Here is a 111,245-nt window from a genome sequence, read left to right on the forward strand (position 1 = left end):
TCCGACCCTGCCTGATCCTGCGTCCACAGGTGTAACCCCTGCTTTAGACAGGGGGCGTTTACCGCAGAAACCCCAACAGGGCAAGGATGGAATCCAACCTTGCTCTGTTGGGCGCAACTTACTTCACATCGGTCACGATGCTGTCGCGCGAACGGCGCACTTTTTTCTGCGGCGCGAGCCAATCGCTCGGCTCATCGCGATAACCGATTGCAAGTGTAACGACGGACTTCAGGCCCTTTTCTTTGAGGCCCAGAATTTCGTCGAATTGCGCGGGGTCAAAGCCTTCCATTGGTGTCGTATCGACGCCTTCTTCGGCAGCTGCCATCAACGCAAAGCCGAGTGCGATGTAGGCCTGACGTGCCGCATGCTCAAAGTTGGTCTGCGCGTCGCGAGCCAGATACATTGCTTTTAGGTTATCATAGTAGCCATTCAGCGCCTCACGGACTTCTTCGCCACGAATTTCTGCGTGAAGGTCAACAACACTGCTGATATTCTCGTCGGTGTAGTTTTCCCACGCAGCAAACACGAGAACTGCAGTTCCATCAGTGATCTGCTTTTGGCCGAATGCCGCCGCAGAGAGCTTTGCGCGGATGTCATTGTTGGTCACGAGGATCAGTTGGAACGGCTGTAGGCCAGACGAGGTCGGCGCACGGCGGGCTGCATCAACAATGCGTTCGATTTTTTCAGGGGAAACAACCTTGGACGCATCCATAGCTTTGGTTGCGTAGCGCCAGTCGAGTTTTTCGTAGAACATCTGATTACCTTTCGAGGAGGGTGGTATAAATTCGATACTGGGTATATATTTGTGACCAATAGTGCCTTCAAGAAGGCACATTTCGGATACTCAGTATCAAAGAGGGAACCATGAAGGACGTCGGCCACTGCCCGCTTCAATGCGAAAAAATCAACAGTGTTTTGTCCCGGATCGGTGACAGGTGGAGCATCCTTGTGATGATCGCCCTCAAGGGTCGTCAGGTCATGCGTTTCAATGAGTTAAAGCGGCATCTGGGCATCACGCAGCGTATGCTGTCCCTCACTTTGCGAGAGCTTGAGCGGGACGGGCTCGTTAATCGAACGGCTTATGCAACGGTGCCGCCGACAGTCGAATACGAATTGACCGATTTGGGTCAATCCTTTGCGGAAACGATCGGCGTGATGGGCGAATGGGCTGTTGAGCACTTGGCAGAGATTGACCGTGCACGCGCAGAGTACGATCGCAAAAACGCAGCTTAAAGCGCAGCGTTGATCGCGTTTACGGCGGCGGCAATCGCATCGTCAATCGATAGATCGCTTGTGTCGATCAGAAGAGCATCATCGGCAGGTTTCAGCGGTGCGTCGGCACGATTCATATCTCGGTCATCGCGTTCCCGCACTTCGGCTAAAACCTGAGCTTCGTCACCGCCGACTTCCAGCCACCGACGGTGGGCGCGAACTTCAGCACTTGCGGTGACAAACAGTTTTACATTGGCGTCAGGGCAAATGACTGTTCCTATATCGCGGCCATCGAGGACCGCACCGCCGCTTTGTGTGGCAAAGCGACGTTGAAATTCGACCAAAGCAGCGCGGACTTCTGGGATAACGGCGACCTTGGATGCCGCTTGCCCTGCCGCTAACGACCGCAGATCATCTCGGTTCAGGTCGTCGTTATTCAGGGTTTGGGCCGCAGTAATCGGATCGATGCCATCCGCAGCCTTCGCGCCCACGGCTCTGTAGAGCAATCCAGTATCGAGATGTGCAAAGCCGAATTGCGCCGCGACGGCTTTGGAAATTGTCCCTTTGCCTGCAGCTGCGGGGCCATCAATGGCTACTGTGAAAGTCATGTTCGCCTCTTGCTTAAGGGAGTCGCGCGCCGCCTTGCACCCACATCTCGAACAAGCGGACAGCACCAAATGCGAGCAGAATCCCTGTCACAATGATGGTCCGCCAGTTCCGCTGTGGCTTTTCACTCATTAGGAATTGGACCGTTCGATCGCTGCGCCTAAGTCCGCCATGAGGGGCTCAAAAATCGGGAAGGAGGTCGCAATCGGCGATCCATCATCCACTGACATCGGCTTGTTCGTCGCCATGCCCATCACCATGAACGACATCGCGATGCGGTGATCAAGGCGAGACTCCACGGTTACGCCGCCCTCAACGTTGCCAAAGCCGCGACCTTTGACGATCCACCAATCGTCACCTTCGTCAACCTCAACGCCAGCAGCGCGCAGACCTTTTGCCATAGCATCGATGCGGTCGGATTCTTTGACGCGCAGTTCCTTGACGCCCTTCATTACGGTGTCGCCTTCAGCGAACGACGCAACAACGGACAGGATAGGGTATTCGTCGATCATCGACGCGGCACGCGCTGGCGGAACCTCAATCCCTTTAAGGCTCGGCGAGTATTTTGCACGCAGGTCTGCAACGGGTTCGCCGCCTTCTTCGCGCAGGTTTTCGTATTCCAGATCAGCGCCCATTTCGCGGAGCGTGGTGAATAAACCAGCACGGGTGTCGTTTAGGCCAATGTTCGGGACGAGGACGTCAGATCCTTCGGTGATGATTGCAGCACAAACAGGGAAAGCAGCCGAAGACGGATCGCGAGGGACCACGATCTTTTGGGCCTTCAGTTCAGGCTGCCCAGTGAGCGTGATAACGCGCCCTTCTTTGGTCGTTTCGACCGTGAGTTCCGCGCCGAAACCAACCAGCATCCGTTCGGTGTGGTCGCGGGTGGCTTCTTTCTCGATAACGACAGTCTTGCCCGGAGCATTCAGGCCAGCCAGCAAAACTGCCGATTTCACTTGTGCGGATGGGACAGGCGTCGCGTAGGTCACGGGCACTGGGTTTTCTGCGCCAACGATGGTGAGCGGAAGGCGGCCACCCTTGCGTCCGTAAGATTTCGCACCAAATAGCGCCAGCGGATCTGTGACGCGGCCCATAGGGCGAGAGTTCAAAGATGCATCACCGGTAAATGTGGCCGTGATCGGAGAGGTCGCCATGCAGCCCATGATCAGGCGCACGCCAGTGCCAGAGTTGCCGCAGTCGATCACATTTTCAGGCTCTTTGAACCCACCTACGCCAACGCCTTCGACGCTCCAGTTGCCTTCGCCGTGATCAATGACAGTCGCGCCAAAGGCACGCATTGCTTGAGCGGTGTCCAACACGTCTTCGCCAAGCAGCAGGCCCGTGATTTCGGTTTTACCAACCGACAATGCGCCAAGAATGAGTGACCGATGCGAGATCGATTTATCGCCAGGCACATTCGCCACGCCCGTGAGCGGTCCGCATTTTCGGGAAATCATTGGAATAGGATTGCCGTGGCCTGACATGTAACACCTCTTTCAGCTTCGACAGCGTCTTAGCGCAGGTGCGTGTTAGCGTCCATCATGAACAGGGCATCTATCGCGCCGATCAGGATGCGAAAGCGGCGCGAAGTGCAATCTCGACCATATCACCAAAGCTACGTTCACGTTGGTCGCTGGGGAGGGCCTCATGAGTAATCAAATGGTCCGAGACCGTGAGAACAGCCAGCGCACGACGTTTGTAACGCGCAGCCAGAATATAAAGCTCGGCCGCTTCCATTTCGACAGCGAGCGTTCCGTGACGCATTAATTCTTCGGTCAGATCAGAGCGTTCGTCATAAAACGTATCAGATGAAAAAATGCCACCAACGTGATGGGTAATCTTTAATTCGGCCGCGGCCTTTTCAGCTGCAGCTAGTAAAGAGAAATCAGCGCAGGGCGCATAATTCAATTCACGAAAAATCGAAGACGATGGCGTGCCAATGGTGCTCGCGGTCATTGCTAATACAACGTCGCGCACTTTGACGTGGTCTTGCATTCCACCTGCCGATCCGATGCGAATGAGCGTCTGTGCGTCATAATCGCGAATTAATTCATTCGCGTAAATCGACAGCGACGGCATCCCCATGCCCGAACCGTGGATGGTCACTGGGTTTCCGTTCCACGTCCCAGTGAAGCCGAGCATACCGCGCACTTCGTTGATGCAACGAGGGTTCTCAAGGAAGGTTTCGGCTGCCCATTTTGCCCGATAGGGATCGCCGGGCATTAAAACTGTGGGGGCAATATCGCCCTTCCTAGCGCCGATATGAACAGTCATTCTGGGAATCCCAAGTGCAAAACGGCGCGGGATTTCCGCGCCGCTGTTTTCAATTTAGATCGCGAAAGTTGCGATATCTTTGCCTGCATCTTCGGCGTCTTTGATCCACTGGGGTTTGCGACCACGGCCAGACCAAGTTTGGGAGTCATCCGCTGGGTTACGATATTTCGCAGCGGCTTTCACCTTTGGTGCTTTCGTGCCTCCGGTCAGTTCATCCAGCGAAAAGCCAAATTCTGCAGCAGCCTTTGCAGCGGCTTCACGTGCAGCTTTCAATTCGCGCGCACTAACGCGGCTCAATGCCTTGTCGACATCAGCGCGAAGTGTTTCGAGTTCTTTACGGGACAGAGTATCAAGATTGAGGGTCATTCCGTGAGCCTTTAATGCGAGATTAAAATACGAAACGCATAATACCCCGAATGCGACAATTGGCAATCGGGGTATTGATTAATGATTTTTCCTTTAATTAGGCGGCTTTTTCGGCTGGATCGACGAGCGTTACGATATCGCCCATAATTCGATTCAATTCGAAGTCTTTAGGCGTGTAAACGCGCGAAACCCCCATTTCGATCAGCTTTTTGGCGTCCTCGTCTGGAATAATGCCGCCTGCAATAACTGGAATGTGGGGCAATCCGGCCGCTTTCATTTTTTCCATGACTTCGGCGATCAGCGGCAAATGAGAGCCGGATAGAATAGAGAGGCCAACCACGTGCGCATCATCGCGTTTCGCGGCTTCGACGATTTCATCAGGCGTTAGGCGGATACCTTCATAGGTGATGTCCATACCGCAATCGCGGGCACGCGCTGCGATTTGTTCGGCGCCGTTCGAGTGACCGTCTAGGCCAGGCTTGCCGACAATGAACTTAAGCGGACGACCCAGTTTGCCTGTCACGGTCGCAACGCGGTCGCGAATTTCATCCAAACCTTCGGTGCGGTTTGACGGGTTCTTTGAAACACCAGTCGGTGCGCGATATTGGCCAAATGCCTGGCGGATCGCTTCTGCCCATTCGCCTGTAGTGACTCCCGCCTTTGCTGCAGCAATCGACGGGATCATGATGTTGGTGCCGTCATTCGCAGCCGCTGTGAGAGCAGCCAACGCCTTGGCAACGGCAGCTGCATCACGGCCTGCTTTCCATGCATTTAGGCGGGTGATTTGTTCAGCTTCCACCGCAGGATCAACGGTCATGATTGCGTCTTCGCCCGAGGTGAGCGGCGACGGTTCGCCATTCTGCCATTTGTTCACGCCGACGACGGTCGTTTCACCCGCTTCGATGTTGTTGATGCGTTTCGCATTCGATTCGACCAAGCGAGACTTCATGTATTCGATGGCTTGAACCGCACCGCCCATGCTGTCGATGGTCGCCAATTCTTCGCGAGCGCCTGCCTTGAGTGCTGCAACTTTGCGATCGACGGCCGGGTTGTTGTCAAAGAGGTCGTCGTATTCCAGCAGGTCGGTCTCGTAGGCCATGATCTGCTGCATTCGGAGCGACCACTGCTGGTCCCAAGGGCGCGGAAGACCCAGTGCTTCGTTCCATGCTGGCAACTGAACCGCGCGAGCGCGCGCGTTTTTGGACAAAGTCACAGCCAGCATTTCAATCAAAATGCGGTAGACGTTATTTTCGGGTTGCTGCTCGGTTAGTCCGAGAGAGTTCACCTGAACGCCATAGCGGAAGCGGCGCATTTTGGGGTCTTCGACGCCATAGCGCTCTTGACAGATTTCGTCCCAAAGTTCGACGAACGCCCGCATTTTGCACATCTCAGTCACGAAACGGATGCCAGCATTTACAAAGAACGAGATGCGGCCAACCATGTTCGGGAAGTGCTCTGCTGGAACCTTGCCTTTGAGGTCATCGAGGACAGCGGTTGCGGTCGCCAAAGCAAAAGCAAGTTCTTCTTCGGGTGTCGCGCCAGCCTCTTGAAGGTGGTAGGAACACACGTTCATCGGGTTCCATTTGGGCAGGTTTTCGCGGGTGTATGCCGCAACGTCCGTAATCATCCTCAGGGATGGCTTCGGCGGGCAAATGTAGGTGCCGCGAGACAGATATTCTTTGATAATGTCGTTCTGAACCGTGCCTTGCAGCGCAGACACATCGGCGCCTTGTTCTTCGGCGACAGCAATATAGAGAGACAGCAGCCAAGGCGCAGTCGCATTGATCGTCATTGATGTATTCATTTGTTCGAGCGGGATATTGTCGAACAATGCGCGCATGTCACCTAGGTGGCAGACAGGGACGCCAACTTTGCCCACTTCACCACGGGCGAGGCGATGATCTGAATCGTAACCCGTCTGGGTTGGGAGGTCGAAAGCCACGGAAAGGCCAGTCTGACCCTTTGCGAGGTTTGAACGATACAGTGCGTTCGACGCCTCAGCGGTTGAGTGCCCCGCATAGGTGCGGAACAGCCACGGGCGATCTTTCTGCGGTTGCGACATGTGGGCCTCCAGAGAATCCGGTCGGGTAATTTTATTTCGTCAGGAAATGGATAACGGAAAGATTGCATCTCTGTCAATTCGCTGCGTTGCGGCGTGAGCCTATTGTCCTATACCGCAGTTCGGGTCACTGTCGGCGCATGAATGCCCCCGTTACTCTCCCGCTTTGGCTCTTGGTTCTGATCCTGCTGTTTGCAGCGGTCACTTTCGCATCGCATTTCCTTTTCCCGTCCGTTCGTTGGTTCTTTCGTAAGCGGATGGAGCGGGCTGTGTCGCGATTGAATGAACGTCTCGCGCGGCCTATTGAGCCGTTCAAATTGGCGCGCCGCTTCGACACGATTCAGCGTCTGATTTATGACCCTGACGTCGCCAAAGCGATCCACAAAGCGGCGGCGGCTGAAGGCATTCCTGACAACGTAGCCTTTGAACGCGCGAAACGATATGCCCGCGAAATCGTCCCTTCGTTTTCGGCTTCGGTCTATTTCGGCTTCGGCGCGAGGCTCGCGAAATTGGTCTCTCGGTCGATGTATAAGATCCGATTGGGCGCGATGGACCAGAATGAGTTTGGCGCTATTGATCGCGACGCCACACTTGTCTTTGTTATCAACCATCGAAGCAATATGGACTACATGCTGGTGACCCACCTCATCAGTAGTTCGAGCACGATTGCCTATGCTGTCGGGGAATGGGCGCGCGTTTGGCCGTTGTCGTGGTTGGTTCGCGCAATGGGAGCCTATTTCATTCGGCGAGGCTCTCGAGGTCAGCTCTATCGTGCTGTTTTATCTCGATATGTTCGCATGGCGACTGAAAACGGTGTGACCCAAGCGTTCTTTCCCGAAGGCGGGTTAAGTCTAACCGGAGCGATGGCGAAGCCCAAAATGGGGTTGCTCAGCTACATTGTTGATGCCTCACGCCCAGATGGGCGCGATGTGATTTTTGTACCTGTTGCGCTGAACTATGATCGCGTGCCTGAAGATCGGTTGCTGATCCGCGCGGCAATAACGGGTGAACGCAAGTTCAGACCGTCGCTATGGTCAGCGCTCTTGGCCTTGCCTGCGACACTGTGGCGGGCAGTGAGGCTAAAGTTCACGCCTTTCGGGACCGCATCCGTAGGCTTCGGGTCGCCGATTGTATTGTCAGAGTTTCTTGCGACGTCGCCAGATCGCTCGATTGATGAATTAGCCGACGTGTTGATGGACAATATTGCAAAGGTAGTCCCTCTCGTCCCGGTCCCTCTCGTCGCTCGTGCGATGTTGCAGGGGCACTCGTCTAAAGATTCAATCACCGACGCCATCGCATCAGATTTATCGTTCCTTCGGACACGGGGGGTCACGCTGCCGCGGCGGTCAGCAAGCGAACTCGCGACCGAAGGTTTGGCGCTCATGCTGGCTCGGAAAATGATCCGAAAATCGGGCGATACCTATGAGATCGTGTCTGATGAACAGTCATTGCTTGACTACTATGCCGCTTCGATTGCGCATCATTTTTGTGCAGACGCAGCGTAAATTTCAGGATTTTCTGCATCCGCAAGGTAATAAAATTACAATTTGCACTTTGGTGGGGTTGCAAAGTTACTCGCTCGATCATAATTCTTGGGTAATCCCGCCGATTCTGCGGCGCGGCAAAAATTATCCTCTGGAGGAGTTAGATCGATGGCACTCGACTATACCGCGACTAAAAAAGATCTGTACGAAGTTGGTGAAATTCCCCCTCTCGGCCACGTTCCCGAAAAGATGTATGCATGGGCCATTCGTCGTGAACGTCACGGCGAGCCAGACAAGTCTTTTCAGGTTGAAGTCGTAGAAACCCCGAAACTCGACGCTCACGAAGTGCTCGTGCTCGTTATGGCTGCTGGCGTTAACTATAACGGTGTTTGGGCTGGTCTTGGCGTTCCGATTTCACCGTTCGATGGCCACGGTGCAGAATACCATATCGCTGGCTCTGACGCGGCGGGTATCGTTTGGGCTGTTGGCGACAAAGTCAAAAACTGGAAAGTCGGTGATGAGGTCGTCATCCACTGTAACCAAGACGACGGCGACGACGAGGAATGCAACGGTGGCGATCCGATGTTCTCTCCGACCCAACGTATCTGGGGCTACGAGACGCCAGATGGTTCGTTCGCTCAATTCACCCGCGTTCAGGCCCAGCAGCTTCTGCCACGTCCCACGCACCTGACTTGGGAACAGTCGGCTTGCTACACTCTGACATTGGCAACCGCCTACCGTATGCTCTTTGGTCACGCACCGCACGACATCAAACCGGGTCAGCACGTTCTGGTTTGGGGCGCATCTGGCGGTCTGGGTTCGTTCGCTGTTCAGTTGGCGAAGGCTGCGGGTGCTCATGCAATCGGCGTAATCTCTGATGAATCCAAGCGTGACTTTGTGATGTCGATGGGCGCTAAAGGCGTCATCAACCGCAAAGACTTTAACTGCTGGGGCCAACTGCCAAAGGTAAACACCCCTGAATATGACGCATGGTTCAAAGAAGCTCGGCGCTTTGGTAAGGCGATTTGGGAATTCACGGGCAAAGGCAACAATGTCGACATCGTGTTCGAACACCCGGGTGAGTCCACCTTCCCAGTATCTAACCTCGTCTGCAAAAAAGGCGGTATGGTTGTTATCTGCGCAGGCACCTCTGGCTTCAATTGCACCTTCGACGTGCGCTACACATGGATGCACCAGAAGCGTTTGCAAGGTTCGCACTTTGCTCACCTGAAGCAGGCCGCAGCAGCTAACCGTTTGGTCTGTGAAGGCCGCATTGATCCTTGCATGTCCGAAGTCTTCCCATGGGATGAAATCCCGACAGCGCACATGAAGATGCTGAAAAACCAGCACCTGCCGGGCAACATGGCGGTTTTGGTTCAGGCTCAGAAAACAGGCATGACTACCTTTGCCGAGGTTATCGCAGAGTCCAAAGCCTAACTCTGATTCGGCTTAGCGCAATCAACCGAGAGGCGATCCGATTGGGTCGCCTCTTTATTTTAGTCACATTCAGAACAAATAGTTGCGAATTAGTTGCCTCCCTATTTGTGGGGAGGGCGAATGTGCGAATAATTCGTTCAGAAGTTGTGTGCTAGGCTTGGTTGTTAATGTTCCATTAACCATCGCAGAGGAGTCTGGTCATGGGAAAAACGTGGATACTCGACGTTCTTGACGATCTACGGGCCTTTGCAGACCTCAATGGGATGCCGGCTCTCGTCTCTGAACTGGATCGCACGTCAGATGTGGCGCGGCGCGAATTGGCGTCGAAAATCGGGACGGCACAGACAGTGCTGATGGGGCATGGGGCAAAACATACAAAGCCTGATTGGGCAACTGGATCAGGCGGACACACTGGATGATCTTCAATCGATCATCCTGACATTGCGTGATCAATTCCGCATCGACCACGCGGTTTACCATTGGATTAGTAGCGATGGTGAGCAGTTTGGGTGCGGAACCTACCCAACCGACTGGGTCCAGACCTATGTTGATAATGATTACCTGCGCGTCGATCCCGTCGTCATCGGATGTTATCAGCGGTTTCATCCAGTGGACTGGAAACGGCTGGACTGGTCCTCAAAACAAGCGCGGGCGTTTCAGAAAGAAGCGATTGCGGCAGGGGTGGGCAATCAAGGCATGTCTATCCCCATCCGTGGACCGAACGGGCAATACGCGCTTTTCACTGTTTCACACACCTGCGCAGACGAAGAGTGGGAGACTTTTACTGAAGGCCACCAGCGCGATCTCATCCTTCTTGCGCACTACTTCAACAAAAGTGCTCTGAAGATTGCGAAGGGCCGTAAGCCTGAAATCGTAAAGTCTCTGTCACGCCGCGAAACGGATGCACTGACCTATCTGGCGATGGGTTATGGCCGCGGGCAAGTAGCAGAGATGTTGTCGATCTCAGAACACACGTTGCGGGTCTACATCGAAAGCGCGCGTTTTAAGTTAGGTGCTACAAACACAACTCATGCCGTTGCGAAGGCAATAACCGAGGGATTGATCGTGATTGGCGGCGCCGCTCGCGGAACGTCAGGTGATTGGCCAGGCAAGGCACCGAACGGTGCATAGGCCGAAGATTAACTATTTTACGGCAGATTGTTCCTTGGATCAGAAAAGGGATGTGTCATGCTGCGGTATCTATACGGCGATCAACTCTGCAATTACCCGAAATTAGCGGACAGCATGTTCCGCGATCGAACCGCTCAATTTCGTGAACGGCTAGGCTGGGACGTTACCGTCGACGACCGTGGATGGGAAAGGGACGAGTATGACAACCTCAACCCTCTTTACGTTATCTGGGAAAACGAGGATGGCAGCCACGGTGGCTCAATGCGGTTCTTGCCGACCACAGGCAAGACGATGGTGAATGACCATTTTATTGATTTGATGGACGGGGTCGAATTGCAAAGTCCCTTTATTTGGGAATGTACGCGGTTTTGTTTGAACCCATCCGCCGAAAGCCGCGTGGCGGCGGCCCTGATGCTGGCTGGGGGTGAGCTTATGCGGGCCTTCGACGTTCGACATTTCGTCGGGGTCTTTGATGCGCGGATGGTTCGCATTTATCGGATGATCGGTTCGACGCCCGAAATTCTCGGTCAAACGGGTAAAGGGCGCGATATGATTGCTGTGGGTCTTTGGGGCTATGATGATAGGGCTCGCAAACGCGTGGCGCATCGCGCAGGTATCCCGCCCGAACTATCCGAAAAATGGTTCCTCAAAAGCTTTGGGTTCGAACCGCGATTGCAGTTGGTGGCCTAACCCCTCTGGTCCCCTTCTTGGGTTAAGGATAGGGTCCCGCCATGACAACTCCGGCACTCCAATTTTCCGACGACCAGGCTCAGGCTTGGGATAGTATCGCTGATTTGCTTGCTGCAAACGGCGTGAATCTGACGGACGCCTTGCTGACCCCACCGATGGGCGACAGTAGCGCCGTTATGGCTGTTATCGGGAAGGCGGGGTCGGGAAAGACCTTGCTTTTGGCAGAGTTAACCAAGGCTCTGAAAGAGGCGGGCGTCTCAATCGTTTCTGGTGACTGGGAAGGTAAACGGAAGAAAGACCGTCGAACCCTAGCGGTCCTCGCACCAACGAACAAAGCTGCGGCGGTTCTTCGAAATCGGGGAGTGCCCGCAACGACGATCCACCGCATCCTTTACACGCCCGTCTATGACCCAGAATATGAACGGATTGCAGAATGGCTTGCTGGCGAAGGCACACGGCCCGAGATTGAGGGACTTACGGATGTCGCGCTAGATCGCGCTTGGGCGTCGTATCAAATAAATACCTCGGTCCCTGCAGCACTTGCTGCCGCTGGGCTGCGTGGCTCTGACTTTATCACGGGTTGGAAACGTCGTGAGGACCCGCTTGATATCGGGTTCATCGATGAAAGCTCAATGTTGGATCAAAAGGCGCTCGATGATCTCAAGGAGATTTTTCCGACGCTCGTGCTGTTTGGCGATCCAGCGCAGTTGCCACCTGTCCAAGGCACGGGCGGGATGGTGTTCGAAAAACTGCCGGAAAAGGATCGGCTGATCCTGAACCGAATCCACCGCCAAGAGGCGGGCAACCCGATCCTTGATCTGGCTCACGCACTCGCCGACCCGTCGGTCGATTTCTACAAGTTCGAACGGCTCGTCGCAGAAGCGGCGGCAAAAGACCCGAGGGTCGTTTTAGCCCAGCGTGTGGAGTCCGATTTGATGGCGCGGTCTCCTGTTCTTGTCTGGCGGAATGCGACGCGCATCCGATTGATACATGCGTTTCGCGGAGCCTATGGCGCGCCCGAAGATGCCTTGATCCCCGGTGAGCCGCTGATATGCGATGGCATCGAATTGCCGATGAAGCACCGCAAGAAACGGCTCGACCTTGAAGCGCGAGGCCTGATTAAAGGCGCGCAGGTGATTTATCGAGGACCAGGCTCAAAACCTGGGTTCTCAAAGCTCTGGGTGATGGGCGCAGAAGAACCTCAGTTGTCAGCCGCCAGCATTGTGAAGATCGAAAAGGAAGGCGAAGAAGAGCCATTTATCCCTTATGCGGCTCGCATGGGCGCTGCATTTTTACACGGCGCTGCGGTCACCATCCACAAGGCGCAAGGTAGCCAGTGGGATACGGTTCAAGTCTTTGCGCCAGACATCGAGGTTGCCGCCAAAATGGGGCGGTCAGAGTCGGGTCAGCCGCTTTGGAAACGATTGGCCTATGTTGCGATCACGCGGGCGGAACGGGAATTGCGCTGGGTCGTCAGAAATCGCCTCGCGCGTCCATCAGGGCCGTTGGGCGTGGATGACCTTCATATGCCGGCCGCCGAACTGAAACTTACCGTGCAGAGCGACGAAGATTAACGGCGCATCGCATTGAACGCGGCGGATGCGGTCCAACCAGCGATAATCGCGATTAGCAGTGCGAGCAGACCATAAAGCGCTGATTGTTCGCGGCTCAGGTTATACAGCCAACGCTCCATCCCCACCTTGAACACTGGGATATTGGTATCCAGCGTATCGATCACTTGCCCGCCGCGCGTCAGGAAAATTCGAGTGCGATAGGGGCCTTCGGTCAAGTTCGAGGGCAACGTAATGGCCGTATGGAACAGTGTATCATCTTCAAGCGCGACAGCACCTTCGAGCATCTGGAACAAGTCGCTGCTTTCTTTGATGCGGGCGAAGGCTTCGGAAAATTCGGTCGTGGAAAAGGCATCTTGCCCAGCGGAGCGCACCACGCGGTCCCACGTAATTGCGTGATGAAGGTCTTCGAGCGGTCGAAGAACTTCGCTCAGAGGACCAGAAGTCGCGACGGCATAGAAGGACGGTGCGATGTCGATGTTTGCTGACTCAGTGTTAACCCAAATGCCCGCAACCCGTTCCTTGCGTCGGATCGTGACGGGTACGTTCGGACCAGCAACGGCGATAATGACACCTAAGTCAGAATTCTGCGGAGGCGGCGTTTCGCGGCTGATCGCACCAAAGATCAACAGCTCGGACCCTGTAAACGTCGCGGTGATCGAAACCTCGTCTTGGCTCAGGCCCAACACTAGCTTTTCTTGAGCCAAGGCGAGCGATGGCAAAAGCATGAAGAGGAAAGCGACGAGCCGGATCATAGGGCGTCACCGATTGAGAACAGTTCGGACGGTTCAATGAGCAGGTCGAATGCGAGCTTCAGACAGACCAGCAACACCAGCCCTGCCAACAGAATACGAAGCTGTTCGGCTTTCAATTTCATTCCGATACGCGTGCCGAATTGAGCGCCAATCACGCCGCCGATCAAGAGCAGCAGCGCGAGAACGATATCGACTGTTTGGTTGGTAATCGCGTGCATCATTGTCGTGAAGGCTGCGACGAAGATGATCTGGAAGAGCGAAGTGCCGATCACCACTTTGGTTGGCATTCCAAGCACATAAATCATGGCAGGCACCATGATGAAGCCACCGCCAACGCCCATGATCGCGGCCAAAACGCCAACTGACATGCCCACCAATAGCGGCGGAATGACCGAGATATACAGGCCAGACACGCGAAATTTGACTTTGAATGGAAGGTTGTGAACCCAGTTATGGCGTTTGCGTTTTGCGGGTTGTGCGTTCTTGCTACGGCGGAGCGCGCGTAGGCTCTCAACCATCATCAAACCGCCAACGACGCCAAGGAAAACGACGTAGCAAAGGTTCACGAGCAGATCGACCTGACCGAGTTCTTTCAACAGGTTGAAGACCTGGACGCCAATTGCGGACCCGATGAGGCCGCCGATCAAGAGCACCGTGCCCATCCACCAATCAACGCCTTTGCGTTTGATATGCGCCATAAGGGCGGACACGGAAGAGGCTACGATTTGGTTGGCAGAGGTCGCCACAGCAACAGCCGGTGGGATGCCCACAAAGAACAAGAGCGGGGTAATAAGAAAGCCGCCCCCAACACCGAACATACCCGAGAGGACCCCAACAAGGCCTCCGATCCCCAAGAGAAGATAAATGTTCACCGAAATTTCGGCAATTGGCAGGTAGATCTGCATGGCTCGTCCAGCGTTGCGCTATGCCTCACATCACCCTGATCAGCAGGTAGAGTCAAACAGTTGGGCGGCATATCGGGGTGAAAAAACGGTAAGATGGGGCGCTGCCCCCTCTGGCCTACGGCCATTCACCCCCGGGATATTTCCAGCACAAAGGCAGCGTTTAGGATTTGAATGGGGCCATGCCGCGGCGAGCGAGTTCGTCGGCGCGTTCATTTTCTGGGTGCCCTGCGTGGCCTTTGACCCATTCCCACGTGACTTTGTGACGACGGGCGGCTTCGTCCAAGCGTTTCCAGAGATCTTCGTTTTTAACGGGTTTGTTAGTGGATGTTCTCCACCCTTTTTTCTTCCAACCCCACATCCATTCCGTGATGCCACCTTTGACGTAGGCGCTATCTGTTACGACAGTTAGGGATGACGGACGCTCAAGGGCTTCGAGTGCGTTAATAGCGGCCAACAGTTCCATCCGATTGTTGGTTGTGTCGGCTTCACCACCGAAGAGTTCACGCTCTTTGATGACCGCGCCATCTGACTTCGCCTGAAGGAGAGCGCCCCATCCGCCAGGGCCGGGATTACCGGAGCAGGCTCCGTCTGTGTAGGCAAAGAGATCAGGCATTAGAGTAGGAGGCTCGCAAGGCAGACAATGACGATGGTGGAGAGGATTACGCGAAGGCGCATCCACCATGTTGGCGTCAGGTCCCATTTCGAGAACTGGAAATCAAGCAGTAGAAGCCCAAGAAAGCCAGTTATTTGATAGGTTGCGGCAGAAAACAGCGTGTCGCCGCGCATGAAGAATGCCCAAAGTGCAGGGAGGACCGAGAGGGCATAACCTGCTGCAGCGCGTGCGCCCGCGGTCTTTGTTGCAAAACCCCAAAGCACACCAGACATGAACGACAGAATGACCGAGCCGTAGGCCAGAGTGAACATCGGTCCGCCCATGCCCCATACGGAAGGCAACCAACCGAGCGACGTAAGTGCGCCAAAGATAAAGGGGATCAGGCCCGCGAGGCCGAGAGCGAGGGGCGCGTATGGGATGCGGTTCATGCGGGGACTCTAAGGATGCGTGGAACCTTGAACTCGATGTTTTCCTCGGCGGTGACAACCTGTTCGACGGTAACGTCGTAGTGGTCGCTAAAGGCATCGACGACTTCGTTGATCAATACTTCGGGTGCGGAGGCGCCAGCGGTGATGCCAATGGTGCGAATGCCATCGAGCGCACGCCAATCTATGTCAGATGCACGTTGGACGAGTTGGGCATAAGAACATCCGTTCTTTGCTGCCACTTCGACCAGTCGTTTCGAGTTCGATGAATTTGGTGCCCCAACAACAAGGAGGGCATCGCATTTCGGAGCGATGGCCTTGACCGCTTCTTGGCGGTTCGTAGTCGCGTAGCAAATGTCTTCTTTGTGCGGGCCGACAATCGCTGGAAAACGGGTATGCAGCGCGGCGACGATATCTTTGGTGTCGTCAACGGACAGCGTGGTCTGCGTTACGTATGCCAGTTTGGCTGGATCCCGAACCTCAACCGTTGCGACATCATCTACAGTTTCGACCAAGAGAACTTCGCCCTCTGGCAATTGTCCCATGGTGCCGATGGTTTCGGGGTGCCCCGCATGGCCAATCATAATCATCTGCAGGCCATCATCGGCGTGGCGGGCAGCTTCAATGTGAACCTTAGACACCAGAGGGCATGTGGCATCGACATAGACCATATTGCGACGTTCGGCGTCGGCGGGCACGGATTTGGGGACACCGTGGGCCGAAAAAATGACGGGTCGATCTGTTGGGCAATCGTCTAGTTCTTCGACAAAGACCGCACCTTGATCGCGCAGGCTGTCGACGACGAATTTATTATGGACAATCTCGTGGCGTACATAGACGGGCGCCCCCCATTTTTCGATCGCCATTTCGACGATCTTAATGGCGCGATCTACACCGGCGCAAAATCCGCGGGGTGCAGCGAGATACAGTGTCAAAGGCGATTTGGTCATGGGCTGAGAGGTAGTCGCACGGTGGGTTCCTGTCCAGCGGCGCCGCAAAGATGAATGGTCAAAAAGAAAGGGCGGGGAAATCCCCGCCCAATTTTATTCAACGTCTGCCGATGCAGGCTGGTCATCGCGCGGTTCACGCGGGGGGCGGCCAATCACGTCTCTCAACTCATCGAGTTCGATGAAGTTATCGGCCTGACGGCGCAGTTCGTCCGAGATCATCGGTGGTTGGCTGCGAATCGTCGATACGACGGAGACGCGTACGCCCTTGCGTTGGATGGCCTCAACCAACGGACGGAAGTCGCCATCGCCCGAGAAGAGGACGATGTGATCGACGTGAGGTGCTAGCTCCATGGCATCGACAGTGAGTTCGATGTCCATGTTCCCTTTAACCTTACGGCGTCCCATGCTGTCGGTGTATTCTTTGGCGGGCTTCGTCACCATGGTGAAGCCATTGTAGTTCAGCCAATCAACCAGCGGGCGGATCGGTGAATACTCGTCGTTCTCAAGCAGGGCAGTGTAGTAAAACGCACGAAGCAGCTTGCCGCGGCGCATGAATTCGCTCCGCAGTAGCTTGTAGTCGATGTCAAACCCGAGCGATTTTGCAGCCGCGTATAGGTTTGATCCATCGATGAAGAGCGCCAATCGCTCGTCACGATAAAACATAATAAATCCTTCCGAATTCGTTCCGTCTAAAGTCCGTGAGTGAAATGTATTGTGACGAAACTTACACAAACGTAGATGTTTGGCTGTCTATCGCAAGTCAGGATACGATCACTTATGCGTCGAAACGTACTCATCGCCCTTGGTTCTAACGTAACGTCACTTTCTTCGTCGCCAGAGCAGCTACTCAGTGAGTCGATGGACGAAATATCCAAAAGTGTCGGCAAAATATACTTTAGAAGTAAAAATTACCGCACGCCATGTTTTCCAGCGGGAGCAGGCCCCGATTTTGCGAATGCGGTGATTCGGGTTGAAACCGAGCTCGATATCCCAGGTATCCTTGAGGCACTTCATCGGATTGAGGCTGACTTTGGCCGTGTGCGGACGGTGCGTTGGGGCCAGCGGACGCTCGACCTCGATCTGCTGGCGGCCGATGACGTGGTGTGCCCTGACGAGGCGACACTGAACCAGTGGATCAATCTATCTCTCGACCGTCAGATGGCTGAAACACCAGATCAGCTATTGCTGCCACATCCACGTCTTCAGGATCGCGCCTTTGTCTTGGTGCCGATGGCCGATGTAGCGCCCGACTGGAAACACCCGATCCTCGCGAAAACCGTCCTTGAAATGCTTGAACAATTGCCTCGGGATGAAATCGATCAAGTTGTCCCGATCTCGTGACTTCATAGGTTTCGGAATCGACTTGTGTTTTGGGGGGCGACCGACTAAACGGAGGGCTTCCTAGGACCACACGATAGAGAGTGGAGTGCGCTTATGGCCCGCGTAACGGTAGAAGATTGCGTTGATAAAGTTCCGAACCGCTTTGAGCTGGTGATGCTTGCTGCACACCGTGCACGTGAAATTGCGGCTGGTTCCCCGATCACTGTTGATCGTGACAACGACAAGAACCCCGTTGTTTCGCTTCGCGAAATCGCTGACGAAACCCAGCTGGCTGACGATCTGCGCGAGCGCATGATCGAATCGCACCAGACCCAGATCGAAGTTGACGAACCTGAAGATGACGCAATGGCGCTTCTCATGGGTGCCGAAGCTGACAAACCGTCTGACGACGACATGTCCGAAGAGAAACTTCTTCGTCAATTGATGGAGGCGCAGGGCCAGCGTTAATCGCGGCTCTAGTCAACCATGGGGCAGGACCAGATTTCGACAGTCGAGGAACTGATCGCGCTGGTCCGCGCTTACAACCCTAGAACTAATGAAAAACTGCTCCGTGATGCATTTGCCTTTGGCGCCGAAATGCACGAGGGGCAGTTTCGTCATTCTGGGGAACCGTATTTCACCCATCCGGTGGCTGTCGCAGGCATCCTCGCCCATCAGCAGATGGACGATGCGACGATTGTTACAGCACTTCTGCACGATACGATCGAAGACACCAAAGCCAGCTTTTCTGAAGTCGAACGCCTTTTTACCCGTGAAATCGCTGAACTCGTCGACGGTGTTACGAAGCTAACCAATATTCAGCTGACATCGACCCAGACGAAGCAAGCTGAAAACTTCCGCAAGCTCTTCATGGCGATGTCGCGCGATATGCGTGTTATCTTGGTCAAACTTGCCGACCGTCTGCACAATATGCGGACGATCAAATCCATGCGTCCGGAAAAGCAGGCCCAAAAGGCCCGCGAGACGATGGAAATTTTCGCACCACTCGCTGGCCGTATGGGTATGCAGTGGATGCGAGAGGAACTCGAAGATTTGGCGTTCAAGGTGTTGAATCCTGATGCGCGCCAGTCGATCCTTCGTCGCTATGTCATGCTGGAAAAAGAGTCCGGCGATGTGATCGCAAAGATCACCACCGACATGCGGATCGAATTGGACAAAGCGGATATTAAGGCCGAGGTTTATGGCCGCGCTAAGCGCCCCTATTCGATCTGGCGGAAAATGCAGGAGAAGGATCAGGGCTTTAGCCGTCTGTCCGACATCTGGGGTTTCCGTATCCTGACCGAACGCGAGTCTGACTGTTACCGTGTCCTTGGCGCAATCCACCAGCGTTGGCGCGCGGTTCCTGGACGGTTTAAGGACTACATCAGCCAACCAAAATCGAACGGCTATCGTTCGATCCACACAACTGTTTCGGGTCGTGATGGTAAGCGGGTTGAGGTTCAAATCCGCACCCGCGAAATGCACGAAGTTGCTGAGACGGGCGTTGCGGCGCATTGGTCCTATAAAAACGGTGAACGTGTCGAAAATCGCTTTGCCGTTGATCCCGTGCGCTGGATTTCCCAGCTGTCCGAACGTCTGGACGATGACACCGATCATGATGAATTCCTCGAAGCTGTGAAGCTCGAGATGTATCAGGATCAAGTGTTCTGTTTCACGCCCAAGGGTGACGTTTACAAACTGCCACGTGGCGGGACGCCCATCGACTTTGCATATGCGATCCACACGCGGATTGGTGCTGCCTGCGTCGGGGCCAAAGTGGACGGTCTGCGCGTGCCGTTGTGGACACGTCTCAAAAACGGTCAGTCGGTCGAGATCATCACTGCCGAGGGTCAAAAGCCTGAAGCAACATGGATCGATATTGCGGTTACGGGCCGCGCGAAGACGGCCATTCGTCGGGCACTCCGCGAAGAAGACCGTGAGCGGTATATCAAACTCGGCCAAGAATTGGCCCGCGTTGCCTTTGAAAATGTTGGCAAAAAAGCGACCGAAAAAGCGCTCCGCACGGCTGCAAAAACACTCGCGCTTGAGAGCGTTGATGAATTGCTGGCCCGCTTGGGCAGTGCGGAAGTTACCTCACGCGAGGTTGTTCGGGCGATTTATCCCGATTTGGCCGAACGCAAGGGTGATGAGATTGAACGCGCTAAAGCGGTCGTCGGTCTAACAGGCGACCAATCCTATACCCGCGCGCAATGCTGCCAGCCCGTTCCGGGTGAACGAATTGTCGGGATCGCTTATCGCGGTCAGGGCGTCGTGATCCATACGATCGACTGTCCGTCGCTTGTTGATTTTGAGGACACGACCGAACGCTGGGTCGATCTGCATTGGCAGGACGGGCGCCATGAGCCGAAGCATACCGTCACTCTTGATCTCACGATTAGCAATGACGCAGGTGTTCTAGGCCGGATTTGCACGATTATTGGCGAACAAGCCGCCAACATTTCGGACCTCAATTTCATTGATCGCAAGCCCGACTTCTACCGTTTGTTCGTTGATGTCGACCTACGCGACATCGAACATTTGCACCGTGTCATGACCGCGCTTGAGGCAGAGAGTAACGTATCTTCGATTGCACGGCTTCGGGATCCGTCCCGAAACCGCAAGCCGTCAGAGGATCGGAAATAGTGTTCAAGCGGCGCGATAGAAAACCACTGTGGCAGTCGCTGTGGCATTTGATTTGGCCGAAAGGTGGCTGGGTCCGCGCGTTTGAGTATGTAAAGCACCGCTTGCGCCGTCTGCCCGACACCCCTGAGAAAATCGCCCGCGGTATCAGCGCAGGCGTATTCACCAGTTTCACGCCATTCTTCGGTATGCACTTCATCATGGCGTGGCTCTTTGCGCGGACGTTGCGTGGCAACGTGCCTGCCGCCCTTCTTGGGACGTTTTTTGGTAACCCTCTGACCTATGTTCCGATTGCTGTTTCGTCGTTGACGATGGGTCATTTCCTGCTTGGAACTCGTCCAGATCGCACGGTTCATGTGTCGCTCATGGGGAAATTTAGCGGAGCGTGGAGCGACCTTTGGCACAACTTTCTGGCGATCTTCACCGACGCTAAAGCCGACTGGCATGCGCTTTCGATCTTTTTTGAGGATGTGTTTCTGCCGTTCGCGGTTGGGTCCATCATTCCTGGCCTCACCGCTGCGGTCGTCATGTATTACGTCACATTGCCGGTCATTAAGGTCTATCAGAACAGCCGTCGTAAGCGTCTGAAATCCCGTCTCAAGCAATTGAACAAAATAAGCTAAAAATCGCACTGACGGCGGTCGGAATTGGCGTTAGGGTTCGGCCAAACGGTTCGAGTCAGGAGATCCCGATGAGCAAAGGTAAACTGCGCCTTGGCGTAAACATCGATCACGTCGCAACAGTGCGAAATGCTCGAGGGAGCGCATATCCTGATCCGGTGCGTGCCGCGCGTTTGGCTGAAGCGGCTGGTGCAGATGGGATCACTGCCCACCTGCGTGAGGATCGGCGTCATATTTCGGATGCTGACATTGAAGGGTTAATGGCTGCGCTGACAAAGCCCCTGAACTTCGAAATGGCCGCCACCGAAGAAATGCAGCGCATCGCCCTGCGTCATAAGCCGCATGCGGTTTGCATCGTCCCTGAGAAACGTGAAGAGCGCACGACCGAAGGTGGTCTTGAAGTGGCGCGCGAGGAAAACCGCCTCGCTCATTTCATTGCGCCGCTGCGCGAGGCGGGATCGCGCGTGTCGATCTTTATCGCGGCAGACAAACGTCAGATTGAGGCGGCCCATCGGATTGGTGCAGAAGTCATTGAGCTGCACACAGGCGCGTATTGTGACTATCACGCCGAGGGTAAATTCGCAGAGCGCGACGACGAACTGAAACGCCTGACGGATATGGCGGAATTTGCCGACGGCCTGGGACTCGAAGTGCACGCTGGCCATGGTTTGACCTATGAAACGGTGCAGCCAGTTGCCGCCCTTTCGCAGATCATGGAACTGAACATTGGTCACTTCCTGATTGGTGAGGCGATTTTTCTTGGGTTGGCAGATGCGATTGGAGAGATGCGCCGCCTAATGGATGAGGCGCGCGCTTGATCCTCGGTATCGGCACTGATCTTGCGAACATAGAGCGTATCGCAAACACCCTTGAACGGTTTGGTGACCGTTTTCGGAACAGAGTTTTTACGCCCGAAGAGCAGGACAAGGCCGAGCGTCGTGCCGACACCGTTGGAACCTATGCGAAACGTTGGGCTGCCAAAGAGGCCTGTTCAAAGGCGCTGGGCACAGGGCTTCGGATGGGGATTTCGTGGCGAGATATGTCCGTGTCGAACCTTGGAACTGGACAACCGATTATGCGTGTGACGGGCTGGGCGGCAGAGCGACTTCAGGCGATGACGCCAGAGGGTCACGAAGCCGTCATTCACGTCACTCTCACTGACGATCATCCTTGGGCACAGGCCTTTGTCGTGATCGAAGCTCGTCCGATCAGCGGGTTGACACCTTCCACGCACGGCAGCATGTAACCTCAACAAACTTGCAGGAGCAGACTATGTCCGAAGAAAGCAGCCTCTGGGCGGGCATCAAAGAAACGGTCAAAACCGTTGTTTATGCCCTTTTGATCGCAGGCGCATTCCGTACCATTCTGTTCCAGCCGTTTTGGATCCCGTCGGGTTCAATGAAAGACACGCTGTTGATTGGTGATTTCTTGTTCGTGAACAAGATGGCCTATGGTTACTCCTACGCGTCATGCCCTGCTGTTAAGGTGCCGAGCCTTGGCATCGACCTCGGCCCTGATGATTTCTGTGGCGCTTTTATGGGGGCGGATAATCGTCTGTTCGGGAGCGAACCTGTACGTGGTGACGTTGTCGTATTCCGTCATCGCGGCAAGGGCGAAGACTACATCAAGCGCCTGATCGGTATGCCCGGAGATCGCATCCAAGTGATCAACGGTCACCTCCAAATCAACGGTGAACCTGTCGGTCTAGAGCCTGCGGGTCAGTTCATCGAAGTCGCGGGTCCGCAGGGGCCGCAGCAGCTTCGCCCGCAGTGTATGGACGTGCAAGGTAACGACTGTATCAAGGATATGTATATCGAGACACTCCCGAACGGCGTTTCGCACCACATCCTGAACGTTCGTGATGGAAACCGTGTTTCGGCGGCCGTCGATACGGACAATACCGAAATCTATGTCGTACCTGAGGATCACTATTTCTTCATGGGTGATAACCGCGACAACTCTATCGACAGCCGCGTTGCATGGGACCCTGTGCGTGGGTCTGGCGTAGGCTTTGTGCGTCGCGAAGATATCGTCGGCCGCGCGGATCGGGTCATCTTCTCGTCTGCTGGGCGGTCGATATTGGCGTTTTGGACATGGCGCAGCGATCGGTTCTTTAAAGCAATCGAATAGGACCGATGCGGCAATCCTATAATCCAGTACGCATTTACCTAGACGGTTATGATTGGACCGGGCGCACTTCGCGCCCGCGTCTGTTTGTAGTCTATGCAGTGTGGGCATTGGTGGCCGCGCCATTGCTATTGCTCGACGTCTTTGGCGCAGGCGCACGCCTCGTCGAAGTGACCACATGGGTCGCCTTGGCGATGCTGGTCGTTCCTGTTCTTGGCCATACGGTCCGACGATTAAACGAAATGCGTTGGCCGTTCTGGGTGATTGTCCTGTTGTTTGTGCCCTATGTGAGCACAGTCGTAATGCTGATTGTTCTTCTGAAAGGGCAAGGGCAGCGTCGCCTCTACGAAATGACACCTTTGCGGATGGCGGCATACGTGCTTGCCTTTGGCCTCGCGGCAGTCGCGTTTTCTCGTATCGCGTGGAGCCCATACACGATCGTCGCGGGATCGATGAAGCCGACGCTCTACGTAGGGGACGTCGTTGCGGTGAACCGCCTGTCGCGTCATCCTGATCGGGGGGATGTGATCGCTTTCCGCCCTGATGGATCAACCGAAATCTACCTCAAACGCGTGATTGGCCTGCCGGGGGATGAGGTGCAGATCGTGGATGGACGGGTTGTGGTGAATGGCATTGCATGGGCGCAATCAGCCACTGACCCGTTCCTAGAGGCTATGGTCCCCCAAGGACCGCTCCGGCTCCTGCCGCGCTGCGCCAATGGCGCGGTCGGGCAAGGTGCAACCTGCCGCAAGGAGCGGTTGATTGAGACAAACTCGGAAGGGCGTTCATACGAGGTACTGGACATTCTGCCCGCTGGCCCCCAAGACGCGACAGAAATTTACCGCGTGCCTGTGGGGCGGTATTTCGTTTTGGGTGACAATCGTGACAACTCTGCTGATAGCCGTATCGCTGTTTTGGCGGGTGGTGTTGGGATGGTGAGCCAAGGCTCTGTTGTTGGGCGCGCTGTTCGGATACTCTACTCCTTCGAGGGGCAGAGCCTCGCCCTGATCTGGAATTGGCGCCTTGGGCGTTTTTTGAAAGCTGTACGATGAAGTTGTCTGGTGAATTGGAGTCCTTCAGCGCTCGACTGGGACACCGGTTTTCGCGTCCTGAACTATTGGTTCGGGCGGTGACGCATCCGTCTATGTCGTCACCCCATCGCGATAACAATCAGCGCTTGGAGTTCCTCGGTGACCGCGTTCTGGGACTCGTCATGTCTGAGGCACTGTTCCTTGCGGACAAGTCCGCGTCCGAAGGCGTTCTCGCTCCTCGGTTTAACGCTCTAGTCCGAAAAGAGACCTGCGCCGACGTTGCACGCGAACTGGATATTGGGGCTGTGCTGAAACTCGGACGCTCTGAACAAAAGTCTGGCGGTCGCCGCAAAGAGGCGCTTTTGGGCGATGCGATGGAAGCCGTGATAGCTGCGGTTTACCTGGATGCTGGTTTCGATGTAGCGCGGGCAACTATCCTGCGGCTTTGGGGTGAACGTATCAACTCCGTTGAAGAAGACGCGCGTGATGCAAAGACTGCATTGCAGGAATGGGCACAAGGACGTGGCCAGACCCCGCCGAAATATGTAGAGGTGGGCCGAGACGGTCCCGATCACCAGCCGATTTTCACTATCGAAGTCCAATTGGAAAGCGGTGAAACAGAGCGATCAACCGCCGGCTCGAAACGACAGGCCGAACAGGCCGCAGCGAAGTCGCTGCTTGCAAAGGTATCATCATGACCGAAACTCAGACCCGCGCAGGTTTTGTCGCGCTTATTGGCGAACCGAACGCTGGAAAATCCACGCTCCTGAACTGGATGGTTGGCGCGAAAGTGTCGATCGTGACGCACAAGGTTCAGACCACCCGCGCCCGCATCCGCGGTGTTGCGATGGAAGGTGACAGCAAACAGATCGTGTTTGTCGACACACCCGGCCTGTTTCGCCCGCGCCGTCGTCTGGACCGTGCGATGGTTGCGGCAGCGTGGGGTGGTGCATCTGACGCCGATGTTGTCGTGCTTTTGATCGAGGCGCATCGCGGACTGACAGACGGTGTTAAAGCGATCCTTGAGGCGCTCGCCGAACGGGTTGGCAAAGCCAAAGTGGCTCTTGCTATCAACAAGATCGACCGCGTCAAAGCCGAAGATCTGTTGGAGCTGTCGCAGAAAATGAACGAGGCATTTCCGTTCGAAGAGACTTTTATGATCTCGGCAGAGCGAGGCCACGGCTGTGCGGCGCTGAAGACATGGTTGTCGGATCAAGTGCCTGCTGGACCGTTGCTGTATCCCGAAGATCAGATCGCGGATTTGCCGCTCCGTATGATTGCGGCAGAGATCACTCGTGAAAAGCTGACACTGCGTTTGCATCAGGAACTGCCGTATCAGTTGACCGTGGAGACTGAGCATTGGCAGGAACGTCCTGACGGCACAGCGCGTATCGATCAGGTGGTCTATGTGTCACGCGATGGTCACAAGGGCATCATTCTGGGCAAAGGCGGCGAGACTGCTAAGGCCGTGTCCAAAGCGTCTCGCGAAGAGCTGCAAGAGTTCTTGGGTCGTAAGGTTCACCTGTTCCTGCAGGTAAAGGTGCGTCCGAACTGGCTCGAAGAAAAAGACCGTTATACCGAGATGGGTCTCGACTTTAAGGACGGCAACGCGTGAGACTGGCCAGCGGCGTTTGGGTTTCGGCCTATTTAACGCGGCTCAGGCTGGCTGATATTCCTGCATTCGTGGTGGCCCGTGGTGATGAAACTGCGGGCGCAGTCCTGATTAAGCTTAATACGCTGGATGGTAATGCCAAAGCGTTTCAACGATCGTTCGATATGATGACCGGTGAGCGCACATGGATGGTGCTGGCGGACGGTATTGAGCAAGACGTGGATATGTCTATCGCGAAACAGCGGAGTTTCGACAGCGATCTTTGGGTCATCGAGGTAGAGGACCGTCAGGGCCGAACGTTATTGGACGAGGACGGTCTGAGTTAGTCTCATTACTTTAGAGACAGCGTCCGTTCACGCAGCCACGCCATAAATGCACGGGGGTCTTTGCTGCGCTCAGCAGCTTCCGCGGCAGAGACGGGCTCTCCTATGATTGGTTTTTGTGGTTTGTCGAACGCATGTGCCACTTCGTGCAAGAGCAAGCTCTGACGAAGCGTGGGCGATATACAGTTCGCGATCTGGTAAGCTCGAGAGTTTGATCCTGGGAAGTAGCAGGGCACGACCGTAGCGCCCGATGTGCGGATCATCTTTGCGGTAAAGACGTTCCATTCCGCCTCAATTGCGGGACCAAACGGTTTGTTTGCTGCAGCGACGACACCAGATGGGAAAAGCGCGATTAGCCCGCCTTTCGCTAGATGTCCCATCGCGATTTTGCGCATCTCGATCATTTTGCGCTGCGCGTCTTCTTCATGCGGGAAGGGCACAGGGATCATGTAGCTTGCTGCGCTCTCGTCGATGCCTGTCAGAAGAGAGCGCGTCAAAATACGATAGTCATCGCGGCGACGACCGATCAGATCAGCAAGGATCATCCCGTCGACTAAACCATGCGGGTGGTTCGCGACAAATACAACGGGACCCTCAGCGGGAATGCGGTCGATCTGTTCCTGTGGCGTTTGCAGTTCGATCCCCATGGCTTGCATGGTTGCAGGCCAGAACGCTTGACCCGTTGGAGCGCCAAGACGTTCGAACTTCTTCACACGCTGGATGATCTTGATTTTACCCGTCAGCCATTCGACTGCGCGGATGAAGTTACGCTTAAGGCCGCTGTCGAATGTGTTGGAATAGGTTAGACTGCGGCGGTCATAGAACTTTTGCCCATCCTGCACGTTGGATTCATCCGCTGTTTGGTTCGGCGTTGCGTCTGACAAAGTTTGCGTCCTTGAATTGATGGGCTGACTTAGGTCAGTTGCCTTCGCCGAACATGTCAGCCACCAGCGCCTCAATCGCATCGGCAAGTTCAAGTTCTGCCGGCCCATCTGTTTGGACCTCAATAAAACTTCCCTTGGAAGCTGCCAACATCAAAAGACCCATGATGCTATCGCCTGATGCGCTCATGCCATCCTTGGAGACGGTGGCAGTGGCATCAAAATCCTCGACCACTTCGGCCAACTTCGCGGACGCGCGGGCATGAAGCCCTTTGATGTTCACAATCTGGAGCCGGCGGGAAACAGTCATAGAAGTCAGTCACTCTGTACTTGATGGCAATCAATGTATTTACGTCCGGCGGTCAAAGCGGCCTCGACGGCGTCTGGCACGTCACGTTGACGGCTTTTCGCGAGCTTGATCAGCATGGGAAGGTTCATGCCGTAGAGAATACGGCGGTTGCTTGGCCCGCAGGCCATCAGCGAAAGGTTTGAGGGCGATCCGCCAAAGATATCGGTGACGATGACAACGCCTGCGCCGGTATCAACGGAATCGGCGGCGTCGCAGATTTCGGCTTGTTTGGCGCTACGGTCGTCTTCGGGGCGGGTTGCGATCGCAACGACACCTGCTTGATGGCCCACAACGTGTTCCATCGCCGCGAGGTATTCACCTGCTAGGCCACCATGAGCAACGATCACGATTCCGATCACGCGTTTTAACCCCGATCTGCCGCCCCAACGTCCGTGTGGCGTTCCATTTCTCGGTGGCGTTTTGACACCTGCCATCCGTCTTCTGCAAGGGCTTTCGCAAGGAGTTCTGTCATTGCGACCGAACGGTGTTGCCCTCCGGTGCATCCAAAGCCAACAGAGAGGTGCGTTTTCCCTTCTTCCTCAAAGGCAGGCAACAAAAGTGCAGCCATGGCTTTGACGCTCGTAAAGAATGCGTCGAAACGTTCATCTTTTGCAATATATTCCACGACGGCAGCATCTTGGCCGTTTAGCGCGCGCAGCTCTGGTTCCCAGTGTGGGTTACGCAAGAACCGACAATCGAGCACGATATCGAGCCCGCGAGGCAGGCCGCGCTTGTACGAAAAGCTCTGCACCGTAATGGCAAGGGGATGGCCGTCAGGTTTCTGGAACCAGTTTTGCACCTCCGCCCGAGAATCATGCGGGGTCATTGTCGTCGTGTCGATCAGAATGTCCGCGCGGCTTCGGATCGGAATCAGAAGTTCCTTTTCTTTGATAATACCTTCTGTCGGCGCGGTCTCGACGGAGAGCGGGTGGCGCCGACGGGTTTCGGAAAAGCGGCGGATCAGCACGTCGTCCGAGCAATCCATATAGACCACCTGAAGGTCGAACCGTTCATCATGACCCAGACGGTCAATTACCCCAATGACCGCATTTACGGTGAAATCGCGGTTCCGTACGTCAAGGCCAAGAACCAGTGGGCGATCAAGCGGCTGTCCTTCGATCACGCGATCGATGAGCGAAAGGGGCATGTTGTCGATGACTTCAAAGCCGATATCCTCGAGTGCGCGAACAGCTGTCGTGCGACCCGCGCCAGATGGGCCAGTGACAAGGATAATGCTCTGCTTTGATGTCATTCTATCCCCCGCTTAGTCGGTCCGCCCGTGCTTGAGATACTGCAGGATCGCAAAAGGGAAGTGAATGGCGTTCGACTTGCGCAAAAGTGGTAAGTTGCTGTCGTGAAGGTGTAGGTTGTGCCATGCGGGCAGGCGCTCTGTCTCTTCCGTATCCAAATCCACGACGAGCGCGATGGTGGCTGTGACATGGGGTGCAGCTAAAATTCCGACACCTCTGGCCTCGATTTTTCCGGCGATTGCCTCGGGGCACCGTGCCGTGAGGTCTGGATCAATCAGGGTCTGATCATCAGCTACCAAATCACAGCCAAGGCCGAGGAGTTGGAGGGCTAGGCTAGATTTTCCCGCGCCAGATTTCCCGAGGATGAGAACCGCGCGGCCGTCATAAGCGACGCAAGACGCGTGGAGGCAAAGCGGGTCAGACACTCCTTAAACCGGAAGACCAACGACGAACCGCGCACCGAGCGGGTCAGAGGTGATATCTGCATCGGTTGGGCGGATGTTTTCGGCCCAGATCACGCCGCCATGTGCTTCGACGATCTGTTTCGAAATCGCGAGGCCAAGACCAGAGTTGTTGCCGAACTGGCCTTCGGGGCGTTCGGAATAAAACCGTTTAAAGATCTTTGTCAGCGCGCCGTCAGGGATGCCGGGACCAGTGTCTTCAACCACCACCAGAACGCGGTTTTCGCGTTTGCGGGCCCATACGCGGATCGCATCACCATCTTCACAGAACGAAATAGCATTGGTGATGAGGTTCACAAACACCTGCGCCAAACGGCCTTCTAGGCCTGTAATATTGATCGATTCTTTGGGGAGGTCGGTGAGGTATTCGATCCCTTTGTCACGCGCCTGTTCACCCAAGAATTCATTGAGGTTGCCAAGCATTTTGAGAAGATCAAAGTCCTCTTCGTCTTCTTTGACGAGTTCGGAATCCAGACGCGATGCGTTCGAAATATCGCTGACGAGACGATCAAGGCGGATCACGTCGTGTTCGATCACTTCGAGCAGTTTTTCCCGCTGATCGTCACGTTTCGCAACGCGCATCGTGCCCACGGCCGAACGAAGCGAGGCGAGCGGGTTCTTGATTTCATGCGCAACGTCGGCGGCAAACTGTTCGTTGGCCTCAATCCGATCGTAGAGGGTCGCGACCATGCCGCGCAGAGCACCTGATAGACGACCAATTTCATCAGGGCGGGCGGTCAGGTCAGGAATGCGAACCCTGCCGGGGGACATTTTGCGTGCGTTGCGATCACGCCCTGCCTCTGCCGCCGCTGCAAGGTCTGACAGAGGATTTGCGATTGTGGATGCAAGGATGAGCGACAGGCCGATGGACACCAAGATGCCAATCACAAACATCTGCAGAACTTGTTCACGTTCGCGGCGGACCAATATGTCGAGTTCGCCAGCGGCACCTTGCAGAACGACGACACCGACAGGCGTTTCGCCCTGAAGGATTGGCGTGCTCACGCGGAACACCGTGCGGCCCGCGCTATCGTATTCGGAGTGCACACGTGTGCCATTGGCAAGCGCATCCGCGACCGAAGTTTTCGCCGCGACTTCGGGATCGACGACCGTTTGTTCAGCGGAGCGGGGTGAAATGAGGCTCGCGAGCCCCTCCCACGCGCCGTTGAGGAAGTCGGTGATAATGGTGCCGCCGCTTTGAGTGTTGAGACCCGTCACGTCGGGGCCCATCGGAGCGGTCGCCGTCACAATCAAGGTTTCAGATGGATCAAAAATATAGACCTTAACACCGCCGCGCAGGTCCAAGCCCTGCAAGGTCGCGGTTGCGTCGATACCGTCACCTGTCAGTAGATTAACGGGTGCCGCATCGGGGAGCTGTGCTTCGAACACATCAGCGATGAGTTCGGCCTCGTTGACCAACCCGTTTGCCCTCTGGAACGCGAGGTTGTCGCGGGACGGGTTCATCCAAAGCACGCCGCTGACCAGCACCATGATGGCCAACAGGTTAAACGTGATGATCTTTCGCGCGAGCGGTGATCGGTTCAGGGTAATCACGCCCCGACGGCGGCGCCTGTCTACAATCTCTCGGTCGAGTGTTGTTTCGGGCGAAACATATTCATCCCCCAAATATACGTCCGTGTCCGCTGCGGCCTTTCGAACCGAGCGGAGATCACGAACGTCAATTTTGGGAGACGAATTCATGCCTTATTCTTCGTTGTAACGGTAGCCGATGCCGTAGAGGGTCTCGATTGCACCGAATTCATCGTCTACCTGACGCATCTTCTTGCGGAGACGTTTGATGTGGCTGTCGATGGTGCGGTCGTCGACGTAGACTTGATCGTCGTAAGCTACGTCCATCAGCTGGTCGCGCGACTTAACAAAGCCGGGGCGTTGGGCCAGTGCTTGCAACAGCAGAAATTCGGTAACGGTCAGCGATACATCGCGACCCTTCCATTTTACGGCGTGCCGCAGGGGGTCCATGGTCAGCGGGCCACGTTCCATCACCTTGTTGCTTTCGTCGACTTCTTCGGGCGTGATGCCGTTCATTGCATCCTGACGGCGCAGAAGGGTGCGGATGCGTTCGACCAAAAGACGTTGGCTAAAGGGCTTTTTGACGTAGTCGTCCGCGCCCATGCGAAGCCCTAATACCTCGTCGATTTCGTCATCTTTAGAGGTGAGGAAAATCACTGGCATCGTGGTTTTCTGGCGGAGACGCTGCAGAAGGTCCATGCCGTCCATGCGGGGCATTTTGATGTCCAGCACTGCCATGTCGGGCATTTTTTTGTTGAAAGCGTCCAGCGCTTGCTGGCCGTCATTATATGTCTCGACCTCAAAGCCTTCGGCTTCGAGAGTCATTGCTACAGAAGTTAGAATATTCCGGTCGTCATCGACCAACGCAATACGATGCATGGGGTGTCGCCTCTTCAGCCTGATTTTTTATAATGCTCTTTTTTCCGACTGTTGTCTCTTTTTTGACTTAGCGAATCAATCAGAAACTGAATTTGGCTATGTTTGCGGCAACATGATTGTGCCAAAAAAACCCGTTCGAGGACTTTCGGGTCACACTCGACTATGGTCGCGCTAAATGATTGCGCTAACACGAAAATGATTGCGCTAACTGCGACAAAGCCGCCTTTTCTGATGAAAAATCATAGTGCTATGTGGACCTCTATCTAGGGCGCATCGCCCGCAATCAGGAGAGAGAGACAATGGACCACGGACGGGTCAACCCAACCATGAAGCTTGAACATCAGGGCATCACTGGACTGGGCTATGTCTATTATAACCTGATGGAGCCGGCGCTGATTGAGCAGTCGTTGAAGGCAGGTGAAAGCACACTTGGCAACGGCGGCGCGCTTCTCGTGTCGACTGGTAAACACACCGGCCGCTCGCCCAAAGACAAATTCGTTGTTCGCACCGCGTCTGTGGAAGACACCATTTGGTGGGAAAACAACGCTCCGATGGAAGCTGACAAATTCGACGTTCTCTATGCCGATATGCTGGAGCACATGAAGGGCAAGAACTACTTTGTTCAGGACCTTTTCGGTGGTGCCGATCCTGCGCATCGTCTGGACGTTCGTATGGTGACCGAGCTTGCATGGCATTCACTGTTCATCCGCACCATGCTGCGCCGTCCAGAGCGTGAAGAGCTTGATAATTTCACCCCTGAATGGACCATCATCAACTGCCCGACCTTCAAAGCGAACCCTGAGAAGCACGGCTGCCGCACCGAGACTGTCATTTCGTTGAACTTCGATAAGAAGATCATCTTGATCGGCGGAACCGAATACGCAGGTGAGAACAAGAAGTCGGTCTTTACCCTTCTGAACTACCTGCTGCCTGAAAAAGGCATCATGCCGATGCACTGCTCTGCCAACCACGCGATTGGCAACCCAGTGGATACTGCGATCTTCTTTGGTCTGTCGGGCACTGGGAAAACCACCCTGTCCGCTGACCCTGATCGTGTTCTGATCGGCGACGATGAGCATGGCTGGTCGGATCGTGGCACCTTCAACTTCGAAGGTGGTTGCTACGCAAAAACGATCAACCTGTCGGCAGAAGCTGAGCCTGAAATCTACGCGACATGTTCGATGTTCGGCACTGTCATCGAAAATATGGTCTACGACGACGAGACCAAGGTTCTCGACTTCCAAGACAATTCGATCACCGACAACATGCGCTGCGCTTACCCGCTGCACTACATTTCCAACGCATCTGACACTGCGCTGGGCGGTCACCCGAAAAACATCATCATGCTGACCTGTGACGCCTACGGTGTTCTTCCTCCGATCGCGCGTCTGACACCTGCGCAGGCGATGTATCACTTCCTGTCGGGCTTCACTTCGAAAACCCCAGGGACCGAGATTGGCGTGACCGAACCGATCCCGACCTTCTCGACCTGCTTCGGTGCTCCGTTCATGCCGCGCCGTCCAGAAGTCTATGGTAAACTTTTGCAGGAAAAAATCGCATCCCATGGCGCGACCTGCTGGTTGGTGAACACTGGTTGGACTGGCGGTGCATTCGGTACAGGCAGCCGTATGCCGATCAAAGCAACCCGTGCTCTGCTCACCGCTGCACTGGACGGTTCCCTGAATGAAGCAACCTTCCGGAAAGATCCGAACTTTGGGTTTGACGTTCCTGTCACCGTTGAGGGAGTCGATGCGAAGCTTCTCGATCCGCGCGCGACTTGGGGCGACAAGGCTGCGTTTGATGCGCAAGCTCACAAACTGGTCGAAATGTTCGCTGAGAACTTTGCACAGTATGTTCCTTACATCGATGAGGACGTTAAAGCTGCTGCAATCGGCTAATGTCACGTCGCAGAGAATTGAGGGGCCGGACGGGAAACTGTCCGGCCCTTTTTATTGACTTCGCCCGACGAAAGGGCACCATGCAGCAATGATGAAATATGTTCCCCTTGTTGCTTTGTTCTGTCTGCCTGCCGTTGCTTTTGCCGAAGGGTATCGGTCAAAGCCTACCATCGTTGTCGGGGACATTGGCTTACATTGCCCGTACGAGATTACGGGCAGCGAACCCGCGCCGAATACCGAAAATGGTGTAATTGATACCATCAGCGGCGAACCGCAGGTGATCGCCCATACAACGACTGTTCCAGCTATTCCTGACCTCGGGTTTGGCGTCCAGCTTCGTCTGGCCGAAGGGGTCACGCTCCCAGGTGCTGAGATTGTCGTGCGTCACCCGCCGATGGGGGCTGAGGGCGTGACCGAACAGCGGTGGTATCCGAACTTTAACGACCAGACCTATTCGCTGAGTATGTACCGCTTTGATTTTCCGTATGAGTTGTTAGTCGGGGCATGGACGTTTTCTGTCGAGCAGGGCGGCCAGACGCATTTCATCGTTGAATTCGATGTCGTGCCGCCGCCTGCAGGGCTAACGATTGACGCGCTCTGTTCTGGTGAGGGGCTTCTGTCCTGATCACCCCATCCAGCCGCGACGGATCAGGTTTACACCTGCGATAAGAAGCACCCAAAGGGTCGCTTTGCGGAATAGGGCCTGATCAATACGATCATGGATACGGAACCCGATCCACATACCTGCGAACGCGGGCAAGAGCAGGATCGCGGAAAATGGAACAGTGTTGATGTTGAGAATACCAGACTTGATGTGCCCAGCTAGAAGCATGAACGCGCCTGACCCGTAAACAACGCCTTGAACCACGAATTGACGCGCTTTGGGCGTGTTGACGGCAACCAAATAAAGAACTGTCGTTGGGCCCCACGTACCCGCAAAACCACCAAGCGCACCTGATAAGAACCCAGCGACGATAGAGGCGCTCCGGCGATGTTCGGGCTTGATATGCAGCTTAACGCCAGAAATTTGAATGATGCAGAGTACGGTCACAACAATACCAAGGCCCAACAGCATCGCATCGGGCGAAACATAGGCCACGAATTGCGAGGTGATCAGGATCATCACGCAGACGATCAGAACGTATAGCCCATATTCGCGCAGCGCGTCTCTTGCCTCTGCCCAACCCGCTTTTGCGATCTGCAAAATATTTGACATCACGATTGGCAGAATGATCCCTGCGACCACGATTTTCGGGTCAATGAGAATGCCCATTCCCGAGATCATAATGAGAGGCATTGCGAATCCGATAGCCCCCTTAACGATGCCCGCCACGAGCGTCACGATAAAGGCAAAGACCAGAAGTTCGGGCGAAATCAGAGAAAAAATGCTATCCATAGTCTTGGTGCATATCGCTAAGTTGTTTGCTACGCACGAAAAATCCCTCGCGACATTTATGTTCTTTGACTTTTGTCTAAACGAAATTAAGTTGCGCTGCAGTTGCGAAGGGTTTATCTCTGCACTAGCACAATAAGGAGCACGACATGCCCCACGACGGACAGGATATCGCTATGACAACCTCGCCCATTCTTGAGAACCTTTTGGGTCTGACAGGTGCGACCCTCGCACCCCTCGAAGAACTGCTTTCGACGGCCAAAGACACAGTGCGATCCAAGGTGAGCGTCGACGGTCGCGTGTCGGGCGGTTTGGTTGAGGAACACCAGTCGGTTGCGCATGGCCTCGCGTGGTTGGCGACATATGTCGAAGCGTTGAAAGAAATGCACGGTTGGGCAGATCGTTTGAATGCCGAGAGTAAATTCGGTGAAGTCGAACAGATCATCCTGCAGATCGCATTTGGCGAATACCTCGCTCAGATCAAAGGCGGCATTCCCATGTCGCAGGGCGAAATTCTGCGTCTCTCCGACCTTGGTGTTGCGGATACGCTGGCCCAGCCAGAAGTCGTTACGCTGGTCTGCGCAGGGAACTCTCAAGCCGCTCGTTCACGCCTAGTCGAGATCATGCAAGATCAAGCGGGTTCGACTATGTTCGGCGCGTCTGGTCTGGACGAAGAGCTAGAGATGATCCGCGACCAGTTCCGTCGTTACGCGGTGGAAAAAGTTGAGCCGTTTGCGCATGAATGGCACCTCAAGGACGAATTGATCCCGATGGAGATCATCGAAGAACTCGCAGAAATGGGTGTCTTTGGTCTGACGATCCCTGAAGAGTTCGGTGGTTTTGGCCTGTCCAAAGCGTCCATGTGCGTCGTGTCCGAAGAACTGTCTCGTGGTTACATTGGCGTCGGTTCGCTCGGCACTCGTTCCGAGATTGCGGCAGAGCTGATCCTCGCGGGCGGCACTCAGGAGCAGAAAGAGAACTGGCTGCCGAAACTTGCCTCTGCTGAGATTCTTCCGACTGCGGTATTCACAGAACCAAACACTGGTTCCGACCTTGGTTCACTTCGCACTCGCGCTGTGAAGGACGACAACGGCGATTATCGTATCACTGGCAACAAAACATGGATTACCCACGCGGCACGTACGCATGTGATGACCCTTTTGGCTCGCACCGATCCGAACACGACGGACTACAAAGGCCTTTCTATGTTCCTCGCCGAAAAGACACCCGGAACTGACGAACATCCGTTCCCGACCGAAGGCATGACAGGCGGTGAGATCGAAGTTCTTGGCTATCGCGGGATGAAGGAATACGAGCTTGGCTTTGATAACTTCAAAGTTAAGGGTGAAAACCTTCTAGGTGGCGAAGAGGGCAACGGTTTCAAACAACTGATGCAGACGTTTGAATCGGCGCGTATTCAAACTGCAGCGCGTGCGATCGGTGTTGCACAGTCCGCACTTGATGTGGCGATGCAGTATGCGATTGACCGTAAACAGTTCGGCAAATCGCTGATTAACTTCCCGCGCGTGTCTGGCAAGCTGGCTATGATGGCCGTTGAAATCATGATCGCGCGTCAGCTGACATACTTCTCGGCTCGCGAGAAAGATGCTGATCGTCGCTGTGACCTCGAAGCGGGTATGGCAAAGTTGCTCGGTGCGCGGATTGCATGGGCATGTGCGGATAACGGTCTGCAGATCCATGGCGGCAACGGCTTTGCTCTGGAATATAAGATCAGCCGTATCCTCTGTGATGCTCGTATCCTGAACATCTTTGAAGGTGCTGCCGAAATTCAGGCGCAGGTTATCGCACGCCGTATCCTGGGCTAATCAAGACGCGCTATGGCGTCGATTAATCTCTGACGAGCTGCGGGAACTTCGCGGCTCGTTTGCGTTCCGAACAATCGACTTTCGATGAAGTAGCCGGTTGTTCCGAGGGCGCGTGCAATCTCGCTTCCTGTGGCTTCGCCTTCACCCTTCATCACGGGCACCAAGGGCAACAAACGGTTCGCCCATTCCCCTGCGCCCTCTTTACTTACCGCTCGGCCAGATTTTGGTGAAATATAGGAAAGGTCTTCGTTCACGCCTCTCACAGCGCAGGCGGAAAGGTCTAATCCATAGCCAAGTTCATCGAGGAGCGACATTTCCCAATGCAAGTAAGCGAGAGGCCAAACGTCGTTCTGACCGAGTAGATCAAGAAGTTGGACAGTCCGCTCATAGAGCGCTTCATGTTTCTCACGCTCTGGTAAGGATTGACATAGCAAAGCGCAAACTGCCCCAAGTCCACTGAGGGCGAGCCTGTCTGACATTACTTGCGCTGACCGACTACGCAGTGGTTCAATCGTAAAACTACCGAGGTGATCGTCGAGGCGGGCTTTCCATGTCACTGAAACCTGCGAGCCAGGCTGAAGCGTTGCCGCCATTCTGCGGCTTGCACCTCCACGCACTACGCCTGCATGACGCCCTCTGGACGGCGTAAAAACCTCGATAATCATTGAGGTCTCGCCATGCACGCGCGAAGCAAGGAGAGCGCCTTCATCCTGCCATTCGATCATAGCGGGATCGAACGCATGTGGTTAACGGGTCGGAACGGGCTTATCGCCGCGATAGTCGTAGAAACCACGTTTGGTTTTGCGACCCAGCCAACCTGCCTCAACGTATTTCGTCAGCAACGGGCAGGGGCGGTATTTCGTATCCGCGAGGCCTTCATGCAGAACGTTCATAATGGCCAGACAGGTGTCGAGCCCGATGAAGTCCGCGAGTTCCAGCGGGCCCATCGGGTGGTTGGCACCCAGTTTCATTGATGTGTCGATGGAGGACACATTTCCCACGCCTTCGTAAAGGGCATAGACGGCTTCGTTGATCATCGGCATCAGGATGCGGTTCACGATGAAAGCAGGGAAATCCTCGGACGTTGCGGAGGTTTTGCCCAGCTTCTCAACGACTTCCTGACACTGCTGGTAGGTCTCGTCATCGGTCGCGATGCCACGGATCAATTCGACCAACTGCATCACGGGCACTGGGTTCATAAAGTGGAAGCCGATGAACTTTTCAGGGCGATCGGTCCGGCTCGCGAGGCGCGTAATCGAAATGGACGACGTGTTTGATGCGAGGATCGTTGTCGGCGTGATGTGCGGCAGCAGTTCGTCGAAAATCGCTTGCTTGACCGTTTCACGTTCAGTCGCGGCTTCGATGATCAGATCGCAAGGTCCAAGATCAGTGAGCGTTTGAGTCGTCGATATACGAGCCATCGCTGCGGCTTTGTCTTCCTCGCTGACGACACCTTTGGACACTTGGCGTGTGATGTTCTTGTCGATCAATGCGACGGCGGCTGCCAAGGCGTCCGCGCTGATGTCAGTCATCATCACATCGTATCCGGCCAACGCAAACACGTGAGCAATGCCGTTGCCCATCTGTCCTGCGCCGACAACGCCTACTTTGTTAATCGCCATGGCTCTGCCCCCTGATCTGTTCTGGGGAACCATATGTCCGCAATGGGCAAACGTTCAAGGCGGCAGTTTCCTTAAACATTGTTCTAATTCCCAAGTTTATCCATTTGGCAAGGTTTGGGACCGACTCTCAGCAGTGGTGAGTGAAAACCGGTGGGAGCCATGAGACATGAAAAACTGGAGGCAGCGGGCCTCGATTATGCTGTGTGTAGGTATGGTGGGTCGCGATTGCTGTTTCGTGGGCCAAAACGACCGACGGATAAGCCATATATCACTTTTGTGGGCGGCACGGATGTCTACGGGAAATATGTCGAGAGGCCGCTTCCAGCTTTGGTCGAACGCGAAACACAGCGCAGTTGCGTAAATTTGGGGGTGCCGAATGGATCGGTGGACGTTCAGTTGAACGACCCGACGATGATGGAACTATGCCGTCGAGCAGAGCTGTCCGTGATCCAAATCACAGGTGCGCAAAATCTAACTAACAGATTTTATCGGGTTCACCCTCGCAGGAATGATCGCCTCATTGAGGCGTCGACCGTATTGCGCGCGCTTTATCCTGATATCGATTTCACAGAGTATAGTTTTACGCGGCATATGCTGTCTGCACTTTTCCTAAAATCACCCAAGCGGTTTGCAACGATCCAAGCAGAGCTCGAATTGGCGTGGTTGTCACGGATGCGGACAATGTTGACGACGGTTGGGCGGCGTGTGGTGCTTCTTTGGTGGTCGGATCGGTCGCTTACGAATGCCCCTTGGTATCAACGATCAGATCCGTTTCGCGGCGACCCGATGTTTATCACACGATCAATGGTTCATGTGTTGAGGCCGCTGGTGAAAGGGATTGTTGAGGTTGAACCTATGGTTTCTGACGGGTGCACTGGGCTGATTGTGCCAGAGGGCGAGATGCCCGCCGCTGCTGAACGTCTTCCTGTCAGGGCCCATGCGATTGCGGCTCAGAAGATTGTTCCGTTGATCAATCGGCCATGAAAAAACCCGCGCTAAAAGCGCGGGTTCCGTTCTTACGTCATTCGTCCCGAAGGATCAGACCTTGCCAGTCAGTTCCGGCACTGCGTCGAAGAGGTCGGCGACGAGGCCGAAGTCTGCGACTTGGAAGATCGGGGCTTCTTCGTCTTTGTTGATCGCGACGATGATCTTCGAGTCCTTCATACCAGCAAGGTGCTGGATCGCGCCCGAGATACCGCAAGCGATGTAGACTTCCGGCGCAACGACCTTGCCAGTTTGACCAACTTGCCAGTCGTTCGGTGCAAAGCCGGAGTCGACCGCTGCGCGCGATGCGCCGACAGCTGCGCCCAGTTTGTCTGCGAGAGCTTCGATGATTTTGAAGTCCTCTTCGGAGCCAACGCCACGGCCGCCCGATACGACGATCTTGGCCGAGGTGAGTTCTGGACGGTCGCTTGCTGCAACTTTGTCCTCAACCCATTCCGACAGACCAGTGGAGGCGGCGGTGCCCAGTGCTTCAACAGGTGCGGAGTTGCCGTCAGCCGCTGCCTCGAACGAGGTGGTGCGGATGGTCATCACCTTCACGCTGTCAGCCGATTTGACGGTCTGGATCGCGTTGCCTGCGTAGATCGGACGCTCGAAGGTGTCGCCGTCGACAACAGCGGTCACGTCCGACAGGATCATCACGTCGAGCAGAGCTGCAACGCGCGGCAGGATGTTTTTCGCATCCGACGCCGAAGGTGCTGCGATGTGGCTATATGCGCCAGCCATCGACACGATCAGGTCAGCTGTCGGTTCGGCCAGCAGGTGGCAGAAGCCGTGGTCGCCAGCAAAGATAACCTTTGCAACGCCAGCGATGGTCGCAGCCTCGGCAGCAGCAGCGTCACCGCCTTCGCCAGCAACGAGAACATGCACATCACCCAGTGCCGCAACCGCGGAAACGGTCTTGGATACTGCGTCTTTGGCCAGTTGGCCGTTCGCAACGTCTGCGAGAAGAAGAACAGCCATTAGAGTGCCCCCGCTTCTTTGAGTTTCGATACCAGTTCGTCGACCGAACCAACCTTGATGCCAGCCTGACGAACCGGCGGCTCGGAGGTTTTGACGACGGTCAGGCGCGGAGACACGTCAACGCCGTAGTCTGCTGCGGTTTTCTCATCGAGAGGCTTTTTCTTCGCCTTCATGATGTTCGGCAGCGAGGCGTAACGCGGTTCGTTCAGACGAAGGTCAGCGGTGATAACGGCAGGCATTTTAACCTTTACGGTCTGCAGGCCGCCGTCAACTTCGCGGGTGACCGTTGCGGTGTCGCCATCAACGGCAACTTCAGACGCAAAGGTCGCCTGCGACCAGCCCAAGAGCGCTGCCAGCATCTGGCCCGTTGCGTTCATGTCGTTGTCGATCGCTTGTTTGCCTGCGATGATGAGGCCCGGATTTTCCTCTTTCGCGACAGCGGCGAGGATTTTCGCAACAGCGAGAGGTTCGATGTCCGTGTGAACGTCGTCCGCAGCGGTCACGAGGATCGCGCGGTCAGCACCCATCGCCAGAGCAGTCCGCAGAGTTTCCTGCGCTTGCTTTACGCCGATCGAAACAACGACGATCTCGTCAGCTTTGCCTGCTTCTTTCAGGCGGATCGCTTCTTCAACAGCGATCTCGTCGAAAGGGTTCATCGACATTTTTACGTTCGCAAGATCAACTCCCGTGCCGTCCGCTTTCACGCGAACTTTCACGTTATAGTCAATCACGCGCTTAACAGGCACGAGGACCTTCATCGGCGGTAATCTCCCTTTTAAATGTGCCACTCAAGGGACACTCTCGGTAGGTTGTTAGCAAGCGCAGAACATGGAAAACAGTGCAAAATCGACGCGGCAAGACGCTAAGACGCCACGTTTTGCATCGGTTCAATGCGTATAGCTCATGATAATAGGACTGTTAGCGACGCAACTATGTTGCGTCGCGGCATAAGCAATTGGTCGTAGAGTTTGGCTGGGCGACTGATTCTGTTGGAATCAGGCAATCAGCGGTTCGCGCCAGGCACCCACAGAACGTCGGATTTGCCCGCGTCATTTGCCATACGGGCAGCGACAAAGAACCAGTCAGAGAGACGGTTCAAGTATTTTACGCCGATATCATTGACGGATTCCATGCTTGCCAATTCGACCGAAAGACGTTCGGCGCGGCGGGCAACGGTGCGGCACAGGTGCAAATGAGCCGACAGGGCTGATCCCCCAGGCAGAATAAAACTGCGGAGCGGTTCGAGTTGGGCGTTCATGGCGTCAATCTCGGTCTCTAGGCGATCTACTTGGCTCTCGACCATGCGCAACACGGGGTAGGGCGCGTCCGCGTCTTTTTCCATGTCAGGGCGGCAAAGGTCTGCGCCAAGATCAAACAGGTCATTCTGGATCGCTGAAAGCTGCGCCGCGATTTCGGCGGTCGCATGCAGGCGGGCCATGCCCACTGTCGCATTCAGTTCATCCACAGTTCCGTAGGCCGTAACGCGGGCAGAATGTTTGGCCACGCGGCTACCGTTCCCGAGGGCGGTTTCACCCGCATCGCCAGTTTTGGTGTAGATTTTATTGAGAACGACCATTCTGAACCCCTGTTATTTGCGCAGGTAGAAAATTGCAGCGATCAATGCGACGGCAACGGCCTGCGCGTAGATGCGATACCGCATGATCTTGTTGGATTGCTTTCCAGAGTCCGCTTTGCCAACGCCAAAAGTCCCGAGGCCCCACATCAAAATGAGGGCGACGGCCACGACCGCAATCAGGACGATGAATTTAAATGGCTCGTTGAACATAACGGGCTCCCTCTGTGATTTGACACCGATGTATCACGCAAGGTTGGAAAGAAAAGGGTTTCACCCCTTTGCGATCACCCAATCCAGAAGGCGTGTGGGCAGTAACCGTCTGAGGTTGCCCATAAGATAGGTCGGTGTTGTGACGTAATAGCGCGGCTTTGGATTGGCCGACGTCAAAGCGTGTAGGATCTTTTTCGTCACGGCCGATGCGGGCAATTCGAAGTTGTCGGGGCCAGTGTCCTCGTAAAGGCGTGATTTGAGTGTTTCGTATTGGGCAGCGCGTGGAGAGTTCGCTGTATCAATCCATTTTTCGAAATGCGGGATGGCATTTGCCCTGATTTTGGACGTGATCGGCCCGGGTTCGATAAGTATGACCTTGATCGGCGTGTCGCGCATTTCGATCCGCAGGACGTCGGTTAATCCTTCCAGCGCGAACTTGGTCGAGACATAGGCCCCTCGCCAGCTGAGCCCTACGAGGCCGAGAACGGAGGAACAGTTGATGATGCGTCCGTGGCCTTGGGCGCGCATGACTTTGATCACTTCGCGGGTCAGGTCGTGGGTGCCAAAAAGGTTCGTTTCGAAAATCTCACGCAATGCCCCTGCGGGCAGATCTTCAACGGCACCAGGGCAGGCAAAGGCGGCATTGTTGTAAAGCGCGTCCAGTGTGCCGCCTGTGGCCGTGAGAACTACAGCCAGCCCGCTGCGGATCGATTCTGGATCAGCGAGGTCGATCTGCGGCGCGTCAAAGCCCTGCGCTTTGAGACGGTAACAGTCTTCGGCTTTGCGGCAGCTGGCAAAGACATGCCAGCCCGCTTCACGAAGGCCATGTGCTGCGTCGTAGCCAATTCCAGAAGAGCAGCCGGTGATGAGAATGGTTTTTTGTGTCATACCGACTTTTCGCTTGATGACGCGCCGACCTCAAGCGTCGTTTGCATCAAGAAAGCGTGCAGCCATCCAGCCAACGCGCCCCGTTTCTATAACGCGCAAATGCGCCCAGCCGTTGCTGAGGGTTTCGAGAACCTCAACCTCGGTGCCGCGATCGAGCCTAGCCGAAATGCCGTAGCTGGTTCCGGGACCAGTCCGCATGTTCACGCCCGCACCAGCGACGGTTTTGATATCAAAGATAACCTCTGGAACTGGGGTCGGCTCAGCAACTTCGGCCACTTGGATCTGATCGAATGACACTAAAACGGTGCTAGAGGCAAAGCTGTCTGGCAGATCAGCGGAATCGCGAGTCACGTCAATAATAGCTGCGCGACTACGTTCTGGCCGCACTTCGGCTTCGAAATCAGCCCCGCCTGACAATTCATAAAATGCGAGACCTAAAAATAGAAAACTGGCAGTCAAAAAAATACGCACGGAAACATCCCCCAACACAACCGTAACATGATTAATATATCACTTTTCGCGCATAGCGTCACGATTGAAAACTAGAGAATGAGCGGTCTCTGAAAGTGTTGTAAAATGGTCGAAAATGACTTTGGCGCAAATCGCGCTGGAAACAGAAAAGACCAGCCGTTAGACAACATGTATGACCGACAGCACAGACAACACCGAAATCGGCTTTACCGAGCACAAGGAAACCCTTCGCCGCGCAATTGGTGAACGGTATCTGACATACGCCTTGTCCACGATTATGCATCGTGCCTTGCCCGATGCGCGTGATGGTCTAAAGCCGGTTCACCGCCGAATCCTTTTTGCGATGCGAGAGCTGAAACTGTCTTCGACAGGTGGGTTCCGCAAATCTGCAAAGATCAGCGGTGACGTGATGGGGAACTATCACCCACACGGTGATATGGCGATTTATGATGCGATGGCGCGTTTAGCGCAGGACTTTAACGTCCGCTATCCGCTCGTGGATGGTCAGGGAAACTTCGGCAACATCGACGGTGATAACCCAGCGGCGAGCCGATACACCGAAGCGCGGATGACCGCCGCTGCTGAAGCGCTGCTTGACGGTCTGAATGAAAACGCAGTCGATTTTCGCCCGAACTACGATGGAACACTAGAAGAGCCGATTGTTCTACCTGCTGCGTTCCCAAACCTGTTGGCGAATGGATCATCAGGTATCGCGGTTGGCATGGCGACAAACATTCCTCCGCACAACATACATGAATTGATTGATGCGTGTTTGCATTTGATCAAGGCTCCAGATGCACGCGATGAAACGTTACTTAACTACGTCCCCGGACCGGATTTTCCAACTGGCGGTGTGATTGTTGAGACCCGCGAGAGTATCGCTGAATCTTACCGCACTGGTCGCGGTTCGATCCGACTGCGGGCCAAATACGAGACTGAGGACCTTGGGCGAGGGATGTGGCAAATCGTTGTCACGGAAATCCCGTATCAGGTTCAGAAGTCCAAACTGATCGAAAAGCTGGCCGAGGTCATCCAGACCAAAAAAGTGCCACTGCTCGCTGATGTGCGCGACGAATCCGCAGATGACGTTCGCATCGTGCTCGAGCCACGAGCAAAGACAGTCGATCCTGAAGTGATGATGGGCATGCTGTTCCGTAATTCGGACCTAGAGGTTCGGTTTAGCATGAACATGAACGTGCTGATTGACGGGCTGACGCCGAAGGTATGTTCGATGAAGGAGGTCCTAAGGGCGTTCCTCGATCACCGTCGCGACGTTCTGCAGCGCCGCAGCCAACACCGCATGGATAAAATCGACCACCGTCTAGAGGTGTTGAAGGGCTTGATTATTGCCTTCCTCAACCTTGACCGTGTGATCGATATCATTCGTTACGACAATGATCCCAAAGCCGCTTTAATGGGTGAGGATTGGTCGACCAAACGGGTGCGTGCGACCTCCGAAAAAGACTACGTGTCGCCTCTGCCATCGAAAGGTGGGGAGCTCACTGAAATTCAGGCCGAAGCCATCCTCAACATGCGTCTGCGCAGCTTGCGCCGTCTCGAGGAGATGGAACTTGTGCGTGAACGTGATGCGCTAATGGCAGAGCGCGAAGAGCTTGCTGAGCTTTTGGGTGACGAAGACAAACAGTGGGCGAAAATTTCTGAACAACTGCGTGAAACTCGCAAACAGTTTGGCAACAGCGCTCCACGTGGTCAGCGTCTGACGACCTTTGCTGAAGCAGGTATGGTCGAAGATGTGCCGATGGAGGCCATGATAGAACGTGAGCCGATTACGGTGATTTGTTCGAAGATGGGTTGGATTCGTGCGATGAAGGGACATCAGGCCCTCGATTCCGAATTCAAGTTCAAAGACGGCGATGAGGCGCGTTTTGCATTCCATGCAGAGACGACCGATAAGTTGATTGTGGCTGGGTCGAATGGTCGTTTCTTCACAGTCCTCGGCGCAAATCTACCCGGTGGCCGCGGTATGGGCGAACCTGTTCGCCTGATTATCGACCTCCCCAACGAAGCCGAAATCGTTGACATCTTTACGGCCAAGGCGGGGCGTAAGCTTCTCGTTGCCTCGTCGGATGGTGATGGTTTTGTTGTCGCTGAAGACGATGTGATCGCGCAGACCCGTGCAGGTAAACAGGTATTGAACGTCAAAGACGGCGTCGTGCTGCGGGTTGTGAAGCCAGTCGCGGGCGATCACGTCGCTGTTGTTGGTGAAAACCGAAAGGTTCTCGTCTTTGCGATTGATGAACTGCCTGAAATGGGTCGCGGCAAGGGTGTTCGACTGCAGAAATACAAGGACGGCGGCATGTCAGATGCGACGACATTTACGCTGGCCGAGGGGCTATCGTGGCTCGATCCAGCAGGCCGTACCCGCACCGAATCTGATCTCGCAGAGTGGCTCGGTAAACGGGCGGGGTCTGGTCGAATGGCGCCGCGCGGCTTCCCGCGTGACAACCGCTTTACCTAAATGTGAAGGTCGGACACGCTTGTGTGGTGCTGTCCCGTCCTTTACCGATCAAGGTTGAAATGTTCGGAGGTCATTTGATGCGCAAAGTTCTGTCCCTGCTTGCCCTGTGCGTTCTTGTCAGCGCCTGTGGGCGGATGCGCGACGACCTCACAGAGGCTCCGGAACCGATCGGCAATTTCCTGATGGGTTACAACATCACTGTAGCGAATGACCCGACCAAAGGGCCGTTTTCGCGTGATGTGACAAATGAGGAATGGAAAGCCGCCGTTGAGGGCGCGATCCAGAACCGCCTCGGTCGGTATGATGGCGACGCTTGGTTCCATGTTGCTGTCGGCGTTCAGGGCTACGTTGTTGCTATGCCCGGCATTCCGCTGATCTATTCGCCTAAATCTGTTCTGGTGATTGGCGTCACTTTCATTGAGGACGCCACCCAATCAAAATTGAACGAAGAGCCGATTCAAATGACGGTCTTTGAGCCGTGTTGCACACCAATTCTGGGCTCTGGCCTGACACGATCCCGAGAAGAACAGATTGATGGGCTCGCGTTCAACGCAGCAAGGGCGATTGAGCGATACATGCGCGAGCATGCGGACCAATTCGGTGGTGTCCCAGAGGTTCTTGAGGATGATCCAACGATCATAGAGGGTGCTGTTTCGTTGGAAACACAGACAGAAGTTCCGCAAGAACCCGTCAACTGACTCTTGATTTCCGTTCCTTTTGCCAATACATCGCCCGCGATGTTGAAACGGGCCTGTGGATAGGCCCCCGAAATCACGAGGCGCCAACCAGATGGCTAAAGGTAAGTTTGAACGTAACAAACCGCACGTTAACATCGGCACGATTGGCCACGTTGACCACGGTAAAACCACATTGACCGCAGCAATCACCAAATACTTTGGTGACTTCCGCGCATACGACCAGATCGACGGCGCACCTGAAGAAAAAGCACGCGGTATCACCATTTCGACTGCTCACGTTGAGTACGAAACCGAGACCCGTCACTACGCACACGTCGACTGCCCAGGCCACGCTGACTATGTTAAGAACATGATCACCGGTGCTGCTCAGATGGACGGCGCGATCCTGGTTGTTAACGCTGCTGACGGCCCGATGCCGCAGACCCGCGAGCACATCCTTCTTGGTCGTCAGGTTGGCATCCCGCACATGGTTGTCTACATGAACAAAGTTGACCAGGTAGACGACGAAGAGCTGCTCGAGCTGGTTGAGATGGAAATCCGTGAGCTTCTGTCGTCCTACGACTACCCTGGCGACGATATTCCGATCGTTAAGGGTTCGGCTCTGGCTGCTATGGAAGGCCGCGACCCAGAGATCGGTGAGAACTCGATCCGCGCTCTGATGGAAGCCGTAGACTCCTACATCCCGACTCCGGCACGTGCAGTTGACCTGCCGTTCCTGATGCCGATCGAAGACGTGTTCTCGATCTCGGGCCGTGGTACTGTTGTGACCGGTCGTGTTGAGCGTGGCGTAATCAACGTTGGCGACGCGATTGAAATCGTTGGTATTCGCGACACCAAAACCACCACCTGTACTGGTGTTGAAATGTTCCGCAAGCTGCTTGACCGCGGTGAAGCAGGCGACAACATCGGCGCGCTTCTGCGTGGCGTTGACCGTGACGGCGTTGAGCGTGGTCAGATCCTGTGTAAGCCGGGCTCTGTTAACCCGCACACCAAGTTCGAAGCTGAGGTCTACATTCTGACCAAAGAAGAAGGCGGCCGTCACACTCCGTTCTTCGCGAACTACCGTCCGCAGTTCTACTTCCGTACAACTGACGTCACCGGCACCTGCATCCTGCCGGAAGGCACCGAGATGGTTATGCCTGGCGACAACCTGAAACTGTCGGCTGAGCTGATCGCACCGATCGCGATGGAAGAAGGCCTCCGCTTCGCGATCCGCGAAGGCGGCCGTACCGTTGGTTCGGGCGTTGTTTCCAAAATCCTCGCCTAATCCGCGATAGATTTGAGACTGACGAAGGGCCGTCCTGCAAAAGGGCGGCCCTTTTCTTTTGCGTTCTGACTTGGTTTGGTTGGGACAGACCTGAACAGAGGCGCACATGTCAGAAACTCCCGTTCTATTTTCACGCGTTTTGCAGGACGACCAGTGGTTGGACCCGTCGGTAGATGAGACCATTGCGCAAGCCTTGCGGGAAGATCGACTGGCGTGGGCGCACATCGACGGGAAACACCCTGATGCGGCAGATTGGATATCCCGCGAGTTGGACTATCTCGACCTGCAGGCCAGAGAGGCGTTGTTGGATGTAGATACTCGCCCTCGCGCAAAAACGTTAAGCGACGGGATGTTTGTGATCCTTCGGGGGATCAACTTCAACGAAGGCGAAGACCCCGAGGACATGGTTTCCGTCCGAATGTACATCGACGACCATCGGATTGTGACCGTTGCTCGAAAACGGGTGATGGCCATTGAGAAGCTTCAGGAGATGATGGAGCGCGGGCAGGGGCCAGCCACAGCGGGTGAGTTCCTAGTCCTTTTGGCAGAAGACCTCGTTGCGCGTATCTCCGAATTTCAATCCGAACTCGACTCAACGGCGAATGACCTCGAATATCGGGTTATTCGGGAGAGGGGCGTGAACTTACGGCAGGACGTTGCCAACCTGCGCCTCCAAGTGATCGCTGCGCGGCGATATGTGGGGCCTCAACGTGATGCGCTCAAGACAATAGCAGAATCGCCGTCCAAGGTGATTGATCACGACACGCGCCGCGAGATCGAAGAAGAGATGCTCAAAATGACGCGGGTGGCCGAAGATATGGACGAACTCCGTGATCAAGCCCTTGTTCTGCGTGAGGAATTGTCAGGGCAATTGAGCGATCAGGTGAATAGAAACACTTTTGTTCTCTCTATGTTGTCGGCAGTTTTCCTGCCGCTCGGGTTTTTGACGGGGCTTTTTGGTGTGAATGTTGGTGGGATGCCCGGTGTGAGCAACTCTCAGGCTTTCTTTCTACTTTGCCTGTGGTGCATCGGAATTTTCGTTCTTCAGATCAGCCTTTTAGGGCTTTGGCGGTTATTTACGCGCCATCGGAAGTGAAGGATTGTGACGAAAGGCAATTTGGGGCCTTGATTCCCCCTGTTGCCTGTTTTAATCACCGCGTCGGCCATAGGGGTATAGCTCAGCTGGTAGAGCGACGGTCTCCAAAACCGTAGGTCGCGGGTTCGAACCCTGCTGCCCCTGCCACTTCGGTCCTAGTAGGACCCAAGAGGAGTTCTTAGTGCCTCGACAGATCGAACTTTCCCTGCATCTCGGTCCGCATAAAACTGCGACGACGCATTTGCAGCGTTCGATCCTCAATCATCAGGAAGAGATCATAGCCGCTGGCGTTCGGGCCTATGGGCCAGACTATTTACGTCAACGTGGTCGTAACATCCCTAATTTGTTTGGTTTGACCCGTTGGGGTGCTCGACGTGCAGCGCGGCGTGAGCCAATGGATCAGCTCAAGTTCTTGGCAAAGTCGGGTTGGCGCGTGTTGCTGTCCGAAGAGAACTTTCTGGGGCAGTTGCATCGCGATGATGGTACATTGGCGCTGCCTGTCTACAGCGAAGCTGCAGAGCGCATATCTGATCTCGCTTCGAATTTTCCGGATGTTGCGGTACGCGTATTACTTGCGATCCGCCAGCCCGACACGTTCTTAGAATCGGCCTATTCGCAAACCCTATTTGCTGGGAAATTTCTGCCGCCTGATCAATTCATCGCACAGCATCAACCAGATCAGGTCGATTGGGCTCATATGATGTCGGCGATTTCGGCGATTCCCAACGTGTCGCTGCATGTATGGCGCTATGAGGACTACCATCAGGTCTTTCCGACGCTGATGAAACGGATGTTGCGCTGGAAGCTAGGCGGAACGGTCAAACCTTTTGGGCGCAAATTGCACGCGGGTCTGTCTGTTCAAGCGGTCGAACAGGTTATGGCATGGGCGAAAGAAGGGCGCGACGGTGCATTAGCGATGGATGCACGCAAGATGTTACCCGTTGGGCCTGATCGCCCGCGCTTTACGCTTTATGATCAGGCGACAAAGGATGCGGCAGCTTCGGATTATCAAAGGCAGTTCGACGCCATTTGTCAGTTGCCCGACATTGATGTGGTCCGTCCCGTCTGAGGTGCCACTTAAGGCAAGGGTTGAATTGCCCGCCTGAACTGCGTAAATGCGGCCCGTAACGCAGAGGATACATCATGGCACGGACTAACCCCGTTCAATTCATCCAGCAGACCCGCGCAGAGATTGCGAAAGTGGTTTGGCCGTCGCGCCGCGAAGTGGTACTGACGACTGTTATGGTCTTTGTGATGACCGTGCTTTTGGCGCTGTTCTTCTCCGCAACGGACATGTTGATCCGTTTCGGTTTGTACGATTTGATCCTCAATCGTTAATTCGCCCATCAGCGAAAATCGGCTAACCCCCCTTGTAATCATAGGGTTACGGCGGTAATAGCCACAAACTCCGGATGGGCGTGCGGCGAATCGTGTTGCGCGCCGATTTTCTTTTGTCCGGGAATGGCAGCGTAAGCTGCTGTGTTATAATGGAATTTACGGCCTAAGCGGGCCCAGTACGGCGAGGTGTCGGAGACATGGCGAAACGGTGGTATTCGGTAAGTGTGCTCTCGAACTTCGAGAAGAAGATCGCCGAGCAGATCCGTGCCAAGGTTGAAGAGCAGGGTCTTGAGGCTCAAATCGATGAAGTTCTGGTCCCTACTGAAGAGGTGATCGAAGTTCGTCGCGGTAAGAAAGTAACCACTGAGCGTCGGTTCATGCCGGGCTACGTTTTGGTTCACATGGAAATGTCTGACGAGGGGTATCACCTCGTCAACTCGATCAACCGGGTAACCGGTTTCCTTGGTCCTCAGGGCCGCCCGATGCCGATGCGCGATGCTGAAGTTCAGGCGATCCTTGGCCGCGTTGAAGAAGGTCAAGAGGCGCCGCGCGTCGAGATCAGCTTCGAAGTGGGTGAAAAGGTCAAGGTTAACGACGGTCCGTTCGAAGACTTCGACGGTATGGTCGAGGAAGTGGATGAGATCAGCCAGCGCCTGAAGGTGACGGTTTCGATCTTCGGCCGCGCTACGCCGGTCGAGCTGGAATTTACTCAGGTTACTAAACAGTACTGAGTTTATCACGTGGGAGGTTGAGCGAGCGCGCTCGCAAGGCTGGACCACACAACGATCAACCTGACGCACGCGTGCGGAGGGTGTTGGAAAAAGGAGAGGCCAATGGCCAAGAAAGTAATGGGTCAGCTGAAGCTGCAGGTTCCTGCAGGTAAAGCAAACCCTTCCCCGCCCGTAGGTCCTGCGCTGGGTCAGCGCGGTATCAACATCATGGAATTCACGAAGGCCTTCAACGCGAAGACCGCTGACATGGAGCCAGGCGCTCCGTGCCCGACCGTGATCACCTACTACCAAGACAAATCCTTCACCTTTGAGATCAAGACGCCGCCGGCATCTTACTACCTCAAAAAAGCTGCCAAGCTTCAGTCGGGTTCCAAAACCCCTGGTAAAGCAGTTGCAGGTTCTGTCACCGTTGCTCAGGTGAAAGAAATCGCAGAGGCCAAAATGAAGGACCTCAACGCAAACTCGATCGAAGCCGCTATGCAGATTATTCTGGGTTCGGCTCGCTCCATGGGCATCGAGGTGAAGTAAGATGGCTGGTAAGCGTATCACAGCAGCACGCGCTGCATTCGAAGGCAAAGAGAACCTGAAGGTAGCTGACGCTATCGCTTTGGTTAAATCTAACGCTTCTGCCAAATTCGACGAAACCGTTGAGATTGCGCTGAACCTCGGTGTTGACCCGCGTCACGCTGACCAGATGGTTCGTGGCACTGTCAACCTGCCGAACGGCACAGGTAAAACTGTTCGCGTTGCTGTTTTTGCTCGTGGCGACAAAGCTGAAGAAGCTAAAGCTGCTGGCGCAGACATCGTTGGCGCAGAAGACCTGATGGAAATCGTTCAGGGCGGCAAAATCGAGTTCGAACGTTGCATCGCGACACCGGATATGATGCCGATCGTTGGCCGTCTGGGTAAAGTTCTCGGCCCGCGCAACCTGATGCCGAACCCGAAAATCGGCACTGTGACCATGGACGTTGCTGAAGCTGTTAAAGCAGCTAAAGGCGGTCAGGTGCAGTTCAAAGTTGAAAAAGCTGGCGTCATCCACGCTGGTATCGGCAAAGCTTCCTTTGACGCGAAAGCACTCGAAGAGAACCTGCTCGCTTTTGTTGACGCTGTTCAGAAAGCGAAACCGACCGGTGCTAAAGGCGCATACATGAAAAAAGTCTCGATCAGCTCCACAATGGGCCCGGGCGTTTCTGTAAGCGTTGAATCCGCGACTGGTAACTAAGAATTTTCGCCGCTTCGGCGGTGAAATGGCAGGGCTGTAACGGCCCTGTCCTGTCCGAGACGGAGGGTTGGGGTTGCCTCAATAATTCCTTCCTGAGATGGGAAACGAGATAAATTTCCGTTCGCTTACAGAACGGGCGATTTGGCTCGGGACCCTGAAACGGACCCGAACGGCCCTCGACTTTCGGGGGTCAACTTGAGCCGGGGGAAACCCCAAACTTGGAGTGAAACTGTGGATAGAGCACAAAAAGAGAAGCTGGTCGAAGAGCTCGGCCAAATCTTTGAAAGCTCTGGCGTCGTAGTGGTTGCCCACTACGAAGGCATGACAGTTGCTGAAATGCAGGACCTGCGCGCTCAAATGCGTGAAGCGGGCGGTTCCGTACGCGTTGCCAAGAACAAGCTCGCCAAAATCGCCCTTGAAGGTAAGCCTTGCGCAAGCATCGCAAACTACCTGACGGGCATGACCGTGTTGTCTTACTCTGAAGACCCTGTGGCAGCTGCCAAAGTGGTCGACAAGTTCGCTAAAGCTAACGACAAGCTCGTTATCCTTGGCGGTGCTATGGGTGAGAACGCACTGGATGTCGCCGGCGTTAAAGCCGTCGCACAAATGCCGTCCCGTGAAGAGCTTATTGCTTCGATCGTTGGCTGCATCGGTGCGCCTGCTTCGAACATCGCTGGTGCCATTGGCGCGCCTGCATCGAACATCGCGAGCATTCTTTCGACTATCGAAGAGAAAGCTGCATAAGCAACCAATTGCCCTCGTAGGGATTAATCATCTCGCGTTGGAACACACTTAAATCGAACGGAAAGCATAAAATGGCTGATCTGAAAAAACTTGCTGAAGAGATCGTAGGTCTGACCCTTCTCGAAGCACAAGAACTGAAAACCATCCTCAAAGACGAGTACGGCATCGAGCCTGCTGCTGGTGGCGCTGTAATGGTTGCTGGCCCAGCTGCTGCTGCTGAAGCTGCTGAAGAAAAAACTGAGTTCGACGTCATCCTGAAAGACGCTGGCGCTCAGAAAATCAACGTCATCAAAGAAGTTCGCGGCATCACTGGTCTCGGCCTGAAAGAAGCTAAAGACCTCGTTGAGGCTGGCGGCAAAGTCAAAGAAGGCGCTTCGAAAGCAGAAGCAGAAGACATCAAAGCGAAGCTGGAAGCAGCTGGCGCGAAAATCGAACTGGCCTAATCGCCTGTTCTCGGCCCCTTGGGTCGTACAAATTCGGCTGGATCCGCGATATCGCGGGTCCAGCCAAACCTGTCTTAGCAGAACGTTTAGCTAGAAAACGCTCTCCTCAGGTAGGTTCCACAGTCGGGAGGCCCCCCTTGGGACGGGGGCCAGGAATAGACAGGAACAACCTTCTCAATGGGGAAATGTCGCGGCCCCGGCGACATGGACCCGCAGAGATCGAAAGGTGACACAGCACATGGCTCAGACCTTCCTTGGCCAGAAACGCCTGCGTAAGTACTACGGTAAGATTAACGAAGTTCTTCAAATGCCGAACCTCATTGAGGTTCAGAAATCGTCTTATGACCTCTTCTTGCGGTCTGGCGATGCCGATATGCCGCTCGACGGCGAAGGCATTAAAGGCGTTTTCCAATCGGTATTCCCGATTAAAGACTTCAACGAAACGGCAGTTCTTGAGTTCGTAAAATACGAGCTTGAAAAGCCGAAGTTCGACGTCGAAGAATGTATGCAGCGCGACCTGACTTACGCAGCACCGCTCAAGGTGACCCTGCGTTTGATCGTATTTGATGTCGATGAAGACACTGGTGCGAAGTCGGTTAAAGACATCAAAGAACAAGACGTGTTCATGGGCGATATGCCTTTGATGACCACCAACGGCACCTTCGTCGTTAACGGCACTGAGCGTGTTATCGTTTCCCAGATGCACCGTTCGCCGGGCGTGTTCTTTGACCACGACAAGGGCAAAACCCACTCGTCTGGCAAACTGCTGTTCGCATGCCGTATCATTCCTTACCGTGGTTCGTGGCTCGACTTCGAATTCGACGCAAAAGACCTCGTCTTTGCTCGTATCGACCGTCGCCGCAAACTTCCGGTTACGACTCTTCTCTATGCTCTCGGCATGGACCAAGAGGCGATCATGGATGCCTACTACAACACCGTTGAATTCTCGCTCGACAAGAAATCCAACGGCTGGGTCACGAAGTTCTTCCCTGAGCGCGTGCGTGGCACCCGTCCGACCTATGACCTGATCGACGCCGCAACTGGCGAAGTGATCTGCAAAGCAGGTGACAAAATCACTCCGCGCGCTGTGAAGAAACTGATCGACGAAGGTTCTGTTAAGAACCTGCTCGTTCCGTTCAACCACATCGTCGGCAAGTTCGTCGCAAAAGACATCATCAACGAAGAGACTGGGGCGATCTACGTTGAAGCTGGTGACGAGCTGACGCTTGAGATGGACAAAGACGGCGAAGTGATCGGCGGCACCGTGCGCGAGCTTCTCGACGCTGGCATCACCGATATTCCGGTTCTGGACATCGATAACATCAACGTTGGTGCATACATCCGTAACACCATGGCAAGCGATAAGAACATGAACCGCGACGGCGCGCTCATGGATATCTACCGCGTCATGCGTCCGGGTGAACCGCCGACCGTTGAATCTGCATCGGCTCTGTTCGATTCTCTGTTCTTCGATAGTGAACGCTATGATCTCTCGGCTGTTGGCCGCGTGAAAATGAACATGCGTCTGGCTCTCGACGCAGAAGACACACAGCGCACCCTGCGTAACGAAGATATCGTTTCGTGCATCAAGGCGCTTGTTGAACTGCGTGACGGCAAGGGCGAAGTCGACGACATCGACCACCTCGGCAACCGTCGTGTTCGTTCCGTTGGCGAGCTTATGGAAAACCAATACCGCGTTGGCCTGCTCCGCATGGAGCGCGCGATCAAAGAGCGTATGTCGTCTGTCGAAATCGACACCGTCATGCCGCAAGACTTGATCAACGCGAAACCGGCAGCGGCAGCTGTTCGTGAATTCTTCGGCTCCTCGCAGCTGTCGCAGTTCATGGACCAAACCAACCCGCTGTCCGAAGTGACCCACAAGCGTCGTCTTTCGGCTCTCGGGCCGGGCGGTCTGACCCGTGAACGCGCTGGCTTCGAAGTCCGCGACGTTCACCCGACCCACTACGGTCGTATGTGTCCGATTGAAACGCCGGAAGGTCCGAACATTGGTCTGATCAACTCGCTGGCAACCTTTGCTCGCGTGAACAAATACGGCTTCATCGAAACACCGTACCGCAAGGTCATCGAAGGCAAAGTAACTGACGAAGTCAGCTACATGTCGGCGACTGAAGAAATGCGCCACACTGTTGCGCAGGCGAACGCTACGCTCGATGAGAACGGCAACTTGATCAACGAATTCGTTTCGACACGTCAGTCGGGCGAATACACGTTGGCTCCAAAAGAAAGCGTGGACCTGATCGACGTATCGCCGAAACAGCTTGTTTCGGTTGCTGCGGCGCTCATCCCGTTCCTCGAAAACGACGACGCTAACCGCGCTCTCATGGGCTCGAACATGCAACGTCAGGCGGTTCCGCTCCTGCAGGCTGAAGCCCCGCTGGTCGGCACCGGTATGGAAGAAAAAGTTGCGATCGACTCTGGCGCTGCGATCACCGCACGCCGCGCAGGTATCATCGACCAAGTCGATGCGACCCGTGTCGTTATCCGCGCAACCGAAGACCTCGAAGTTGGTGACCCAGGCGTCGACATCTACCGTCTGCGCAAGTTCCAGCGTTCGAACCAGAACACCTGCATCAACCAGCGACCGTTGGTGAAAGTGGGCGACAAAGTTGGCAAAGGCGAAGTTATCGCTGACGGCCCGTCGACCGATATGGGTGAACTGGCACTGGGTAAAAACGTGATCGTCGCGTTCATGCCTTGGAACGGTTACAACTACGAAGACTCCATCCTGATCTCTGAGCGTATCGTTAAAGACGACGTATTCACCTCTGTTCACATCGAAGAATACGAAGTTGCGGCACGCGACACGAAGCTCGGGCCGGAAGAAATCACTCGCGACATCCCGAACGTCGGTGAAGAAGCGCTGCGTAACCTCGACGAGGCTGGCATCGTTTACATCGGCGCAGAAGTTGGACCGGGTGACATTCTCGTCGGTAAAATCACACCGAAGGGCGAAAGCCCGATGACGCCGGAAGAAAAACTCCTCCGCGCTATCTTTGGTGAGAAAGCGTCTGACGTTCGTGATACGTCGCTGCGTCTTGCACCGGGTGACTACGGTACTGTTGTTGAAGTTCGTGTATTCAACCGCCACGGCGTTGAAAAAGACGAGCGTGCTCTGCAGATCGAGCGCGAAGAGGTCGAAAGCCTCGCTCGCGACCGTGATGACGAGCTCGGCATTCTGGACCGCAACATCTACGCTCGTCTCAAGGACATGATCCTTGGTCAGGAAGCTGTGAAAGGCCCGAAAGGCTTTAAGGCGAACTCTATCGTAACTGAAGAGTCGCTGTCTGAGCTGAGCCGTGGCCAGTGGTGGCAGATTGCTCTGAAGGACGAAGACACGGCAAAGATCGTCGAAGCCCTGAACGAGCAATACGAAGCACAGAAGCGCCAGCTTGATGCACGTTTCGAAGACAAGGTCGAAAAAGTCCGCCGTGGCGACGACCTGCCGCCGGGCGTGATGAAAATGGTCAAAGTCTTCATCGCGGTTAAGCGCAAGCTTCAGCCGGGCGATAAGATGGCAGGCCGTCACGGGAACAAAGGTGTTATTTCGAAGGTTGTTCCTATCGAAGACATGCCGTTCCTCGCTGATGGTACTCCGGTAGATTTCGTGCTGAACCCGCTGGGTGTTCCGTCGCGTATGAACGTTGGTCAGATTCTTGAAACCCACATGGGTTGGGCATCGCGTGGTCTGGGTCTCCAGATCGACGAGGCTCTGCAAGAATACCGTCGTTCGGGCGATATGACCCCTGTTCGTGACGCACTGAAAATCACCTACGGTGATGCAGTATACGAAGAAGGCTTTGCTGATCTGGACGAAGATCTGCTGATTGATACGGCTTCGAACTCTGTTCGCGGTGTACCGATCGCAACTCCGGTCTTCGACGGTGCTAAAGAGGCTGACGTAAACGACGCGCTGGCGCGCGCCGGTTTCGACACCTCGGGTCAATCGGTACTCTTCGACGGTCGTACGGGTGAACAGTTCGCTCGTAAGGTCACTGTCGGCGTCAAGTACCTGCTGAAACTGCACCACCTGGTCGACGATAAGATCCACGCTCGTTCCACTGGTCCGTACTCGCTTGTTACTCAGCAGCCGCTGGGTGGTAAGGCACAGTTCGGTGGTCAGCGCTTTGGTGAGATGGAGGTCTGGGCACTTGAGGCTTACGGCGCTGCATACACCCTGCAGGAAATGCTCACCGTTAAGTCGGATGACGTTGCAGGTCGTACCAAAGTCTACGAGTCGATCGTCAAAGGTGAGGACAACTTCGAAGCCGGCGTACCGGAATCGTTCAACGTTCTTGTCAAAGAGGTCCGGGGCCTTGGCCTCAATATGGAACTCCTGGATGCGGAAGATGATGAGTGAGGCGTTCGCGCCTCACCTCTCCCCTTCCCACTGATACGTAAGGAAATACGATGAACCAGGAACTGACCAACAACCCGTTCAACCCACTCACGCCCGCTAAGGCATTCGACGAGATCAAAGTCTCGCTCGCGTCGCCCGAGCGTATTCTGTCGTGGTCGTTCGGTGAGATTAAGAAACCAGAAACCATCAACTACCGCACGTTCAAACCAGAACGCGACGGTCTCTTCTGCGCTCGTATCTTTGGCCCGATCAAAGACTACGAATGCCTTTGCGGTAAATATAAGCGCATGAAGTATCGCGGCGTTGTCTGCGAAAAATGTGGTGTTGAAGTTACCCTCCAGAAAGTGCGCCGCGAGCGTATGGGCCACATCGAACTGGCCTCGCCTGTTGCACACATCTGGTTCTTGAAATCGCTCCCGTCGCGGATCGGCCTCATGCTCGACATGACGCTCCGTGATCTGGAACGCATTCTGTACTTTGAAAACTACGTCGTGATCGAGCCAGGTCTGACCGACCTGACCTACGGCCAGCTGATGACCGAGGAAGAATTCCTCGACGCACAAGACACCTACGGCATGGACGCTTTCCAAGCGAACATCGGTGCCGAAGCGATCCGCGAAATGCTGTCGATGATCGACCTCGAAGCAACTGCAGAGCAGCTGCGTGAAGAGCTGAAGGAAGCCACTGGCGAACTGAAGCCCAAGAAGATCATCAAGCGTCTGAAAATCGTTGAGAACTTCCTCGAGTCGGGCAACCGTCCTGAGTGGATGATCCTGACCGTGATCCCTGTGATCCCGCCAGAACTACGTCCGCTGGTTCCGCTGGATGGTGGCCGCTTTGCGACCTCCGACCTCAACGACCTGTATCGCCGTGTGATCAACCGGAACAACCGTTTGAAGCGCCTGATCGAACTTCGTGCTCCGGACATCATCGTCCGCAACGAAAAGCGTATGCTTCAGGAATCCGTTGACGCTCTGTTCGACAACGGTCGCCGTGGTCGCGTCATCACTGGTGCGAACAAGCGCCCGCTGAAGTCGCTCTCGGACATGCTGAAAGGTAAGCAAGGTCGCTTCCGTCAGAACCTTTTGGGTAAGCGCGTCGACTTCTCGGGTCGTTCCGTTATTGTGACTGGCCCAGAGCTCAAGCTGCACCAGTGTGGTCTGCCGAAGAAGATGGCGCTCGAGCTGTTCAAGCCGTTCATCTACTCGCGTCTCGAAGCAAAGGGTCTGTCTTCGACTGTTAAACAGGCGAAGAAACTCGTTGAAAAAGAACGTCCCGAAGTTTGGGATATCCTCGACGAAGTGATCCGCGAACACCCCGTCATGCTGAACCGTGCGCCTACGCTGCACCGTCTCGGCATTCAGGCGTTCGAACCTACGCTGATCGAAGGTAAAGCGATCCAGCTGCACCCACTCGTATGTTCGGCGTTCAACGCTGACTTCGACGGTGACCAGATGGCTGTTCACGTGCCGCTCTCGCTGGAAGCCCAGCTTGAAGCACGCGTTCTGATGATGTCGACCAACAACGTTCTGTCGCCTGCAAACGGCGCGCCGATCATTGTTCCGTCGCAGGATATGATCTTGGGTCTGTACTACACCACGATCCAGCGCGACGGCATGAAAGGTGAAGGCATGTCCTTCGCTTCGATCGACGAAGTTGAGCAAGCTCTCGCTGCGGGTGAAGTTCACCTGCACGCTAAGATCAATGCTCGTATCAAACAGATCGACGAAACTGGCCAAGAAGTAATTGTTCGCGCTGAAACCACCCCAGGCCGTCTGCGCCTTGGTGGCCTTCTGCCGCTGAACAACAAAGCGCCGTTTGAACTGGTGAACCGCCTTCTACGTAAGAAGGAAGTTCAGCAGGTCATCGACACCGTCTACCGTTACTGCGGTCAGAAAGAGTCTGTGATCTTCTGTGACCAGATCATGGGGCTTGGTTTCCGCGAAGCGTTCAAAGCGGGCATCTCGTTCGGTAAAGACGACATGGTCATTCCTGACACCAAATGGACGCTGGTCGAAGAGACACGCGATCAGGTCAAGGACTTTGAACAGCAGTACATGGACGGTCTGATCACTCAGGGCGAGAAGTACAACAAAGTGGTCGATGCTTGGTCGAAGTGTAACGACAAAGTCACCGACGCGATGATGAACACCATCTCGGCTGAGAAACGCGACGACAACGGCGCCGTTATGGAACCGAACTCGGTTTACATGATGGCTCACTCTGGTGCGCGTGGTTCGGTTACTCAGATGAAACAGCTGGGCGGTATGCGCGGCCTTATGGCCAAACCGTCGGGTGAAATCATTGAGACCCCGATCATCTCGAACTTTAAAGAGGGCCTTACCGTTCTCGAGTACTTCAACTCTACCCACGGCGCTCGTAAGGGTCTGTCGGATACCGCACTTAAGACTGCGAACTCCGGTTACCTCACCCGTCGTCTGGTTGACGTTGCTCAAGACTGTATCGTTCGCGAAGTCGACTGTGGCACCGATCGTGCGATCACTGCCGAAGCAGCCGTTAACGATGGTGAAGTTGTTGCATCGCTCGCAGAGCGCGTTCTGGGCCGTGTATCGGCTGATGACGTCCTGCGTCCGGGCACCGACGAAGTTGTCGTCAAAGCTGGTGAGCTGATCGACGAACGCAAGGCTGACGTGATCGAAGCTGCTGGCGTTCAGAAAATGCGCATCCGCAGCCCGCTGACCTGTGAGTCTGACGACGGCGTATGTGCTAACTGCTACGGCCGTGACCTTGCTCGTGGTACCCGCGTCAACATCGGTGAAGCTGTCGGTATTATCGCTGCACAGTCGATCGGTGAACCCGGTACACAGCTGACCATGCGTACGTTCCACATTGGTGGTGTTGCGCAGGGTGGTCAGCAGTCGTTCCTCGAAGCGTCTGCAAACGGTAAAGTCGAGTTCCGTAACGCGAACATTCTGGAAAACGCCGCCGGCGAACAGATTGTTCTGGGCCGGAACATGGTTCTCGCGATCATCGACGAAAACGGTGAAGAGCGCGCTCAGCACAAGATCGGCTACGGTACCAAGATCCACGTTAAAGATGGTGCAACTATCGCACGTGGCGACAAGATGTTCGAATGGGACCCCTATACTCTGCCGATCATTGCAGAGAAGGGCGGCAAAGTACGCTTTGTTGACCTCGTCTCGGGTATCTCCGTCCGTGAAGAGACTGACGATGCAACTGGCATGACCCAGAAGATCGTTTCGGACTGGCGTTCGGTACCGCGCGGCGGCGACCTGAAACCTGAAATCATTGTGGTCGGCGCTGATGGCGAACCGGTTCGCAAAGAAGACGGTAACCCGGTCACCTACCCGATGTCGGTAGATGCAATTCTGTCCATTGAAGACGGTCAAGATGTCGCTGCTGGTGACGTCGTTGCGCGTATCCCGCGTGAAGGCGCCAAGACCAAGGACATCACCGGTGGTCTTCCGCGCGTTGCGGAACTGTTCGAAGCCCGTCGTCCGAAGGACCACGCTATCATCGCAGAGATCGATGGCTACGTTCGCTTCGGCAAGGACTACAAGAACAAGCGTCGCATCGCGATCGAGTCCGCAGACGATCCGGATCACAAGGTCGAATACATGGTGCCGAAGGGTAAACACATCCCGGTCCAGGAAGGCGACTTTGTCCAGAAGGGCGACTACATCATGGACGGCAACCCCGCGCCGCATGACATCCTTGCAATTATGGGTGTCGAAGCGCTGGCTGACTACATGATCGACGAGGTTCAGGACGTTTACCGTCTGCAGGGCGTTAAGATTAACGATAAACACATCGAGGTTATCGTTCGTCAGATGCTCCAGAAGTGGGAAATCTCTGACTCGGGTGACACCACGCTTCTCAAGGGTGAGACCGTTGATAAGGTCGAATTCGACGAAGCAAACGCCAAGGCAGAAGCCCGCGGCGGTCGTCCGGCACAGGGTGAACCGATCCTTCTGGGTATCACCAAAGCGTCGCTCCAGACCCGTTCGTTCATCTCGGCGGCGTCGTTCCAGGAAACCACTCGCGTCCTCACCGAAGCTTCGGTTCAGGGCAAGCGTGACAAACTGGTCGGCCTCAAAGAGAACGTTATCGTTGGTCGTCTCATTCCGGCTGGTACTGGTGGCGCAACTGCCATCGTTCGTTCGATCGCGGCAAAGCGTGACAACGTGGTGCTCGAAGCACGTCGTGAAGAAGCAGAAGAAGCCGTCAAACTCGCCGCGCCGAGCTATGATGACATCGCTGTCGAAACACCGGAAAGCCGCGAAGAGTAATCGCTGTAAATCTTACGAAAGGCCCTCGCATTGCGGGGGCCTTTTGCGTTTTGGTGATCGGAAATCGTGTCCTGACATTATCGCGCTAGCGCGGCCTATATTGCGGTGCTACGGCTTGGCTTATGAAAGCTCTCTCTGACAATTTCCGCGGTGCGCTAATGATGGCAGTCGCCATGCTCGCCTTCAGTAGCAACGACGCTGCAATGAAGTCGCTCGCGGGCGAACTGCCATTGTTTCAGGCCATATTCCTGCGCGGGATTGTCACCACGGTTAGCATGATCATTTTGGCAGGTTTGTTCGGTCAGCTTAGGCTGCGTCTGGGGCGGCAAGACTTCATCTTGATTTGTGTACGGTCGTTGGCCGAGGTCGCTGCGGCTTGGACGTTCCTCACAGCATTGTTCAACATGCAATTGGCCAATGTGACCGCGATCTTGCAGGCATTGCCCTTGGTCATGACCTTCGCAGGCGCGCTATTCCTGAAAGAACCCATAGGCTGGCGTCGATTGTCGGCAAGTATCATCGGCTTTGTGGGTGTGCTGATGATTGTTCAGCCTGGCGGAGATAGCTTTAACATCTACTCGATTTACGCGCTGATGTCCGTCGGCCTAATCGTTATCCGCGATCTGGCTGCGCGGCGTATGTCCAGCGATGTGCCATCAATGTTTGCGGCGACTTTTGCTGCAGGGACCGTGACGGTATTTGCTGGTTTCGGATCAATGTTCATCGAATGGGCCCCTGTGACTGGATACTCCGCGGCATTGTTGGGTGGAGCCGCCGCTGCAGTCTTAATCGGCTACCTCATGTCGGTATCTGCTATGCGCGTCGGAGAAATTTCGTTTGTCGCACCGTTCCGCTATGTAGGCCTGCTCACCAGCCTCATTCTCGGTGTTGTGATTTTCGGACAGTTGCCATCAACCTTGGCTATCTTGGGTTGTGTGGTCGTTGTCGGAAGTGGTCTATTCATCTTTAGACGCGAACGGCAATTGTCAGAGGTTGAAGCCAAGTGACCCTTCTGAACATCCAGATGCTTGGACTGTGCCGGTTTTCGTATCCGTCCGAAGTCGGTGCATTTAGGCATAATGCTCAGACGATGGATGAACTGCGGGCCGAACTTTATGGCCCGTCACGTATGGCGACGCGGTTTTTCTTTTTCGAACAGATCGTGCTGCCAGCTTTGAAAGTTCAAACGGACCCGAACTTTAGGATGGTCTTGCTTGCAGGCGAACGAATGCCTGACGAGTACAAAGAACGGTTAACAGCTCTATGTTCGTCGGTGCCTCAGATCGAAATCGTCTTTGCCGAAGAGGGCAGGGTGCATCGTGAGATTTGTCGCGAGGTGATGGTCCGTCATCGCGACCCTTCTGCGGATATCGTGGCAGAGTTTCGGATAGATGACGACGATGCAGTTGCCACTGATTTCATAGAAACGGGGCGCTCTGTGGTCGGGGCGTCCTATGGATTGGCTGATCAGCACGGGATGCTTTGTGTGGATTTCGCCCATGGCATTTTGCTCGGTTTTGATCGTAACGGTGTTAGGGCGCAAAACGTCAAAGAGCGGATGTGGACCCCAGCGCAGATTTTTTGTCGTCGTCCAGACGACAAACGCAGCATCCTCGATATGAACCATATCAAGGCTTGGGCGCATATGCCGACGGTTTCTATGGCGTCTCGCCTGATGTTTGTGCGCGGGGCTCATTTCGGGAATGACAGTGATCTGCTGAAACGTCCGCGCTTTGCCAAGGATTGGGGGCCTCTTAACGGTCAAATTGCCGACCGTCTTGCCTCGCGCTTTGGTTTGGATGTGGATGTGCTTACCAATGGCTGGAAGGCGCTAGGGCATCGGTCAGCCTGAAGCAGTTGACAGCTACAGCGACTCCGCCTATACGCCGCCCATCCGGGTAGACGGGAGGATTCCCTTTTAACCCGATATCAGAGCTGAAGTGGACATGAACCGGGCTAATGCTGCCTTGTTCCTCTGTAACTTTAACCGCATCGCACCTCCGGTAAGGGTTCGATTGCGGGCTTTTTGTGCTGCGGCGTTTGTGTCGCGCATTCGTCGAAAACCGCGGACCTACGGGGCCGCTTATTGTAGGATAGGGGACATAACCCAATGCCAACGATCCAACAGCTGATCCGCAAGCCGCGTCAGCCCAAAGTCGTCAGATCCAAGTCGCAGCACCTCGAGCGCTGCCCTCAAAAACGCGGCGTTTGCACCCGCGTTTACACCACAACACCGAAGAAACCGAACTCGGCTATGCGTAAGGTTGCGAAGGTTCGCCTGACCAACGGCTTCGAAGTCATTTCGTACATCCCAGGTGAAAGCCACAACCTTCAGGAACACTCTGTGGTTCTGATCCGTGGCGGCCGTGTAAAAGACCTTCCAGGTGTCCGTTACCACATCCTCCGCGGTGTGCTGGATACCCAAGGTGTTAAAGATCGTAAGCAGCGTCGTTCGAAATACGGCGCCAAGCGTCCGAAGTAAGGAGATACTTGAATGTCGCGTCGTCACGCTGCTGAAAAACGTGAAGTTCTGCCGGACGCTAAGTTCGGTGACCGCGTTGTCACTAAATTCATGAACAACCTGATGATCGATGGTAAAAAATCGGTCGCAGAAAGAATCGTATACAACGCGTTTGATCGCGTTGAATCGAAGCTGAAAAAAGCTCCGGTCGAAGTCTTCCACGAAGCCCTCGATAACGTGAAGCCGTCGGTCGAAGTTCGTTCGCGCCGCGTAGGTGGTGCAACCTACCAGGTTCCGGTTGAAGTTCGTCCCGAGCGTCGTGAAGCCCTCGCAATCCGCTGGCTGATCAACGCTTCGCGCGCCCGCAACGAAAACACCATGGAAGAGCGTCTTGCTGGCGAACTTCTTGACGCTGTTAACGGTCGCGGTTCTGCCGTGAAAAAACGGGAAGACACTCACAAGATGGCAGACGCTAACAAAGCGTTCAGCCACTACCGCTGGTAACCTAAGCCTTAAGGATAGAGCCCAATGGCACGCGATTATCCCCTCGACCGGTACCGCAACTTTGGTATCATGGCGCACATCGACGCAGGTAAAACCACCTGTTCCGAGCGCATTCTTTACTACACCGGCAAATCCCACAACATTGGTGAGGTGCACGATGGTGCAGCCACCATGGACTGGATGGAGCAGGAACAGGAACGCGGTATCACCATTACCTCGGCTGCGACGACCACTTTCTGGGAACGCACCGAAGATGGCGAAACCGCTGACACTGAAAAGCACCGCCTGAACATCATCGACACTCCCGGCCACGTTGACTTCACCATCGAAGTTGAACGTTCGCTGGCAGTTCTCGACGGTGCTGTTTGCGTTCTCGACGCAAACGCTGGTGTTGAGCCGCAGACTGAAACCGTTTGGCGTCAGGCTGACCGCTACAAAGTTCCGCGTATCGTGTTCGTTAACAAAATGGACAAAATCGGCGCAGACTTCTTTAACTGCGTTCGCATGATCGAAGACCGTACCGGCGCACGCGCTGTTCCGGTTGCTCTGCCGATCGGCGCTGAGTCCGAACTCGAAGGCCTTATCGACCTCGTAACCATGAAAGAATGGGTATGGCGCGGTGAGGATCTCGGTGCTTCTTGGGTTCAGGAAGACATCCGTGACAGCCTCAAAGATCTTGCCGACGAATGGCGCGGCAAGATGATCGAAGCTGCCGTCGAACAAGACGACGAAGCGATGATGGAATACCTCGAAGGCAATGAGCCTGACGTGCCGACTCTGCGTGCTCTGCTGCGCAAAGGTACGCTCGCTCTGGACTTCGTTCCGGTACTTGCTGGTTCTGCGTTCAAGAACAAAGGCGTTCAGCCTCTGCTCAACGCTGTTATCGACTACCTGCCGAGCCCGCTCGACGTAGTTGACTACATGGGCTTCAAACCGGGCGACGAAGAAGAAGTTCGTAACATTGCACGTCGTGCAGATGACAACATGCCCTTCGCTGGTCTGGCGTTCAAAATCATGAACGACCCGTTCGTTGGCTCGCTGACCTTCACTCGTATCTACTCTGGCGTTCTTCGCAAGGGTGACAGCCTCCTTAACTCGACTAAAGGCAAAAAAGAGCGCGTTGGTCGTATGATGATGATGCACTCGAACAACCGTGAAGAAATCGACGAAGCGTTTGCAGGCGACATCATCGCGCTTGCAGGTCTCAAAGACACCACCACTGGCGACACTCTGTGTAACCCTGCGGATCCGGTTGTTCTTGAAACCATGACCTTCCCTGAGCCGGTTATCGAAATCGCTGTTGAACCGAAGACCAAGGGTGACCAAGAAAAGATGTCGGCAGGCCTCGCCCGTCTGGCAGCTGAAGACCCGTCCTTCCGTGTGGAAACTGACCTCGAATCCGGTCAGACCATCATGAAGGGCATGGGCGAACTTCACTTGGACATTCTCGTTGACCGTCTGCGTCGCGAATTCAAAGTGGAAGCAAACATCGGTGCGCCTCAGGTGGCATACCGTGAAACGATCACTCGTGAAGCTGAGATCGACTACACGCACAAGAAACAGTCCGGTGGTACCGGTCAGTTCGGTCGCGTGAAGATGATCCTGACGCCGACCGAGCCGGGTGAAGGTTACTCCTTCGAATCCCGCATCGTTGGTGGTGCTATTCCGAAGGAATACATCCCGGGCGTTGAAAAGGGTATCAAATCGGTCATGGACTCCGGTCCGCTGGCTGGCTTCCCTGTGATCGACTTCAAAGTTGCGCTGATCGACGGTGCATTCCACGATGTTGACTCCTCGGTTCTCGCGTTCGAAATCGCAGCTCGTATGGGTATGCGCGAAGGCATGAAAAAAGCTGGGGCGAAACTGCTCGAGCCGATCATGAAAGTCGAAGTTATCACTCCGGAAGAATACACCGGCGGTATCATCGGCGACCTGACATCGCGTCGCGGTCAGGTTCAGGGTCAGGACACCCGTGGCAACGCAATCGCTATCGACGCGTTTGTGCCGCTGGCGAACATGTTCGGTTACATCAACACTCTGCGTTCGATGTCTTCCGGCCGTGCTCAGTTCACCATGCAGTTCGATCACTACGAAGCAGTTCCGCAGAACGTTTCGGACGAGATCCAGAAGAAATACGCCTAATGGCGAAATGGCGGGGGGCGTTAGTCTCCCGCCCATTCAACACCGGTGGGGTGAACCCGCCAGCGCAAGACTAAGGAGGCCACTATGGCTAAAGGTAAGTTTGAACGTAACAAACCGCACGTTAACATCGGCACGATTGGCCACGTTGACCACGGTAAAACCACATTGACCGCAGCAATCACCAAATACTTTGGTGACTTCCGCGCATACGACCAGATCGACGGCGCACCTGAAGAAAAAGCACGCGGTATCACCATTTCGACTGCTCACGTTGAGTACGAAACCGAGACCCGTCACTACGCACACGTCGACTGCCCAGGCCACGCTGACTATGTTAAGAACATGATCACCGGTGCTGCTCAGATGGACGGCGCGATCCTGGTTGTTAACGCTGCTGACGGCCCGATGCCGCAGACCCGCGAGCACATCCTTCTTGGTCGTCAGGTTGGCATCCCGCACATGGTTGTCTACATGAACAAAGTTGACCAGGTAGACGACGAAGAGTTGCTCGAGCTGGTTGAGATGGAAATCCGTGAGCTTCTGTCGTCCTACGACTACCCTGGCGACGATATTCCGATCGTTAAAGGTTCGGCTCTGGCTGCTATGGAAGGCCGCGACCCAGAGATCGGTGAGAACTCGATCCGCGCTCTGATGGAAGCCGTAGACTCCTACATCCCGACTCCGGCACGTGCAGTTGACCTGCCGTTCCTGATGCCGATCGAAGACGTGTTCTCGATCTCGGGCCGTGGTACTGTTGTGACCGGTCGTGTTGAGCGTGGCGTAATCAACGTTGGCGACGCGATCGAAATCGTTGGTATCCGCGACACCAAAACCACCACCTGTACTGGTGTTGAAATGTTCCGCAAGCTGCTTGACCGCGGTGAAGCAGGCGACAACATCGGCGCGCTTCTGCGTGGCGTTGACCGTGACGGCGTTGAGCGTGGTCAGATCCTGTGTAAGCCGGGTTCTGTTAACCCGCACACCAAGTTCGAAGCTGAGGTCTACATTCTGACCAAAGAAGAAGGCGGCCGTCACACTCCGTTCTTCGCGAACTACCGTCCGCAGTTCTACTTCCGTACAACTGACGTCACCGGTACCTGCATCCTGCCGGAAGGCACCGAGATGGTTATGCCTGGCGACAACCTGAAACTGTCGGCAGAGCTGATCGCACCGATCGCGATGGAAGAAGGCCTCCGCTTCGCGATCCGCGAAGGCGGCCGTACCGTTGGTTCGGGCGTTGTTTCCAAAATCCTCGCCTAATCCGCGATAGATTTGAGACTGACGAAGGGCCGTCCTGCAAAGGGCGGCCCTTTTCTTTAGAAAGCTTCTGGGCTGTTCAGTTCGTCTGTGACAGATTCTTGAAGATTAACAGTTGATCTGTAGGTGGGCGGCGTGTATCTGGCGCGGGTTCACCTTCGGGTGAACGTCTAATGAGGGATTCGCATCCCTCTAGGTTCGACGTGGGGACGCAATGGTGCGCTCTACCACCTCTCAACCGGTTAGAGCCGCGAAAGGCAAATGAAATGGCACAAAGCCAAAACATTCGCATTCGGCTGAAGGCATTCGACTACCGTGTACTCGACGCTTCCACTGCTGAGATTGTCAGCACTGCAAAGCGTACTGGTGCATCCGTACGTGGTCCGATCCCGCTGCCGAACAAGATCGAAAAATTCACCGTTCTGCGTGGTCCGCACGTCGACAAAAAGTCGCGCGACCAGTTCGAAATCCGCACACACAAGCGCCTGCTTGATATCGTGGATCCGACCCCGCAAACTGTTGACGCACTGATGAAGCTCGACCTCGCCGCTGGCGTTGATGTCGAGATCAAAGTCTAAGGAGGGCATAGGATATGCGCTCTGGCGTTATTGCAAAAAAAATCGGCATGACCCGCCTGTTCATGGAAGATGGTAAACAGATCCCTGTAACCGTTCTTCACCTGGACAACCTGCAGGTCGTTGCTCAGCGTACTGCTGATAAAGACGGCTACACTGCTGTTCAGCTCGGCGCTGGCACTGCCAAAGCTAAAAACACCTCGAAAGCTATGCGTGGTCACTTCGCTACTGCGAAAGTTGAACCGAAGCGCAAAGTTGCAGAATTCCGCGTTGCACCGGAAAACCTGCTGCCTGTTGGTGCTGAAATCATTGCTGATCACTACTTTGAAGGTCAATACGTTGACGTTTCGGGTACTTCGATCGGTAAAGGTTTTGCAGGTGCGATGAAGCGTCACAACTTCGGTGGTCTTCGTGCATCTCACGGCGTGTCCATCTCGCACCGTTCGCACGGTTCGACTGGTCAGTGTCAGGATCCGGGTCGCGTTTTCAAAGGTAAGAAAATGGCCGGTCACATGGGCGCTGCTCGTGTAACCACCCAGAACCTGCAAGTCATTCGCACCGACGCAGACCGTGGCCTGATCATGGTCAAAGGCGCTGTACCGGGTTCGAAAGGCGGCTGGGTCACCATTAAGGATGCGGTTAAGAAACCGACTCCGTCCAACCTGGTTCTGCCCGCTGCGCTGAAGTCGGACGCTGCTCCGGTCGAGGCTGCTGCTGAAGGAGGCGAAAACAATGAAGGCTGAAGCTATCAAACTTGATGGCGCCGCTGCAGGTTCCGTCGAACTGAACGACGCAATCTTCGGTCTGGAGCCGCGCGCCGACATCCTGCACCGCGTTGTCCGTTGGCAGCGTGCTAAGGCACAGCAGGGTACTCACGCGACGCTTGGTCGTTCGGAAGTGTCCTACTCGACCAAGAAGATCTATCGCCAAAAAGGCACCGGTGGCGCACGTCACGGTTCCAAGAAGGCGCCGATCTTCCGTCACGGTGGCATCTATAAGGGTCCGACCCCGCGTTCGCACGCACACGACCTGACCAAGAAGTTCCGCAAGCTGGGCCTGCGTCACGCACTGTCCGCAAAGCTTAAAGCTGGCGAACTGATCGTGATCGAGTCCGCAGACCTGAACGAAGTTAAAACCTCGGCTCTGGCGAAACAGGTTGCAAACCTGGGCTGGAAACGCGCGCTCATCATTGATGCAGCCGTAAACGAGAACTTCGCGAAAGCTGCGCGCAACATCGAAACCGTTGATGTTCTGCCGTCCATCGGCGCGAACGTCTACGACATCCTCCGCAGTGACACGCTCGTGCTCACCAAGGCTGGTGTCGAAGCTCTGGAGGCACGTCTGAAATGAGCGCGAAACCTGAACATTACGATGTGATCCGCAAGCCGATCATCACCGAAAAAGCAACTATGGCATCCGAGCATGGCGCAGTTGTCTTTGAAGTGGCGAAAGACGCTAACAAACCGCAGATCAAAGAAGCTGTTGAAGCTCTCTTTGGTGTAAAGGTTAAAGCGGTCAATACCGTGATTACCAAAGGCAAGGTCAAACGTTTCCGCGGTACCGTTGGTACCCGTAACGACGTCAAAAAGGCTTACGTTACCCTCGAAGAAGGTAACACCATTGACGTTTCGACCGGTCTCTAATACTTGACCACATCGGTTCGGCCCCGGATTCGTCCGGGGCCGTGCCTTTTGTTTATTTCGGGGACCTTCGGGGCCCTAAACTACGGGGACTAACCTCCCTCAAAGCAACGGAAGACAGAGAACATGGCACTCAAGTCGTATAAACCGACGACGCCGGGCCAGCGTGGGCTGGTTCTGATCGACCGTTCGGAGCTTTGGAAAGGTCGCCCGGTTAAGGCTCTCACTGAGGGTCTGACCAGCAAGGGTGGCCGGAACAATACCGGACGGGTTACCGCACGTCGTCGTGGTGGTGGTGTAAAGCGCCTCTACCGTATCGTGGACTTCAAACGGAACAAGTTTGACGTTCAGGCAGTCGTAGTTCGTATCGAATACGACCCGAACCGGACCGCATTCATCGCACTTATCCAGTACGAAGATGGTGAGCAGGCCTACATCCTCGCTCCGCAGCGTCTGGCTATTGGCGATAAAGTCATCGCTTCTGCGAAGGCTGACATCAAACCGGGTAACGCTATGCCGTTCTCGGGCATGCCGATTGGTACAATCGTACACAACATCGAAATGAAGCCGGGCAAGGGCGGTCAGATCGCTCGTGCAGCTGGCACCTACGCTCAGTTCGTAGGTCGTGACGGTGGTTACGCGCAGATCCGCCTCTCCTCGGGTGAGCTTCGTCTCGTTCGTCAGGAATGCATGGCGACCATCGGTGCTGTGTCGAACCCTGACAACTCGAACCAGAACTTCGGTAAAGCCGGTCGTATGCGCCTCAAAGGCATCCGTCCGTCGGTTCGCGGTGTTGCTATGAACCCGATCGACCACCCGCACGGTGGTGGTGAAGGTCGTACCTCCGGTGGTCGTCACCCGGTTACCCCGTGGGGCAAGCCGACCAAAGGTGCACGTACCCGCAACAAGAAAAAAGCGTCGTCGAAGCTTATCCTTCGTTCGCGCCACGCTAAGAAAGGGCGCTAAGATATGGCTCGCTCTGTATGGAAAGGTCCGTTCGTTGACGCTTATGTGCTTAAAAAAGCCGAAGCTGCACGCGAAGCTGGCCGCAACGAAGTGATCAAGATTTGGTCGCGTCGCTCGACGATCCTGCCCCAATTCGTGGGCCTGACGTTTGGCGTTTACAACGGCAAAAAGCACGTTCCTGTGCTGGTATCCGAGGACATGATCGGTCAGAAATTCGGTGAATATTCGCCGACCCGTACCTACTACGGGCACGCTGCCGACAAGAAAGCGAAGCGGAAGTAAGTCATGGGCAAGGCACAGAACCCCCGCCGCGTGGCAGACAACGAAGCAATGGCAAAACTGCGCATGCTTCGTACTAGCCCGCAGAAACTTAACCTCGTCGCCGCTATGATCCGTGGCAAGAAAGTCGAGAAGGCTCTGACCGACCTGACTTTCTCGAACAAGCGGATTGCTGTGGACGTGAAGAAATGCCTTCAGTCCGCAATTGCGAACGCCGAGAACAATCACAACCTCGACGTTGATGAACTGGTCGTAGCCGAGGCTTATGTTGGCAAAAACCTCACCATGAAGCGCGGTCGTCCGCGTGCACGTGGTCGTTTTGGCAAGATCATGAAGCCGTTTTCGGAACTCACCATCAAGGTGCGTCAGATTGAGGAGCAAGCCTAATGGGTAACAAAGTAAACCCCGTCGGTATGCGTCTTCAGGTCAACCGCACCTGGGACAGCCGTTGGTACGCCGACACCAAAGACTACGGTGACCTTCTTCTTGAAGACCTTAAAATTAAGGACTTCGTTAAGAAAGAAGCGAAACAAGCTGGTATCGCTCGCGTTATCATCGAACGCCCGCACAAAAAATGCCGCGTGACCATTCACGCTGCACGTCCGGGTGTTATCATCGGTAAAAAAGGTGCAGACATCGAAGTTCTTCGCAAGAAGCTCGCAGCACTGACTGCAAGCGAACTGCACCTGAACATCGTTGAAGTACGCAAGCCTGAGCTGGACGCTGCCCTCGTTGCAGAGAGCATCGGTCAGCAGCTCGAGCGCCGTGTTTCGTTCCGTCGCGCTATGAAGCGTGCGGTTCAGAACGCAATGCGTATGGGCGCACTCGGCATTCGTGTAAACGTTGCTGGTCGTCTTGGTGGCGCTGAAATCGCACGTACCGAATGGTACCGCGAAGGCCGCGTTCCGCTTCACACCCTGCGCGCTGACATCGACTATGCTCTGTTCGAAGCTATGACTCCGTACGGCATCATCGGTATCAAAGTGTGGATCTTCAAAGGCGAGATCATGGAACACGACCCGCAGGCTCGTGACCGTCGTCAAGCTGAAGCCCAAGATGGCCCCGCACCTCGCGGTGGCGATCGTGGCCGTCGCTAAGGAGCTAGATAATGCTACAGCCTAAGCGTACAAAATTCCGCAAAATGCACAAAGGCCGTATCCACGGTCAAGCAAAAGGCGGTTCGGATCTGAACTTCGGTACATACGGCCTCAAAGCTGTTGAGCCCGAGCGCGTAACTGCACGTCAGATCGAAGCAGCACGTCGTGCGATGACCCGTCACATGAAGCGTCAAGGTCGTGTATGGATCCGTATTTTCCCGGATCTGCCGGTAACCGCTAAGCCTATCGAAGTTCGTATGGGTAAAGGTAAAGGTTCCGTCGACCGTTGGACCTGCAAAGTGAAGCCGGGCCGCGTCATGTTCGAAATCGACGGTGTATCCGAAGATATCGCACGTGAAGCACTGCGTCTCGCAGCTATGAAGCTGCCGATCAAGACCCGCACTGTGGTTCGCGAAGACTGGTAATCCAGTCGACAAGAATTAAGAAAGGCGCCCTTTTGGGGCGCCTTTTTTGTTTCGGGTCTGTACTGGGGATTATTCCCACTTGTAGTTGAAGCTCACCGACACACGGTCATACTCTGATGTGTTCGAGGGCACTTCGTGGCGGAGCCAGCTTTCCCAAAGGAACACATCACCGATTTCGGGTTTTTGGTAGATAAAGGCCTGCAATTCGCGACGCGCATCTTTGCGACGGGGTGGGGCAGCCATCATCATGCAATGACGCGGATCTTCGAGTTTGAGCGACGAGGTGTCATCGGGCATCGAAACATAGGTGGTGCCGGAAATGACCGAATGCGGGTGCAAGTGAGACCCGTGGTTACCGCCTTCAGGCAGAATGTTGATCCACAAGTCTTCGAGGACAAGTTCGCGACCGTCCAGATTGAACTCTAGGTCTTTGGCGAATTCAGCGACGTGTTTGTCGAGCGCCTCTTTGACTGCGGCGAATACTGGAGACCGCCATGTGAGGTCTGTGAGGGATGCGTAGCTTGTATAACCGGGGTAGCCGTTTTCCTCGCACCATTGCTGGCCTGCCTCGTCATCTTCCATGATGGCGTAGCAGTTGTCGTGCAGTTCTTCTTCGTCAATCTTGTGGCCGAACTCGGTCAAGCGGCCTTTGTAAAAGCGGGTTACGAAAAGGGATTCGATTTTGGCCATGTTGGGCTCCTGCAAAAAGTCTTGATCTGGCAGTTGGGCCCCGTTTAGCATCAACGGCACCGGCTGCCCAAGTTTTCTTGGGGAAATGCCCTATTCCTCTTGCCTCCCAATGACCAGCACCTTATACGGCGCTATCTCACGATTCCCGTCTACGGGATTCGTGTGTTTTGTTATTCGTCCACCAGGAACAGGGTGACCCGCAAAACAATGCGAGCGGAGCCCTCTGGTGTTAAGAAAGGAAAAGGCTATGAACGCCACTGAACTTCGCGCCAAGACGCCGGAACAGCTCCGGGAAGATCTGGTCGCTCTGAAGAAAGAGCAGTTTAACCTGCGCTTCCAGCAGGCCACCGGCCAACTGGAAAACAATGCTCGTATGCGCACCGTCCGTCGTGACGCTGCACGCGTGCTGACTATTCTGAACGAAAAAGCTGCAGCGGAGGCCTAAGACATGCCCAAACGTATCCTTCAGGGTGTTGTCACCTCGAACCAGAACGAACAGACCGTAACCGTATTGGTCGAACGTCGTTTCAAGCACCCGCTGCTTCACAAAACCGTCCGTAAGTCGAAGAAATATCGCGCTCACGACGAGAACAACCAATTCAACGTAGGTGACACCGTCCGTATCCAGGAATGTGCACCGAAGTCGAAGACCAAACGCTGGGAAGTCATCACCGCCTAATTGCGGTGATCCCAGTTTAATCGAAACCCTGGGGATCAGGACAATACTGCAAGTCCCCCCAAAGGTCGGGAGTAACCCATGATCCAGATGCAGACAAATCTGGATGTAGCTGACAACAGCGGCGCTCGCCGTGTTCAGTGCATCAAGGTTCTCGGCGGTTCGCACCGTCGTTATGCGTCGGTTGGTGACATCATCGTAGTATCGGTGAAAGAAGCCATCCCACGCGGCCGTGTTAAGAAAGGTGACGTCCGTAAGGCCGTCGTCGTTCGCACCGCCAAAGAGGTTCGTCGTGAAGACGGTACCGCAATTCGTTTTGACCGTAACGCGGCTGTTATCTTGAATAACAACGGCGAGCCGGTTGGCACCCGTATCTTCGGACCGGTTGTTCGCGAACTGCGCGCTAAGAACTTCATGAAAATCATCTCGCTTGCTCCGGAGGTGCTGTAATGGCTGCGAAACTCCGTAAAGGTGACAAGGTCATCGTTCTGGCTGGCAAAGACAAAGGTAAAACCGGTGAAATCACTTCGGTTAACCCGTCTGCTGGCAAGGCCGTTGTTGATGGCGTGAACATGGCCATCCGTCACACTCGCCAAACTCAGACTGCACAGGGCGGCCGCCTTCCTAAGGCAATGCCGATCGATCTGTCGAACCTGGCTATCGTTGATGCAAACGGCAAAGCAACTCGCGTTGGCTTCCGCATGGAAGGCGACAAGAAAGTTCGCTTCGCTAAGACAACAGGAGACGTTATCTGATGCTTGACACTGCTAACTACTCCCCGCGTCTTAAGGACCTCTACAAAGCGACTATCAAAGCCGCTCTGAAAGAAGAGTTCGCATACAAAAACGATATGCAGATCCCGCGTCTGGACAAAATCGTTCTGAACATTGGTTGTGGTGCTGAAGCTGTTCGTGACAGCAAAAAAGCCAAATCCGCTGTTGAGGATCTGTCCACCATCGCAGGTCAGCAGGCTGTTTCCACAAAAGCAAAGAAATCCATCGCTGGTTTCCGCGTTCGTGAAGATATGCCGCTCGGCGCTAAAGTTACCCTCCGCGGTGACCGTATGTACGAATTCCTTGATCGTCTGATCACAATCGCAATGCCTCGTATCCGCGACTTCCGCGGCGTATCGGGCACTTCGTTTGACGGCCGTGGCAACTACGCTACCGGTCTGAAGGAACACATCGTATTCCCAGAAATCAACTTTGATAAAGTTGACGAAGTCTGGGGTATGGACATCGTCATCTGCACTACCGCGAAAACTGACGCGGAAGCGAAAGCGCTGTTGAAGCATTTCAACATGCCGTTCAACAGCTAAGCGCGGAGAGAGAACTATGGCTAAAAAATCCATGATCGAACGCGAAAAAAAGCGTGAGCGTCTGGTGGCAAAATTTGCTGCTAAGCGCGCAGAGCTTAAAGAAATCGCGAACGATGAAACTAAGTCGATGGAAGAGCGCTTCAAAGCACGCTTGAAGCTCGCGGAACTCCCGCGCAACAGCTCTGCCACCCGTCTTCATAACCGTTGCCAGCTGACTGGTCGTCCGCATGCGTATTACCGCAAGCTGAAAGTCAGCCGTATCATGCTCCGTAATCTCGGCTCCAATGGCGAGATCCCGGGCTTGGTCAAGTCAAGCTGGTAAGGAGGGTTAGAACATGAACGATCCTATCGGTGATATGCTGACCCGTATCCGTAACGCTCAAATGCGCGGCAAGTCGACTGTTTCGACTCCGGCATCCAAGCTGCGCGGTTGGGTTCTCGATGTGTTGACTGCAGAAGGCTACATCCGTGGCTACGAAGCTGGCACGGATGACCGTGGTCACCCGACACTCGAAATCAGCCTGAAATACTACGAAGGCACTCCTGTCATTCGCGAACTGAAGCGGGTTTCTAAACCTGGTCGTCGCGTTTACATGGGCGTCAAGGACATCCCGTCGGTCCGTCAGGGCCTCGGTCTGTCGATTGTCTCCACCCCTAAGGGTGTGATGTCGGACGCAAGCGCACGCGCAGCCAACGTTGGCGGCGAAGTGCTCTGCACCATCTTCTAAGGAGGGTCTGATGTCTCGTATTGGTAAAAAACCGGTCGAGCTGCCCAGCGGCGTTACTGCCACTGTGTCGGGTCAGACCATCGAAGTTAAGGGTCCGAAAGGCACCCGTTCCTTCTCTGCTACCGACGATGTGACCATCGCTGTCGAAGAGAACGCTGTAAAAGTGACCCCGCGTGGCACTTCGAAGCGCGCTCGTCAGCAGTGGGGCATGTCCCGCTCGATGGTAGAAAACCTGATTATCGGCGTGACCGAAGGCTTCAAAAAAGAGCTGGAAATCACCGGTGTTGGTTACCGTGCTAACATTCAGGGTAACACCCTGAAGCTGGCTCTCGGTTACTCGCACGACGTCGACTTCGATATCCCGGCTGGCGTAACCGTCACCGCACCGAAGCAGACCGAAATCGTTGTGGAAGGTATCGACCAACAGCTGGTGGGGCAGGTTGCTGCTAACATCCGCGAGTGGCGTAAGCCAGAGCCGTACAAAGGCAAAGGTATTCGCTACAAGGGCGAGTACATCTTCCGCAAAGAAGGTAAGAAGAAGTAAGGAACGCAAAAATGGCAAACAGCAAACGGGAATTGTTCCTAAAGCGCCGCCTGCGCGTCCGGAACAAACTTCGCAAAGTGAACGCTGGCCGCGTACGTCTGTCGGTTCACCGTTCGAACAAGAACATCAGCGTCCAGCTGATCGACGACATCCAGGGCACCACCCTGGCTGCGGCTTCGACCCTCGAAAAGGATCTGGGCTTCGTCGGCAAGAACAACAAAGAGGCCGCAGCCAAAGTTGGTCAGGTTATCGCAGAGCGCGCGAAAGCAGCTGGCGTTACCGAAGCTTACTTCGACCGCGGTGGCTTCCTGTTCCACGGCAAAGTGAAGGCTCTGGCCGACGCTGCGCGTGAAGCTGGTCTGAAGATCTAAGGAGACGAGAGTATGGCAGAACGTGAAAACCGCCGGGACCGTCGCGAACGCGACGAAGCACCGGAATTCGCCGATCGTCTCGTGGCGATCAACCGCGTCTCGAAAACCGTTAAGGGTGGTAAGCGCTTTGGCTTCGCTGCTCTGGTGGTTGTCGGTGACCAAAAGGGCCGCGTAGGCTTCGGTAAAGGTAAAGCTAAGGAAGTTCCTGAAGCGATCCGTAAAGCTACCGAACAAGCTAAGCGTCAGATGATCCGCGTGCCGCTGCGCGACGGTCGTACCCTGCACCACGATATCGAAGGCCGTCACGGCGCTGGTCGCGTAGTAATGCGCACCGCTCCTGAAGGTACTGGTATCATCGCGGGTGGTCCGATGCGTGCAGTTTTCGAAATGCTTGGCGTCAAAGACGTTGTTTCGAAATCGCTCGGTTCGCAGAACCCTTACAACATGATCCGCGCAACTCTGGACGGTTTGAAGAAAGAAGCTTCGCCTCGTTCCGTTGCAGCGCGTCGTGGCAAGAAAGTTGCTGACATCCTCCGCAAGCCGGAAGAAGCAGCAGCCGAAGCAGAAGCGTAAGGAGTCTGTATCATGGCTAAAACGATCGTTGTTAAACAGATCGGTTCTCCGATCCGTCGCCCAGCCAAACAGCGCGCTACGCTGATCGGTCTGGGTCTGAACAAGATGCACAAGACACGCGAACTCGAAGATACACCTTCGGTACGCGGCATGGTCGAAAGCATCCCGCACCTCGTCGAGATCATCGAAGAGCGCGGCTAAGCTTCAGAGCATAGCAATTATAAAACGCCCCGCAGGTTTCTGTGGGGCGTTTTTGTTTGGGTAATTGAAGTAATGCTGCAGTGCGGCGTCATGCAGTAAATGCATGGCGGGGGTTCCGAACGGGAATTTGTTAGCGCGAACGGGTGCACGTATATTCAGAGACAGAAGAGGACAAGAACACATCCTCGCCGGGGCAACCGGCTCTGGCATTGAAAAAGGAATACGAAAATGGCTCACATCACTTTCCACGCACCCCGCGTTGCTCACTTTGATCTTGGTGCAATTGTTCGCACCAAAGTTGCAGAAGTGAAGGAGGCGCTGGCCCGTCGCGCTGAATACCGCGCAGTGTACAACGAATTGGCTGCAATGACCGATCGTGACCTCGCAGATATCGGTATCTCGCGCGGAATGATCGAAGACGTTGCACATCAGGCGGCTTACAAGAACTAAGCGCTGTCTAGAGATTAAAGCTGAGCCTCGATGCAAACATCGGGGCTTTTGTTTTTTCAGCCAAAGCTTGCAATACGGGACCTCGGGCCGTATACGCACGCGGTGGCCCGCTTTGGGTCCAGAATCATAACCATTATGCCGTGTTTGCCCACTCCGTCGCTGGAGGGCAGTTCCGGCAAGGAGAAGCGACATGAAACTTAATGAACTTCGCGATAATGCAGGCGCAACCAAGAAACGTATGCGCGTTGCTCGTGGTCCGGGCTCGGGCAAAGGTAAAACTGCTGGCCGTGGTATCAAAGGTCAGAAATCCCGTTCGGGCGTAGCAATCAACGGCTACGAAGGCGGCCAGATGCCCCTCTACCAGCGTCTGCCTAAGCGCGGCTTCACCACGCCGAACGCGAAGAAATACGCAGTTGTCAACCTCGGCCTCATCCAGAAATTCATCGACGCTGGCAAACTCGACGCTGCCAACATCAACGAAGACACTCTGGTTGCTTCGGGCCTGATCCGTCGCAAACTGGACGGCATCCGCGTTCTCGCAAAAGGCGAGATCACCGCAAAAGCTACCATCTCCGTTACCGGCGCTTCGAAAGGCGCTGTAGAAGCGGTTGAAAAGGCTGGCGGCAAGCTGACTGTTGTTGCAGCAGCAGAATAAGGGTTGTGAGTGCCCTTTCGGGCGCTTACTTACCTAACTAGTTTCCTTGCGCCGCCGTCCGGGAAAACCGGTCGGCGGCGTTTTCGATGAAAGAGACACCGACTTATGGCTTCAGCAGCAGAGCAAATGGCGGCAAACCTCAATTGGTCTACCTTTGGTAAGGCCAAAGAGCTTCGTCAGCGCATCTTCTTCACCATCGGACTTCTGATCGTGTATCGCCTTGGCACTTATATTCCTGTGCCTGGTATCGATATCGACGCGCTTCAGAACTTCTTTGCATCTCAGAACACTGGTATCGGCGGTATGCTTGCCATGTTCACGGGCGGCGCATTGAGCCGGATGGGTATCTTTGCCCTTGGCATCATGCCCTACATCTCTGCATCGATTATCGTGCAGTTGATGGGCTCCATGTATGAGCCGTGGAAGCAACTGAAGAAAGAGGGCGATCAAGGTCGTCGGAAACTCGCTCAGTATACCCGCTACGGTACCGTGGTTTTGGCGCTGTTCCAGGCCTACGGCCTCGCGGTTTCGCTGGAGTCGGGAGATATGGCTCATGATCCGGGTCTATTCTTCCGCGCATCGACGATGATTACTATTGTCGGTGGCACCATGTTCCTGATGTGGGTGGGTGAGCAGATCACCAGCCGCGGCATTGGTAATGGTATTTCGCTGATCATTTTCGTCGGTATCGTGGCTGAACTTCCTGCCGCTGCGGCGCAGTTCCTGTCGACTGCTCAGCAAACCAGCAACTGGATGCTTGTGATCGGCGTGATCGTGATGTTGGCAGCTGTGCTTGCCTTTGTTGTGTTCATGGAGCGCTCGCTGCGTAAGATCCACATCCAGTACCCCCGCCAACAGCGCGGTATGAAGGTGTACGACGGCGGTTCTTCGCACCTCCCAATCAAGGTTAACCCAGCTGGCGTTATCCCTGCGATCTTTGCGTCTGCACTTTTGTTGCTGCCGACAACCATCGCGACCTTTACAGAGCAGACTTCTAACGCTGTACTGTCTTGGGTTCTCGCTTATTTCGGGCCCGGTCAGCCGCTCTATCTGCTGTTCTTCACAGCGATGATCGTGTTCTTCACTTACTTCTACACCAAAGAAGTCGCGTTCAAGACCGACGAAGTTGCCGAGAACCTCAAGAGCCAGAACGGCTTTGTTCCTGGTATCCGTCCAGGCAAGCGTACTGCTGAATACTTCGACTACGTTGTGACCCGTGTCCTCGTGCTCGGTTCGGCTTACCTTGCGTTAGTTTGTCTCATGCCAGAGATTATCCGTAGCTTTTCCGGTTTCACTTTCTATTTTGGCGGCACTTCAGTGCTGATCATCGTGTCGGTTGGAATGGATACAATCCAGCAAGTGCAATCTCATTTGCTCGCCCACCAATACGAAGGCCTCATTGAAAAATCGCAACTGCGTGGCAAACGTAGTGCCAATAAACGGAACAGGGGACCGGCTCGTCGATGAACATTATTCTGCTTGGACCGCCGGGTGCGGGTAAGGGAACACAGGCTCAAAAGCTTGTGGAGGAACGCAACATGGTGCAGCTGTCGACTGGCGACATGCTGCGCGAGGCACGCACAAGCGGCACTGAAATGGGTAAGAAGGTTGCGGCTGTCATGGACGCTGGCAATCTCGTCACCGATGAAATTGTCATCGGTCTTATCCGCGAGAAACTAGAGCAGGGCGCTGCTGGTGGCTTTATCTTCGATGGCTTCCCGCGCACTCTTGCTCAGGCTGACGCACTGGATGGACTGCTGTCCGAAATGGGTCAGAAGCTGGATGCGGTTATCGAGCTGCAAGTTGACGATGAGGTTCTTGTCCGCCGCATTGTTGGTCGCGCTGAAGCGGCTGCTGCTGCAGGTCAACCTGTTCGTGCGGACGACAATGAAGACGCGCTTCGCGTTCGTCTGGCAGCTTACTACAAACAGACCAGTCCGCTGATCGGCTACTACTATGCCAAAGGTGGTCTAAAGTCGGTCGATGGTCTAGCTAGCATGGACGATGTTGCGAAAAGCATCGCGGACATTCTGGGTTAATTTGACCCTTCTAAGCATTGGTGTAAGGCCTGCGACATGTTTCGCGGGCCTTTTGCCTTCAAGGGGTTGACCCGTTCGAAAAGCCCCCATAAACAGCCCCATCCCTTTTGGGGGAATCAACCATGTTTTTCGGGTCGCTCCCGATTCGCATGATCACCTCATGAACAGTGGCCCGCTAGGTTTCACCTTTCGGGCTTCCGTTGTGAAAAAAGATTCCGGTACGACGGAATCGCAACGAAAAGGAAAGCTAACGTGGCACGTATCGCCGGCGTGAACATCCCGACTGCTAAGCGGGTTCCAATCGCCCTCACCTACATTACGGGCATTGGCCCGTTCATCGCAAACCAGATTTGCGAAGCATGCAACATCGATCTGACCCGTCGTGTAAACGAACTGTCTGATGCTGAAGTTCTGACAATCCGTGAATACATCGACGCAAACGTCACCGTAGAAGGTGACCTGCGCCGTGAAGTAACGATGAACATCAAGCGTCTGATGGATCTCGGTTGCTACCGTGGTCTGCGTCATCGTCGTAACCTGCCCGTCCGCGGTCAGCGTACCCACACCAACGCTCGCACCCGCAAAGGCCCTGCAAAGGCCATCGCTGGTAAGAAGAAGTAAGGGAGGGCATAGACAATGGCTCGTGATACCCGTCGTGGTGGTAAGAAAAAAGTTTCCAAGAACATCGCAGCTGGCGTTGCTCATGTGAACTCCACCTTCAACAACACTAAAATCCTGATCTCTGACGTGCAGGGCAACGCGATCTCGTGGTCGTCCGCTGGCACCATGGGCTTCAAGGGCTCGCGTAAATCGACCCCTTATGCTGCTCAGATGGCTGCAGAAGATGCTGGCAAGAAAGCTCAGGAACATGGCGTTAAGACGCTTGAGGTAGAAGTTCAGGGCCCAGGTTCGGGTCGTGAATCCGCTCTGCGCGCTCTGGCTGCTGCTGGTTTCAACATCACGTCGATCCGTGATGTGACCCCGCTGGCACACAACGGCTGCCGTCCGCCGAAGCGCCGCCGCGTCTAATATCGATTATCCCACTGGGGCTGTGGTTTTTCCACGGCCCCAGTACGTCATTTTAAACCTCGGGCGTTTGCCTTTTGGGACATGAAAGGCAGACAAGTATGGAGGGACGCATGATCCACAAGAACTGGGCTGAACTTATCAAGCCGACCCAAGTTGACGTGAAACCGGGCAATGACCCGCAGCGTCAGGCCACTGTTATTGCTGAACCGCTTGAGCGTGGTTTCGGTCTGACACTGGGCAACGCACTTCGTCGTATTCTGCTGTCGTCGCTGCAAGGCGCTGCGATCACTGCAGTGCACATCGATAATGTTCTGCACGAATTTTCGTCTGTTGCTGGTGTACGTGAAGACGTCACCGACATCGTCCTGAACCTCAAGGGCGTTGCGATCCGCATGGACGTTGAAGGTCCGAAGCGTTTGACCGTTCAGGCCAAAGGTCCGGGCGTTGTAACTGCTGGCGACATTTCCGAATCCGCAGGCATCGAAGTCCTGAACAAAGATCACGTTATCTGTCACCTCGACGATGGCGCTGACCTTTACATGGAACTCACCGTTAACACCGGTAAGGGCTATGTGGCTGCAGACAAAAACAAGCCCGAAGATGCGCCGATCGGCCTCATCGCTATCGACGCAATTTATTCGCCAGTTAAGAAAGTATCGTACGACGTTCAGCCGACCCGTGAAGGTCAGGTTCTCGACTACGATAAACTGACGATGAAAGTCGAAACCGACGGCTCGCTGACCCCGGATGATGCAGTTGCATACGCAGCTCGCATTCTGCAGGATCAGCTTTCGATCTTCGTAAACTTCGACGAACCGGAATCGGCTTCGGCTGGTTCGGATGACGATGGCCTCGAGTTCAACCCGCTTCTCCTGAAGAAAGTGGACGAACTGGAACTGTCTGTACGTTCGGCAAACTGCCTGAAGAACGACAACATCGTTTACATCGGCGATCTTATCCAGAAAACCGAAGCAGAGATGCTGCGCACTCCGAACTTCGGCCGCAAGTCGCTTAACGAGATCAAAGAAGTGCTCTCTGGCATGGGTCTGCACCTCGGCATGGACGTCGAGGACTGGCCGCCAGACAACATCGAAGACCTCGCAAAGAAATTCGAAGACCAGTTCTAATTCTGGCTTCGGTGGGCAGGGCGGAAACGTCCTGCCTTTTCGGGCAATCCCGCCCCAAGGAGAGTGGCCAATACGCATAGGCCACCGGACAAAGCATAAAACGCTAGGAGAATTAAAATGCGTCACGCTCGCGGTTACCGCCGTCTGAATCGTACTCACGAACACCGTAAAGCCCTGTTTGCGAACATGGCTGGTTCGTTGATCGAACACGAACAAATCAAAACCACCCTGCCGAAAGCAAAAGAACTGAAGCGCGTCATCGACAAGCTGATCACGCTCGGTAAACGTGGTGACCTGCATGCACGCCGTCAGGCTGATGCGCAGCTCAAACAAGATATTCACGTTGCGAAACTGTTTGAAGTTCTCGGCCCGCGTTATGCGGAGCGTAACGGTGGTTACTGCCGCGTTCTGAAAGCTGGCTTCCGTTATGGCGACATGGCTCCGATGGCGATCATCGAGCTGGTTGACCGTGATGTTGACGCAAAAGGCGCAGCAGACCGTGCACGTCTTGAAGCAGAAGAAGCTCTGCTGGGCGACGACGAATAAGTCTCGACCATCGCTAGTTTTGAGAACCCCGTCAGCATAGCTGGCGGGGTTTTTCATTTCGCCATTTCTGGGTAGTGAATATATGCGATACAATTATAGGTTGACCAATAAACCTAAGGTTGAAAATATCCTAGTATGGCTCAGGTATTTGGAATCGAAACACATTTAGAGAGGCTCGATCAAATCGCGCCGAATGGTTTCTTTTTCGGACTGCACATTCGGCACACGCTGCCTTTGTTCACTCATCAAACCTACCCGAGCCTATGGGTTAATCACTACATTAGGGAGGCTTACGCGCTCCGTGATCCGATCATTGCGTGGGGGCTTGATCGGGTGGGCACTTGCCGCTGGAGCGAAATTGATATTCCGGACCCGTTCAACATTCTTGGACAGGCGCAGGAATTTGGGATGAATTTTGGGATCGCGGTATCTTTTGGGCCGCTCCACTCACGGACCATAGCGACAGCCTCGCGGCCAGATCGCGAGTTTACGGAAACCGAGATTGCGTCATTTTCCGATGTAATCGACGCGCTTCATACCATTTACCAGCCCCCCGTGTCCTTAACGGACGTCCAAACAGAGTCCCTGCGGCGGATTGCCGAGGGGGATCGTTATGCTGCGGCTGCTGCAAAACTCGGAATTTCTCAAAGCGTATTCAAAGCGCGGCTGACCGCCGCCCGTTCGAGCCTTCAGGCTCGCACCACGGTAGAGGCCATCCAGAAGGCGAGGGATTACAGGCTGCTCTGACGTCCTTTTCGGGATGCGGATGCGGGGTTGTGTGACCCTTAACCCTCGCTGGAGGCACTGATGCTGAGCACCGTTCTTTCGTTCGCCAATATGCACAATCACGGCGAACTTTTCGCAAATATCCTGCGGGCACGGCGGGATTGTTTTATCGTCAAACGATCGTGGGACCTGCCTGAGACGATGGGTATGGAATACGACCAATACGACACACCGCAATCGCGTTGGGTTGCAGTGCATGACGCAACCGGCCGCGTGTTGGCAGGGGCCCGTATGACACCCACGACTGCGCGATGTGGTGTCTATAGCTACATGATCCGCGATGCGCAGAGAGGACTTTTAGAAACCATCCCGCAAGACCTTTTGTATGAGGATGCCCCGATTGATGAGGGCATTTGGGAGGTGACCCGAGGGTTCATCGGGCATGATATTCCCAACAACATCCGTCTCCGCGTGCGATTGCTGCTGACGGGTCAGATTGTGACCGCGGGGCGAGAACTGAACGCGCGGAAGATGATTGCTCTGCTACCTGCCAATTGGACGCGTTGGTCCAAACGGGCTGCGCTTGATATTTCACCTGCGGGACGGGTGATGGATATGGGGGGCGTGGACTATCAGGCCGTCTGGTTTGATCTTGGAGACAAACTCCACTGACCCTTTGCCAAAGATCGGACGCGGGCGTAGGTTACGGCCATGTCCGATCTTTTCGAAACACCCGCTCCTCAGACACCGAACGCGCCTCGTCCTCTCGCGGATAGGCTGCGGCCGCAGACGTTGGCCGAGGTGATAGGGCAAGAGCAGGTTCTCGGCCCTGATGGGCCTTTGGGGGTGATGCTCGCGTCAGGTTCGTTGTCGTCCTTGATCCTGTGGGGTCCGCCTGGTGTTGGAAAAACGACGATTGCGCGTTTGCTTGCCCGTGAAACCGAGCTGCATTTCGAACAGATCAGTGCAATTTTTACGGGCGTGCCTGACCTTCGAAAGGTGTTCGAGGCGGCTAAGCTGCGTCGCGCAAACGATCGTGGAACTCTTTTGTTCGTGGACGAAATTCATCGTTTCAACAAAGCCCAGCAGGACAGCTTTTTGCCCCATATGGAGGACGGCACCATCGTGCTCGTTGGCGCGACGACAGAGAACCCGTCGTTCGAACTGAACGCCGCTATTCTAAGCCGTGCGCAGGTTTTGGTTCTCAATCGGTTATCGTCTGATGAGTTAGAGAAAATGGCGTCACGGGCAGAGGGCGAAGCGGGCAAAAAACTGTTGCTTGAGCCCGCCGCGCGCTCTGCGCTTTTGGACATGGCCGATGGGGATGGGCGAGCATTGTTGAACTTGATCGAACAGGTTCTGGCGTGGAAAACCACTGCCCCTTTGGGTGTCGACCAGCTTACGACCCGTTTGATGCGACGGGCGGCGAAATACGATAAGTCGGGTGAAGAGCATTACAACTTGATCTCTGCGCTGCATAAATCTGTACGGGGATCAGATCCTGATGCTGCGCTCTACTGGTATTCCCGCATGTTAGAGGGCGGCGAAGACCCTCGGTATCTGGCGCGTCGTATTTTGCGCATGGCGGTAGAGGACATCGCGCTGGCTGACCCGAATGCCCAAACGATTTGCCTACACGCATGGGAAACTTATGAGCGACTTGGAAGTCCCGAGGGTGAATTGGCTTTGGCGCAGGCTGTCATCTACCTCGCGCTCGCTCCTAAAACGAACGCGGGATATGTGGCCTACAAAGCATCCAGAGATGCCGCGCGAAAATCAGGAAGCGAGCCGCCGCCCAAACATATACTCAACGCTCCGACTAAGATGATGAAAGAGCAAGGGTATGGCGCAGGCTATGCCTATGACCATGATGCCGAGGATGGGTTTTCAGGGCAAAACTACTTTCCAGAGACCATGCAGCGCCCGACGTTCTACAAACCCGTTGATCGCGGGTTTGAACGTGATCTTAAGAAGAGGGCAGACTATTTCGCAGGCCTTAGGGCCAAGCGGCAGGGACGTCAGAATTGACTCTTTGCTGCTGAACAGCCAAGGAGCGCGGATGATCTGGAATACTCTCTTTGTCGCGGCGGGCGGTGCTATTGGCGCAGCGCTACGTTATCTGACCAACGTGGGCGTCATGCGCTTGATCGGGCCTGGGTTTCCCTTTGGGACGGTCGTGGTGAATGTCCTCGGCTCCTTTTTGATGGGGCTTCTTGTTGTTGTCCTCGCAGAGAAGGGCGGTAACAAATTCGCACCGTTTTTAATGACGGGGTTCTTAGGCGGTTTCACAACGTTTTCGGCCTATTCGCTGGATGCTGTGACACTTTATAATCGCGGTGAGATCGTGCTGGCTGGCGCATATGTCCTCGGCACGGTGATCGTCGGAATTGCGGCACTGGTCGCAGGAATGGCCTTTGGCCGAATGGTGCTACAATGAGCGGTGTGCAAAACATCACAATCAGCGAAGACGATGGCGATCAGCGGATCGACCGTTGGCTTCGGAAGCTATACCCACACCTAACCCAAGGTCGCATAGAAAAGATGTGCCGCAAGGGCGAATTGCGTGTGGATGGCGGTCGTGTGAAATCGAATTCGCGCATTGAGGCGGGCCAGACCGTCCGTATCCCTCCGATGGGCGAAGAAGCCGTAAAACCAGCACCGAAGTTTGATCGCAAAATTACACGGTCTGACGTTGAGATGATCCAGTCCTGTGTGGTCTGGAAAGATGAGCATATTATTGCACTGAATAAACCCTCGGGCCTGCCCTCGCAGGGCGGATCGGGTCAGGGCGACCGTCACGTCGACGCTTTGGCCGAGGCTCTGATGTTCGGCTACAAGGACAAACCAAAGCTGGTTCACCGTCTGGACAAAGATACATCTGGCCTCTTGCTGCTGGCCCGCACAGATCGTGTCGCCCGTCGGTTGTCGGAGGCGTTGCGTCACCGCAATGTTCGCAAGATCTACTGGGCCGCAGTTGCTGGTGTTCCGTCTCCTCGTGCGGGTTCGATCAAATACGGCCTGATGAAAGCGCCGGGTCGCGGACGTGGTGGTGAAGGCGAGAAGATGGTTTGTGTTCACCCCGCTAAATTGGATGAACACGAGGGTGCGAAACGCGCCCACACCGACTTTTTCACCATCGACCTCGCGGGTTCGCGGATTGCATGGGTTGCGATGACGCCGATCACTGGTCGCACGCACCAACTCCGTGCGCACATTGCGGAACTTGGTCACCCGATTATCGGCGACGGTAAATATGGCGGTTCTTCTACTGAAAACCTCGGCGATGGCTGGGGCGCAGGTGTTGGTGGCGAGTTGAGCAAAAGGCTGCACCTCCATGCACGTATGATCTCGTTCGAGCATCCGATCACCAAAGAGATCATTACCCTTCAAGCCCCGCTGCCACCGCATATGCAGGAAACTTGGGACTTCTTTGGGTGGGACGTGAACTATCCACCGATCGATCCTTTTGTGACGGAAGATGAGTGAACTGCGCCTCGTCATTTTTGATGTCGATGGAACGTTGGTCGATAGTCAGGGGCTAATCGTTCGTTCGATGGAGGCCGCCTTTGATGGCGTGGGCCTCCCTGCGCCGTCGCGCGATAAGATCAAGTGGATTGTCGGGCTATCGCTGGATCGCGCGGTTGCCTTGCTCGCACCAGCCGCCTCAGACAATGAGGCGCAGCGCATTGTGCAAACCTACAAGGACGCCTTCTTTACCTATCGAAGTGCCGAGGGTGCCGCCGCATCTAGTCCATTTTTCTCAGGTGCGCGTGAGGTGCTCGACCAGTTGCGTGCTGACCCTTGGACGCTACTCGCTGTTGCCACAGGGAAATCAAAGCGCGGGTTGGATGCCTTGATCGAAGCGCATGGGCTAGAGGGATATTTTGTCTCTCGGCAGGTCGCTGACTTTCATCCGTCAAAACCTCACCCGTCGATGATTTTTACGGCAGTTGATGAAGCAGGCGTAGCGCGGTCTCGAACTGTCATGGTCGGGGACACCACCTACGACATGGATATGGCCAAAGCAGCGGGCGTTGCTGCGATTGGCGTTTCTTGGGGCTATCACGCTGCAGAAACACTGAACGCGGATCGAATTGTCGGTGATTTTGCCGAACTCCCCGCAGCGATTAACGAACTACTGGAGGCCCGATCATGAGCGGTTGGAAAGCAAAACGGTTCTGGAAAGAAGCAACCATCAGCGAAGTAGAGGGTGGTTACCGTGTAGAGCTGGATGGGCGTCCAGTTCGAACCCCTGCGAAAGCGCTGATGATTGTGCCGACCAAGGCCATAGCTGAAGCCATCGCTGCTGAATGGGATGCGCAAACTGAGGAAGTGAAGCCCGAATCTATGCCGATCACGCGGTCTGCGAATGCTGCCTTGGACAAGGTTTCGGTCCAGTTTGACGAAGTGGCCGATATGCTTTCTGCTTACGGAGGCAGCGACCTGCTGTGTTATCGGGCAGATAGCCCAATTGAGCTAACTAAGCGTCAATCTGATGAATGGGACCCGATTCTTGATTGGGCGGAGGGTCGTTTCGGCACTCGCTTGGTCTGTGGATTCGGTGTTATGCCTGTGACCCAGTCTGACGAAAACCTACGCATTTTTCGTGACCATGTTGGAACGCTAAGCCCTTTTGAAATCGCTGCATTTCACGATCTGGTCGGGATTAGTGGGTCGCTTGTGCTGGCATTGGCCGTCACAGAGGGACATTTGACTGCGCAAAACGCATGGTTGAAGTCGCGAGTCGATGAATTGTGGCAAGAAGAGCAATGGGGCCAAGATGATGAGGCAACAGTGTTAGCGAACCACAAGCAAGGCGAGTTTTTAATGGCCGCGCGGATCTTTCAAATGTTGCAAAGCTGAAATCCGCAGTCTTTTTTCCTGCGTCAGGTCAATTTTGCGGCCAGTTGACCCAAGATCAAGGGAATATTCCCGTCTGGTCCCCCTTGACCAATTAGATAGTTTGCGACCAATCTAAGGCTTCGTGGTGGTATCCCCGCCGCGCCCATACGCTATCAAAGCGAAAACCCCGATCGTAAGTATCGGGAACTCAGGAAGAGGTAGAAATGAAGAAATCCATTATGCTCGGCGCTCTGGCCGTCGCTGGTTTGACCGCTGCAAGCGCATCGGCATCCACGCTCGATGACGTCAAAGCCCGTGGTAAACTGAACTGTGGCGTGTCGTCCGGCCTGACCGGCTTCTCGCAGCCCGACGCAAACGGCGTTTGGGAAGGTTTTGACGTTGCTGTATGCCGCGCTGTTGCTGCTGCTGTTCTGGGTGACTCGACTGCTGTTGAATTCGTTCCGCTCACCACCCAAGTGCGTTTCACCGCACTGGCGTCGGGCGAGATCGACATTCTGGCACGTAACACCACTTGGACATTCTCGCGCGACACCGACCTGAAGCTCGACTTCATCGGCGTGAACTACTACGACGGTCAGGGCTTCATGGTCCCGAAATCGCTCGGCGTGACTTCCGCTAAAGACCTCGACGGTGCAACCGTTTGTATCCAAACTGGTACCACCACAGAGCTGAACTTGGCCGACTTCTTCCGCGCCAACAACATCAGCTACGAGCCGATCCCGATCGAAACCAACGCAGAAGCACAGCAGCAGTACCTTGCTGGCGCTTGTGACGTCTACACCACTGACGCTTCGGGTCTTGCTGCAACTCGCGCAACCTTTGAAGCGCCGGGCGATCACGTGATCCTTCCGGAAATCATCTCCAAAGAGCCGCTCGGCCCGGTTGTTCGTCACGGCGACAACGAATGGGGTGATATCGCAATGTGGACCCTCAACGCCCTGATCGCTGCTGAAGAACTCGGCGTGACCTCTGCGAACGTTGAAGAGCTGTCTGCTGCTGCGACCACCAACCCAGAAATCAACCGCCTGCTTGGCACCGAAGGTGACCTTGGCGCGATGATCGGTCTGGACGCTCAGTGGGCTGTTCGCGCGATTGCTGCTGGCGGCAACTACGGCGAACTGTTCGAAAAGAACATCGGTGTTAACACTCCGATCGGCCTCGCACGTGGCCTGAACGCACAATGGACCGAAGGCGGCCTGATCTACGCACCGCCGTTCCGTTAAGTTGATCTACCGGAAAGGGCGCAGTCAACCTGCGCCCTTTTCATACTTGAAGTGCCCCCCGCGACATTGCCAACAACCGGATAACCGGTGACCTCCTGTCGCGTCGGGAGCCGGGGAGACTTTTATGACCACGCTCACGGATACGCCGAAGCAAGGCTTTCGGCTAAGTCAGCTTATTTACGATACGCGCTATCGTTCGATTACCATTCAGGTAATCGCGACTGTGCTGATCGTTGCGGCCCTCTGGTGGCTTGCGCGCAATACCGTCGCAAACTTGACCGCACTGGGCAAAGATTTCACGCTCGAGTTTCTTGGAAACCGGTCGGGATACGACATCAACCAACGTTTGATTGCTTACGATTCTAACGCGACGCACGGACGTGCGGCGCTGGTTGGAATTCTGAATACCTTGTTGGTTGCCGGCCTTGGTTGCGTCCTAGCGACGATACTCGGCGTTATTTTCGGTGTCCTGCGACTGTCGAAAAACTGGATCGTGTCGCGTCTGGCTGCTGTTTACGTCGAAGGCTTCCGCAACGTACCGCTGCTGCTTTGGATCATCGCGATCTTTGCTGTGATGACAGAATCCACGCCGTCGCCCAGAGATTTCCGTGGCGAAAATCCGGTCGCGAGCATGGCACTTGCCGACAATGTGGCGATCACGAACCGTGGTGCTTATATCCCTGAGCCCCTATTTGCGAACGGTTTGGGCGATGTTGAAATCAAACCAGGTGGCGTTTTTGCGGATCTGTATTTCAACGTCAGCATCGATCTGATTGTGATCTTGCTCACTCTGGTGGCGAGCCTCCTCGTGGTTAAATTGGTCAATACCCGCGCTGCGGATATCCAGAATGCGACAGGTGTTCGTCCGACGACGTGGTGGGTAAACCTCCTGATTATCGTTGCCCCAATCGCCGCGCTCCTATGGGGCCTTGGTTTCTATCTAGGCAAACCAGAGCTGTCGGGCTTCAACTTCTCGGGTGGTACGCACCTGCGGAACTCGTTGCTGGCACTGTGGTTGGCACTGTCTCTCTACACAGGTGCATTTATTGCAGAGATCGTTCGAGGCGGTATCAATGCCGTATCGAAAGGCCAAACCGAAGCCGCGTTTGCGCTGGGGCTACGTCCGAACCGCACGATGCGTTTGGTGATCCTGCCACAGGCTCTGCGCGTGATCATTCCACCGCTGATCTCTCAATTCTTGAACCTGACCAAGAACTCTTCGCTTGCGATCGCCATTGGTTACATGGATGTCCGTTCCACTTTGGGCGGCATTACTGTGAACCAAACAGGGCGCGAACTTGAGGGTATTCTTCTTGTTGGTTTGTTCTATCTCCTGCTCAGTCTCGCGATTTCGACAGGGATGAACTGGTTCAACGACCGCGTTAAGCTGAAGGAGCGCTAAGATGACGGATACTGCGCAAACCGTTCGCTATGTACGCGAAACCATGATCCCACCGTCCGAGCCGCCTCTAAAGGAACAAGGTGCGGTCAAATGGATGCGGGAAAACCTTTTCTCGGGCTGGAAGAACACGCTTCTTTCGCTCGTTTCCATATATGTTCTGGTGAAGCTGCTTTTCGCATTGGTTCCGTGGTTCTGGAATTCGGTGTGGACTGCTGGGTCGCTGAACGAATGTCGTGAAACTCTGGCTGTTTTGGAGGGTCTGACCACTCATGGCGGCGCGTGCTTCGCGGTCATCAGCGACCGTTGGCTTCAGCTGCTCTTTGGTTTCTACCCTGCTGAGAGCTACTGGCGCCCGATCCTTGTTTTCATTCTGATGTTTGTTGCACTGGCGCCAATTCTGTTTTCGGCTCGTTTGCCGAAACAAATGCTCTGGTTCTCGATGCTGTTCCCTTTCCTTGGCACGTGGCTGCTGTGGGGTGGCTCTTTCTGGGTTCCGATCCTTGTAATCCTTGGCTTTGTCGTAGGTGCAGTAGGGTTCAAAATCGGAGGCCGTTTCGCCGGTGCATTTGGTGCTGTAGCGCTTGGAGTTGCGGGTGCTGCGCTCTGGTGGATGGTTGCTATGCCAACCATTAATGGAGCGTTGCACAAGGCAGTTGCCTTGTCGCGCATTGACGGAACCAAAGCCGAGCTAATCGAAACGCTCGCAACAAATCCTGCGCAAATCGATGCGATCGAAGCCGAACAGGCAGCCGTGCAGGAGAAAATCAATGAACTAACCGCTGAAAAAGATGTGCTGGTCGTTGAAATGCTTGCTGCTCGTGAGGCTGGGACTGAACCGTCGTCGGACCAGAAGACTGCATTCAATGCGATCATGGATGAATTGATGGTAGAGCGACGTCACTATACGGCACTTGGCTTTACAGCATTCAAACTGCAACAAGCGATCAGTGACGCAAACGGTCTGTTGGCCAACATTGAAGCTCTGCCTCAGTGGGAAGCTGACCTGCCCAAAGCCATCCAGACGGCGGCCGCGATGGACGCAGCCCTGCCTGACGGTCTGCACAATCTGGTTTCGGTCAATCAGGTGCCTGCTGGGACATCGCCCGAAGCTGTCGACGCGCTGCGTGCATATCTCGACGCGGATACTGCGGTCTTGAACCTACGTGCTAACATTGAGACCGCTTATGAACGGCTTGGTACTCTGGGTCTAGCACCTGTGACCAGCCGTGATTTCGGGGGCTTTATGCTCGCAATGATCATCGGTGTGGCAGGTATCGTACTGTCCTTGCCGCTTGGCATTTTGCTCGCACTGGCACGTCAGGCCAATCTCCCGATCGTCAAAGGGTTCGCCGTTGCGTTCATCGAAATTATCCGCGGCGTGCCGCTGATCGTTTGGCTGTTCACTGCGTCACTGCTATTGAACTACTTCCTGCCGCCACGCACCTCGTTCGACCTTGTGTTGCGCGTTGTAATCATGGTGACCCTGTTTGCCGCTGCCTATATCGCAGAGGTTATCCGCGGGGGCCTTGCTGCGCTCCCGAAGGGGCAGTTCGAAGCGGCGGATTCGCTGGGCCTCGATTACTGGAAGTCGATGCGCTTGATCGTTCTTCCACAGGCGCTCAAAATCTCGATCCCAGGGATCGTGAATACCTTCATCGGCCTGTTTAAAGACACCACACTGGTTGGCATCATTGGTCTTCTTGACCCGCTCAACCTGTCGAACTCGATCCGTGCCGCCGCCGAATGGAACGGCGTCTATTGGGAACTGTTCGTCTTTATCGGCCTTTTGTTCTTTGTCTCATGCTTCAGCATGGGCCGCTACTCGCTCTGGCTGGAGAAGAAACTCCAGCGTGGACACCGCTAAGGAGACCGCCATGTCCGAACTTGCAATCGAACGTCAAATCGACCGCAGCCACATGACGATCTCTGATGAGGTCGCCATTCAGATCAACAACATGAACAAGTGGTACGGTCAGTTCCACGTGTTGCGTGACATCAACCTTACCGTTCAGCGCGGTGAGCGGATCGTGATATGTGGCCCGTCTGGGTCTGGTAAATCGACGCTCATTCGGTGCATCAACCGCCTCGAAGAGCACCAGTCGGGTGACATTATCGTTGATGGGACAGAACTGACCTCTGATCTCAAAAACATCGATAAGATCCGTTCTGAGGTTGGTATGTGCTTCCAGCACTTCAACCTGTTCCCGCACCTGACCATTCTAGAGAACTGCACGCTGGCGCCGATCTGGGTCCGCAAGGTCCCGCGCAAAGAGGCCGAAGATATTGCGATGCACTACCTCGAAAAGGTGAAGATCCCGGATCAGGCTCATAAATATCCTGGGATGTTGTCGGGTGGTCAGCAGCAACGTGTGGCGATTGCGCGTTCGCTGTGTATGAAGCCGCGCATCATGCTGTTCGACGAACCGACCTCTGCTCTCGACCCTGAGATGATCAAAGAGGTACTCGACACCATGATCGAGCTGGCCGAAGAAGGCATGACCATGCTCTGCGTGACCCACGAGATGGGCTTTGCTCAGGCTGTGGCGAACCGCGTAATCTTTATGGATCAAGGCCAGATCATCGAACAAAACGAACCGCATGCGTTCTTTAACGATCCTCAGTCGGATCGCACGAAGCTGTTCTTGAGCCAGATTTTGGGCCACTAAGCTCAGTCAAATTTTCGATTGGGGGCGGGCCGAGTGTCCGCCCTTATTCGTTTAGCAACTCGCGTGGCGTGGTAAAGGCGACGACGCGACCAGAGGCGGCACTGACATCTGACCAATGGGCCACATCAAAGTCTATGATGGCGGTCGCACAGGTCGGATAGGATGCGTATTTCGGATGGTCGGGGCGTTCATGGACAAGCCCACAGGCAAAGCTTCCGATTCCTGGGTTGTGGCCTATCATGGCAACGATAGGCGCTTTCGCGGTTTTCAGCTCGGTTAGCATCGTTGTCGCCGGTGCGAGATAGAGGGATTGCAAATAGCGCACAGCAGGCGTCGTCGGCCACTGTTCCATCAGAAGGTCCAGCGTTTCCCTCGTGCGTGTGGCGTCCGAGCATAGAACTTCCCTCGGAATATCACCTCTATCCGCAATCCACTCACCGATGGCTGGTGCCGATCGCCGTCCTCGGGCGTTCAATTGCCGATCATGGTCATCAATGGAAAAATCATCCCAAGATGATTTGGCATGACGAATAAGAACAAGCCGAAGTGTCATTTGTGAAACTCACTCATGAAGTAAGCAGACTGAGCAGTTGGACGTTCTGATGACCCAATGGGGCAGGACCGTCGAACAGCGCAGCCGTTGTTGAGGCAATCTGCACCTTCTGCACCTTCTGCACCTGATAGGTAACCGTGACAGGCTGCCACATCATATCCGGCGGGAACTAAAGCTGATGCAGGACACGCTGTTACGCATGGTTTGGTGAGGCACGTTGCACAGGGTGGGGGAGGCAATTTGACGTCAGGTGCCATTCGCAGTGCAATCGCACCGCGGAATGAGCTGAACAGGCCCGCGGTACCATCTGCCAAGAACGCGACGGGGGAGGCGCAAAATGCCCCCGACCGAATGGCCCAGCTGTAAAATGGATAGAACGGCGGGCCCCCAAACGGGAAATAGGCGACGCCGTCATATGTGGCCGCGATTTCGTCAAGGACGTGTTTTGACCAACGGTCTACAGGATCATTTTTTCCATCGCGCCATTCGGTTGACTCGCAAAAATGCGACCAGAACTGAGGCTCTGTCGGTGAGATCAGCGCAATCGCCGTCGCCCAGTCTGGGAGATTATCATCAGCGGATGGAAGGACAATGCCTGAAATTCTCAAGCCATATCCCTCCAAATCGCCGATGAGGTTTGTCATAAGTTGCGCGGCTTCACACGTGGTTCGGTGGTGCGGATCATGGAACCAGCGCCGTGCTCGGTAAATAGCTCAAGTAGACAAGCATTCGCCACGCGACCATCAAGGATAACAACCCCGCGTACACCGTCCTCAATCGCTTTGAGTGCGGTTTCGGTTTTCGGGATCATGCCGCCCGCGATGGTGCCATCTGCAATCATTTCGCGAACCTCAGCGGGCGTCATTTGAGTGATCACTTCGCCGTCTTTATTTTTCACGCCAGATACATCGGTCAACAAAAGCAGGCGGTCAGCCTTAAGGGCACCGGCAATTGCACCAGCGGCGGTATCACCATTCACGTTGAACGTTTCGTTGTCGTTCATCCCTGTTGCGACGGGAGCGATCACAGGAATGATGCCCGCATTGAACATGTCATGAAGCACTTGAACGTTCATCTCAACAGGACGACCGACAAAACCCAGTTCCGGATCATCGGGTTCGCAGACCATCAGGTCGTCGTCTTTGCCCGACAGACCAACCGCACGCCCGCCTTCGTCCATGATTGCCTGAACGATCCGTTTGTTGACGAGGCCAGTAAGAACCATCTCGACGACTTCAACCGTTGCTTTGTCGGTTACGCGTTTGCCGCGTACCCATTGGGATTCGATGCCAAGACGACCGAGCAGATCGTTGATCATCGGCCCGCCGCCGTGAACAACGACAGGGTTCAAGCCAACCTGACGCATAAGGACGATATCACGCGCGAAATCAGCCATGGCATCTTGATCACCCATGGCGTTGCCGCCGAATTTGACCACGACGATTGCACCGGAATATCGCTGAAGGTAGGGCAATGCCTCTGACAGAGTGCGGGCAGTTGCGATCCAGTCACGGTTCATGTCTTGTTTCCTCACGGCCGGTCCCTTTCCAAATAGGGGTCAAACGATGCCATAAATAATAGCGCGAAGTGTGGCTATACCGTCCCCTTTGTCAGACGACGTCAATACGATTTCAGGATAGGCGGCAGGGTGCTTTGCCAAAACAGCTCGCGTGGCTTCAATCGACTGATCAAGCTGCGTTTTGCGGACCTTATCCGTCTTTGTCATGACAACCTGAAACGTCACGGCGGCCTTATCGAGGAGGGACATGATTTCTTCGTCGACGGCTTTGGCACCGTGGCGACTATCGATCAGAACAAAAACACGACGCAGGGTAGGGCGGCCTGCGAGGTATCGCTTCAGCAACCGTTGCCATTTTTCAACGATCGCCACAGGCGCGTTAGCAAAACCATAGCCCGGCAAGTCAACGATATAGTGTTCGTCGCCCACAGTGAAAAAGTTGATCTCTTGGGTGCGGCCGGGTGTGTTTGAGGCACGAGCAAGCCCTTTACGACCTGTCAGCGCGTTAATCAGGCTGGATTTGCCAACGTTTGAACGTCCTGCAAAGCAAAGCTCGATCCGATCAGCCGGCGGCATGCCGTCCATAGCAACGACACCTTTGAGGAATTCGATCGGAGCATGGAACAGCATACGACCAGCTTCGACGACCGTCGGGTCCAGATCTTCAACGATCGGAAAACTTAACTGCATGACCATACCCTTTTGGCGGAACAGGCCGCCCTAAGGGCAGCCTGTCAGTTTACTTTGCTTTGCTAGCTTTATCACGTTTGAACGCAGAGGTGATATTGCCAAGAACATCTGGCCGGTGGCCGTGGCTTCGCATGATCGCGTATTGCTGCAAGAACGTAATGGTGTTGTTGGTGATCCAGTAGAGTACCAGACCCGAAGCGAACGATCCCAGCATGAACATGAAAATCCAAGGCATCCATGCAAAGATCATCTTTTGGGACGGATCAGTGGGCGCTGGGTTCAGTTTCTGCTGAAGCCACATCGAGATGCCGAGAATGATTGGCAGGACGCCCAACGACAGAATGAACAACATGCTGCCCGGTTCTGGTGTTCCCCATGGCAGGAGGCCAAAGAGGTTCAGGATCGAAGATGGGTCGGGCGCAGAGAGGTCACGGATCCAACCGATCCACTCAGCGTGACGCAGTTCCAGCGTGACGAAGATCACCTTATACAGTGAGAAGAAGATCGGAATCTGCAGGATCATCGGCAAACAGCCCGATGCAGGGTTAACCTTGTTCTCTTTGTAGAGCTTCATCATGCCTTGCTGAAGTTTAGCGCGGTCATCACCCGCTGCTTCTTTCAGCTTTTCCATTTCGGGCTGAAGCTCTTTCATCTTCGCCATCGAAACATAGGACTTATAGGCGAGCGGCAGAACCAGAGCTTTCAGAACCAGCGTCAGGACCATGATCGACCAGCCCATGTTGCCGATTACAGCGTTGATGTTGTGCAGCAGCCAGAAGATCGGCTTGGTCAGGAAGAAGAACCAGCCCCAGTCGATCGAGTTGATGAAGCCAGAAACGCCTGCGTTGTTTTCATAGTTGCGGATGGTTTCCCATTCCTTTGCGCCCACGAAGAAGCGGGTCGAAACGGAAGTTTCGGCACCAGCGGCGAGCGTTTCCGAACCGAGGATAGCATCGACTTCGTAAACGTCAGTGGTGAAATAGCGCGACATCGATGTGAACGGCTTACTCTGATCGGGGATCAGGGTCGTCATCCAGTAGTGGTCGGTATATCCGGTCCAGCCCGTCTGGAGGACATCAACGCTGCTCACGCCGCCGTCGACTTTGCGGATGTCTTTGTAGGTTTGTTCATCAACCTTGCCATCGGTCATACGAACCAGACCTTCATGCAGGACAAAGAAGCGACGCTGCGCATCTGGCTCGGTGAAGCGGCGGATTAGGCCGTAAGGAGTGATGGTGACTTCGTTGCCAGACGCGTTCGTTACGGTTTGGTCGATCGTCATCATGAATTTTTCGTCGATCGCGTAGGTAGTGCGGAAGGTCATGCCCGCGCCGTTGTCCCATTTCAGCGTGATCGGCGTTTCTGGTGTCAATGTGGTGCCCGTTTCAAGTTCCCACATTGTATCGGGGCCAGGCACGGCATTCGCGTCGACGCCAGCATTTCCGATCCAGCCAAAGCTCGCGTAGTAGGCATCGTTCTCACCCTGCGGGCGCATGAGCTGAACGATTTCAGGACTGTCGACCGCGACGGTGTAATTCTTCAACGAGATATCGTCGATGCGACCGCCGAGCAGAGCGATAGAACCTGTTAGCTCTGGCGTTTCTACGGGGACGCGTGGCGTTGCGGGCATAGCCGCCTCGGTCACCGCGGGGGCCGCTGCTTCTGCGGATGCGTCTGCAACGGGAGCGGTGACGTCGGTTTGTTCGCTTGTTACAGTTGCATCTGTTGCTGTTTCCGCCGGTTGTTCAGGTGGAAACAGGAAGAACCAAACTGTGATAACCAGAAAGCTAAGTGCTGTGGCAAGAATTAGGTTCTTGTTCTGATTTTCCATCTGAACCGCCCGTTTTGTAAGGTAAATGATCAGGCAGGGTTCAACAGGCCATAGCGTCAAAGGTCAAGCGCTTTTAGGGGTTTTGGCTGATTAGACGCGTGTCACATTGCTGTTTACCCTGCTTTTCGCCGCAAACCACGATTGCCAACTACCATGGGGCTGTAATTGTTGATCCAGTTGTCAACATCCTCGGGCGGTAGAGGGCGTGCAATTCCAAAGCCTTGGACGTGGCCGCAGCCTAATTCAGCAAGTTTTAGCCGCTCTTCTGTGGTTTCGACACCTTCGGCCAGCGTGTCGAGCCCTAGCCGATCTGCCATTGTCAAAATAGCAGCGACCATTTTTTGTTGTTCGTCATCTGCATCTATGCGGGTCACGAATGATCGGTCAATTTTGATGCGTTCGATAGAATATCGCCGAATCGACGTAATTGATGCGTGGCCTGTGCCGAAATCATCAAGGTCGAGACTACAGCCCAACCCTGCGAGGCCAGAGAGATTTCGGATCACAATATCATCGGCATGGTCAGCAACCACGGTTTCGAGCACCTCAACGGCGAGCCGATTGGCGCCCAAACCAAATTCATGGAGGCGCTGTTCGATCCGATCCACAAGTTGAGGGTCCGTGAGTTCTTCTTTCGAGAAGTTCACGCCGACACGAGGGATTGATAGTCCCGTTTGGTCCCAACGACGGAGCGAGGACAAAGCGTCGTGGATCATAGCTTCGCCAAGTCGATGCATCTGACCAGCCTGAGCCAGTGCGGGCAGGAACTCCAACGGCGGAATCAGCCCGCGCCGAGGGTGCTGCCACCGCGCTAAGGTTTCAAATCCGGTGATCTCACCGGTGCGTGTCGAAATCTGTGGCTGGAAGAAGGCACGGATTTCTCCGTTGTCCAAGGCGCGTGTGACTTGTTGGGACAGCTCGTTGCAATTCGCGATGCGGTTTCGCATTGATAGCGAGAAGCTTCGGATGGCTGCGGGGGCGTGCCGTTGTGCTTCGATGAGAGCCGAATTTGCGGCCTGTAACAGTGCGACACCTGTTTTCTGGTCGAGGCGATCAGAGAGGCTAAACCCTATTGAGACCGTCAGATAGACGTTCATGCCCGCAATATGAAACTGTTCGGCCATTGTGTGTTGAATGCGTGAAGCGAGTTGAATCGCTGCCTCAAGGTCAAAGCGCCGCGTCGGAGAAAGCCCGACCGCAAAGGTTGGACCATCGAGCCTCGCAGCGATGTCGTCAGCCCTAAGAATCGCGGAGAGACGAACAGCAATGGCTTTGAAAATTGTCTCGACCCCTGATCGGTCATGGCGTTCTTCGATCAACTTGAACCGATCGACTTCAAAGACGATAGCGCCCGTCGTAAGCCCGTTTTGTTTGCCTGAGCGAAGTGCATGATCTAGTGCTACAACGAGGCCGTCGCGCGTGGTGAGGCCAGTGGCCGCGTCGATTGGGATCGCGTCGGGTAAGTTCGGCAATATGAATGCGAGAAACGTTGGCCCCAAGAAGGTCGCTACGATCAACCCTGGTTGACCTGCCAACATGTATCCCGCCACAGCGCCTAGGGGAGCAATGAGGATATAGGGCCAGCGGGTCTTATTGCGGCGAACGGCGTTGACGATTGCGTTAGGCATAGTAGTCCATTCCTTTGCCCGTTTCCGGTCAGGATGAACCTAAAGGTCAATTGCTAAGCGAAACCTTAACGCAAGTCTGGAATATCGGGAAAATTGTCCGGTTTTTGTTCATTGATCTGCAACCCTTTGAAGTCAAAGATGGCAGGGTCGAGAAGATGCGACGGGCGCGTATTCATCAACGCGCGGAACATTTTCTGACGGCGGCCCGGTGCGTTTTTCTCCCAGCCGTCGAGGATGCCCTTAACCTGCTGGCGCTGCAGTCCATCTTGCGACCCGCACAGATCACAAGGGATGATCGGATAGTTCATCGCGGTCGCGAACTTCTCGCAGTCGGCTTCGGCTACATGTGCAAGCGGGCGATAGACGAATAGGTCACCTTCTTCGTTGACCAGCTTTGGCGGCATCGTCGCGAGGCGGGAGCCGTGGAAGAGGTTCATGAAGAAGGTTTCGAGAATATCATCGCGATGATGACCCAACACGACTGCGCTACAGCCCTCTTCGCGCGCGATTCGATAGAGGTTGCCGCGACGTAGGCGCGAACATAGGGCGCAGAAGGTGCGGCCTGCGGGCACTTTGTCCATCACGATCGAATAGGTGTCTTGGTATTCGATGCGATGCGGAACGCCCATCCTTTCAAGGAATTCGGGTAGTACCGTCGCGGGGAATCCTGGCTGACCTTGGTCGAGGTTGCAGGCTAGGAGGTCCACAGGCAGAAGGCCGCGCCATTTCAGTTCATAGAGAATAGCCAGCATCGTGTAGCTGTCTTTGCCACCTGACAAACAAACGAGCCAGCGCGCATCACGCTCAATCATCCCGTATTGTTCAATCGCCTCTCGGACGTTTTGTACAATACGCTTGCGTAGTTTTTTGAACTCGGTCGATTTCGGCGCACCGTGAAAAAGTGGATGGATGTCGTCCAGATCGTCGAGCATGGCGCGTCCTTTGTCGTGATTAGTGGTCGTGAGTGCAGCGTTTTTTTGGTTCAGGAACGTTATCGATTCCCGAGCCGCCCCAAGGATTACACCGAAGGATGCGGTAGATCATCAGGTAGGTCCCCTTGATCGCGCCGTGTTTTTCTAGTGCTTCCATGCCGTAGGCAGAACAAGTTGGCTGGAAGCGGCAGCCGTGCCCGATCCATGCGCTGAAGACCAATCGATAGAACCTGACGGGCAGGGATATGACCCAAGCAGCGGGTGTCATTTGTGCACCTTTCGAAGAGCCCAGATTAGATCCTTTTGCATTTGTTTGAAATCCGCCGTCGCGGTAATTTCTTTGCGGCCAATAAGGACATAGTCCCAGCCAGCTAGAGCGTGGCTGTGCATCACCAGACGGGCAATCTCGCGCAAACGTCGTTTGGCGCGGTTACGTGCGACCGCGTTCCCCACCTTTTTCGAGCAGGTATACCCAACGCGAAATGGAGCATCGTCACCACGTTCGCGGGCTTGGAGGTGAAAGCCTGATGTGCCCTGACGCCGCGCGTTGGCGGCCCGCAGAAAATCAGCCCGTTTTTTCAGGACCGGCGGACGAACGAAAACCGCCGCAGGCTGCGCCTCGGCGGTTCGCGTCGAATTCTCTTGCGGTGTCACAACGGACCCCGCAGGCGCCATTAGGCGCTCAGGACCTTACGGCCACGTGCGCGACGGGCGTTCAGGATTTTGCGGCCAGCTTTAGTCGCCATACGGGCGCGGAAGCCGTGACGGTTCTTACGAACCCGGTTAGAAGGTTGGAACGTGCGCTTCATCGCGTTCTCTCCGGTCAGATGGGCCGAACCTTTACAGATTCGAGGCCGTGAAACTTTGAAGCCCTGCCTTTAGAGGGGCCTCACCACTCTGTCAACGCGGTTGGGGGTAGGTTTTTGACAAAACCGTCACATTCCCTGCCCGATGTTACAAAACTGGCCAGATTTAAGGCCAGTTCATCAACCTCGCGTGAGTATGGCTATGCGGGGACGTTGGATTTGTCCATGAAGGATCAAAGCCAACGGAGCAAAAATGATAGAGAAATCAATTCTGGAGCCGACACTTCTTCGGCGTTTGCCTATTGTCCTTATTCTCGTTGGGGCGATTCTTGGTGTCTGGTTCCTGCGCGATACGCTGACTTTTGAAACCTTGCGAGGGAACCGTCAGCTTTTGATCGATTTCCGCGATGCGAATCCCGTTCTGTCGGTCCTCGTCTTTGTCAGTGTCTATGTTGTGATTGTCGCGTTCTCTTTGCCCGGAGCGACCGTTGCGACTTTGACGGGCGGGTTCCTCTTCGCGACCTTTCCGGGTGTTTTGTATAACGTTCTCGGTGCCACTGTCGGCGCATCTGCATTGTTTCTAGCTGCACGCTGGGGGCTGGGTGAACGACTGTCCGCGAGAATGGATGGGTCAACCGGCGCGATCAAGCGGATCAAAGATGGGATCGACGAAAACCAATGGTCGATGCTTTTCCTAATTCGGCTTGTGCCGGCCGTGCCATTCTTTGTGGCGAATCTCGTGCCCGCACTTGTGGGCGTTCCTTTGCACCGATTTGTGATTTCGACGGCGTTGGGCATTGTACCAGGGGCTTTGGTGTTCACGTCGATTGGGAATGGTTTGGGTGCGGTTTTTGATCGTGGAGAATCGCCCGACTTATCGATCGTGTTCGAGCCCTCTGTGCTGCTTCCTTTATTAGGACTATGTGCGCTGGCCGCATTACCGATCCTTGTCAAAGCTATTCGGAGATCAAGGAATGGATGAACTTCGGTGTGATGTTTGCGTGATAGGCGCGGGCTCTGGCGGGCTCTCTGTCGCGGCAGGGGCCGTACAAATGGGTGCCAGTGTCGTCTTGATCGAGGGCCATAAAATGGGCGGTGATTGCCTGAACTATGGCTGCGTGCCATCAAAGGCACTCTTGTCGGCGGCGCGGTCGGGTCAGGATTATGTTTCCGCCAAAGATCATGTCGCGCAAACGATTGCCGCGATTGAACCTCATGACAGTCAGGACAGATTCGAAGGGCTGGGGTGCACTGTCATCCGAGACTATGCACGATTCATTTCACCCGCTGTCGTTCTCGCAGGTGGAAAGCACATCCGCGCACGCCGTTTCGTGATCGCTACGGGATCGTCACCGTTCGTCCCGCCAATTGACGGCATCGACACCGTGGAGGCGCATACGAATGAAACGATCTTTGAACTCAGGGAAAAGCCAAAGCACCTGATCATCATCGGCGGTGGTCCGATTGGTATAGAGATGGCGCAAGCGCATCGCGGGTTTGGTTGCGAGGTTACCGTTGTTGAGGGTGCGGAAATCCTAGGTAATGAAGACCGAGATGCGGCTGATGTGATCAGGACTTCGTTGGTGGAGCAGGGCGTGGCGATTCTTGAAAACTGTAAAGCGCTGCGGATTTCACCTGACAACGGCGTAACCGTGCAGACGGATCGGGGGCCGATTGTTGGGTCGCACCTGCTCATCGCGGCTGGACGGCGCGTGAATACTGATAGGCTCGATTTGGCAGAGGGTGGGATCGACCATGACCTCAAAGGTATCCACGTCGATGCTGGACTGCGGTCGGTGTCCAACCGAAAGGTCTATGCGATTGGCGATGTCGCGGGTGGGATGCAGTTCACGCACCTCGCGGGCTATCATGCGGGTATCATTGTTCGTTCAATGTTATTCGGGCTGCCGGCCAAGTCGCGGACGGAACATATACCACGTGTGACCTACACTTCGCCTGAGTTGGCTCAAATTGGCCCGACGGAGGCCGAGGCAGTTGAAAAATACGGTGCTTCGGTGTCGGTCCATCGCGTGGAATTCGGGGGAAATGATCGCGCAGTGGCAAGTGGATCGACCGTTGGTTTTCTCAAACTCATGGTCGTCAAAGGTCGGCCTGTTGGCGTGACAATCGTAGGCTCTCAGGCGGGCGAACTGATCGCGATGTGGGCGATGGCGATCGCAAATAGGTCTAAACTTTCGTTTATCGCCAATACTGTTTTGCCTTACCCGACCTTGGCAGAGATTAACAAACGCGCTGCGAGTGCCTATTTTACGCCAAAGCTATTCGAAAGCTCGCTCGTTAAGCGGGTCGTGGGGATGGTGCAGCGAATGCTGCCGTAGTCCCGAAACGGAGGGGCAATGTTCAAAACGCTATCAGGGCGTTTTTTGATTTTGACCGTCATCTTTGTCATGTTGGCAGAGGTGTTCATTTTCGTGCCCTCTGTTGCGCGGTTCCGTCAGGATTACCTTCTGCTGCGCCTCGAACGGGCGCAAATTGCATCCTTGGCTCTTTTAGCAGACGATATGATTAAACCAGAGTTGGAAGTAGAGCTTCTCGACAATGCTGGCGTGTTTAACGTGGTGTTGCGGCGTGATGAGGTGCGGCAGCTTGCCTTGTCATCGCCGATTCCGGGGCAGGTCGAGGCGACCTACGATATGCGCGATCCCAGCGCTCTGGCTTTGATCCGTGATGCGATGTCAGTGCTTCTTTCGACGCATAACCCAGTCATCCGCGTGATCGGCAACCCAGTTCAGGACGGTGGCTTGCTTATCGAGGTCACGATGGAGCAAGGTCCGCTGCGCGTGGCAATGCTCGAATACGGGCTGAACGTGCTTCTTTTGTCTGCAGTTATTTCAGTGATCACCGCTCTGTTGCTGTTTTTTGCTGTGCAGGTGTTTTTGGTAAAACCCATTCGCGGCGTGGTGCGCCACATGACACTCTATGCAGAGGCGCCTGAGGATGCCCGTAGGTTTATTGAACCGAGTGCGGGCGTGCTGGAGCTGCGAGAGGCTGAACAGGCGCTCAAAACGATGCAAGAGCAGCTCACAGGCGCTCTCAAGCAAAAGGATCGTCTGGCACAGTTGGGTGAAGGCGTTGCGAAAGTAAGTCACGATCTACGCAATATCTTGACCTCTGCCCAGCTGTTCACAGATCGGATCGAAGTATCAAATGATCCTGCAGTTCAACGACTTGCCCCCAAACTCGTGAACTCGATCACGCGTGCCGTTCATTTGTGTGAAAACACATTGGCGTTCGGTCGGGCCGAAGAAGCGCCACCAAAACTAACGCGATTTGCGCTGGCAGAAATCGTGGCGGACGTCATCGACAGTGAACGTCTATCGGCTGGGGACTATGACCTGTCGTTCTCCGAGGACGTTGCTGCGAATCTGATGATACGCGCGGATAGTGAACAGATTTACCGTGTCCTTTCGAATCTGGTGCGGAATGCGCGGCAGGCCATTATGGCAACGGGGAAGGCGGGCGAGATCAACATTCATGCCTCTGAAACCGAGGATAGCTGGCACATCACCGTCTCTGACACAGGGCCGGGGCTGCCTCCGCGTGCCAAAGAACACCTGTTCCAAGCCTTTCAAGGCGGCGCAACAAAAGGCGGTTCGGGGCTTGGGCTTGCGATTGCTGCTGAATTGGTGCGCGGTCATGGCGGAATTCTTGAATTGGCAGAGAGCGGCGCAGATGGAACATCCTTTGAGATGACCCTGCCAAAGGCCGAAATCAGACTTTCTGCACCTGAAGCGTAAAAACTTTCATTTCGGCTCTTGCCATTACCAAACGGTGGGGATACATCGCCCCCACTCTGACGCGGACTGGTAGCTCAGTTGGATAGAGTACTTGACTACGAATCAAGGGGTCGGGGGTTCGAATCCTCCCCAGTCCGCCATTTAAATTTTCCCCAAGAAGAAAATAAAGAGTTAAATCAAATACTTACGGATGAAATGGTGATATAGCGTCGCTCTAAGTGTTTTTGATCTCCAAATTTGCTACACATTTTGCTACACATTCCAGAGGGGAGTGGAGCGCATATGAAGCCTATCTTGCGGAGCGGAACATATTACATCCGACGTCGTGTGCCTGCGAGATTCGCATCAGTTGAGGGGCGCAACGAAGTTTGGATTTCCCTTAAGACAGATTCGCAAAAGCTTGCACAAGAGAAAGCCCAGCGTGTTTGGATGGAACATCTGCGTGCTTGGGAAGCTCAATTGCTGGGTCAGTCAGATGATGCTTTTGAACGGCAGAAATCGGCCAAGCTGGTCGCTCAAGGGATGGGCTTTGACTATGTCCCCATTGATCAGGTCGCTCAGTTGTCCACGGAAGCAATTCTTGAACGAGTTGAAGCAGCCGTCAGTGCCATCGGACCAAGGAACGAGCAAACATTATCCGCTCTCCTCGGTGCCGAGCCTGCGCAGAAACTGAGGCTTTCAGAAGTCTTGGAAAAATTTTGGGAGAATTCACAGGACTTGATTTTGGGGAAAAGTGCTGACCAAGTTAGGCGTTGGAAAAATCCTCGGAAAAAAGCTTTTGCCAATTTTATCAGTGTTGTTGGCGATCTTCCTGTCGATGAGCTTACAAAGAGTGATTTTTTGCAGTTTCGAAAGTGGTGGCTAACTCGGATCGAGATGGAGGGCCTTACGCCAAATAGCGCAAATAAAGATTTGGTTCATCTTCAGTCAGTCTTAAAAAAGGTAAACGACCTATTGAGCTTAAACCTTACTCTGGAATTTGGCGGTCAAAAAATGAAGGAAAAACCAAAGACGGATAGACCTCCGTTCTCTGACGTTTGGATTGTGGAGAGGATCCTCAGGCCCGGTGCCCTAGATGGGTTAAATCCCGAAGCACGTGCAATCTTACTCGTGATGATCAATACTGGTTGTCGGCCAAGCGAAATCGCAGGCTTAAGCCCTGACGAAATTGTTCTGGATGGGCCAGTGCCCTACATCATGATCAGAAACAATATTCACCGACAGCTGAAGAGTGATCCTTCAAAGCGAGACATTCCATTGGTTGGCATTAGTCTGGAGGCAATGCGTCGCTTCCCTCAGGGTTTTGCCCATTATCGCGCAAAACCAAGCACTCTCTCGGCGACGGTAAACAAGTATCTGCGTGAAAATGGCCTTCTCGAAAGTGAAAAGCATGTGATGTATAGCCTACGGCATAGTTTTGAAGATCGGATGCTTGACGCAGGCATTGATGACCGTATCCGGCGTGAATTGTTTGGTCATTCTTTGGGGCGTGAAAAGTACGGGGATGCTGGTGGAATTAATAAGAAGCACGAGCTCCTGTTGGAAATTGCACTTTAGTTGAGGTGCTTCAGGTATGATTTCGAGCGTTCCAATGCTGCCAGTTCATTTTGCACTTGCATCAGGTCATTCTCTAATCTGATGAAGATCGGCAGAAGACGGTCATCTTCAGCTAGACCTTTGGCGACGTGATGCAATGCACTTAAAATGCGCTCTTCTAAATTCTTCTTGTTTTGTTTTTGAGTAGGTAGTTTTGTTTTTACCTTTATGTAATCATAGTTTGGTTCCATCCATATTTTAACTCCAATGCAGATCCTCCAAGTGGGTTTTCCGACTAGGTGTTATGTCTTGCATCGCACCATAACTGGAAGATACCAAATCCAGTTTTCAGAAAGGTTAACGTTTTCTTAGTTTTGCGATGTTTAGAGTGGAAAGCATTGAAATTCTAATTATCTCTATGCTTAATGAATTTTAAAGCATTTCCAGAGATTGAAAATTGTTTGAGGCGACCGAATACCATCTGCCAGGGATTCATGTGCAGTCAGGTGCGGTTCCTGAGGCATTACACGAAACAGCAGAACACTTCTTAATGTGAGGGCTCAGTCTGGGGGGCCGGTTTACATGGCGAGTACCTTGGCTCCATGTCTAGGGGAGTGCAGCTTGGTTTATCAGTTGATTAAAGGTAGTCTTGAAGGATATGTTTAAATCGATGCTAAAATTTAAGAAAGGTGAGGGTACATGACAAAAGACATTAGTGAAATGCAGCCCGATGAGCTTGCTAAGCACATCGAAGAAGCCCAGAAAATTCTTCAGAAGAAAAAAGATGACGAGCTTGCGAAGCTCGCAGCTGACATTTCTGCTGCAATCAAGAAAAGTAATTTTTCTTTGGAAGAAGTCTTGGAGCAACTTGGCGTTGCCCCTTCTTTAGGAAAATCAAACAAAGCGGCCAGCAACAAAAAGGGCAAAGTTTATGTGAACCCTAACAACCAAAGTGAAACCTGGGGTGGTGCTGGAAGGGTTCCAGGTTGGCTCGTCAGCTATTTGGAGGACGTTAAAGAGATTAAATTCGATAAGTTTAGCATCAAGCACCCACTTATTGCACCCGAGCTTGCAAAGCTTGAGAGAAAGTGACTTCTGGTCTTTTGTAAGTAATTAATAATTATAGTAAATAAAAATAAATAACACTTAATTAATATTTATTATTGATTTATTAAATTAATATGATATAGATACTTCATAACTTTTAATATGGAGTATTTAAATGAGTTATAATTTTAGAGATTGGAGACTTGATGTCTCGAATGTAATTGGAACCAAACCGAAGGAGCTCGATTTTGTGTTGCCGGGATTACTGGCTGGCACAGTAGGCCTGCTGGTTGCCCCGGGTTCCGTAGGCAAATCCTTCTTGGCTCTTGAATTCTGCATCTCGATTGCAGCGGGACGTGATGTCTTTGGGCTGTTTTCTGGGCAAGAGTTCAAAAAAGGGCCAGTATGCTTCCTGTCGCTTGAAGACGGTGGGGCAGTGCTTCATCATCGGCTCTATGCTTTGCGTGAGTATCTGACAGATGAAGACAAAGCGAACATCGAGCAAAATTTTGATGTGTTTGATGCATCAGGTCGTGGCTTTTCGCTGACAATGGCTGACGGTTTGTTGCCCAGCCGGGCCTTTATTGAGCTCGAAAAATATATCGAAGTGCGGAAGCCAGTTCTTTTGGTCATTGATACACTGAACCGTGCCCTTGGTGGTCTGAACGAGAGCTGTTCCGCAGTAGCGTCCAAGGTTTTACATCAGCTGGAACAGTTGAACAGAAAAGTCGGCTGCGCAACGCTCATCCTGCATCACGCAAACAAGAGCAGCGTACTGAACGGTAACAGCACAGCACAAGGCATTCGTGGTAGTTCTGCGTGGTCTGATAACGCAAGATGGCAGGCCAACATGGCTGTCATGTCAGAAGCTGAACTTGCAAACTATGAAGTTGATCTAGATAGCCGAAAATCATGGGTAAAACTCGATCTCGTCAAATGTAATCACATTGCCAACACTACCGATATTTGGCTCTCACGTGATGAAAATGGTGTGCTGACGGGGCAAGTGCCGCCGAGATCCACGAATGGCGGTCGAACCAAAAAACGCCGTAAGGGTGGTGAAGATCCAGATGTGGGGGATATCCCATGGTAACCTTGCCGGACTTCGCTTTAGTGGATCCCGTAACCATGAACACAGGCTTGTTTCGTTCCCTTCCAAAGGGGGCGAAGCCCACACTGGATGGAACAAAGGAGCATGGTGGCCTGACATATCGATATGCAGGGCATCACATCGATGAAATTGGTCTTCGTGTCTTTCTTACCCTTTTGGGTTTGGCGGGCATGCAGAAGAAAACGGTGCCTAAGGATGGTGGGTCAGAAAGCCTTCAACACATTCACCAAGGACTTGCACTTCAGGGTAGCTCAGAGCACGGAAAATGTCTGTTGTCGTTCGGTAGTATTCTCGAGCTGGTTGCTGCATGCGGGTCCGCAAAGACAACGAGCAACAAGAAGACCGTGCTGGCACGCTTGCAGCAACTTTCAGAGATATTGATCTCTGTGACTGAGCCAGAAACCGGAAAAACCGTAGCTTTTCAACGATTGCTAAATTTTGCTGTGGATCCTACCGGTAAGCAAGTTGCTATCGTGCTATCACCTCACATCAGCAGTGCGGTTCTCGGTGGCCAATATGTGAAAATCGACCTGAAAATGCTCAAGAGTATCGGTAGCGCAGCTGGACAAGTACTCCATGCGGTTCTGTCTGCTCGGATAAGGCCCTCACAAGCGTTCCCTGTGCCCTACAGACTGGCCAAGCTT

The 111,245-nt window shown here is 54.5% G+C and carries 125 protein-coding genes, 2 tRNA genes and 1 pseudogene (1 of these 128 only partly in view); 89 read left to right on the top strand and 39 right to left on the bottom strand.

All coding sequences use genetic code 11. From position 1 onward, the window contains the following. Positions 1-118: 118 nt before the first annotated feature. Positions 119-754 carry an NAD(P)H-dependent oxidoreductase gene (locus BSK21_RS00845; protein ID WP_067548030.1) on the bottom strand — a complete coding sequence of 212 codons (636 nt, stop codon included), beginning with the start codon at positions 752-754 and terminating at the stop codon, positions 119-121. Between the two features lie 110 nt (positions 755-864). On the opposite strand from BSK21_RS00845, the gene BSK21_RS00850 reads away from it, so the two are divergent. After that, positions 865-1,233 (top strand): helix-turn-helix domain-containing protein, encoded by a 369-nt coding sequence (locus tag BSK21_RS00850; protein ID WP_067548032.1) that lies wholly within the window; start codon positions 865-867, stop codon positions 1,231-1,233. On the opposite strand, the gene BSK21_RS00855 is transcribed toward BSK21_RS00850, so the two are convergent. The 5 genes from BSK21_RS00855 to BSK21_RS00875 all read right to left on the bottom strand — a co-directional run bounded on the left by BSK21_RS00855 (position 1,230) and on the right by BSK21_RS00875 (position 6,520). Then, positions 1,230-1,820, bottom strand: coding sequence for a d(CMP) kinase (locus tag BSK21_RS00855; protein ID WP_067548035.1), 591 nt, complete (start codon positions 1,818-1,820; stop codon positions 1,230-1,232). The two genes, BSK21_RS00850 and BSK21_RS00855, sit on opposite strands and share 4 nt — an antisense overlap. Positions 1,821-1,949: 129 nt before the next feature. Further along, the gene (gene aroA / locus BSK21_RS00860; RefSeq protein ID WP_067548038.1) at positions 1,950-3,302 is read right to left on the bottom strand and encodes a 3-phosphoshikimate 1-carboxyvinyltransferase; all 1,353 of its coding nucleotides are present in this window, start codon (positions 3,300-3,302) and stop codon (positions 1,950-1,952) included. 82 nt (positions 3,303-3,384) lie between these two features. Further along, on the bottom strand, positions 3,385-4,092 hold the full coding sequence (gene deoD, locus BSK21_RS00865; RefSeq protein WP_067548041.1) for a purine-nucleoside phosphorylase: 708 nt from the start codon (positions 4,090-4,092) through the stop codon (positions 3,385-3,387). A gap of 54 nt (positions 4,093-4,146) precedes the next feature. After that, positions 4,147-4,458, bottom strand: coding sequence for an H-NS family nucleoid-associated regulatory protein (locus BSK21_RS00870; RefSeq protein WP_067548044.1), 312 nt, complete (start codon positions 4,456-4,458; stop codon positions 4,147-4,149). Positions 4,459-4,555: 97 nt separating this feature from the next. Beyond that, entirely contained in the window at positions 4,556-6,520 is a 1,965-nt protein-coding gene (locus BSK21_RS00875) for a protein meaA (RefSeq protein WP_067548047.1), read from the bottom strand. Between the two features lie 137 nt (positions 6,521-6,657). On the opposite strand from BSK21_RS00875, the gene BSK21_RS00880 reads away from it, so the two are divergent. From BSK21_RS00880 to BSK21_RS00905, 6 genes are all read left to right on the top strand, one after another. Next, on the top strand, positions 6,658-8,022 hold the full coding sequence (locus BSK21_RS00880; protein WP_067548050.1) for a 1-acyl-sn-glycerol-3-phosphate acyltransferase: 1,365 nt from the start codon (positions 6,658-6,660) through the stop codon (positions 8,020-8,022). A 147-nt stretch (positions 8,023-8,169) separates the two neighbouring features. Continuing rightward, positions 8,170-9,438: a crotonyl-CoA carboxylase/reductase gene (gene ccrA / locus BSK21_RS00885; RefSeq protein WP_067548053.1), complete on the top strand. Its 1,269-nt coding sequence runs from the start codon at positions 8,170-8,172 to the stop codon at positions 9,436-9,438. Positions 9,439-9,638: 200 nt separating this feature from the next. After that, positions 9,639-9,857, top strand: coding sequence for a hypothetical protein (locus BSK21_RS00890; protein ID WP_074038933.1), 219 nt, complete (start codon positions 9,639-9,641; stop codon positions 9,855-9,857). Next, complete coding sequence (locus BSK21_RS00895; RefSeq protein ID WP_067548056.1) at positions 9,799-10,569, top strand: LuxR family transcriptional regulator; 771 nt, start codon at positions 9,799-9,801, stop codon at positions 10,567-10,569. The genes BSK21_RS00890 and BSK21_RS00895 overlap by 59 nt, the downstream gene beginning before the upstream one ends. 57 nt (positions 10,570-10,626) lie before the next feature. Next, on the top strand, positions 10,627-11,259 hold the full coding sequence (locus BSK21_RS00900; RefSeq protein ID WP_067548058.1) for an acyl-homoserine-lactone synthase: 633 nt from the start codon (positions 10,627-10,629) through the stop codon (positions 11,257-11,259). A 41-nt stretch (positions 11,260-11,300) separates the two neighbouring features. Further along, positions 11,301-12,833 carry an ATP-dependent RecD-like DNA helicase gene (locus BSK21_RS00905; protein WP_067548060.1) on the top strand — a complete coding sequence of 511 codons (1,533 nt, stop codon included), beginning with the start codon at positions 11,301-11,303 and terminating at the stop codon, positions 12,831-12,833. Here BSK21_RS00905 and BSK21_RS00910 read toward each other — a convergent pair. The 6 genes from BSK21_RS00910 to BSK21_RS00935 all read right to left on the bottom strand — a co-directional run bounded on the left by BSK21_RS00910 (position 12,830) and on the right by BSK21_RS00935 (position 17,141). Then, complete coding sequence (locus tag BSK21_RS00910; RefSeq protein WP_067548063.1) at positions 12,830-13,585, bottom strand: TIGR02186 family protein; 756 nt, start codon at positions 13,583-13,585, stop codon at positions 12,830-12,832. The two genes, BSK21_RS00905 and BSK21_RS00910, sit on opposite strands and share 4 nt — an antisense overlap. Further along, positions 13,582-14,490: a sulfite exporter TauE/SafE family protein gene (locus tag BSK21_RS00915; protein WP_067548066.1), complete on the bottom strand. Its 909-nt coding sequence runs from the start codon at positions 14,488-14,490 to the stop codon at positions 13,582-13,584. The genes BSK21_RS00910 and BSK21_RS00915 overlap by 4 nt, the downstream gene beginning before the upstream one ends. Positions 14,491-14,650: 160 nt before the next feature. Further along, entirely contained in the window at positions 14,651-15,103 is a 453-nt protein-coding gene (rnhA, locus tag BSK21_RS00920) for a ribonuclease HI (RefSeq protein ID WP_067548069.1), read from the bottom strand. Next, entirely contained in the window at positions 15,103-15,531 is a 429-nt protein-coding gene (locus BSK21_RS00925) for a DUF3429 domain-containing protein (RefSeq protein ID WP_067548071.1), read from the bottom strand. The genes rnhA and BSK21_RS00925 overlap by 1 nt, the downstream gene beginning before the upstream one ends. Beyond that, a complete protein-coding gene (ispH, locus tag BSK21_RS00930) occupies positions 15,528-16,478 on the bottom strand; it encodes a 4-hydroxy-3-methylbut-2-enyl diphosphate reductase (protein ID WP_067548073.1) in 951 nt (316 codons plus the stop codon). The genes BSK21_RS00925 and ispH overlap by 4 nt, the downstream gene beginning before the upstream one ends. 93 nt (positions 16,479-16,571) lie before the next feature. Next, positions 16,572-17,141: an NYN domain-containing protein gene (locus BSK21_RS00935; protein ID WP_067548076.1), complete on the bottom strand. Its 570-nt coding sequence runs from the start codon at positions 17,139-17,141 to the stop codon at positions 16,572-16,574. Between the two features lie 114 nt (positions 17,142-17,255). Between BSK21_RS00935 and folK the strand changes: the two genes are divergently transcribed. The 11 genes from folK to BSK21_RS00990 all read left to right on the top strand — a co-directional run bounded on the left by folK (position 17,256) and on the right by BSK21_RS00990 (position 26,154). Continuing rightward, positions 17,256-17,819 (top strand): 2-amino-4-hydroxy-6-hydroxymethyldihydropteridine diphosphokinase, encoded by a 564-nt coding sequence (gene folK, locus BSK21_RS00940; RefSeq protein ID WP_156529539.1) that lies wholly within the window; start codon positions 17,256-17,258, stop codon positions 17,817-17,819. Positions 17,820-17,912: 93 nt separating this feature from the next. Continuing rightward, on the top strand, positions 17,913-18,266 hold the full coding sequence (rpoZ, locus tag BSK21_RS00945; protein WP_067548079.1) for a DNA-directed RNA polymerase subunit omega: 354 nt from the start codon (positions 17,913-17,915) through the stop codon (positions 18,264-18,266). Between the two features lie 33 nt (positions 18,267-18,299). Continuing rightward, entirely contained in the window at positions 18,300-20,441 is a 2,142-nt protein-coding gene (locus BSK21_RS00950) for a bifunctional (p)ppGpp synthetase/guanosine-3',5'-bis(diphosphate) 3'-pyrophosphohydrolase (protein ID WP_156529540.1), read from the top strand. Continuing rightward, positions 20,441-21,061, top strand: a complete 621-nt coding sequence (locus BSK21_RS00955; RefSeq protein WP_318254751.1) for a DUF2062 domain-containing protein — start codon at positions 20,441-20,443, stop codon at positions 21,059-21,061. The genes BSK21_RS00950 and BSK21_RS00955 overlap by 1 nt, the downstream gene beginning before the upstream one ends. Positions 21,062-21,129: 68 nt before the next feature. Further along, the gene (locus tag BSK21_RS00960) at positions 21,130-21,876 is read left to right on the top strand and encodes a pyridoxine 5'-phosphate synthase (RefSeq protein WP_067548086.1); all 747 of its coding nucleotides are present in this window, start codon (positions 21,130-21,132) and stop codon (positions 21,874-21,876) included. Further along, a complete protein-coding gene (gene acpS / locus BSK21_RS00965) occupies positions 21,873-22,304 on the top strand; it encodes a holo-ACP synthase (protein WP_067548089.1) in 432 nt (143 codons plus the stop codon). Before BSK21_RS00960 ends, acpS begins: the two co-directional genes overlap by 4 nt. Positions 22,305-22,330: 26 nt before the next feature. Next, complete coding sequence (gene lepB, locus BSK21_RS00970) at positions 22,331-23,188, top strand: signal peptidase I (RefSeq protein ID WP_074038934.1); 858 nt, start codon at positions 22,331-22,333, stop codon at positions 23,186-23,188. A 5-nt stretch (positions 23,189-23,193) separates the two neighbouring features. After that, positions 23,194-24,237 carry a signal peptidase I gene (gene lepB / locus BSK21_RS00975; RefSeq protein WP_074038935.1) on the top strand — a complete coding sequence of 348 codons (1,044 nt, stop codon included), beginning with the start codon at positions 23,194-23,196 and terminating at the stop codon, positions 24,235-24,237. Beyond that, entirely contained in the window at positions 24,234-24,914 is a 681-nt protein-coding gene (gene rnc / locus BSK21_RS00980; RefSeq protein ID WP_067548091.1) for a ribonuclease III, read from the top strand. Before lepB (BSK21_RS00975) ends, rnc begins: the two co-directional genes overlap by 4 nt. Next, complete coding sequence (era, locus tag BSK21_RS00985; protein WP_067548094.1) at positions 24,911-25,831, top strand: GTPase Era; 921 nt, start codon at positions 24,911-24,913, stop codon at positions 25,829-25,831. The genes rnc and era overlap by 4 nt, the downstream gene beginning before the upstream one ends. After that, positions 25,828-26,154 carry a DUF1491 family protein gene (locus tag BSK21_RS00990; protein WP_067548097.1) on the top strand — a complete coding sequence of 109 codons (327 nt, stop codon included), beginning with the start codon at positions 25,828-25,830 and terminating at the stop codon, positions 26,152-26,154. The genes era and BSK21_RS00990 overlap by 4 nt, the downstream gene beginning before the upstream one ends. Positions 26,155-26,159: 5 nt before the next feature. Here the strand turns inward: BSK21_RS00990 and BSK21_RS00995 are convergent, their stop codons facing one another. From BSK21_RS00995 to BSK21_RS01025, 7 genes are all read right to left on the bottom strand, one after another. Beyond that, positions 26,160-26,993 (bottom strand): lysophospholipid acyltransferase family protein, encoded by an 834-nt coding sequence (locus BSK21_RS00995; RefSeq protein WP_231924757.1) that lies wholly within the window; start codon positions 26,991-26,993, stop codon positions 26,160-26,162. A 76-nt stretch (positions 26,994-27,069) separates the two neighbouring features. Next, entirely contained in the window at positions 27,070-27,342 is a 273-nt protein-coding gene (locus tag BSK21_RS01000) for an HPr family phosphocarrier protein (RefSeq protein ID WP_067548103.1), read from the bottom strand. 5 nt (positions 27,343-27,347) lie between these two features. Beyond that, positions 27,348-27,740, bottom strand: a complete 393-nt coding sequence (locus tag BSK21_RS01005) for a PTS sugar transporter subunit IIA (RefSeq protein WP_067548106.1) — start codon at positions 27,738-27,740, stop codon at positions 27,348-27,350. A gap of 5 nt (positions 27,741-27,745) precedes the next feature. After that, the gene (rapZ, locus tag BSK21_RS01010) at positions 27,746-28,633 is read right to left on the bottom strand and encodes an RNase adapter RapZ (protein WP_067548109.1); all 888 of its coding nucleotides are present in this window, start codon (positions 28,631-28,633) and stop codon (positions 27,746-27,748) included. 12 nt (positions 28,634-28,645) lie between these two features. Next, entirely contained in the window at positions 28,646-29,056 is a 411-nt protein-coding gene (locus BSK21_RS01015; RefSeq protein WP_067548112.1) for an HPr kinase/phosphorylase, read from the bottom strand. A gap of 3 nt (positions 29,057-29,059) precedes the next feature. Next, positions 29,060-30,793: a sensor histidine kinase gene (locus BSK21_RS01020; RefSeq protein ID WP_067548115.1), complete on the bottom strand. Its 1,734-nt coding sequence runs from the start codon at positions 30,791-30,793 to the stop codon at positions 29,060-29,062. Between the two features lie 3 nt (positions 30,794-30,796). Further along, positions 30,797-31,501: a response regulator transcription factor gene (locus tag BSK21_RS01025; RefSeq protein WP_067548118.1), complete on the bottom strand. Its 705-nt coding sequence runs from the start codon at positions 31,499-31,501 to the stop codon at positions 30,797-30,799. Between the two features lie 299 nt (positions 31,502-31,800). On the opposite strand from BSK21_RS01025, the gene BSK21_RS01030 reads away from it, so the two are divergent. Both BSK21_RS01030 and BSK21_RS01035 read left to right on the top strand, forming a co-directional pair. Further along, complete coding sequence (locus BSK21_RS01030; protein ID WP_067548120.1) at positions 31,801-33,399, top strand: phosphoenolpyruvate carboxykinase; 1,599 nt, start codon at positions 31,801-31,803, stop codon at positions 33,397-33,399. An 88-nt stretch (positions 33,400-33,487) separates the two neighbouring features. Then, positions 33,488-34,024, top strand: a complete 537-nt coding sequence (locus tag BSK21_RS01035; protein ID WP_067548123.1) for a DUF3859 domain-containing protein — start codon at positions 33,488-33,490, stop codon at positions 34,022-34,024. Here the strand turns inward: BSK21_RS01035 and BSK21_RS01040 are convergent, their stop codons facing one another. Beyond that, on the bottom strand, positions 34,025-34,795 hold the full coding sequence (locus tag BSK21_RS01040; RefSeq protein WP_067548126.1) for a sulfite exporter TauE/SafE family protein: 771 nt from the start codon (positions 34,793-34,795) through the stop codon (positions 34,025-34,027). A 146-nt stretch (positions 34,796-34,941) separates the two neighbouring features. Here BSK21_RS01040 and BSK21_RS01045 point away from each other — a divergent pair, with 146 nt between their 5' ends. Beyond that, on the top strand, positions 34,942-36,618 hold the full coding sequence (locus tag BSK21_RS01045; RefSeq protein ID WP_067548128.1) for an acyl-CoA dehydrogenase family protein: 1,677 nt from the start codon (positions 34,942-34,944) through the stop codon (positions 36,616-36,618). Here the strand turns inward: BSK21_RS01045 and recO are convergent. Next, positions 36,615-37,343, bottom strand: coding sequence for a DNA repair protein RecO (recO, locus tag BSK21_RS01050; protein ID WP_067548131.1), 729 nt, complete (start codon positions 37,341-37,343; stop codon positions 36,615-36,617). The two genes, BSK21_RS01045 and recO, sit on opposite strands and share 4 nt — an antisense overlap. 21 nt (positions 37,344-37,364) lie before the next feature. Continuing rightward, entirely contained in the window at positions 37,365-38,240 is an 876-nt protein-coding gene (locus BSK21_RS01055) for a 3-hydroxybutyryl-CoA dehydrogenase (protein ID WP_067548134.1), read from the bottom strand. 159 nt (positions 38,241-38,399) lie between these two features. Between BSK21_RS01055 and BSK21_RS01060 the strand changes: the two genes are divergently transcribed. Beyond that, positions 38,400-39,224, top strand: coding sequence for a DUF6473 family protein (locus BSK21_RS01060; RefSeq protein ID WP_067548137.1), 825 nt, complete (start codon positions 38,400-38,402; stop codon positions 39,222-39,224). Positions 39,225-39,278: 54 nt separating this feature from the next. Here BSK21_RS01060 and BSK21_RS01065 read toward each other — a convergent pair whose 3' ends face one another. The 6 genes from BSK21_RS01065 to BSK21_RS01090 all read right to left on the bottom strand — a co-directional run bounded on the left by BSK21_RS01065 (position 39,279) and on the right by BSK21_RS01090 (position 43,350). Continuing rightward, a complete protein-coding gene (locus BSK21_RS01065; RefSeq protein WP_067548139.1) occupies positions 39,279-40,205 on the bottom strand; it encodes an electron transfer flavoprotein subunit alpha/FixB family protein in 927 nt (308 codons plus the stop codon). Continuing rightward, positions 40,205-40,963, bottom strand: coding sequence for an electron transfer flavoprotein subunit beta/FixA family protein (locus tag BSK21_RS01070; RefSeq protein ID WP_067548142.1), 759 nt, complete (start codon positions 40,961-40,963; stop codon positions 40,205-40,207). Before BSK21_RS01070 ends, BSK21_RS01065 begins: the two co-directional genes overlap by 1 nt. A 245-nt stretch (positions 40,964-41,208) precedes the next feature. Continuing rightward, a complete protein-coding gene (locus BSK21_RS01075) occupies positions 41,209-41,781 on the bottom strand; it encodes a cob(I)yrinic acid a,c-diamide adenosyltransferase (RefSeq protein ID WP_067548145.1) in 573 nt (190 codons plus the stop codon). A gap of 12 nt (positions 41,782-41,793) precedes the next feature. Then, positions 41,794-41,991, bottom strand: a complete 198-nt coding sequence (locus BSK21_RS01080) for a twin transmembrane helix small protein (protein WP_067548148.1) — start codon at positions 41,989-41,991, stop codon at positions 41,794-41,796. 60 nt (positions 41,992-42,051) lie between these two features. Further along, positions 42,052-42,879 (bottom strand): SDR family NAD(P)-dependent oxidoreductase, encoded by an 828-nt coding sequence (locus BSK21_RS01085; RefSeq protein ID WP_067548151.1) that lies wholly within the window; start codon positions 42,877-42,879, stop codon positions 42,052-42,054. 30 nt (positions 42,880-42,909) lie between these two features. Continuing rightward, positions 42,910-43,350, bottom strand: a complete 441-nt coding sequence (locus BSK21_RS01090) for an SH3 domain-containing protein (RefSeq protein WP_067548154.1) — start codon at positions 43,348-43,350, stop codon at positions 42,910-42,912. Positions 43,351-43,522: 172 nt separating this feature from the next. Between BSK21_RS01090 and parC the strand changes: the two genes are divergently transcribed. From parC to rplP, 29 genes are all read left to right on the top strand, one after another. Then, the gene (gene parC / locus BSK21_RS01095; protein WP_067548157.1) at positions 43,523-45,829 is read left to right on the top strand and encodes a DNA topoisomerase IV subunit A; all 2,307 of its coding nucleotides are present in this window, start codon (positions 43,523-43,525) and stop codon (positions 45,827-45,829) included. Positions 45,830-45,906: 77 nt separating this feature from the next. Further along, positions 45,907-46,527 carry a hypothetical protein gene (locus BSK21_RS01100; protein WP_067548160.1) on the top strand — a complete coding sequence of 207 codons (621 nt, stop codon included), beginning with the start codon at positions 45,907-45,909 and terminating at the stop codon, positions 46,525-46,527. A 91-nt stretch (positions 46,528-46,618) separates the two neighbouring features. After that, on the top strand, positions 46,619-47,794 hold the full coding sequence (tuf, locus tag BSK21_RS01105) for an elongation factor Tu (protein WP_074038936.1): 1,176 nt from the start codon (positions 46,619-46,621) through the stop codon (positions 47,792-47,794). A gap of 106 nt (positions 47,795-47,900) precedes the next feature. Further along, positions 47,901-48,890, top strand: a complete 990-nt coding sequence (locus BSK21_RS01110; protein ID WP_067548380.1) for a zinc transporter ZntB — start codon at positions 47,901-47,903, stop codon at positions 48,888-48,890. Between the two features lie 71 nt (positions 48,891-48,961). Next, positions 48,962-49,037: transfer RNA gene (locus tag BSK21_RS01115), tRNA-Trp, on the top strand. A 34-nt stretch (positions 49,038-49,071) separates the two neighbouring features. Further along, entirely contained in the window at positions 49,072-49,959 is an 888-nt protein-coding gene (locus BSK21_RS01120) for a hypothetical protein (protein WP_067548383.1), read from the top strand. A 74-nt stretch (positions 49,960-50,033) separates the two neighbouring features. Then, entirely contained in the window at positions 50,034-50,228 is a 195-nt protein-coding gene (gene secE, locus BSK21_RS01125; RefSeq protein ID WP_067548386.1) for a preprotein translocase subunit SecE, read from the top strand. 197 nt (positions 50,229-50,425) lie between these two features. After that, positions 50,426-50,959 (top strand): transcription termination/antitermination protein NusG, encoded by a 534-nt coding sequence (gene nusG / locus BSK21_RS01130; protein ID WP_067548389.1) that lies wholly within the window; start codon positions 50,426-50,428, stop codon positions 50,957-50,959. A 102-nt stretch (positions 50,960-51,061) separates the two neighbouring features. Next, positions 51,062-51,487: a 50S ribosomal protein L11 gene (rplK, locus tag BSK21_RS01135; protein ID WP_067548392.1), complete on the top strand. Its 426-nt coding sequence runs from the start codon at positions 51,062-51,064 to the stop codon at positions 51,485-51,487. Between the two features lies 1 nt (position 51,488). Next, positions 51,489-52,181, top strand: coding sequence for a 50S ribosomal protein L1 (gene rplA / locus BSK21_RS01140; protein WP_067548396.1), 693 nt, complete (start codon positions 51,489-51,491; stop codon positions 52,179-52,181). Between the two features lie 231 nt (positions 52,182-52,412). Then, a complete protein-coding gene (gene rplJ / locus BSK21_RS01145; protein WP_067548398.1) occupies positions 52,413-52,925 on the top strand; it encodes a 50S ribosomal protein L10 in 513 nt (170 codons plus the stop codon). A gap of 71 nt (positions 52,926-52,996) precedes the next feature. After that, complete coding sequence (gene rplL / locus BSK21_RS01150) at positions 52,997-53,368, top strand: 50S ribosomal protein L7/L12 (RefSeq protein ID WP_067548400.1); 372 nt, start codon at positions 52,997-52,999, stop codon at positions 53,366-53,368. Between the two features lie 238 nt (positions 53,369-53,606). Further along, on the top strand, positions 53,607-57,746 hold the full coding sequence (rpoB, locus tag BSK21_RS01155; RefSeq protein ID WP_067548403.1) for a DNA-directed RNA polymerase subunit beta: 4,140 nt from the start codon (positions 53,607-53,609) through the stop codon (positions 57,744-57,746). Between the two features lie 50 nt (positions 57,747-57,796). Further along, the gene (gene rpoC / locus BSK21_RS01160) at positions 57,797-62,017 is read left to right on the top strand and encodes a DNA-directed RNA polymerase subunit beta' (RefSeq protein WP_067548406.1); all 4,221 of its coding nucleotides are present in this window, start codon (positions 57,797-57,799) and stop codon (positions 62,015-62,017) included. A gap of 122 nt (positions 62,018-62,139) precedes the next feature. Then, positions 62,140-63,024 carry a DMT family transporter gene (locus tag BSK21_RS01165; protein ID WP_067548409.1) on the top strand — a complete coding sequence of 295 codons (885 nt, stop codon included), beginning with the start codon at positions 62,140-62,142 and terminating at the stop codon, positions 63,022-63,024. Then, positions 63,021-63,869: a glycosyltransferase gene (locus BSK21_RS01170; RefSeq protein ID WP_074038937.1), complete on the top strand. Its 849-nt coding sequence runs from the start codon at positions 63,021-63,023 to the stop codon at positions 63,867-63,869. The genes BSK21_RS01165 and BSK21_RS01170 overlap by 4 nt, the downstream gene beginning before the upstream one ends. A gap of 258 nt (positions 63,870-64,127) precedes the next feature. Next, complete coding sequence (gene rpsL, locus BSK21_RS01175) at positions 64,128-64,499, top strand: 30S ribosomal protein S12 (protein ID WP_067548416.1); 372 nt, start codon at positions 64,128-64,130, stop codon at positions 64,497-64,499. A 12-nt stretch (positions 64,500-64,511) separates the two neighbouring features. Then, positions 64,512-64,982, top strand: a complete 471-nt coding sequence (gene rpsG / locus BSK21_RS01180) for a 30S ribosomal protein S7 (RefSeq protein WP_067548419.1) — start codon at positions 64,512-64,514, stop codon at positions 64,980-64,982. A 24-nt stretch (positions 64,983-65,006) separates the two neighbouring features. Further along, positions 65,007-67,124 carry an elongation factor G gene (gene fusA, locus BSK21_RS01185; protein WP_067548422.1) on the top strand — a complete coding sequence of 706 codons (2,118 nt, stop codon included), beginning with the start codon at positions 65,007-65,009 and terminating at the stop codon, positions 67,122-67,124. An 84-nt stretch (positions 67,125-67,208) separates the two neighbouring features. Continuing rightward, positions 67,209-68,384 (top strand): elongation factor Tu, encoded by a 1,176-nt coding sequence (gene tuf / locus BSK21_RS01190; protein ID WP_074038936.1) that lies wholly within the window; start codon positions 67,209-67,211, stop codon positions 68,382-68,384. Positions 68,385-68,647: 263 nt separating this feature from the next. Beyond that, complete coding sequence (gene rpsJ, locus BSK21_RS01195; protein ID WP_067550514.1) at positions 68,648-68,959, top strand: 30S ribosomal protein S10; 312 nt, start codon at positions 68,648-68,650, stop codon at positions 68,957-68,959. Positions 68,960-68,973: 14 nt separating this feature from the next. Next, positions 68,974-69,699 (top strand): 50S ribosomal protein L3, encoded by a 726-nt coding sequence (gene rplC, locus BSK21_RS01200; protein WP_067550512.1) that lies wholly within the window; start codon positions 68,974-68,976, stop codon positions 69,697-69,699. Beyond that, entirely contained in the window at positions 69,689-70,306 is a 618-nt protein-coding gene (gene rplD / locus BSK21_RS01205) for a 50S ribosomal protein L4 (protein WP_067550510.1), read from the top strand. Before rplC ends, rplD begins: the two co-directional genes overlap by 11 nt. Beyond that, the gene (locus BSK21_RS01210; protein WP_067550507.1) at positions 70,303-70,599 is read left to right on the top strand and encodes a 50S ribosomal protein L23; all 297 of its coding nucleotides are present in this window, start codon (positions 70,303-70,305) and stop codon (positions 70,597-70,599) included. Before rplD ends, BSK21_RS01210 begins: the two co-directional genes overlap by 4 nt. 123 nt (positions 70,600-70,722) lie before the next feature. Beyond that, the gene (gene rplB, locus BSK21_RS01215) at positions 70,723-71,562 is read left to right on the top strand and encodes a 50S ribosomal protein L2 (RefSeq protein WP_067550506.1); all 840 of its coding nucleotides are present in this window, start codon (positions 70,723-70,725) and stop codon (positions 71,560-71,562) included. Between the two features lie 3 nt (positions 71,563-71,565). Then, a complete protein-coding gene (gene rpsS / locus BSK21_RS01220; protein ID WP_067550503.1) occupies positions 71,566-71,844 on the top strand; it encodes a 30S ribosomal protein S19 in 279 nt (92 codons plus the stop codon). A 3-nt stretch (positions 71,845-71,847) separates the two neighbouring features. Then, positions 71,848-72,228: a 50S ribosomal protein L22 gene (gene rplV, locus BSK21_RS01225; protein ID WP_067550502.1), complete on the top strand. Its 381-nt coding sequence runs from the start codon at positions 71,848-71,850 to the stop codon at positions 72,226-72,228. Beyond that, positions 72,228-72,938, top strand: coding sequence for a 30S ribosomal protein S3 (gene rpsC, locus BSK21_RS01230; RefSeq protein WP_067550500.1), 711 nt, complete (start codon positions 72,228-72,230; stop codon positions 72,936-72,938). Before rplV ends, rpsC begins: the two co-directional genes overlap by 1 nt. A gap of 11 nt (positions 72,939-72,949) precedes the next feature. Further along, positions 72,950-73,363 (top strand): 50S ribosomal protein L16, encoded by a 414-nt coding sequence (rplP, locus tag BSK21_RS01235; RefSeq protein WP_067550498.1) that lies wholly within the window; start codon positions 72,950-72,952, stop codon positions 73,361-73,363. 69 nt (positions 73,364-73,432) lie between these two features. On the opposite strand, the gene BSK21_RS01240 is transcribed toward rplP, so the two are convergent. After that, positions 73,433-74,053, bottom strand: a complete 621-nt coding sequence (locus tag BSK21_RS01240; protein WP_067550591.1) for a TIGR02466 family protein — start codon at positions 74,051-74,053, stop codon at positions 73,433-73,435. Positions 74,054-74,300: 247 nt separating this feature from the next. Here BSK21_RS01240 and rpmC point away from each other — a divergent pair, with 247 nt between their 5' ends. From rpmC to BSK21_RS01390, 30 genes and pseudogenes are all read left to right on the top strand, one after another. Then, entirely contained in the window at positions 74,301-74,498 is a 198-nt protein-coding gene (gene rpmC / locus BSK21_RS01245; protein ID WP_067550496.1) for a 50S ribosomal protein L29, read from the top strand. A gap of 3 nt (positions 74,499-74,501) precedes the next feature. Further along, positions 74,502-74,732: a 30S ribosomal protein S17 gene (gene rpsQ, locus BSK21_RS01250; RefSeq protein WP_067550494.1), complete on the top strand. Its 231-nt coding sequence runs from the start codon at positions 74,502-74,504 to the stop codon at positions 74,730-74,732. Positions 74,733-74,810: 78 nt separating this feature from the next. Continuing rightward, complete coding sequence (gene rplN, locus BSK21_RS01255) at positions 74,811-75,179, top strand: 50S ribosomal protein L14 (RefSeq protein WP_067550492.1); 369 nt, start codon at positions 74,811-74,813, stop codon at positions 75,177-75,179. Continuing rightward, positions 75,179-75,484, top strand: a complete 306-nt coding sequence (rplX, locus tag BSK21_RS01260) for a 50S ribosomal protein L24 (protein ID WP_067550490.1) — start codon at positions 75,179-75,181, stop codon at positions 75,482-75,484. Before rplN ends, rplX begins: the two co-directional genes overlap by 1 nt. Next, entirely contained in the window at positions 75,484-76,047 is a 564-nt protein-coding gene (gene rplE, locus BSK21_RS01265) for a 50S ribosomal protein L5 (protein ID WP_067550489.1), read from the top strand. The genes rplX and rplE overlap by 1 nt, the downstream gene beginning before the upstream one ends. A 16-nt stretch (positions 76,048-76,063) precedes the next feature. Continuing rightward, positions 76,064-76,369 (top strand): 30S ribosomal protein S14, encoded by a 306-nt coding sequence (rpsN, locus tag BSK21_RS01270; RefSeq protein WP_067550487.1) that lies wholly within the window; start codon positions 76,064-76,066, stop codon positions 76,367-76,369. A 13-nt stretch (positions 76,370-76,382) separates the two neighbouring features. Next, entirely contained in the window at positions 76,383-76,775 is a 393-nt protein-coding gene (gene rpsH, locus BSK21_RS01275) for a 30S ribosomal protein S8 (RefSeq protein ID WP_067550485.1), read from the top strand. A gap of 10 nt (positions 76,776-76,785) precedes the next feature. Beyond that, complete coding sequence (gene rplF / locus BSK21_RS01280) at positions 76,786-77,319, top strand: 50S ribosomal protein L6 (protein ID WP_067550483.1); 534 nt, start codon at positions 76,786-76,788, stop codon at positions 77,317-77,319. Between the two features lie 11 nt (positions 77,320-77,330). Next, positions 77,331-77,690, top strand: coding sequence for a 50S ribosomal protein L18 (gene rplR / locus BSK21_RS01285; RefSeq protein ID WP_067550481.1), 360 nt, complete (start codon positions 77,331-77,333; stop codon positions 77,688-77,690). Between the two features lie 12 nt (positions 77,691-77,702). Then, entirely contained in the window at positions 77,703-78,263 is a 561-nt protein-coding gene (gene rpsE, locus BSK21_RS01290; protein ID WP_067550479.1) for a 30S ribosomal protein S5, read from the top strand. 12 nt (positions 78,264-78,275) lie between these two features. After that, complete coding sequence (gene rpmD, locus BSK21_RS01295) at positions 78,276-78,464, top strand: 50S ribosomal protein L30 (RefSeq protein WP_067550477.1); 189 nt, start codon at positions 78,276-78,278, stop codon at positions 78,462-78,464. Between the two features lie 228 nt (positions 78,465-78,692). Next, positions 78,693-78,914: a DUF1127 domain-containing protein gene (locus BSK21_RS01300; RefSeq protein ID WP_067550475.1), complete on the top strand. Its 222-nt coding sequence runs from the start codon at positions 78,693-78,695 to the stop codon at positions 78,912-78,914. Between the two features lie 190 nt (positions 78,915-79,104). Then, complete coding sequence (gene rplO, locus BSK21_RS01305) at positions 79,105-79,569, top strand: 50S ribosomal protein L15 (protein ID WP_067550473.1); 465 nt, start codon at positions 79,105-79,107, stop codon at positions 79,567-79,569. Positions 79,570-79,674: 105 nt separating this feature from the next. After that, entirely contained in the window at positions 79,675-81,036 is a 1,362-nt protein-coding gene (secY, locus tag BSK21_RS01310; protein ID WP_231924795.1) for a preprotein translocase subunit SecY, read from the top strand. After that, positions 81,033-81,608: an adenylate kinase gene (locus BSK21_RS01315; protein WP_067550471.1), complete on the top strand. Its 576-nt coding sequence runs from the start codon at positions 81,033-81,035 to the stop codon at positions 81,606-81,608. Before secY ends, BSK21_RS01315 begins: the two co-directional genes overlap by 4 nt. A 252-nt stretch (positions 81,609-81,860) precedes the next feature. Next, entirely contained in the window at positions 81,861-82,229 is a 369-nt protein-coding gene (gene rpsM, locus BSK21_RS01320; RefSeq protein ID WP_067550469.1) for a 30S ribosomal protein S13, read from the top strand. 15 nt (positions 82,230-82,244) lie between these two features. Beyond that, a complete protein-coding gene (rpsK, locus tag BSK21_RS01325) occupies positions 82,245-82,637 on the top strand; it encodes a 30S ribosomal protein S11 (RefSeq protein ID WP_067550467.1) in 393 nt (130 codons plus the stop codon). A 110-nt stretch (positions 82,638-82,747) separates the two neighbouring features. Beyond that, positions 82,748-83,764 (top strand): DNA-directed RNA polymerase subunit alpha, encoded by a 1,017-nt coding sequence (locus BSK21_RS01330; protein ID WP_067550587.1) that lies wholly within the window; start codon positions 82,748-82,750, stop codon positions 83,762-83,764. Positions 83,765-83,881: 117 nt separating this feature from the next. Beyond that, the gene (gene rplQ / locus BSK21_RS01335; RefSeq protein WP_067550465.1) at positions 83,882-84,310 is read left to right on the top strand and encodes a 50S ribosomal protein L17; all 429 of its coding nucleotides are present in this window, start codon (positions 83,882-83,884) and stop codon (positions 84,308-84,310) included. A 135-nt stretch (positions 84,311-84,445) separates the two neighbouring features. After that, positions 84,446-85,057, top strand: coding sequence for an autoinducer binding domain-containing protein (locus BSK21_RS01340; protein ID WP_067550463.1), 612 nt, complete (start codon positions 84,446-84,448; stop codon positions 85,055-85,057). Positions 85,058-85,117: 60 nt separating this feature from the next. After that, a complete protein-coding gene (locus BSK21_RS01345) occupies positions 85,118-85,708 on the top strand; it encodes an acyl-homoserine-lactone synthase (RefSeq protein WP_067550461.1) in 591 nt (196 codons plus the stop codon). Positions 85,709-85,747: 39 nt separating this feature from the next. Continuing rightward, complete coding sequence (locus BSK21_RS01350; protein WP_074038938.1) at positions 85,748-87,064, top strand: replication-associated recombination protein A; 1,317 nt, start codon at positions 85,748-85,750, stop codon at positions 87,062-87,064. A 31-nt stretch (positions 87,065-87,095) separates the two neighbouring features. Continuing rightward, complete coding sequence (gene crcB, locus BSK21_RS01355) at positions 87,096-87,473, top strand: fluoride efflux transporter CrcB (protein WP_067550459.1); 378 nt, start codon at positions 87,096-87,098, stop codon at positions 87,471-87,473. Then, entirely contained in the window at positions 87,470-88,522 is a 1,053-nt protein-coding gene (locus tag BSK21_RS01360; protein WP_067550457.1) for an RluA family pseudouridine synthase, read from the top strand. The genes crcB and BSK21_RS01360 overlap by 4 nt, the downstream gene beginning before the upstream one ends. Then, positions 88,515-89,192, top strand: a complete 678-nt coding sequence (locus BSK21_RS01365) for an HAD-IA family hydrolase (RefSeq protein WP_067550455.1) — start codon at positions 88,515-88,517, stop codon at positions 89,190-89,192. Before BSK21_RS01360 ends, BSK21_RS01365 begins: the two co-directional genes overlap by 8 nt. Further along, the gene (locus tag BSK21_RS01370; protein WP_067550453.1) at positions 89,189-89,899 is read left to right on the top strand and encodes an ATP12 family chaperone protein; all 711 of its coding nucleotides are present in this window, start codon (positions 89,189-89,191) and stop codon (positions 89,897-89,899) included. Before BSK21_RS01365 ends, BSK21_RS01370 begins: the two co-directional genes overlap by 4 nt. A gap of 203 nt (positions 89,900-90,102) precedes the next feature. After that, complete coding sequence (locus BSK21_RS01375) at positions 90,103-91,122, top strand: amino acid ABC transporter substrate-binding protein (RefSeq protein WP_067550451.1); 1,020 nt, start codon at positions 90,103-90,105, stop codon at positions 91,120-91,122. A 124-nt stretch (positions 91,123-91,246) separates the two neighbouring features. After that, a complete protein-coding gene (locus BSK21_RS01380; RefSeq protein WP_067550449.1) occupies positions 91,247-92,524 on the top strand; it encodes an amino acid ABC transporter permease in 1,278 nt (425 codons plus the stop codon). Positions 92,525-93,740: 1,216 nt separating this feature from the next. Further along, positions 93,741-94,388: pseudogene (locus tag BSK21_RS16105) on the top strand (amino acid ABC transporter permease); the annotation flags it as partial. 10 nt (positions 94,389-94,398) lie between these two features. Further along, entirely contained in the window at positions 94,399-95,190 is a 792-nt protein-coding gene (locus BSK21_RS01390; RefSeq protein ID WP_067550446.1) for an amino acid ABC transporter ATP-binding protein, read from the top strand. 43 nt (positions 95,191-95,233) lie between these two features. Here BSK21_RS01390 and BSK21_RS01395 read toward each other — a convergent pair whose 3' ends face one another. The 9 genes from BSK21_RS01395 to rpmH all read right to left on the bottom strand — a co-directional run bounded on the left by BSK21_RS01395 (position 95,234) and on the right by rpmH (position 103,152). Beyond that, entirely contained in the window at positions 95,234-95,743 is a 510-nt protein-coding gene (locus tag BSK21_RS01395; protein WP_067550444.1) for a histidine phosphatase family protein, read from the bottom strand. A 640-nt stretch (positions 95,744-96,383) separates the two neighbouring features. Then, positions 96,384-97,262 carry an acetylglutamate kinase gene (gene argB / locus BSK21_RS01405; RefSeq protein ID WP_067550440.1) on the bottom strand — a complete coding sequence of 293 codons (879 nt, stop codon included), beginning with the start codon at positions 97,260-97,262 and terminating at the stop codon, positions 96,384-96,386. A 39-nt stretch (positions 97,263-97,301) separates the two neighbouring features. After that, a complete protein-coding gene (gene yihA, locus BSK21_RS01410; RefSeq protein WP_067550438.1) occupies positions 97,302-97,952 on the bottom strand; it encodes a ribosome biogenesis GTP-binding protein YihA/YsxC in 651 nt (216 codons plus the stop codon). A gap of 49 nt (positions 97,953-98,001) precedes the next feature. Further along, positions 98,002-99,783, bottom strand: a complete 1,782-nt coding sequence (yidC, locus tag BSK21_RS01415; RefSeq protein WP_067550436.1) for a membrane protein insertase YidC — start codon at positions 99,781-99,783, stop codon at positions 98,002-98,004. Between the two features lie 113 nt (positions 99,784-99,896). Next, positions 99,897-101,411: a bifunctional diguanylate cyclase/phosphodiesterase gene (locus BSK21_RS01420; protein ID WP_067550434.1), complete on the bottom strand. Its 1,515-nt coding sequence runs from the start codon at positions 101,409-101,411 to the stop codon at positions 99,897-99,899. A gap of 65 nt (positions 101,412-101,476) precedes the next feature. Then, positions 101,477-102,343: a tRNA 2-thiocytidine(32) synthetase TtcA gene (ttcA, locus tag BSK21_RS01425; protein ID WP_067550432.1), complete on the bottom strand. Its 867-nt coding sequence runs from the start codon at positions 102,341-102,343 to the stop codon at positions 101,477-101,479. A 19-nt stretch (positions 102,344-102,362) separates the two neighbouring features. Then, entirely contained in the window at positions 102,363-102,611 is a 249-nt protein-coding gene (gene yidD, locus BSK21_RS01430; protein ID WP_067550430.1) for a membrane protein insertion efficiency factor YidD, read from the bottom strand. Next, entirely contained in the window at positions 102,608-102,997 is a 390-nt protein-coding gene (rnpA, locus tag BSK21_RS01435; protein WP_231924794.1) for a ribonuclease P protein component, read from the bottom strand. The genes yidD and rnpA overlap by 4 nt, the downstream gene beginning before the upstream one ends. Positions 102,998-103,017: 20 nt before the next feature. Further along, positions 103,018-103,152, bottom strand: coding sequence for a 50S ribosomal protein L34 (rpmH, locus tag BSK21_RS01440; protein WP_067550427.1), 135 nt, complete (start codon positions 103,150-103,152; stop codon positions 103,018-103,020). A gap of 250 nt (positions 103,153-103,402) precedes the next feature. Here rpmH and BSK21_RS01445 point away from each other — a divergent pair, with 250 nt between their 5' ends. The 5 genes from BSK21_RS01445 to BSK21_RS01465 all read left to right on the top strand — a co-directional run bounded on the left by BSK21_RS01445 (position 103,403) and on the right by BSK21_RS01465 (position 108,464). Then, positions 103,403-104,131 carry a TVP38/TMEM64 family protein gene (locus BSK21_RS01445; protein WP_067550425.1) on the top strand — a complete coding sequence of 243 codons (729 nt, stop codon included), beginning with the start codon at positions 103,403-103,405 and terminating at the stop codon, positions 104,129-104,131. Beyond that, on the top strand, positions 104,124-105,488 hold the full coding sequence (locus BSK21_RS01450) for an NAD(P)/FAD-dependent oxidoreductase (protein ID WP_067550423.1): 1,365 nt from the start codon (positions 104,124-104,126) through the stop codon (positions 105,486-105,488). The genes BSK21_RS01445 and BSK21_RS01450 overlap by 8 nt, the downstream gene beginning before the upstream one ends. 18 nt (positions 105,489-105,506) lie before the next feature. Beyond that, positions 105,507-106,907: a HAMP domain-containing sensor histidine kinase gene (locus BSK21_RS01455; protein WP_067550421.1), complete on the top strand. Its 1,401-nt coding sequence runs from the start codon at positions 105,507-105,509 to the stop codon at positions 106,905-106,907. Between the two features lie 63 nt (positions 106,908-106,970). Continuing rightward, a tRNA-Arg gene (locus tag BSK21_RS01460) sits at positions 106,971-107,047 on the top strand. A 142-nt stretch (positions 107,048-107,189) separates the two neighbouring features. Further along, a complete protein-coding gene (locus BSK21_RS01465; RefSeq protein WP_067550419.1) occupies positions 107,190-108,464 on the top strand; it encodes a DUF6538 domain-containing protein in 1,275 nt (424 codons plus the stop codon). Here BSK21_RS01465 and BSK21_RS01470 read toward each other — a convergent pair. Then, positions 108,461-108,694, bottom strand: coding sequence for a hypothetical protein (locus BSK21_RS01470; protein ID WP_067550417.1), 234 nt, complete (start codon positions 108,692-108,694; stop codon positions 108,461-108,463). The two genes, BSK21_RS01465 and BSK21_RS01470, sit on opposite strands and share 4 nt — an antisense overlap. A gap of 448 nt (positions 108,695-109,142) precedes the next feature. Between BSK21_RS01470 and BSK21_RS01475 the strand changes: the two genes are divergently transcribed. The 3 genes from BSK21_RS01475 to repC all read left to right on the top strand — a co-directional run. Then, a complete protein-coding gene (locus BSK21_RS01475) occupies positions 109,143-109,535 on the top strand; it encodes an H-NS family nucleoid-associated regulatory protein (protein WP_067550416.1) in 393 nt (130 codons plus the stop codon). A gap of 130 nt (positions 109,536-109,665) precedes the next feature. Then, entirely contained in the window at positions 109,666-110,583 is a 918-nt protein-coding gene (locus tag BSK21_RS01480; protein ID WP_074038939.1) for a helicase RepA family protein, read from the top strand. Then, a protein-coding gene (gene repC, locus BSK21_RS01485) for a replication protein C, IncQ-type (RefSeq protein WP_067550412.1) crosses the window boundary here: on the top strand, positions 110,577-111,245 show its 5' portion. The gene runs 210 nt beyond the window's last position; only the first 669 of its 879 coding nucleotides appear in the window; the start codon lies at positions 110,577-110,579; its stop codon lies off the right edge, out of view. Before BSK21_RS01480 ends, repC begins: the two co-directional genes overlap by 7 nt.

Origin of the sequence: Marivivens sp. JLT3646 (assembly GCF_001908835.1) — a bacterium.
Lineage (GTDB): Bacteria > Pseudomonadota > Alphaproteobacteria > Rhodobacterales > Rhodobacteraceae > Marivivens > Marivivens geojensis.

What these genes read in the sequence shown, in the direction of transcription:
- BSK21_RS00845 (WP_067548030.1), bottom strand. Translation starts at nt 754, where the DNA reads ATGTTCTACGAAAAACTCGACTGGCGCTACGCAACCAAAGCTATGGAT.
- BSK21_RS00850 (WP_067548032.1), top strand. Translation starts at nt 865, where the DNA reads ATGAAGGACGTCGGCCACTGCCCGCTTCAATGCGAAAAAATCAACAGT.
- BSK21_RS00855 (WP_067548035.1), bottom strand. Translation starts at nt 1,820, where the DNA reads ATGACTTTCACAGTAGCCATTGATGGCCCCGCAGCTGCAGGCAAAGGG.
- aroA (WP_067548038.1), bottom strand. Translation starts at nt 3,302, where the DNA reads ATGTCAGGCCACGGCAATCCTATTCCAATGATTTCCCGAAAATGCGGA.
- deoD (WP_067548041.1), bottom strand. Translation starts at nt 4,092, where the DNA reads ATGACTGTTCATATCGGCGCTAGGAAGGGCGATATTGCCCCCACAGTT.
- BSK21_RS00870 (WP_067548044.1), bottom strand. Translation starts at nt 4,458, where the DNA reads ATGACCCTCAATCTTGATACTCTGTCCCGTAAAGAACTCGAAACACTT.
- BSK21_RS00875 (WP_067548047.1), bottom strand. Translation starts at nt 6,520, where the DNA reads ATGTCGCAACCGCAGAAAGATCGCCCGTGGCTGTTCCGCACCTATGCG.
- BSK21_RS00880 (WP_067548050.1), top strand. Translation starts at nt 6,658, where the DNA reads ATGAATGCCCCCGTTACTCTCCCGCTTTGGCTCTTGGTTCTGATCCTG.
- ccrA (WP_067548053.1), top strand. Translation starts at nt 8,170, where the DNA reads ATGGCACTCGACTATACCGCGACTAAAAAAGATCTGTACGAAGTTGGT.
- BSK21_RS00890 (WP_074038933.1), top strand. Translation starts at nt 9,639, where the DNA reads ATGGGAAAAACGTGGATACTCGACGTTCTTGACGATCTACGGGCCTTT.
- BSK21_RS00895 (WP_067548056.1), top strand. Translation starts at nt 9,799, where the DNA reads ATGGGGCAAAACATACAAAGCCTGATTGGGCAACTGGATCAGGCGGAC.
- BSK21_RS00900 (WP_067548058.1), top strand. Translation starts at nt 10,627, where the DNA reads ATGCTGCGGTATCTATACGGCGATCAACTCTGCAATTACCCGAAATTA.
- BSK21_RS00905 (WP_067548060.1), top strand. Translation starts at nt 11,301, where the DNA reads ATGACAACTCCGGCACTCCAATTTTCCGACGACCAGGCTCAGGCTTGG.
- BSK21_RS00910 (WP_067548063.1), bottom strand. Translation starts at nt 13,585, where the DNA reads ATGATCCGGCTCGTCGCTTTCCTCTTCATGCTTTTGCCATCGCTCGCC.
- BSK21_RS00915 (WP_067548066.1), bottom strand. Translation starts at nt 14,490, where the DNA reads ATGCAGATCTACCTGCCAATTGCCGAAATTTCGGTGAACATTTATCTT.
- rnhA (WP_067548069.1), bottom strand. Translation starts at nt 15,103, where the DNA reads ATGCCTGATCTCTTTGCCTACACAGACGGAGCCTGCTCCGGTAATCCC.
- BSK21_RS00925 (WP_067548071.1), bottom strand. Translation starts at nt 15,531, where the DNA reads ATGAACCGCATCCCATACGCGCCCCTCGCTCTCGGCCTCGCGGGCCTG.
- ispH (WP_067548073.1), bottom strand. Translation starts at nt 16,478, where the DNA reads ATGACCAAATCGCCTTTGACACTGTATCTCGCTGCACCCCGCGGATTT.
- BSK21_RS00935 (WP_067548076.1), bottom strand. Translation starts at nt 17,141, where the DNA reads ATGTTTTATCGTGACGAGCGATTGGCGCTCTTCATCGATGGATCAAAC.
- folK (WP_156529539.1), top strand. Translation starts at nt 17,256, where the DNA reads ATGCGTCGAAACGTACTCATCGCCCTTGGTTCTAACGTAACGTCACTT.
- rpoZ (WP_067548079.1), top strand. Translation starts at nt 17,913, where the DNA reads ATGGCCCGCGTAACGGTAGAAGATTGCGTTGATAAAGTTCCGAACCGC.
- BSK21_RS00960 (WP_067548086.1), top strand. Translation starts at nt 21,130, where the DNA reads ATGAGCAAAGGTAAACTGCGCCTTGGCGTAAACATCGATCACGTCGCA.
- lepB (WP_074038934.1), top strand. Translation starts at nt 22,331, where the DNA reads ATGTCCGAAGAAAGCAGCCTCTGGGCGGGCATCAAAGAAACGGTCAAA.
- lepB (WP_074038935.1), top strand. Translation starts at nt 23,194, where the DNA reads ATGCGGCAATCCTATAATCCAGTACGCATTTACCTAGACGGTTATGAT.
- rnc (WP_067548091.1), top strand. Translation starts at nt 24,234, where the DNA reads ATGAAGTTGTCTGGTGAATTGGAGTCCTTCAGCGCTCGACTGGGACAC.
- era (WP_067548094.1), top strand. Translation starts at nt 24,911, where the DNA reads ATGACCGAAACTCAGACCCGCGCAGGTTTTGTCGCGCTTATTGGCGAA.
- BSK21_RS01000 (WP_067548103.1), bottom strand. Translation starts at nt 27,342, where the DNA reads ATGACTGTTTCCCGCCGGCTCCAGATTGTGAACATCAAAGGGCTTCAT.
- rapZ (WP_067548109.1), bottom strand. Translation starts at nt 28,633, where the DNA reads ATGACATCAAAGCAGAGCATTATCCTTGTCACTGGCCCATCTGGCGCG.
- BSK21_RS01020 (WP_067548115.1), bottom strand. Translation starts at nt 30,793, where the DNA reads ATGAATTCGTCTCCCAAAATTGACGTTCGTGATCTCCGCTCGGTTCGA.
- BSK21_RS01025 (WP_067548118.1), bottom strand. Translation starts at nt 31,501, where the DNA reads ATGCATCGTATTGCGTTGGTCGATGACGACCGGAATATTCTAACTTCT.
- BSK21_RS01030 (WP_067548120.1), top strand. Translation starts at nt 31,801, where the DNA reads ATGGACCACGGACGGGTCAACCCAACCATGAAGCTTGAACATCAGGGC.
- BSK21_RS01035 (WP_067548123.1), top strand. Translation starts at nt 33,488, where the DNA reads ATGATGAAATATGTTCCCCTTGTTGCTTTGTTCTGTCTGCCTGCCGTT.
- BSK21_RS01040 (WP_067548126.1), bottom strand. Translation starts at nt 34,795, where the DNA reads ATGGATAGCATTTTTTCTCTGATTTCGCCCGAACTTCTGGTCTTTGCC.
- BSK21_RS01045 (WP_067548128.1), top strand. Translation starts at nt 34,942, where the DNA reads ATGCCCCACGACGGACAGGATATCGCTATGACAACCTCGCCCATTCTT.
- recO (WP_067548131.1), bottom strand. Translation starts at nt 37,343, where the DNA reads ATGATCGAATGGCAGGATGAAGGCGCTCTCCTTGCTTCGCGCGTGCAT.
- BSK21_RS01055 (WP_067548134.1), bottom strand. Translation starts at nt 38,240, where the DNA reads ATGGCGATTAACAAAGTAGGCGTTGTCGGCGCAGGACAGATGGGCAAC.
- BSK21_RS01060 (WP_067548137.1), top strand. Translation starts at nt 38,400, where the DNA reads ATGAGACATGAAAAACTGGAGGCAGCGGGCCTCGATTATGCTGTGTGT.
- BSK21_RS01065 (WP_067548139.1), bottom strand. Translation starts at nt 40,205, where the DNA reads ATGGCTGTTCTTCTTCTCGCAGACGTTGCGAACGGCCAACTGGCCAAA.
- BSK21_RS01070 (WP_067548142.1), bottom strand. Translation starts at nt 40,963, where the DNA reads ATGAAGGTCCTCGTGCCTGTTAAGCGCGTGATTGACTATAACGTGAAA.
- BSK21_RS01075 (WP_067548145.1), bottom strand. Translation starts at nt 41,781, where the DNA reads ATGGTCGTTCTCAATAAAATCTACACCAAAACTGGCGATGCGGGTGAA.
- BSK21_RS01080 (WP_067548148.1), bottom strand. Translation starts at nt 41,991, where the DNA reads ATGTTCAACGAGCCATTTAAATTCATCGTCCTGATTGCGGTCGTGGCC.
- BSK21_RS01085 (WP_067548151.1), bottom strand. Translation starts at nt 42,879, where the DNA reads ATGACACAAAAAACCATTCTCATCACCGGCTGCTCTTCTGGAATTGGC.
- parC (WP_067548157.1), top strand. Translation starts at nt 43,523, where the DNA reads ATGACCGACAGCACAGACAACACCGAAATCGGCTTTACCGAGCACAAG.
- BSK21_RS01100 (WP_067548160.1), top strand. Translation starts at nt 45,907, where the DNA reads ATGCGCAAAGTTCTGTCCCTGCTTGCCCTGTGCGTTCTTGTCAGCGCC.
- tuf (WP_074038936.1), top strand. Translation starts at nt 46,619, where the DNA reads ATGGCTAAAGGTAAGTTTGAACGTAACAAACCGCACGTTAACATCGGC.
- BSK21_RS01110 (WP_067548380.1), top strand. Translation starts at nt 47,901, where the DNA reads ATGTCAGAAACTCCCGTTCTATTTTCACGCGTTTTGCAGGACGACCAG.
- secE (WP_067548386.1), top strand. Translation starts at nt 50,034, where the DNA reads ATGGCACGGACTAACCCCGTTCAATTCATCCAGCAGACCCGCGCAGAG.
- nusG (WP_067548389.1), top strand. Translation starts at nt 50,426, where the DNA reads ATGGCGAAACGGTGGTATTCGGTAAGTGTGCTCTCGAACTTCGAGAAG.
- rplK (WP_067548392.1), top strand. Translation starts at nt 51,062, where the DNA reads ATGGCCAAGAAAGTAATGGGTCAGCTGAAGCTGCAGGTTCCTGCAGGT.
- rplA (WP_067548396.1), top strand. Translation starts at nt 51,489, where the DNA reads ATGGCTGGTAAGCGTATCACAGCAGCACGCGCTGCATTCGAAGGCAAA.
- rplL (WP_067548400.1), top strand. Translation starts at nt 52,997, where the DNA reads ATGGCTGATCTGAAAAAACTTGCTGAAGAGATCGTAGGTCTGACCCTT.
- rpoB (WP_067548403.1), top strand. Translation starts at nt 53,607, where the DNA reads ATGGCTCAGACCTTCCTTGGCCAGAAACGCCTGCGTAAGTACTACGGT.
- rpoC (WP_067548406.1), top strand. Translation starts at nt 57,797, where the DNA reads ATGAACCAGGAACTGACCAACAACCCGTTCAACCCACTCACGCCCGCT.
- BSK21_RS01165 (WP_067548409.1), top strand. Translation starts at nt 62,140, where the DNA reads ATGAAAGCTCTCTCTGACAATTTCCGCGGTGCGCTAATGATGGCAGTC.
- rpsL (WP_067548416.1), top strand. Translation starts at nt 64,128, where the DNA reads ATGCCAACGATCCAACAGCTGATCCGCAAGCCGCGTCAGCCCAAAGTC.
- rpsG (WP_067548419.1), top strand. Translation starts at nt 64,512, where the DNA reads ATGTCGCGTCGTCACGCTGCTGAAAAACGTGAAGTTCTGCCGGACGCT.
- fusA (WP_067548422.1), top strand. Translation starts at nt 65,007, where the DNA reads ATGGCACGCGATTATCCCCTCGACCGGTACCGCAACTTTGGTATCATG.
- tuf (WP_074038936.1), top strand. Translation starts at nt 67,209, where the DNA reads ATGGCTAAAGGTAAGTTTGAACGTAACAAACCGCACGTTAACATCGGC.
- rpsJ (WP_067550514.1), top strand. Translation starts at nt 68,648, where the DNA reads ATGGCACAAAGCCAAAACATTCGCATTCGGCTGAAGGCATTCGACTAC.
- rplC (WP_067550512.1), top strand. Translation starts at nt 68,974, where the DNA reads ATGCGCTCTGGCGTTATTGCAAAAAAAATCGGCATGACCCGCCTGTTC.
- rplD (WP_067550510.1), top strand. Translation starts at nt 69,689, where the DNA reads ATGAAGGCTGAAGCTATCAAACTTGATGGCGCCGCTGCAGGTTCCGTC.
- BSK21_RS01210 (WP_067550507.1), top strand. Translation starts at nt 70,303, where the DNA reads ATGAGCGCGAAACCTGAACATTACGATGTGATCCGCAAGCCGATCATC.
- rplB (WP_067550506.1), top strand. Translation starts at nt 70,723, where the DNA reads ATGGCACTCAAGTCGTATAAACCGACGACGCCGGGCCAGCGTGGGCTG.
- rpsS (WP_067550503.1), top strand. Translation starts at nt 71,566, where the DNA reads ATGGCTCGCTCTGTATGGAAAGGTCCGTTCGTTGACGCTTATGTGCTT.
- rplV (WP_067550502.1), top strand. Translation starts at nt 71,848, where the DNA reads ATGGGCAAGGCACAGAACCCCCGCCGCGTGGCAGACAACGAAGCAATG.
- rpsC (WP_067550500.1), top strand. Translation starts at nt 72,228, where the DNA reads ATGGGTAACAAAGTAAACCCCGTCGGTATGCGTCTTCAGGTCAACCGC.
- rplP (WP_067550498.1), top strand. Translation starts at nt 72,950, where the DNA reads ATGCTACAGCCTAAGCGTACAAAATTCCGCAAAATGCACAAAGGCCGT.
- BSK21_RS01240 (WP_067550591.1), bottom strand. Translation starts at nt 74,053, where the DNA reads ATGGCCAAAATCGAATCCCTTTTCGTAACCCGCTTTTACAAAGGCCGC.
- rpmC (WP_067550496.1), top strand. Translation starts at nt 74,301, where the DNA reads ATGAACGCCACTGAACTTCGCGCCAAGACGCCGGAACAGCTCCGGGAA.
- rpsQ (WP_067550494.1), top strand. Translation starts at nt 74,502, where the DNA reads ATGCCCAAACGTATCCTTCAGGGTGTTGTCACCTCGAACCAGAACGAA.
- rplN (WP_067550492.1), top strand. Translation starts at nt 74,811, where the DNA reads ATGATCCAGATGCAGACAAATCTGGATGTAGCTGACAACAGCGGCGCT.
- rplX (WP_067550490.1), top strand. Translation starts at nt 75,179, where the DNA reads ATGGCTGCGAAACTCCGTAAAGGTGACAAGGTCATCGTTCTGGCTGGC.
- rplE (WP_067550489.1), top strand. Translation starts at nt 75,484, where the DNA reads ATGCTTGACACTGCTAACTACTCCCCGCGTCTTAAGGACCTCTACAAA.
- rpsN (WP_067550487.1), top strand. Translation starts at nt 76,064, where the DNA reads ATGGCTAAAAAATCCATGATCGAACGCGAAAAAAAGCGTGAGCGTCTG.
- rpsH (WP_067550485.1), top strand. Translation starts at nt 76,383, where the DNA reads ATGAACGATCCTATCGGTGATATGCTGACCCGTATCCGTAACGCTCAA.
- rplF (WP_067550483.1), top strand. Translation starts at nt 76,786, where the DNA reads ATGTCTCGTATTGGTAAAAAACCGGTCGAGCTGCCCAGCGGCGTTACT.
- rplR (WP_067550481.1), top strand. Translation starts at nt 77,331, where the DNA reads ATGGCAAACAGCAAACGGGAATTGTTCCTAAAGCGCCGCCTGCGCGTC.
- rpsE (WP_067550479.1), top strand. Translation starts at nt 77,703, where the DNA reads ATGGCAGAACGTGAAAACCGCCGGGACCGTCGCGAACGCGACGAAGCA.
- rpmD (WP_067550477.1), top strand. Translation starts at nt 78,276, where the DNA reads ATGGCTAAAACGATCGTTGTTAAACAGATCGGTTCTCCGATCCGTCGC.
- BSK21_RS01300 (WP_067550475.1), top strand. Translation starts at nt 78,693, where the DNA reads ATGGCTCACATCACTTTCCACGCACCCCGCGTTGCTCACTTTGATCTT.
- rplO (WP_067550473.1), top strand. Translation starts at nt 79,105, where the DNA reads ATGAAACTTAATGAACTTCGCGATAATGCAGGCGCAACCAAGAAACGT.
- secY (WP_231924795.1), top strand. Translation starts at nt 79,675, where the DNA reads ATGGCTTCAGCAGCAGAGCAAATGGCGGCAAACCTCAATTGGTCTACC.
- BSK21_RS01315 (WP_067550471.1), top strand. Translation starts at nt 81,033, where the DNA reads ATGAACATTATTCTGCTTGGACCGCCGGGTGCGGGTAAGGGAACACAG.
- rpsK (WP_067550467.1), top strand. Translation starts at nt 82,245, where the DNA reads ATGGCTCGTGATACCCGTCGTGGTGGTAAGAAAAAAGTTTCCAAGAAC.
- BSK21_RS01330 (WP_067550587.1), top strand. Translation starts at nt 82,748, where the DNA reads ATGATCCACAAGAACTGGGCTGAACTTATCAAGCCGACCCAAGTTGAC.
- rplQ (WP_067550465.1), top strand. Translation starts at nt 83,882, where the DNA reads ATGCGTCACGCTCGCGGTTACCGCCGTCTGAATCGTACTCACGAACAC.
- BSK21_RS01340 (WP_067550463.1), top strand. Translation starts at nt 84,446, where the DNA reads ATGGCTCAGGTATTTGGAATCGAAACACATTTAGAGAGGCTCGATCAA.
- BSK21_RS01345 (WP_067550461.1), top strand. Translation starts at nt 85,118, where the DNA reads ATGCTGAGCACCGTTCTTTCGTTCGCCAATATGCACAATCACGGCGAA.
- BSK21_RS01350 (WP_074038938.1), top strand. Translation starts at nt 85,748, where the DNA reads ATGTCCGATCTTTTCGAAACACCCGCTCCTCAGACACCGAACGCGCCT.
- crcB (WP_067550459.1), top strand. Translation starts at nt 87,096, where the DNA reads ATGATCTGGAATACTCTCTTTGTCGCGGCGGGCGGTGCTATTGGCGCA.
- BSK21_RS01360 (WP_067550457.1), top strand. Translation starts at nt 87,470, where the DNA reads ATGAGCGGTGTGCAAAACATCACAATCAGCGAAGACGATGGCGATCAG.
- BSK21_RS01365 (WP_067550455.1), top strand. Translation starts at nt 88,515, where the DNA reads ATGAGTGAACTGCGCCTCGTCATTTTTGATGTCGATGGAACGTTGGTC.
- BSK21_RS01370 (WP_067550453.1), top strand. Translation starts at nt 89,189, where the DNA reads ATGAGCGGTTGGAAAGCAAAACGGTTCTGGAAAGAAGCAACCATCAGC.
- BSK21_RS01375 (WP_067550451.1), top strand. Translation starts at nt 90,103, where the DNA reads ATGAAGAAATCCATTATGCTCGGCGCTCTGGCCGTCGCTGGTTTGACC.
- BSK21_RS01380 (WP_067550449.1), top strand. Translation starts at nt 91,247, where the DNA reads ATGACCACGCTCACGGATACGCCGAAGCAAGGCTTTCGGCTAAGTCAG.
- BSK21_RS01390 (WP_067550446.1), top strand. Translation starts at nt 94,399, where the DNA reads ATGTCCGAACTTGCAATCGAACGTCAAATCGACCGCAGCCACATGACG.
- BSK21_RS01395 (WP_067550444.1), bottom strand. Translation starts at nt 95,743, where the DNA reads ATGACACTTCGGCTTGTTCTTATTCGTCATGCCAAATCATCTTGGGAT.
- argB (WP_067550440.1), bottom strand. Translation starts at nt 97,262, where the DNA reads ATGAACCGTGACTGGATCGCAACTGCCCGCACTCTGTCAGAGGCATTG.
- yihA (WP_067550438.1), bottom strand. Translation starts at nt 97,952, where the DNA reads ATGCAGTTAAGTTTTCCGATCGTTGAAGATCTGGACCCGACGGTCGTC.
- yidC (WP_067550436.1), bottom strand. Translation starts at nt 99,783, where the DNA reads ATGGAAAATCAGAACAAGAACCTAATTCTTGCCACAGCACTTAGCTTT.
- BSK21_RS01420 (WP_067550434.1), bottom strand. Translation starts at nt 101,411, where the DNA reads ATGCCTAACGCAATCGTCAACGCCGTTCGCCGCAATAAGACCCGCTGG.
- ttcA (WP_067550432.1), bottom strand. Translation starts at nt 102,343, where the DNA reads ATGCTCGACGATCTGGACGACATCCATCCACTTTTTCACGGTGCGCCG.
- yidD (WP_067550430.1), bottom strand. Translation starts at nt 102,611, where the DNA reads ATGACACCCGCTGCTTGGGTCATATCCCTGCCCGTCAGGTTCTATCGA.
- rpmH (WP_067550427.1), bottom strand. Translation starts at nt 103,152, where the DNA reads ATGAAGCGCACGTTCCAACCTTCTAACCGGGTTCGTAAGAACCGTCAC.
- BSK21_RS01445 (WP_067550425.1), top strand. Translation starts at nt 103,403, where the DNA reads ATGATAGAGAAATCAATTCTGGAGCCGACACTTCTTCGGCGTTTGCCT.
- BSK21_RS01450 (WP_067550423.1), top strand. Translation starts at nt 104,124, where the DNA reads ATGGATGAACTTCGGTGTGATGTTTGCGTGATAGGCGCGGGCTCTGGC.
- BSK21_RS01455 (WP_067550421.1), top strand. Translation starts at nt 105,507, where the DNA reads ATGTTCAAAACGCTATCAGGGCGTTTTTTGATTTTGACCGTCATCTTT.
- BSK21_RS01465 (WP_067550419.1), top strand. Translation starts at nt 107,190, where the DNA reads ATGAAGCCTATCTTGCGGAGCGGAACATATTACATCCGACGTCGTGTG.
- BSK21_RS01470 (WP_067550417.1), bottom strand. Translation starts at nt 108,694, where the DNA reads ATGGAACCAAACTATGATTACATAAAGGTAAAAACAAAACTACCTACT.
- BSK21_RS01475 (WP_067550416.1), top strand. Translation starts at nt 109,143, where the DNA reads ATGACAAAAGACATTAGTGAAATGCAGCCCGATGAGCTTGCTAAGCAC.
- BSK21_RS01480 (WP_074038939.1), top strand. Translation starts at nt 109,666, where the DNA reads ATGAGTTATAATTTTAGAGATTGGAGACTTGATGTCTCGAATGTAATT.